Raw genomic sequence first — 110,303 nt, 5'->3', positions numbered from 1 at the left:
CTCTCCGAGCAGGTGGACCGGTCGGAGGGCGGGGACGTCCCGGAGTCCGGGCTGCCGCTGTGGCGGGAGTTGTGGGTGTCGGCCCGGGACAGCCTGCGGGTGCTGGTACGGGTCGCGTTCTACGGGATCGTGCTGTTCGCCCTGGGGTTCGTGCCGGTGATCGGGCAGACGGTGATCCCGGTGCTCGGCTTCTGTGTGTCGGGGTTCTTCCTCGCCGAGGAGCTGGCGGCGGTCGCGCTGCAACGCCGGGGGGTCGAGTTCAAGGAGCGGCTGGCGCTGCTGCGGGGGCGGCGGATGCTGACGCTGGGCTTCGGCGTCCCGCTCACCCTGGCCTTCCTCGTCCCCTTTGTGGCGGTCCTGCTGATGCCGGGCGCGGTGGCGGGGGCGACCCTGCTCGCCCGCGACCTGGTGGACGAGCCGGAGGCCGGGTCCCGCGAGGGCGGGCGGCAGCCTGACGGGGAGCCCGTGCCGGGTGCCCCGTACACGCCTCCGACCCCGGCCCCGAATCCGTACGCCGGTCCGGCGGCTCCGCAGCCGCCGAACCCCTATGCCGTACGGCCCCCGTATCCGCAGGGCGCCCCGCAGCCGCCGCAGAACCCGGAGTGGAACGGAGGGCGGAAGGCATGACCGAACTGATCGCGGTGGCGGTGATCACCATCCTGGCGGTGATCAGTCCGGGCGCCGACTTCGCCATGGTGGTCCGCAACAGCTGCCTGTACGGGCGGACCACCGGGCTCCTCGGGGCCGCCGGGGTCGCGGCCGGGGTGCTGGTGCACGTCACCTACACCATGCTCGGCGTCGGGCTGATCATCGCCGCCAACACCGCGCTGTTCACGGCGATCAAGCTGCTCGGCGCCGCGTACCTGGTCTACATCGGGCTGCGCACCTTCTTCGCCCGCGCCGACCTGACCGTGGACCTGGACGCCTCCGGAGCCGGGCTGACCCGGCTCGGGGCGCTGCGCAGCGGCTTTCTGACCAATGTGCTCAACCCGAAGACCACGCTCTTCGTGGTCTCCACCTTCACCCAGGTGGTCGGGACCGAGACCCCGCTGTGGCAGCAGGGCCTCTACGGGCTGTTCATGTCCCTGGCCCACCTGGGCTGGTTCGCCCTGGTGGCGCTGTTCTTCTCGCACGCACGGCTGCGGACCGCCATGCTGCGCGCCCAGAAGGCGCTGAACCGGGCCATCGGCGGAACGCTGGTGGGGCTGGGCGTCGCCCTGGGCGTCACCTCCGCACCGTAAGGGGCTCCGGGGTCAGCGGCGGGCGGCCGCGACCGTGAGGATCTGGCGCACCTGGGCGGTGATGTCGGCCCGGTTGCGCAGGAACTCCGGGTCGGTCACCGCCGCCGTGTTGCCCGCGCCGAACTGGAGCACCGGGGTGTGCACATGGCCGCCGGGCAGCGAGCGCAGGCCCAGCCGGTCGCGGAGCAGGGTGGCGCGGTAGGCGATCTCGTTGGAGAGGTAGTCACCGCCGCCACCGGCCCGCGCCGCCGAGCCCGGCGTCGGCCCGTCCGGGCGCACCACCGGGGCCGTGGAGCCCGCCGGGACCTCGGTCACCGAGGTGTTGTCGTAGACCGGGAACCGCCCGGTCTGGGCCGCCGTGATCCGGGCGTACGGCAGGGTGGTCGCCGTCCACTGCGGCTGCGAGCCCGGGTCGGCGACCGGGACGGTGCCGGTCTCGGAGACGTTCAGGTTGTCGCCGAAGCCGCCGCGCCAGGCGCCGTTGAACCGCTCCACGTCGAACTTGCCCACCCGGCCCTGGCTGACCGTGGTGAACAGGTCCACCCGGGGCAGCACCGGGCGCAGCGCCCGCTCCACCTCGCCGTCCGCGAAGTCCCGCCAGCGGACCGGGAAGACGGCCGTCTCCACCCGCGCCCAGCCGCCGTCGGCCGTGCGGATCCGGGTGCCGTCCAGCGCCAGTGCCGCCGCGCCGGACGGGTTGGAGATCCGTATGTCCCGGTCGAGGGTGAAAGGGTCGAAGCCGGTCACCAGGATCCGCCGGACCTTCCGGCGGCCGGAGGCGGGGTACGTGAGGGAGTCCTGACCTCGGGAGGCGGTCTCCAGGCGGTCGGTCAGCCGGTCGGTGAGTCGCTGCCGGGCCGCCGGGGGGAGGGGGAACGACGGCTCCCAAGCGCCCAGTTCACGGGTCATCGCCAGTCGCGCCCAGTACAGCGGGCGGTCGTCGTCCCGGGCCAGGTCGCCACCGGCCGGGCCGCGCCCCTGCACCCGGTCCACGGCCCGCCGCCAGAGCGCCGCCCCGTGCCGGGTGACGGCCCGCTCGGCGGCCGCAGCGTTGCGCGCGTCCGCCAGGGCAGCGGCGAACTCCGGTGCCACGGAGTCGAATCCGCTGCGGTGCAGGATCTCCCTCGGCACCGCCTGGTCGAGGCGGGCCTCCTCCACGGTGACCGGTGCGGGGGCCGCCGAGGCGGGCGCGGCCGTGGCGGCCACCAGGGCCGCGAGCATTCCGGCCACCGCCGACGTACGCCAACGGGCCCGTGTCGCCGCCCCCTTCCCCGTACCCCTCTTCCTGGCCGTCGTCCTCGGAGCCGTCCGTGTCCATGAGCGGTCCACCGCAGGCACACCTTCCCCTTCCGTAGCCCCGGCACCGGGCGGCACCGGTCCCGGCACGCTAGCGCGCGCCCGAGGGCCGGAGGAACCCCCGGCCGCGCTGTCGCCCCACCGGAGTTCCGGGCGCACCATGGCAAGGCGGATCACGGAGGCGGCGACGGCGAGGGGAGTACGGCGGTGGCGGACGAGACAGGTGATGACGGGGAGAAGGTGGTGGAGGCGGCGCTGGGGCTGCTCGACCTGGACACCAAAGCCCGGCTGCTCTCGGGGCAGGATATGTGGACGCTGCCGGCCGTACCGGAGATCGGGCTGGCCGCGCTGGTGATGTCGGACGGGCCCATCGGGGTGCGCGGGGTGCGCTGGAGTGCCGACGACCCGTCGATCGCGCTGCCCTCGCCGACCGCGCTCGCCGCCGCCTGGGACCCGGGCCTTGCCCGCCGGGCCGGCCGGCTGCTCGCCCAGGAGGCCCGCCGCAAGGGCGTCCATGTCCTGCTGGCGCCCACCGTCAATCTGCACCGCTCGCCGCTGGGCGGGCGGCACTTCGAGGCGTACAGCGAGGATCCGCTGCTCACCGGGGTGATCGGCACCGGTTATGTGCGCGGGGTGCAGGAGGGCGGGGTCGCCACCACGGTCAAGCACTTCACCGGCAACGACGCCGAGACCGACCGGTTCACCGTGGACAACCGGATCGCCCCGCGCCCGCTGCGGGAGCTGTACCTCGCCCCATTCGAGGCGATCGTCACCGGCGCCCGCCCCTGGGGCGTGATGACCGCGTACAACCAGGTCAACGGGGTCACCATGACCGAACACGGCGAGCTGGTGAACGGGGTGCTGCGGGGCGAGTGGGGGTTCGACGGGGTCAATGTCTCCGACTGGCTGGCCGCCCGGCACACCGTACGGGCGATCACCGGAGGCCTGGACCTGGCGATGCCCGGCCCGCGGACCGTGTACGGCGAGCCGCTGGCCGCCGCCGTACGGGCCGGGGAGGTCCCCGAGGCGGCGGTGGACGAGGCGGTACGCCGGGTGCTGCGGCTCGCCGCCCGGGTGGGCGCCCTGGCTGGGGCCGAGCCCGCCGTCCCCGAGCCGCCCGCCCCGCTCGACGGCGAGGCGCTGGCCCGGGAGATCGCCCACCGCTCCTTCGTCCTGCTGCGCAACGAGCCCGGAAGCACGGGAGGGCGCGGCATCCTGCCGCTGGCGTCCGGAGGGAGCGTCGCGCTGATCGGGGCGGCGGCGCGGGAGCCCCGGGTGCTCGGCGGCGGCTCCGCCCAGGTCTTCCCGGACCACACCGTCTCCCCGCTGGACGGACTGGCCCGGCTGCTGCCGGAAGGGGCGTTGAGCTACGCGGTCGGGGCGGACCCCACCGACGAACTCGCCTCCGCCGGACCGGGCTTCGCCCTGCGCGCGATCTGCCGGGACGCCCACGGCACCGTCCTCGGTGAGCGCTCGCTGCCCTCCGGCCAGGTCCAGTGGATCGGGGGCGACCTGCCCGACGGGGTCGGCCACGACACCCTGGCCGAGGTGGAGGTCACCGGCACCTTCACCCCCCGGGAGAGTGGCGCGCACGCCTTCGGCACCCAGGGGCTGGGCGCCTACACGCTCACCGTGGACGGGACGGTGCTGTTCGACGGGGTGCAGGTGAGAGGGGAGGAGAGCGACCCGTTCGAGGCCCTCTTCGGCACGCCCGAGGAACGCGGCCGGGCGGTGCTCACCGAAGGTGTACCGGTCACCGTCTCGCTGCGCCATCCGCTGGACCGGGAGCAGCAGGCCGCCGCGCCGCTGCCGGCCGTGGTGTTCTCCCTGGTCCATCTGGGCCCGCGCCGCGATCCGGACGAGCTGATCGCCGAGGCGGTCGAGGCGGCCCGGGCGGCGGACACCGCCGTGGTCGTGGTGGCCACCACCGAGCGGGTCGAGTCCGAGGGCTTCGACCGCACCACCCTCGCCCTGCCCGGCCGCCAGGACGACCTGGTACGGGCGGTCGCCGCCGCCAACCGGAACACCGTGGTGGTCGTCAACTCCGGCTCCCCGGTGGAGATGGACTGGCGCGAGGAGGTGGCCTCGGTGCTGCTGAGCTGGTTCCCCGGGCAGGAGGGCGGGGCCGCGCTCGCCGACGTACTGCTCGGTCGTGAGGAGCCCGGCGGGCGGCTGCCCACCACCTGGCCCGCCACCCTCGCGGACGCGCCCGTCACCCGGACCGCCCCCACCGACGGGCGGCTGGACTACACCGAGGGCCTGTTCATCGGCTACCGGGCCTGGGACCGGGCGGGGACGGCACCCGCCTACGCCTTCGGCCACGGACTGACGTACACCGATTGGGCGTACGAGTCCCTGGAGGTCGCGGGCGGGGCCGCTCGGGTCGGGGTGGTGAACACCGGGGAGCGGCGCGGCCGGGAGACCGTCCAGCTCTATCTGTCACCCCTGGGCTCCGCCCGCGAGGCCGTGGAGCGCCCGGTGCGGTGGCTGGCCGGGTTCGCCGTGGTGGAGGCCGGTCCCGGCGAGAGCGCCGAGGTCCGTGTCCCGCTGCCCGAGCGGGCGTTCCAGGCGTGGGACGAGGAGCAGGGGGTATGGATCACCGTCCCGGGGCCGTACCGGCTGCACGTCGGCCGCTCGCTCGCCGACCTGCGGCTGAGCACCGAGCTGGAGCGTTGAGCACGGCGATCCGGACGCTGTCCGCGGCCCCCACCCCGGCGGCCCCGGGGCGGTCCCTGACAACCGCCCCGGGGCTCTGTGCGCCCATCCGTCGATCAGTCGGTGCAGAGGGTGCCGGGGGCGGGCAGGGCGCGGGTGGTGAGGTAGCGGTTGGTGGCCTCACGGGCGCAGGAGGAGAGCAGGAACATGCTGTAGTCGTCGCCCTCGCGGCTGAGCACCACGCTCCCGGGCAGCTGGGCCGCCATGGCGGGGCCGGCGCTGTGCGGAGCGAGGGCCTGGCGGGTGGACTGGAGGATCAGCGCGGGCGGCGCGCCGTGCACCGGGGCGCCCGCCGCGACCGGCTTCGCCGGGACGGGCCAGCCCAGGCAGCCGGTCAGCGCGGTGTACGAGCGCACCGCGCCGCCGAGGTGCGGGGAGACCCGCTCCAGGCGCTTCCGCAACCGGGTGAGCTGGTCGAACGTGGTCACCGGGCGGGCGTGGTCCAGGCAGGCGGGGACACGGACCTGGACGGGGTTCAGGGTGTCGTCCGGGTCGCGCAGGAAGTCGGACGCGTCACCGGCCCGGGCCTTGACCACCGCCTCGGCGAGCAGGGGCCAGGTGATGCCGGAGAGGGTCAGATAGTCCTGGGTGGCCTCACGGATGTCCTCACCGGTGAGCGGCCGTCCGCCGCCGGTGACCGGGATCGGGGCGCGGTCGGCCCGGGCGGTCAGCGCGTCGTACGCGGCCCCGGCGTCCTCGCCGTGCAGGGCGCACTCCGCCGAGCCGGCGCACCAGGCGGTGAAGCGGCGGAACGCCTCCTCGGCGGTGGCCGCCTCCCGGACGATCCGCTCGGTGGGCGAGGTGGTGTCGTCCAGCGCGGTGTCCAGCACCATCGTGCGCAGCCGGCCGGGGTAGAGGCCGGCGTAGGTGCGGCCCAGCAGGGTGCTGTAGTGGATGCCGTACCAGTTCAGCCGGGCCTCGCCCAGCGCGATCCGCACCGCCTCGAAGTCCCGCGCGGTGGAGGTCAGATCGGTGTGCGCGACCAGCGGCCCGGTGCGGCGCAGGCAGTCCGCGGCGAACGCGCGGTTGTGGGCCGCCAGCTCGCGGAACGCGGCCCGGGTGCGGGGGAAGTGGCTGACGCCGGCCGGCTTGAGGGGCTTGTCGCAGCGGATCGGCGTGCTGTGCCCCACCCCGCGCGGGTCCACCGCCACCAGGTCGAACCGCTCGGTCATCGCCCCGGCGAAGGCGGGCAGTTGCGCCCGCATGGCCAGCCGCAGCTGCTCGATGGAGGACCCGCCGGCCCCGTTGTTGAGCAGCAGGGTGCCGGTGCGGTGGCGTAGGTCGTCGGCGGGGCGGCGGACCAGCGCCAGGGTGAGGCTGCCGGCGCCCGGACGGGCGTGGTCGACCGGGACCTTGAGCGTGCCGCAGCTCAGCCCCATCTCCCGTAGCTCCGCGTCGGCACAGGTGGTCCAGTCGATCCGGTCGGCAGCCGGCGCCCGCTTCGGGCGGTCCTGGGCCAGGGCGGTGGGGGTGGCGAGGGTGGCCGCCGCGAGGGCGAGGGCGAGCACCCTGAGGCGGAGGGGACGGGTGGCGGGACGGGGCATGGCGACTCTCCCGGAGCGTCGGTGCGCCGGGACCGGCGCGACTAACGGAGCTTCCTGCGTTGGTGAGAAGCTATAACCGGAACTCGCGAGAGTCAATAATTTAAGTGAGAGGCTATTACGAGGTCGGTTCAGGGAGCCGTGATCCGGCGGTAGGCCATCTCCGCCAGCCTCGCCTGGCCGTCCAGGCTCGGGTGGAACCAGTCGAAGGGGCTGAGCTGGTCGCCGGTGAACTTGTAGTCGAACACCGCCCCGCCGTCGTACCGGCACAGCCGGTCCCGCTCGCAGACCTCGCGCAGCGCCTCGTTGTACGCCACCACCCGCTCGTACACCTCGGTCCGGCGCTGCTCGGCGCTCGCGCTGGTGTCCTCGGCACCGCCCAGCATCGAGGGGCAGAGGCCCAGCTTCCATATCTGCCGGCCCAGCGGGTTCTCCCAGCCGGTGGCCCACAGCCGCCGCAGGTCCGGCACGCTCGCCACATACACCCGGCTCTTGGGCGAGTCGGCCCGCAGTCGCCGCAGCGACTCCGCGAAGGAGGCCCGGTACTCCGCGACCGGGGTCATCGCCGCCACACTGCTCCGGCAGGCGTCGTTGGCCCCGGTCAGCACGGTCACCAGGTCCGGCCGGTGGGCCGCCGCACGGCTCATCTGCCCGGGCAGCTCGGCCATCCGCGAACCGGACCTGGCGAGGTTCCAGCTGTGGGACGGCAGGGCGGAGGGGCCCAGCAGCCGCCGGGCCAGGCTGTTCACCCGGGCGTCGGTGCCGGTGGCCCAGGAGGAGTCGGGGCAGTCGGTCAGCACCCCGCAGGCGTTGAAGCTGCGGGTGATGGAGTCGCCGACGGCGGCCAGGGATGTGGGATCGCGGTCCCAGCCGCGCGTGGGGGTGGGGGAGGGGGAGGGGCGCTCGGCCCGGGGCCGCTCGGCCGGCGCCCGGTCGCAGCCGGCCGTGCCCGCGAGCAGTGCGGCCGCCACCGCCGCCGCGACCCCGGCCGCGGGCCGGAGGGGCAGGGGTGACCGATCGGTGGTACGGGGGCTCCGTCGGCTGCGGGGCATGGGTGTCGCCCTTTCGTCGGCGTCCTGGCGGGTGAAACATCCGCCGATTCCCGTCACGTTCGGTGACGGAGGTGGCATGGTGTCCCGGTGGTGCCGCGGCGGTGTTCCGGGCCCGGGTTCCGCGGTGCGGACCTCCCGCTCGACCGTACGCCATCCCCATGAGCCCCTGCGCACGGTAGCTTTGGCCCGTCGAGGCGGGCCGGTGCCGCAGCCGGTGGCCCCGGACCCGGCAGGCGTCCCGCCGGTCGGCTCCGGTAAATTACATCACGTCACATGCTGTCCCTTTTGTGGAGTTTCACTCCTGATGCTGTTTACTGAGGCCGCTGGGAATGGCGACCCTCGTCCCCCTCTGGAGGTCCCGGTGACGACACGTGGAGTCCTGTACGTACACTCCGCCCCCCGCGCGCTGTGCCCGCACGTGGAATGGGCGGTCGCCGGAGTGCTCGGCGCCAGGGTCCAGCTCGACTGGATCCGGCAACCCGCATCACCGGGCACCTGGAGAGCCGAGTTCTCCTGGCGGGGCGAGGTGGGCACCGCCTCCAAACTCGCCTCCGCGCTGCGCGGCTGGCAGCTGCTCCGCTTCGAGGTGACCGCCGAACCGTGCGCCACCGCCGAGGGTGAGCGCTACAGTGCCACCCCCGAACTGGGCATCTTCCACGCCGTCACCGGCATGCACGGCGACATCCTGGTCCCCGAGGACCGGCTGCGCGCCGCGGTGGCCCGGGCCGCGCAGGGCGAGACCCAACTGGAGGCGGAGGTCGCCCGGCTGCTGGGCAAGCCCTGGGACGACGAGCTGGAGCCGTTCCGGTACGCGGGTGAGGGCGCCCCGGTCCGCTGGCTCCACCAGGTGGTCTGACCGCCCCTCAGAAGCACTCACCCGTACGGCATCGGGCCCGCTCCCCAGGTGGGGGCGGGCTCGTTCGCGTACCCCGGAGTCCTACTCCGCCGCGGCCCGCTCCTCACGGTCCAGCTCGGTGAGCAGCCGGCGCAGCAGGGCGCGGGCGGCGGTGACGTCCTGCTCGGGGAGGGTCTTCAGCAGGACGCGGTGGTGGGCGTCTGCCCGCTCGGTGACCCGCTCCAGCGCCGTGCGGCCGGTGGGCGTCAGGGTCAGCAGCGGGGAGCCCCGGTGCTCGGGGTTGTCGGCGAAGGCGGCATGGCCCCGCTCCACCAGGTCGTTGGCGACCCGCTGCACGTTCTGGCGGGTGACGCCGAGGCGGCGGGCGGCCTGGGGGACGGTGACCGGCTGCTCGGAGGCCACGCTCAGCACCTGCCAGCGGGCCTGGGTCAGGCCTTCGGTCGCGGCCGTCCGCTCGCCGAGCCGCCGCAGCGCGCCCGCCGCCTCGTAGACATCGGCCACCAGCAGGGCGAAGGCGTCGGGGGCGCCGGGAGCGGGGGCGGGCGTCGGGGGCGGGAGGGCATCGGACATGACCGACTCCTTTGACAAGCTGTTGTCTGAGTGGAAATGTATTGTCATGTTAGTCGGGGGGTACGTACCGAGGAGAACAGCGCATGCCCAGGATCGATCTGTACCGGAATGTTCACATGGGCCAGCGGGCCCGCCTCTTCGCCCTCGCCGTGGAGCTGGGCTCGGCGGACGGCGCCGACCAGGCCGTGGCCGAGGAGTTCGCCGACCGGGCCCTGGCCATGACGGCGGAGCTGCGCGAGCACGCCGACCACGAGGACACCCACATACATCCGCTGCTGCGTGAGCGGGCGCCCGCCGCGGCCGACGCCCTGGACGCCGAGCACATCCGGCTGGACGCCGCGCTGGCCGCGCTGGACGAGCGGGCCCGCGCCTTCCCCAAGGCCGGATCCGATACCCAAGCCGGATCGGACGCCCAGGCCGGGCCGGACGCCCGGGCGGAGGCGCAGCACGCGCTGTACCTCGCGGTCAACGAGCTGATCAGCGCCTATCTGGCCCATCTGCACGCCGAGGAGACGGTGGCGATGCCCGCGCTCTGGGCGGCGTACGACGACCGGGAGCTGGGCGCGGTGTTCGTCGGCTTCCAGGCCACCCGCTCGCCCGAGCAGCGCCTCGGCGATCTGCGGGGGATGCTGCCCGCGCTGCCGCCGCGGGTGCGGGCCGCCATCGCCCGGGCCACCGTGGAGGCGCTGCCGCCCGCCGAGGCCGGCTCCGGGCTGTACGCGCTGAGCACCACCCTGGCCCCCGGGCAGCGGGCCCGCCTCTACGACGACCTGGGCGCTCCGGAGGCCTGGGCGGCGCGCTGAGCTTCGTACCGGACACGCACCGTGCGGACACGCGCCGGGGCCCGGGCCTCCCGTGAGGGGAGACCCGGGCCCCGGGGCCGTACCGGTCGATGCGACGGTCACACGGTGCGGAAGGCCAGCACCACGTTGTGGCCGCCGAAGCCGAAGGAGTTGTTGATCGCGGCGATGGTGCCCTCGGGCAGCTTGCGGGGCTCGTCGCGCACCACGTCCGCGTCCACCTCCTCGTCCAGCTCGGTGACGTTGATGGTGGGCGGGGCGGTGCGGTGGTACAGCGCCAGGACGGTCGCCACGGTCTCGACGCCGCCGGCGCCGCCCAGCAGGTGGCCGGTCATGGACTTGGTGGCGGAGACCGCGATGTGGTCCAGCTCGTCGCCGAGCACCGAGCGAAGGGCCTTCACCTCGGCCACGTCGCCCTGCGGGGTGGAGGTGGCGTGCGCGTTGAGGTGCGCGACCTCCGCGGGCTTCAGATCGGTGGTGTCCAGCAGACCGCGCAGCGCGGCGGCGACACCGCGGCCGGTGGGCTCCGGCTGGGCGATGTGGTGGCTGTCCGAGGACAGGCCCTGGCCCAGCACCTCGCAGTAGGCGCGGGCGCCGCGCTTGGCGGCGTGCTCGGCGGACTCCAGGACGACGACACCGGCGCCCTCGCCGAGGACGAAGCCGTCACGGCCCTTGTCGTAGGGGCGGGAGGCGCCCTGCGGGTCGTCGTTGTTCTTGGACATCGCCATCATGTTGGCGAACGCGGCGACCGGCAGCGGGTGGATCGCCGCCTCGGTGCCGCCCGCCACGACCACGTCGGCGCGGCCGGTGCGGATCATCTCCACCGCGTAGCCGATCGCCTCCGCGCCCGACGCGCACGCCGAGACCGGGGTGTGCACGCCCGCCTGGGCGTTCACCTCCAGGCTGACGTTGGCGGAGGGGCTGTTGGGCATCAGCATCGGCACGGTGTGCGGGGAGACCCGGCGTACGCCCTTCTCCTTCAGCACGTCGTACTGGTCGAGCAGGGTGATCACGCCGCCGATGCCGGAGGCGATCACCGTGCCCAGGCGCTCGGGGGCGACCTGCTCGTCCTCGCCGGCCCGGGCGGTGAAGCCCGCGTCGGCCCAGGCCTCACGGGCCGCGATCACCGCGAACTGGGCCGAGCGGTCCAGCTTGCGGGCGAACGGGCGGGGCAGGACGTCACCCGGGTCGACGGCCGCGACGGCCGCGATCCGGACGGGCAGCTCGGCGAAGCGCTCGCCCTCCAGGGCGCGGGCCCCGGAGCGACCCGCCAGCATGCCCTCCCAGGTCGAGGCGGAGTCGCCACCCAGCGGTGTGGTTGCGCCGATACCGGTGACGACCACGGTGCGATTGGTCGAGTTCACAGGATTTCTCTCTCCACGAGTATCGAGGTGTGCGGAAACACGGCGCCACCGCCGGGTGGCGGTCCGATCAGCCCTGGTGCTTGGCGATGTAGTCGGCGGCGTCGCCGACGGTCTTCAGGTTCTTGACGTCCTCGTCGGGGATCTTCACGTCGAAGCGCTCCTCGGCGGCGACGACGACCTCGACCATGGACAGCGAGTCGACGTCCAGGTCGTCGGTGAAGGACTTGTCCAGCTGGACGTCCTCCGTCGGGATGCCGGCGATCTCGTTCACGATCTCCGCGAGACCTTCGACGATCTCTGCCTGCGTGGCGGCCATGTGGCGCTCCTTCGGTGTGGCCTGCCCGGTGTCTGGTGCCGGGAGGGGTATGAGGTGTGTCCGGCCCGCCGGGCGGGCCCGGCGGATCCCTCGGTGCCTCCTCCCGCGGCCCCGTCCGCGGACGGCGGGGGCCGGGGGGAGTCATCCCGCCGAGGGGGCGGGTCGGCCGGTCCGGAGGTCCGCTCCGGGGGCCTGGCGACCGCTGTGACGGACGCCGGGCCTGCCCGGGAGGACCCGAACCGTGCCTAGGGGAGGGTAACGACCGTCGCGGCGTACACGAGACCCGCCCCGAAGCCGATGACGAGCGCGGTGTCGCCGCTCTTCGCCTTGCCGGTCGCCAGAAGCCGCTCCATCGCGAGCGGGATCGAGGCGGCCGAGGTGTTGCCGGTGGTCTCCACGTCCCGGGCGACCGTGACGTGCTCCGGCAGCTTCAGGGTCTTCACCATCGAGTCGATGATCCGCATATTGGCCTGGTGCGGGATGAAGACGTCCAGGTCGGCGGCGGTGATCCCGGCCGCGTCCAGCGCCTGCTGGGCGACCTTCGCCATCTCGAAGACGGCCCAGCGGAACACCGCCTGGCCCTCCTGGGTGATCGCCGGGAACTTGACCTCGCCGCGCCCGTCCAGCGGCAGCTTCGAGGCGTCGCCGAGCCGGAACTCGTCCCACGCCACGGTCTGCCGGATGGTCTCCGACTTGTCGCCCTCCGAGCCCCACACGGTGGGGCCGATGGCCGGCTCATCGGCCGGGCCGACGACGACCGCGCCGGCGCCGTCACCGAACAGGAAGGCCGTCGCCCGGTCCTCCAGGTCGGTCAGGTCGCTCAGCCGCTCCACGCCGATGACCAGCACATACTCGGCCGAGCCCTCGACCACCATGCCCTTGGCGAGGGTCAGCCCGTAGCCGAAGCCCGCGCAGCCCGCCGAGATGTCGAACGCGGCCGGCTTGCCCGCGCCGAGCTTGTCGGCGATCTCGGTGGCGACCGCGGGGGTCTGGCGGAAGTTGGAGACGGTGGAGACGATCACCCCGCCGATCTGCTCCGGGGCGAGCCCGGCGTCCGCGATGGCCTTGCCGGCCGCCTCCACCGACATGGCGGCCACGGTCTCCTCCGGGCCCGCCCAGTGGCGGCTGACGATGCCGGAGCGCGAGCGGATCCACTCGTCGGAGGAGTCGATCCGCTCCAGGATCACCTCGTTGGGCACGACCCGGGTCGGACGGTAGCCGCCGACGCCCATGATCCGCGCGTACGGGGCGCCCTTGCTGGGCTTGATCTTCGCCATGCTCTACGGCTCCTTGTCAGACCGCGGGCCGCGCGTGCTCGGCGATGAGCGCGCGTGCCGCGTCGAGGTCGTCCGGCGTCTTCAGGGCGACCGTCGCGACACCCTTCAGGGCCCGCTTGGCGATACCGGTGAGCGTGCCGCCCGGGCACACCTCCACCAGCGCCGTGGCGCCGAGCTGCTGGAACGTTTCCATACACAGGTCCCAGCGGACCGGGTTGGCCACCTGGCCCACCAGCCGGGCGACGACGTCGGCGCCCTCGGCCACGGTCCGGCCGTCCTTGTTCGACACATACGGTACGGCGGGATCGGCGGCGTGCAGCTCCTCGGCCGCCGTGCCCAGCACCGCCACCGCGGGCTCCATATGGCGGGTGTGGAACGCCCCGGCCACCTTCAGCGGCACCACCCGGCGTACGCCCTGCGGCGGGTTCTCCGCCAGCGCGGCCAGCTGCTCCAGGGTGCCGGCGGCCACGATCTGGCCCGCGCCGTTGACGTTCGCCGCGGTCAGGCCCAGGCCCTCCAGATGCGGGACGGACACCTCCGGGTCGCCGCCGAGCAGCGCCGACATCCCGGTCTCGGTCACGGCGGCCGCGTCGGCCATCGCCAGCCCGCGGGTGCGGACGAACCGCAGCGCGGCCGTCTCGTCGAGCACCCCGGCGAACACCGCCGCGGTGATCTCGCCGACACTGTGGCCGGCGACGGCGCCCGGGGAGGCGTCCCCCAGCGCGGACCCGGCCAGCAGACCCGCCGCCACCAGCAGCGGCTGGGCCACCGAGGTGTCGCGGATCTCGTCCTCGTCGGCCTTCGTGCCGTAGCGGACGAGGTCGAGCCCGATGGCGTCCGACCACGCGGCGACGCGGTCGGCGGCACCGGGGAGGTCGAGCCAGGGAGTCAGGAAGCCGGGCGTCTGAGCGCCTTGGCCGGGAGCGACGAGTACGAGCACTCTCACACTCTCTCTTGTGCGCGGCCCCCACCGCCCGTGGGGACAGGGACGAAGAACCGCTGGGGGAATTGTCGGTGTCCCACAAAGGCGGGCAGCGGGCGGCACCAGACTAGGCCTGGCCGTCCCCCTGGACCAGACGCCCGAGGATGAGCGCGATCCGCAGCGTGAACGCCGAACGGACATCGGACGGCGACCAGCCGGTGACATCGGTCACCCGGCGCAGCCGGTAGCGCACGGTGTTGGGGTGAACAAACAGCATCCGGGCCGCGCCCTCCAGGCTGCTCGCCTGCTCCAGGTAGACGCTCAGCGTCTCCAGCAGCGCCGAACCCGCCTCCTCCAGCGGCCGGTAGATCTCCTCCACCAGCTGCTCGCGGGCCGACGGGTCCCCGGCGATCGCCCGCTCCGGCAGCAGATCGTCCGCCAGCACCGGCCGCGGCGCGTCCTGCCACGCCGAGCAGGCCTTCAGCCCGGCCGCCGCGGCCTGCGCGGACCGGGTCGCCGCCTGGAGGTCCGGCACCACCGGACCGGCCACCACCGGCCCCGCCGCGTACGGGCCGATCAGCGCCTTCGCCACATGCATCGGGTTGTCGTCGCCGCCCGCGATCACCACCAGCCGGTCGCCCAGCACCCCGGTGAGCACCTGGAGCTTGGCGTGCCGGGCGGCCCGGCGGATCGCCTCCACCGTCAGCTCGCTGTCCCCGTCCGGGGCGGTGCCCAGGATCACGCACACATGGTCCGGCGAGTTCCAGCCCAGCGCCGCCGCCCGGGACACCGCGCCCTCGTCGGCCTCCCCGGAGAGCACCGCGTTGACCACCAGCGACTCCAGCCGGGCGTCCCAGGCGCCACGCGCCTCCGCCGCCTGCGCGTACACCTGCGCCGTGGCGAACGCGATCTCCCGCGCGTACACCAGCAGCGCCTCGCGCAGCACCGACTCGTCGCCGGGGGCGGCGACCTCCTCGATGGCGCTCTCCATCACCTCGATGGTGGTGCGCACCATCTCCACGGTCTGCCGCAGGGTGATCGCCCGGGTCAGCTCCCGCGGCGCCGTCCCGAACACGTCGGTGGAGATCGCCTGCGGGGTGTCCGGGTGCCGGAACCACTCGGTGAACGCGGCGATACCGGCCTGCGCGACCAGCCCGATCCACGACCGGTTCTCCGGCGGCATCGCCCGGTACCAGGGCAGCGTCTCGTCCATACGGGCGATGGCGTTCGCCGCGAGCCGCCCGGAGGACCGCTCCAAGCGCTTGAGGGTCGCGGAATGCGGGTGGGCGTCGTTCGCAGCGGGTTCAGGCACGGGGACAAGACTGCCTTATCGCGCCGCCCGGGTGCGGTGGCGGGGGCCGGGGGGCGGGGTGCGGAGGAGGGGGGTGGGGGCTGGTGGCGGGGTTTGGGGGCGAGGTCCGAGGGCGTTCCCCGGCTGGGGGCCGGGGGCCGGTGGCTTCGGGGCCCGGGGCTGGTGGCGGGGCCCGGGGTGTGCGGGGGGCGTTCCCCGGCTGGGGGCCGGCTGGGGGCCGGGGCGGGGGCGTGGTTCTCCCGGGAGGGGGCCGGAGGTCGGGGGGCGGTGCTTTGGGGCGGGCTACGGTACGGGGGTGAGCTCCGAGAACGGCGTCCCCGGCTGGACCGTGCACCGTGGCGGCGACCGCTACCAGGGCGGCGACCCGGCCGCCGGCATCCGCACCCGGCACTCCTTCTCCTTCGGCCCCCACTACGACCCGGACAACCTCCGCTTCGGCGCCCTGCTCGCCGTCAACGAGGAGCGCCTGGCCCCCGGCGCGGGTTTCGCCGAGCATCCGCACAGCCACACCGAGATCGTCACCTGGGTCGCCGAGGGCACCCTCGCCCACCGCGACTCGGCCGGCCACACCACCGAGGTCCGCCCCGGCGACCTCCAGCACCTGAGCGCCGCGTCGGGCGTCCGCCACGAGGAGCGGGAGGGGGCGGGCGACCGGGAGCTGGTCTTCGTACAGATGTGGCTGGCGCCCCGGGAGCCCGGCGGGGACCCCGCCTACACCGTCGTCCGCTCCCTGCCGGCCCCGGTCGCGCGGTACGAACTGCCCGCCGCCGGTGCCGTACTGCACGTCCACCGCCCCGCCGCCCCCGGCACCGAGGTCCCCCTGCCCGCCGCCCCCTTCGTCTACGTCCATGTGGTGCGCGGCACCCTCCGGCTGGGGGCCGGGACCGAGCTGGGTCCCGGTGACGCGGTACGCGCCCGGGGCGGCGCGCCCGCCCTCACCGCGCTGGGCCCGGCCGAGGTGCTGGTCTGGGAGATGGCGGGCTGAGGGCTCCGCGGATACGAGGGCGCGGCGGTCGCGTCAGCCCAGTTCCTCGGCCACCACTGCCGCGGCCTCGGCGATCAGCCGGTCGTCGGGCTCGGCGTCCTTGTCCTGGCGGTAGGACATGATCGTCACCACCAGCGGGGCCCGGCCGGGCGGCCAGATGACGGCGATGTCGTCGCGTGCGCCGTGGTAGGAGCCGGTGCCGGTCTTGTCGCCGACCTTCCAGTCGGCGGGCACCCCGGCGCGGATCGTCCGGTCGCCGGTGGTGTTGGTCAGCAGCCAGCCGGTGAGCAGCTTCCGCTCCTTGGCGCCGAGCACATCCCCGAGGGTGAAGGCGCGCAGATTGACGGCCAGTTGGCGCGGGGTGGTGGTGTCGCGGCGCTCACCGGGCACCCAGGTGCTCAGCTCCGGCTCGATCCGGTCCGTGCTGGTGACCCGGTCGCTGGTCGCCTCGCGCAGCGCGGCGCCGAGCGCGCGGGGGCCGCCGAGGTCCCTCAGCAGCACATTGGCGGCGGCGTTGTCGCTGTAGCGGACGGTCGCGTCGCAGAGTGCGCGCAGGCTCATCCGCCCCTTGCCCAGGGCGTCCAGGTTCTTCTCGGTGATCGGCGAGTTGGCGACGAGGTCGGCGCGGGTGTAGCGCAGCACCCGGTCCATGCCGGCGGCGCCGTTCTTCTTCAGGACCACCCCGGCGAGCAGCGCCTTGAAGGTGGAGTTGTACGAGAGGCGGCTGTCGGCGTTCCAGGCCAGCTCACGCCCGCTTCCGGTGTCCACCGCGTACACCCCGAGGTGCGCGTCGTACGTCCGCTCCAGGGCGCGCAGCGCGCCCCGCCCGTCGGCCGCCGCCGCGGGATACCCAGTCGCGCTCGCGGTGGCGCCGACGGTGGCGGCCGGGGCCGGGTGGCCGGAGCGGTCCGCGGCGGTGCTCTGCCCGCCGCAGCCGGTGAGCGGGAGCAGCAGGAGGGCGGCGAGCCCGGTGAGCGCGGCATGGCGGCGGCCGGCCCGGGTGTGCCGGGACCCCGGTCGGGGCGGTACGGGGGAAGGGGTGGGCTGCATGGGCGCTGGGGCTCCCGTCGTCGTCCCGGGCGCGCGGTCCGCGCCGGGGGGATGGCAGATCGCGACCGGGTACGGGACCCGGGCCGCGGCCGAGGCGGGCCGGCCGCCCCACCGCCACCCTCGCCGCCCGGGGAGCGCGGGCACCAATACCGCCGCGCGGGGTTTCATGCGGGATCCGCATAGAGTGGCCGGGTGGATCTGGTCGGGGCATGTCGTACCTTCGTCGCCGTCAGCGACCACGGCGGCTTCACCGGCGGGGCGGCGGCCGCCGGGGTGTCGCAGCCGGTGGCCAGCCGCCGGGTCGCCGCCCTGGAGCAGCACCTCGGGGAGCCGCTGTTCGAACGCTCGGTACGGCGGGCGGTGCTCACCCCCTTCGGCCGCGAGATGCTGCCGTACGCGCGCCGGCTGGTGGAGGACGCGGACGGGCTGCTGCACGAGGCCGCGGCCGCCCGCCGCAGACCGTGGCGGCTGGCCGTGCCGGAGACCTGCACCACGGGCGGCCTGGCCCGGCTGGTGGCGCGGGCCCGCGACCTCGGGATGAACCTGGACCCCAGGCCCGAGCGCCCAGCCCGCCGCGCCGAACTCCTGCTCGCCCGGCGGGTGCGGGCCGCCCTGCTGGCCGTCCCGGAGCACGAGGCGGTCTGGTCGGTGCCGCTCGGCCTCGCCACCGCCCAGGACCCCGGGGTGCGCCGGATCCATCTGGAGACCCTGCGCCTGGGGCGGACCACCAGGGGCCCGGCCCGGCGGGTGTGGCTCCAGCCGGAGGACGATGTGCCGCACCTCCGCGACCCGCTCACCCGGCTGCGGGACGCCCTCGGGCTGCGGCCGGGTCAACTCGCCGTCGCCGCCGATCTGACCGCGGCCGCCGCCGAGGTCCTGGCCGCCGGCGACCTGCTGCTCTGCTCGGCGGCCGAGGCGAACCGGCTCGGTCTGCACTGGCGGCCGTTGGGCGAGACGACCCCGGTGCGGAGTTATCTGCTGGGCGTGGCGGCCGAGAGCGGACCCGAGCCCCCGCTCTCCCGGCTGGGCACCGAGATCGGCCGCTGTCTGGGAGTCCTGGGAACGGAGGCGGACAGGGAGGCCGTTGTCACGGCGGTGGCCGGAGGGGGAGAGGGACGGGGATGAGCGGTACCGAGGCGCTGCTGCGCTCGCTGCGTGAGCAGTTGCGGGACGGGGGACTGCGCGGCTGCCTCCTCGTACGGGATCTGCGGACCGGGGAGGAGGTGGGCCTCGATCCGGACGTACCGCTGCCGTCCGCCTCGCTGGTCAAGGTGCCGCTGGCGCTCGCCACCGCGGAACGCGTGCGGCGCGGCGAGCTGGACGGGGCGCGGATGGTCGAGGTGGCGCCCGGCCGGATCACCACCCCGGGCCCCACCGGGCTGAGCCGCTTCCGGCACCCGGCCCGGGTCGCCGTGGACGACCTGCTCTATCTGAGCCTCTGCCTGAGCGACAGCACCGCGGCCGACGCGCTCTTCGACCTCACCCCGCCGGAGCGGGTGACGGACCGGCTCAGGGAGTGGGGCCTGACCGGGATCACCGTCCGGCACCGGGTCGGCGAGCTGTCCGACACCCCCGAGGAGCGGTTCGACAGCGGGCAGGCGCATCTGGCGCACGCGCTGGCCATCGGGGCCGGCACCGGAGAGGCGGCCGGCGGCCGGGGCCACCGGCTGCCGCAGCTGGACACCACCCGGGCCAACAGTGGCACCGCCCGCGCCTGGGCGGACCTGCTCCAGGCCCTGTGGCGGCCGTCCGCCATCCCGCCCGAGGTGGCGGGCACGGTACGGGAGCTGATGCGGCACAACCTCAACCGTCAGCGGCTCGCCCCGGACTTCAGCTCCGACGCGACGACCTGGTCCTCCAAGACGGGCACCCTGCTGAACCTGCGCCATGAGGTCGGTGTGGTGGAGCACGGCGACGGCCAGGCCTTCGCCGTGGCCGCCCTCACCGAGTCCTTCGTCCCGGCCAGCGCCCAGCCCGGTGCGGAAGCCCTGATGGCCCACGCCGCCCGCACCCTGCGGGACCATCTGCGCCAGCGCTGAGCCCCGTTCGATCGGCGGCGGCAGTGCTCAGCGGCAGAGGGCGTCCAGGTCCTCGGCGAACGTGGGGAACTCGGCCCTCGCCTCCGCGACGATCTCGCGGGCGGGCCGCCGGGGTGTGGTGGCGTGCCGCCCGGCTATCGCCTCCAGCTCCGGGTTCGGGCGCTCATCGCCCCCGTCCCCGATCCCGTACTCCACGATCTCCATGGGCCCATGGCCGTCGGCCAGCACCCAGAGGAAGTCCGAGAGGCTGCCGGCCACCACCCCGCGCTCGCCCTCCGAGCCCAGGAAGACCACCGGCTGCTCGGTGAGCCCCCGGCCCGGCCGCACACACCACAGGGCGGCCAGCCCGCCCGTACCGTCCTGCCCGAACACCCGGTACGCCCCGGCGTCCGCCTCCGGGTTGCCCGTCCAGCTGCGCAGCCAGTCCGCGGTCTCCTCGGCCGAGTCGAAACCCTCGTACGGCTCGAAGTCCACGGAGGCGAGGGCGGAGTCCGCCTCACCGTCGTACCAGGGGAACTCCACCCGGGCGATCTCCGCCAGGGCGGCCGGGAAGGCCCGGTCGCCGCCCCCGTCGCCTTCGACCCGGTCGGAAGCGTTCGTCTCGATCATGCCTGAAGGCTAGACCGGGCCACTGACAACGCCCGCCCCGCTACGAGAGGGTGGGCGCCGCCTCGCGCAGCTCCGCCAGCACCGCGTCGGTGAACACCGGCCAGGCCTCGACTGCCCAGGGCCCGAAGTCCCGGTCGGTGAGGGCCACACAGGCGGCGCCCGCGTCCGGGTCGATCCACAGGAAGGTGCCGGACTGCCCGAAGTGGCCGAAGGTACGGGGCGAGGAGGCCGAGCCCGTCCAGTGCGGGGACTTGCCGTCCCGGATCTCGAAGCCGAGGCCCCAGTCGTTCGGCCGCTGGTGGCCGTAGCCCGGCAGGATGCCGGTCAGCCCCGGGTACTCCACCGACATCGCGGCCAGCGCCGTGCGCGGGTCGAGCAGCCGGGGGGACTGCACCTCGGCGGCGAAGCGGACCAGGTCGTCCACGGTCGAGACGGCGTCCTTGGCGGCCGAGCCGTCCAGGGTGGTGGAGCCCATGCCCAGCGGCTCCAGCACGGCCTGCCGCAGATACTCGGGGAACGGGATGTCCGTCGCCTTGGCGACATGGTCGGCCAGCACCTCGAACCCGGCGTTGGAGTAGATCCGGCGGGTGCCCGGCTCGGCCTGCCGCCGGTGCTCGTCGAAGGCCAGACCGGAGGTGTGGGCGAGCAGATGGCGGACCGTGGACCCCTCGGGCCCGGCCGGCTCGTCCAGCTCGACCGCCCCCTCCTCGTACGCCACCAGCACCGCGTACGCCGCGAGCGGCTTGGTCACCGAGGCCAGCGGGAACGGCCGGCCGGTCGGGCCCTGCGCGCCCGCCACCGTCCCGTCCGCGCGCACCACGGCGGCCGCCGCGTTCGGCACCGGCCAGTTCAGAATCGTCGCCAGGCTTCGCAGGCTCCCCGGGTTTCCCATGGGTCCGAGCGTATCCCCGGCCCCGATGCGGCCGTGCGGCCGGTCCGCGCTTGCTTGGAGTGCACTCCAAGGTTCTAGCGTGGAGGACATGACGGTGATCCAGAGCACTCCCGTGGCCACTGGCGTGACCACCCCGGTGGACGTCTGCACCGTGGCGCCGCCCGCCCATCCGCGCCCGGACGGACAGGACCGCTACACCATCAGCGAGGTCGCCGCCTGGACCGGGCTGAGTGCGCACACCCTGCGCTGGTACGAGCGGATCGGGCTGATGCCGCACGTGGACCGCTCGCACACCGGGCAGCGCCGGTTCACCAACCGCGACCTGGACTGGCTGGTCTTCGTCGGCAAGCTGCGGCTCACCGGGATGCCGGTGGCCGCCATGGTCCGCTACGCGGAACTGGTCCGCGCCGGGGAGTCCACCTTCGAGGAGCGGCGCGAGCTGCTGGAGACCACCCGGCGGGACGTGCTGGCCCGGATCGCCGAGCTGAACGGCACCCTCGCCGTACTCGACCACAAGATCGGCTTCTACGGCTCCCGGCCGCCCGCGGCGGACTGACGGCTGCCCGGAGGCACGGACCACCCGAGAGGAACACGTACGACATGAGCACCGGCACCGAGAAGATCGCGACCGTACGCCTCGGCACCCACGGCCCCCAGGTGGGCGTCCAGGGCTTCGGCGCGATGGGCATCAGCGAGTTCTACGGGGACACCGACGAGGCCGCGGCCCGGGACACCCTGGACGCCGCGCTGGAGGCGGGCGTCACCCTCATCGACACCGCCGACATCTACGGGCGGGGTGCCAACGAGGAGTTCCTCGCCCCGTTCGTCGCCGCCCACCGGGACGAGATCACCCTCGCCTCCAAGTTCGCCATCCAGCGCGACGACCTCGACCAGCGGGTCGTCCGCAACGACCCCGCCTACATCCGTAGCGCCGTCGAGGCGAGCCTGCGCCGGCTGGGCACCGACCACCTCGACCTCTACTACATGCACCGCCGCGACCCGGCCGTGCCGCTCGCCGAGTCGGTGGGCGCGATGGGTGAACTGGTCCAGCAGGGCAAGGTCCGCTTCCTGGGCCTGAGCGAGGTGACCGGGGCCGAGCTGCGCGAGGCGCACTCCGTGCACCCGATCACCGCCCTGCAGTCCGAGTGGTCGGTGTTCTCCCGGGACGTGGAGCGCAGCGCGGTCGGCGCCGCCGCCGAGCTGGGCGTGGCCTTCGTGCCGTACTCCCCGCTCGGCCGCGGCTTCCTCACCGGGGCGTTCGCCAACGCCGAGACCGACCTCTCGGCCGGTGACTTCCGCCGCCACCAGCCGCGCTTCACCGGCGACAACGCCAAGGCCAACGCGGCCCTGCTGGAGCCGCTGCGCACCATCGCCGCCGCGCACGGGGCCACCCCCGCGCAGATCGCGCTGGCCTGGGTGCAGCAGCGCGCCCGGGTGCACGGGCTGACCGTGGTGCCCATCCCCGGCACCCGCAAGCGCTCCCGGCTGCTGGAGAACGCCGGCGCCACCCGGATCACCCTCACCGAGGCGGAACTGGCCGAGCTGGAGCCGATCGCCGGCCAGGTCGCCGGCGACCGCTACCCGGACATGTCCTCCACCTCGGCCGCCCGCGAGGGCTGACCACCTGCCGATTGTCGGGGCGGTCGTCATTTCAGGCGGTCATCCGAAGACGTACGCCGCGAAGCCCGCCGCCAGCAGCGCCGCCGCCGTGCGGCGGGCCGGACCGCTCCCGGTCCACGGGGCCTCCAGCCGCCGGGCGTACCGGCCGACCAGCACCAGCAGTCCGGCGAAGAACGGCAGCCAGGCCAGCCGGGCCGCGATCCAGACGAGGGTGTCGGGGGCGGTGGTCAGCCCGGGGACCGCGCCGAGCAGTCCGGCGGCCGGTACGGCGGCGGCCAGCATCGCCGTCTGGTGCCAGCACAGGATGGTCATCGCGGAGAGGTTGACCAGCACGACCGGCGCCCAGAGGGCGGGCCGCCGCAGCAGCCGGTTCAGCCGGCCGTGCAGCAGCACCGCCGCCCCGCTCTGCGCGGCCGCCAGGGCCAGCACCAGCAGCGAGGGCGGATGGCTGTTGGTGCGGGCCTCGCCCGGCACCCCCACCATCGACGCCGGGTAGCCGAAGACCAGCAGCAGCGCGGCGAACAGGGCCGCACCCCCGGCCAGCAGCCACCACGCCTCCCGCCGCCCCAGCCGGCCCACCGCCCAGGCGGCGCCGAGCTGGTAGGCGAACAGCCAGCCGGGCAGGATGTTCAGCAGGCTCAGCCAGGACGGCACCGCCTCCGCGTACGGGCCGTAGCGCAGCGCGTCCACCACCGCGACCGTGCCGAGCAGCGGCACCGCCGCCCACACCCCCAGCCGCCGGGCCGCCCGCTCGCAGTACGGGGTGAGTGCCGTGACGACCGTGTAGACGCCGACGAACCAGAGCGGCTGGACGACCAGCGTCGTCGCGGTGCGCAGGGTGTCCTCGGGCACCCCGAACCCGTAGCCCAGTACGGGCAGCAGCACCGCCCAGACGGCGGTCACCCCCAGCACCGGCCGCCCCAGCCGGGCCACCCGGCCCCGCAGCCAGCCGGCGGTGGAGCCGGTGCGCCGCCGGTAGGAGAGGACCGAGGCGTAGCCGCCGACCAGGAAGAAGATCCCCAGCATCTGGAGCACCCAGCTCACTGGGGCGAAGAACCCGAAGGCGGTCAGCGGACTGGCGTTGTGCAGCCCGCCGTCGTCGGCGTCCAGGGTGAAGCCGCCGAGCATCCAGTGCCCCAGCGGCACCGCCAGCAGCGCCAGCGCGCGCAGCCCGTCGATCGCCCGGTCCCGGTGGGCGGGGGTGCGGGCCTCGATGGACCCGGCGGCTGTGCGGAGGGCGTTCATCGCAGGCCCCCCTCGGTGCCGGTGCCGGTGCCGGTGCCGGTGCCGGTGGCCGCGGTGCCGTCGGCGGTGGCCGCGGTGCCGTCGGCGGTCGTGGCTTCCTCCGTGGTTTCGTCCGCGGTCCCGCCGGCGATGGCCGCGAAGGCGCGCAGTGAGGCGGTGCCCGGGGCGAAGTAGCCGGTGTGGCCATGGGCCCCGGAGACCGGCACCGGGCGGGCGCCGAAGCCGGGGGAGGCCGGGTCGGTGCCATGGCCGAGCCCGAACAGCTCGACGTTGGGTACGTTGCCGATCCAGTCGTCCGGATCCTTGGCCGCCCACACCCGGGCCCCGGTGCGCAGCTCGGCCGCGCTGTCCGCGCGCATCCCGGGCGAGCCCAGCACCACCAGGTCCCGGGCGGCCAGCCGGGGCGCGGCCAGCCCGCACACCACGGAGCCGTAGCTGTGGCAGAACACCGCCGGCGCGGGCAGCCCCACCGCCGCCAGCCCCTCGGTGAACCGGACCAGCCGCTCCGCCCCGGCCTCCGCCAGCCGCCCGGTCGCCGCGTCCACGCCGACCCCGACCGGGGTGGTGTAACCGGCCCAGGCGATCACCGCGGTCCGCCCGCCGGTGGCCGCCCGCAGCTCGCGCGCCATCCCGACCGGGGTGCCGTACGGGTCGGAGCGCCGGTCGTAGGTGGCGGCGTCGATGTCCGAGCCGGGCGTGATCACCGCGACGCTGTCGCTCGCCGCCAGGTCCCCGAAGACCTCGGCGACCTGGCCCCGGCCGCGCGGGTCGAAGGCCAGGATGTGCCGCCCGGTGAGCCGCCCGAACCGCCCGTCGCGCCGCACCGCCAGCGCGTTGGCCTGGTAGCGCAGGGCCAGGGGCGCGCCGTCCAGGTTGCCGACCACGGACGGGTGGCGCCGGGCCAGCGCGGTCCGCTCGGAGGCGTCCAGCCGGGCGAAGAAGGCGGCGACCTCGCGCGGGGAGGCGGTGGCCGGGTCGGGCAGCGGCCGGCCGAACGAGGCGTCGGCCCGCCAGGCCGCGGTGCCCGGCGGCGGCCCGGTGACGGCGACCTGGGCGTCCCCGGCCGCCCAGCCGGCGGTGCCCGCGACCACGCCCGCCATCACGGCGGCGCTGACCAGCGCCCGGCGCAGCCCCCGGAACCTCGTTGACCGTGTGTGCGCGGATCGGCGCATGACGGCAGCCCCCCACTTCCTCGTCCGGCTCATCCGACTCGTCGGAGTCGGCCGCCCCGTGCGGTGCGGCGGGAGGAAGATAGGAAGACGGCCGCTGACGGCACGTCACCCCGGGGAGCCAACCGGGGGGTGCTACCGGGGTAGGGGGTGGGGGAGTCGTTCCTGCCGGGCCTCGCCCGGTGTCCCCGGGGTTTCGGCTACGCCTCGCCCGGGGGACTCGGGATTCCGGCTACGCCTCGCCCGGGGGACTCGGGATTCCGGCTACGCCTCGCCCGGTGTCCCCGGGGCTTCGGCTACGCCTCGCCCGGGGTGACCAGCCCCGACTCGTACGCGAAGACCACCGCCTGCGCCCGGTCGCGCAGGTCCAACTTGGCCAGCACCCGGCCGATATGGGTCTTCACCGTCTGCTCGGCCAGCACCAGCCGGCCGGCGATCTCCTGGTTGGACAGGCCCCGGGCGATCAGCTCCAGGACCTCCGTCTCACGGGGTGTCAGCCCGTTCAGCCGCAGCGAGCGGTCCCGGCGCGGGGCCGGGCGGGAGGCGGCGAAGTCGGCGATCAGCCGCCGCGTCACCGAGGGCGCGAGCAGCGCCTCACCGCCCGCGACGATCCGTACCGCCGCGATCAGGTCGGCGGGCGGGGCGTCCTTCAGCAGGAACCCGGACGCGCCCGCGCGCAGCGCCTCGTAGACGTAGTCGTCCACGTCGAAGGTGGTGAGCATCAGCACCTTGGGCCGGTGGACGACCCCGGGCGGCGGCGACAGGATCTCGCGGGCCGCCGCCAGCCCGTCCATCTCCGGCATGCGTACGTCCATCAGCACCACGTCCGGGTGGGTGGAGCGGGCCACCGCCACGCCCGCCCGGCCGTCCGGGGCCTCGCCGACCACGTCGACGTCCGGCTGCGCCGCCAGCAGCGCGGCGAACCCCGCCCGCACCATGGCCTGGTCGTCGACGATGATCACGCGGATGGTCACTCGGGGTCCTCGGGTGTCTCTGGTGTTTCCGGTGTCTCGGCATCCCGCAGCGGCATCCGGGCCGCCACCCGGAAGCCGCCGTCCGGCAGCGGGCCGGCGTCCAGGGTGCCGCCGGTCAACCGTACGCGCTCCCGCATCCCGACCAGCCCGTGCCCCGTACCCGAGCTCTCCAGCGGCGAAGTGGCCCCGTCCACCGCCCCGTTGACGATCAGTACGGTCAGCCAGCGGCCGCTCGCGGACACCGTCACCGACACCCGGGTCGGCGCGCCGGGCGCGTGCCGCACCACATTGGCCAGGGCCTCCTGCACGATCCGGTACGCGGACACGTCCACCGCCTGGGGGACGGCGCCCAGGTCCGCGGGCAGCGACAACTCGGCGGGCACCCCCGCCCGTACCGTCGCCTCCACCAGCTGCTGCACCCGGTCCAGGCCCGGCTGCGGGGCCCGTTCACCCTCGGTGCCCTCGCTGCGGAGCACCGCCAGCAGCCGCCGCATCTCGGTCAGCGACTCCCGGGCCGAGCTGGCGATGGCGGTGAACTCCTCGCGGGCCGCGTCCGGCAGGCCGGTGATCCGGTAGGGCGCGGACTCCGCCTGCACGGTGATCACCGACATATGGTGCGCCACCACGTCGTGCAACTCCCGGGCGATCCGGGCCCGTTCCTCCAGCAGGGTGCGCCGGGCGCGCTCGCCCTCGCTGATGTCCTCCTGCTCGGCCAGCCGCCGCCGGGCCTCGCCCCGCTCCCGTAGCGATCCGATGACCAGCAGCACCACACCGGTCAGGACGAAGAGCAGCACCGTCACCCCGAGGTCGGTGTCCGCCGGCACCAGGGTGAAGGCCAGCCCCGCGGCACCGGTCGCCAGCCAGACGGCGACCAGCGTCCGGGGCGGTTCGCGCAGGCCCACGGCGACCATGAGCACCAGATAGCCGACCACGACCGGTGGGGTCCACGGCCAGACCGGCCCGCCGGGCGCGGACGCCTCCCACGAGGCCACCGCGCCCAGCACATCCGCCAGCGCGACGATCCACCAGGCCTGGAGCGGCCGGGTGACCGCCAGCAGCAGCGGGGCGGCCTGGGCGGTGGCCAGCGCCCCGGCCACCCCGCCGCCCACCCCGTAGTCCTCCATCAGCATCACGATCGTGACGGGCAGCAGCGAGCAGACGGCCGCCAGGGCCAGGGCGTACGGGACCCAGCGGCGCCATGGGCCGGGGGCGTCCCCGAAGAGGGGGCGGCCGGGGTCGGTCGGGGTCGCCAGTGAGCGGCAGAGGGCCGCCACCTGGACGCGCAGCGCATGGTGCAGGGCGCGGGGAGGGGAGGAGCCGGGCGCGGGGGCGGGGCGCTGATGGCCGGTCCGCGGACCGGGGGAGCCGGTGGAAGTGGTCATGGTGCGGCCAGCGTAGGCAGTCGGCCGCCACCCCCGCGTCGCCCCTCGGGCCCGGCCCGGCGGACCGGCTCATACCGAGGTCCCGGGCGCCATGTCGTACCGGGGTATGACCCCCTGGTCGTCTCCGGTCCAGCCGCCCCGGCTACCTGGTTGCCAGCCCGCCTCGGCGGCCCGCCTGCTTCGGCGGCCCGGGCCCGGCGTCTCCGGCTACCTGGTTGCCCTTGAGGGCCGCCCGGCCGCTCGACTTGTCCCGGCTGCCCGGGCCCGGCTTCCCTTGAGGGCCGCCTGGATGGCCGGCTATCGGCCACCCGGCTGCCCGGACCCGGCTTCCGGGGCTACCCGGCCCGCCCGGATCCGGCTTCCCCCACTGCCCGGATGGTCGGAATTCCGGCATCCGGCCGCCCGGCTACAGCTCGTCCAGCAGCTGGGCCTTCTTCGCGGTGAACTCCTCGTCGGTCACCAGGCCGGCCTGGTACAGCTCGCCCAGGTGACGTATCCGCTCGGCCACCGCCGCCGGGTCGCGGCCCGCCGAGGCGGCCGAGGCGGCCACCGGGACCGGGGCGCCGCCCCCTTCCCGTACCGCCGCGAGCACCGCGGCCGCGAACGGGAGCGATTCGTGCACCGGACCGTATCCCAGCCCGAACACCACGGCCGTCGGGTCCTGTTCCGCCGGGCCGCGCCCGCTCGGCTCCTCGCCGCGCCGCAGCAGCCGCAGATGGCCGTTGAACAGGTCGGGCGAACTCCACTCCACCCCGGCCAGCTCGCTGACCGGAAAGAGCTGGTCGCCCGCCTTCCACTTCTCCGAGGAGGCACCGGTCCAGAACCAGCGGAACGCCACCTGGTCGCCGTCGAACACGGCCTTCCCGTCGTACGCCTTGAACTGCAACGGGGGCTTCGGGGCGGTGACCAGGAAGCGCTCCGGCCGCTCGCCGTCCCCGACCAGGCCGGGGCCGGCGGTCCGGGCCTTCTCCACCCGCCCGCGCAACTCGTCGGCGTAGTACTCGGCGAGGGTCTCCTGCTCCTGCGGCAGGACCAGCCGGTACGGGTCGGAGCTCTCCTTCAGCTGCCCCGCGGCCGCCTCCATCAGCGGGTCGGCACCCGGTCTCGGCACCGCGTGCAGCACCACCGTGCCGCGTTTGCCCGGGGAGAGGGTCACGGACGCCAACGCCTCGTAGGGGACGGACCGTTCGCGCAGCGCCTGATACAGCCTGGGCGCGCGGATCCCCCGTTCGAAGCGGATGAGCACGGCGTCGGTTTCGAACTCCCAGGTGGCATGAATTCCGGCCAGCACATCACCCATGTGCCCCATCGTATGCGGCGGGGGCCCGCGCGTCGCCACCGAAGTCCTGCGAGCTTCGGCACTTTCGCGACGCTCTACGCGCGTCAGGTCTCGACTGTGCCGGAAGATCCCTCGTGGAGGGGATCGGAGAGCGGAAGATCGTCGCGGCAGGACCCCTCACCTGGGGCGCAGCGGACCTGTCCGTACGCTCCGACGCCTATCCCGGCGAAGTTGCGCAGACTGTCCGTTCCCGGGACGAAGTACCCGGCGTGCCCTGCCGCGTCGGTCGAGGAGACCAGCCGCGCGCCGAACTCCGGCTCCACCGGGTCCGCCCCGTGGCCGAGGCCGCCGACCTCCAGATATGGCACGTCCGCGATCCAGTCGTCGGCGTCCCGGGCGGCCCACACCCGGGCCCGGGTGCCGAGTCCGGCGACGTTGTCCGCCCGCATCCCGGGGCTGCCCGCCACCGCGATGTCGGTGACCCGGTCGGGCAGCCGGCGTGCGGCGACCCCGCAGACCACGGAGCCGTAACTGTGGCAGAACAGGGCGACCTTGGACTTTCCGGGCAGGCCCTCCGTAAGAGTGGCGAGCCGATCGGCCCCGGTCGCGGCGAGCCGCCCGGTGGCCGCGTCCATCCCGACACCGGCCGGGGAGGCGTAGTCGGCCCAGGCGATGACGGCGGTACGGGTGGTGGGGGAGGTCTCACGCTCCGCCTGGTACAGCGAACGGGCCATGCCGACCGGCGCCGTGTACTTCAGGCTCGTCTTCTGGAAGGTGAGCAGATTGGTGTCCACGCCGGGCACCACCACCGACACCCGCTCGGCCCGGCGGAGGTCGCCGAAGACCTCGGCGACCCGGCCCCGTCCGGTCGGGTCGAAGGCCAGGATCCGGCGGTCCTTGCCGAGCAGCGCCTCGAACCGGTGGGTACGCCGTACCGCATCCCGGTGCCCGTCCTCCGACAGCCGCCGGTCGGCGACCCGGTCCCGCTCGGCGTCCAACGCGCCGCGCAGGGCGATCCGGTTGGCCCGGTAGCGCAGGTCGATCGGGGCGCCGTCGAGGTTGCCGACGACGAACGGGTGCTTGACGGCCAGCCTGCCCCGCTCCTTGCCGTTCAGGGAGCCGAAGAAGGCGGAGATCGCGGCCGGCCGCTCCGAGGGGTCCGGCAGCGGCCGCAGCCCGATCCGGTCGTGCCGCCAGGCGGCCAGCGCGGCCTCCCGGGGCTCCTGCGCCTCTCCGCCGAGGCGGACCGCCGTCCAGCCGGTGGTCATGAGGAGCACGAGGACCACGACCAGCGCGAGCAGTACGCGCCACAGGGCGTGCGGGATCGGAGCGGTGTCGAAGGAAGTCACTGCGGGACACCCTAGGAGACCCGCCCCGGCTACCGCGAAGAGCGTGACCGACCTCACGCGTAAGCGGGGGAATGCGGGGAAGGGCGTGCCGATTCGTGCGCGGAGCGTGTATAGGGGAGCGGGTCCTGGGAGGGCGCCTGGAGGGGAGCGGGTCCAGGATGGGCGCCGCGGGGTCGGGATCTCAGTCGCCGGGTCGGCCGTCGGCTGAGCCCTCGGGTCGACCGGTGGCCGAGTCGCCGGGTTGGCCGCCGGCCGCGCCGCCGGGTCGATCGGTGGCCGACTTCCGCCAGTCCGTCGAGAGGGCCGGTCCGAGCCGGTCGAGATAGGCCTCGGTGATGTTCCGCATCCCCGCCATGGACCGGTCCTCGCCGCGCACCCACAGCTGCCCGGTGATCCGCATGACGCCGCTGAAGGCGGCGACCGCCACCCGCGGGCGCGGGTCGGTGTCCACGTCGAGGCCCTCCCGGTCCGCGATCAGCCGGGCGATCTTCTCGTCCATCTCCATACAGCGGCGCAGATGCGCGGCGAGCAGGGTGGGCGTGGACTCGATCACCTGGAAGGTGCGCAGATAGAGCTCGACGGGCATCACCTCGCTGATCGCCTCGCTGAGGGTGTCCCAGGCGCGCAGTACGGCGTTCCGCAGGGCGTCCAGCGGCGGCTCGTGCGCCGGGCGGTCCCGCAGCGCCTCCTGGAAGTGCGCCTCCACCGTCCGCTGCACCTCGAAGACCACCTCCTCCTTGCTGGCGAAGTGGCGGAAGAAGGTGCGCTGGGAGACGTCGACCACCCGGGCGATGTCGTCGATGGTGGTCTCGTCGTAGCCGCGGGTGGTGAACAGCTCGACCGCGGTGCGCAGGAGCGTTCCGCGGGTCCGCTGCTTCTTGCGTTCCCGCAGCCCCGCCGGGGCAGCCTCCGAGGCGTCCGCGCCCATGTCCCCCGGACCGGCCGAATTCCGTTCCGGCTGCTCCGGCTGCTCGGGCGGAGTGCTCGCCGAAGGGGTCACCGGGCTGGTCACCGGAGTGGTCGCCGGGGTGACCGGTGCCGCGGGGACCGGGCTTGGAGCCGACTGCCCAACCGTCACGAATACATCCTCTTCCATCCGTCCCGCGCATGCGCTCGGGGTGGCGCACGGTCACGTGACAGTTACCGGCGACTCAAAGGCTTTGTCAATTGTCAGTGGCTGACATTAGTCTCTTCAGTATGACTAGTCAGACCACGATCGATAAGCGGCCGCAGGGGCAGGAACCGCCGGTTCCCGGGGTCAAGGGACTGCGCGGACACCCCTGGCTGACGCTGTTCGCCGTGGCCGTCGGCGTGATGATGGTGGCGCTGGACGGCACCATCGTCGCCATAGCCAACCCCGCCATCCAGGCGGACCTGGGCGCCAGCCTCTCCGACGTCCAGTGGATCACCAACGGCTATCTGCTCGCCCTGGCCGTCGCGCTGATCACGGCCGGCAAGCTCGGTGACCGCTTCGGCCACCGGCAGACCTTCCTGATCGGCATCACCGGCTTCGCCGCCGCCTCCGCCGCCATCGGGTTCTCCAGCACCATCGGCCTGGTCGTGGCGTTCCGCGTGCTCCAGGGCCTCTTCGGCGCGCTGCTCATGCCGGCCGCCCTCGGACTGCTGCGCGCCACCTTCCCGGCCGAGAAGCTGAACATGGCGATCGGCATCTGGGGCATGGTCATCGGCGCCTCGACGGCCGGCGGCCCGATCCTCGGCGGTGTGCTGGTCGAGCGGGTCAGCTGGCAGTCGGTCTTCTTCATCAACGTCCCGGTCGGGGTCCTCGCGCTCGTCCTCGGCCTGGTGATCCTCAAGGACCACCGCGCGGCGAATGCCCCGCGCTCCTTCGACATCCCCGGCATCCTGCTGCTCTCCGCGGCGATGGCGGCGCTGGTCTGGGGCCTGATCAAGGCCGGTGAGAGCTGGGGCTGGGGCAGTGCCAACACCTGGCTGTGCCTGCTGGGCTCCGTCGCCCTGTTCGTGCTGTTCGCGGTCTGGGAGACCAAGGTCAAGGAACCGCTCATCCCGCTGGCGATGTTCCGCTCCATCCCGCTGTCGGCGGGTGTGGTGCTGATGCTGCTGATGGCCTTCGCCTTCATGGGCGGGCTGTTCTTCGTGACCTTCTACCTCCAGGGCGTCAAGGGCCTGAGCCCGATCGACAGCGGACTGCACCTGCTGCCGCTGACCGCCATGATGATCGTCTCCTCGCCGCTGGCGGGCGCGTTGATCACCAAGTTCGGGCCCAGGGTGCCGCTGGTGGGCGGCATGGTCTGCACCGCCACCGCGATGTTCGGCATGATCAGCCTGGCCCCCGGCACCGGCACCTTCACCATGTCCCTCTGGTTCGCCCTGCTGGGCCTCGGTCTGGCGCCGGTGATGGTGGGCGCCACCGAGGTCATCGTGGGCAACGCCCCGCTGGAGCTGTCCGGTGTGGCCGGCGGGCTCCAGCAGGCCGCCATGCAGGTCGGCGGCGCGCTCGGCACGGCGGTGCTCGGCTCGGTCATGGCCTCCAAGGTGAGCGCCGACTTCGCCGGCAACTGGAAGGACGCGGGCATCCCGGGCCCGGCGGACCCGCGGCTGGAGCAGGCGGCCGAGTTCGGCATGGTCCCGCAGGAACTGGCCAAGGCCCCGGGGATGACCCCCGAGCTCTCCGCCAAGATCGGTGACGTCATCCACGACACCTTCATGTCGGGTATGGCCATGGCGTTCACGGTCGCCGGAGTGGTCGCCGTGGTCGCCGCCGCGGTCGCGGTGCTCACCAAGCGCGGCGCCAACGCCGACGCCGCGGCGGGCGGTGCCCACATCTGACCCGCCTCCGACCCGCCTGCGGGCTGGGGCGTCCGCCTTCGGGCCGGCCCCGCGACTCCCGGGAATCCGTCCTGATTCCCGGCGAGCGCGGGGCCTTTCCGTCGTTGTGTGCCGGTCTTCTCTTCCGTATGGCAGCCGTCAGGCTGATTACTCTCCGTCACTCTTAAGGATGGACCGGACGGACAGGGCTTCCGCTCCTCCGTCACGGAGTGTCACGATTGCCGTACGTGACCGGCCTAGCCAAGCATCGCGAGGGCCCGCCTCGGCGGTCCCCGCCTCGCCCGTACGCCTCACAGCCTCCCGCTGTACGCGGACGACTCCACCGCTCCTGTGCCACTTCCCGCCGGCCCACGTGTCCTACGCACATCCGCGCCGCGGGCCCGACCCGGCCCGCGCACCGACACACGGGGGTCCACCATGCGTTCCACGACTCTGCTCCTCACCGCCGCGGCCGTCACCCTGACCGCGACCGCCGCCGTGGCGGCCGCCCCAGCCACCACCGCCCAGGGCCCGGCCACGACGGCCGGCACGGCGACCACCTCCACCGTCCGGACGGTGCCCCCGGAGAAGCCCGCCTCCCGCACCGCGGCGGCCGGCGGTCAGCTCCGCCTCGGAGCCTGCGCCCCGGGGCAGTTGTGCCTCTGGCCCAAGGAGGACTTCCGGGGCGCCCGGCAGACCCATGAACTGAGCACGGTCGACGTCGAAAGCTGCGTCCCGGTCCCGGCGGCCACCACCACCGCGTCGCTCGCCAACCGCACCGGACGGCCCGTCACCACCTATCAGTCCGCCGAGTGCGCCGAGACCGGCGAGTTCGAGACCTATCCCGGGGGTGGCACATGGGTTCCCCAATCTCCGTATCAGGTGCGGGCCTTCAAGGTGTGGGAGTCCTGAGGGGCGGGCACCCGGGCGTCATGAACGGTTTCGGGTCCGTCTCCCGTTCGCGCAGGAGCCCCCGCTCACGCGGCCGCACAAGGTCGCGGAGTGGGCCGGATCGCGCGACGCTCGGAATCGTCGGGCTGGTCTGCGCGATCGCCGGGTTCTTCGTGCTGGGGATCATCCTCGGCCCGGTGGCGGTCGTGTGCGGCTGGCTCGGCATGGGTCGGCGCTGGGCGAACGACAACCTCCCGGCGCTGGTCGCCTTCGTCCTCGGGGTGATCGTCACCGTCATGGCCCTGATATCCCTGACCGGTGGCGCCACCCTGGGCGGCGGACTGTAACGGACGGCCCTCTGTGTAGTAGTCCGCGCCGGACAACCGGTGCCGACTTCCGGGCCAGGCAGCTCATGTCCCCACCAGGTGCGGCCCCGGCGCACGCACCACTGGCCCATGAGCGCACCGGGAGGTGAGCCACCCCGAAGCCGAGCGCGCTCAGGAGGCCGGCGCGGACGGAGCCTCGGGACCCCGGGGGCCTTCGAAGCCCGCCGACCGCGCGGCAGGCTGCGGCAGTACGCCCGGGGCGCTCCCCGCCAGCCGGCCCACCTCGGCCCGTAGCTCCCGCACCTCCACCATCAACGCTTCCAGCAACTCCCGCTGCCGGCGCTCCTCCTCGTCGTCCCGCTCGAAGCGGGAGATGAACCAGGCCGCGATGTTGGCGGTCACCACACCGAGCAGGGCGATACCCGACAGCATCAACCCGACCGCGAGCAGCCGTCCGAGCCCGGTGGTCGGTGCATGGTCCCCGTAGCCGACGGTCGTCATGGTGGTGAAGGACCACCACACCGCATCGCCGAGCGTCCTGATGTTTCCCTCGGGTGCGTCCCGCTCCACCTGGAGCACGGCGAGTGAGCCGAACATCAGCAGCCCCACCACGGAACCGGCGACATAGGTGGTGAGGGTGACCTGCGGGGCCCTCCTGGCCCGCTGCCCGATGAGCAGCATGGTCGCCACCAGCCGCAGCAGGCGGAGCGGCTGGACGAGCGGGAGCGCCACCGCCAGCAGGTCCAGGGGGTGTTCCCGCACAAATCGCAGACGGGCCGGCGAGAGCGCCAGCCGCACCAGGTAGTCGACGGCGAAGGCCGCCCACACGACCCACTCGACGAGCCCGCACACCGTGTGGACCCAGCCGTCCGCGCCAGGGGCGACCACGGGAATCGCATAGGCGAGCCCGAAGCCCACGGACAGCACCAGCAACGGCACCTGCGTACCGGCCTCCCAGCGCGACAGGCGCGACTCGTCCTTCATGGCCGCCATGCTAGGAGGCGGCCCGGCCCCGCCCGCGTCGGCCTCGCCCCCACGGCCCGAGCGGCCCGCCCCGACGTCCGGCACGGCTGCGAGGCGGCCCGTGCCCGGGGACGCGTATATGACGAGGCCCCGCTGGATCGCCCCCGCCTGCAGCGGCAACCGCCGTGCTCGCGGTGGGGGTGGGCGGGGGTGGCGGACGGCGCGCAGTGGCGGCGCCCTGTAGGGCTACCGCGGCTGGGGGCCTGGGGGCCGTGGGGCTCGGGGGCGTGGCGCCGACGGTCTTCGGGCCGGAGGCCCAGGTCGCAGCGGCCGGGGGTGACTCCGGGCCACTGGATGGGAGGGGGAGGGGGGTGGGTTCCCCCGCCAGACGGGAAGCGAACCCCGCAACGCCCCGCATTGCCCGCCAGCGACACAATGCTATACGATACGTATCGTCTCGCCAAAGCCAAAGCCAAAGCCAAAGCCAAGTCCAACGCCAGTCGCGATGCGAACCCACGAAAGACCCGCCGAAGAACAGGCCGCACCGTCCACATCCGGTCCTCCCGGACCGTCTCACCACTCTTGGGGAACTCATGCAGCGGGAACTCAGTCAGCGCTTCGTCGACGTGGCGCCCGATGTGCGCCTGTGGGTGGAGAGCCGCGGTCCCGCCGACGCGCCGCCGCTCCTGCTGATCATGGGGGCACAGGCATCCGGCCTCGGCTGGCCCGAGGAGCTGGTCGAGCTGCTGGCCGCGCACCACCGGGTGATCCGCTACGACCACCGTGACACCGGCCGGTCCACCTGGTCCTTCGACCAAAAGCCCTACCCGCTGCCCCAGTTGGCCGAGGATGCCGTGGCGGTGCTCGACGCCCTGGGTGTGGACCGCGCCCATGTGGTGGGGATGTCCCTGGGCGGCATGCTCACCCAGCTCCTCCTCGCCGACCACCCGGACCGGCTGCTCAGCGCCACCCTCATCGGCACCGGCGCGCTCAGCACCCGCCCGTACACCGGTCCGGACGGGGAACTGACCCCGGTGGGCGAACTTCCGGGCGTCGATCCGCGCCTGGTGGCGCTGTGGTCCGAGCCAGCCGAGGAGCGGGATCTGGAGGCGGAGTTGGACCGGCGGGTCGAGCACTGGCGGCTGCTGAACGGCGGCCTCATCCCCTTTGACGCCGAGGCCGCCCGGGAACTGGAGCGGCGGATCGTACGGCACACCGGGCACCACGCCACCAGCACCGCGCACGCCCGGGCGAGCACCGCCGGTATGGAGCGCACCGGGGAGCTGGCGGTCAACCGGGTGCCGACCCTGGTGGTCGCCGCCCCCGCCGAGCCGGTCTATCCGCCGCCGCACGCCGCCCATCTCGCCCAGGTGATCGGTGCCGCCCGCCTGGTCGCCATCCCCGGGATGGGGCACGCCCTGCCGCGCGAGGTCCACGGGCCGCTCGCCGCGGCGATCCTGGAGCACACCACGGCCGCGGTGCGCTGAAAGCACGTAGCAAAGGAAAAAGGGCGGTGCGGGTGGGGTCGAAACCCCGCCCGCACCGCCCGTGCGTCTACGCCCGCTCGGGGCTACCCGCGGCTCAGGCGTCGCCGCCCGCGGCGCCCGGGTCGGCGGCGGTGACGTCGAGCAGCTGATAGCGGTCCACCGCCTGCTTCAGCGCGGACCGGTCCACCTTGCCCTCGCGGGCCAGCTCCGTCAGCACCGCCAGCACGATCGACTGCGCGTCGATGTGGAAGTAGCGGCGGGCGGCGCCCCGGGTGTCGGCGAAGCCGAAGCCGTCGGCGCCCAGCGAGGTGTACGTCCCCGGGACCCAGCGCGAGATCTGGTCCGGGACCGAGCGCATCCAGTCGGAGACCGCGACGAACGGGCCCTCGGCACCGGACAGCTTCTGCGTGACGTAGGGCACCCGCTGCTCCTCCTCCGGGTGGAGCAGGTTGTGGCGGTCGACGTCCACGGCGTCCCGGCGCAGCTCGTTCCAGGAGGTGGCGGACCAGACGTCGGCCTTGACGTTCCACTCCTCGGCGAGGATCTTCTGCGCCTCCAGGGCCCACGGCACGGCGACGCCGGAGGCGAGGATCTGCGCGGGGATCTGGCCGTTCTCGCCCGTGCTGAGCCGGTAGATGCCCCTGACGATGCCGTCGGCGTCCACGTCGGCCGGCTCGGCCGGGTGCTGGATCGGCTCGTTGTAGACGGTGAGGTAGTAGAAGACGTCCTCGCTGTCCTCGCCGTACATCCGGCGCAGGCCGTCCTTGACGATATGCGCGATCTCGAAGCCGTACGCCGGGTCATAGGAGACACAGGCCGGGTTGGTCGAGGCGAGCAGCTGGGAGTGGCCGTCGGCGTGCTGGAGACCCTCACCGGTCAGGGTCGTACGACCGGCGGTCGCACCCAGTACGAAACCGCGCGCCAGCTGGTCGGACATCTGCCAGAACTGGTCGCCGGTCCGCTGGAAACCGAACATCGAGTAGAAGACATAGACCGGGATCAGCGGTTCGCCGTGGGTGGCGTAGGCCGAACCGGCGGCGATCAGCGAGGCGGTGCAGCCGGCCTCGGAGATGCCGTCGTGCAGCATCTGGCCGGTCGGCGACTCCTTGTAGGCGAGCAGCAGCTCGCGGTCGACCGCCTCGTACTGCTGGCCCAGCGGGTTGTAGATCTTGGCGCTCGGGAAGAACGAGTCCATACCGAAGGTGCGGTACTCGTCCGGGGCGATCAGCACGAACCGCTTGCCGATCTCCTTGTCCCGCATCAGGTCCTTCAGCAGCCGGACGAACGCCATCGTGGTGGCGATCGACTGCTGCCCGGAGCCCTTCTTCACCGCCGCGTAGGTCTTCTCCTCCGGGAGCGTCAGCGGCTTCGCCCGCACGACCCGGGTCGGCACATAGCCGCCCAGCGCCTTGCGGCGGTCGTGCATGTACTGGATCTCCTCGGAGTCCGGACCCGGGTGGTAGTACGGCGGGAGGCCGTCCTCCAGCTCCTTGTCGGAGATCGGCAGGTGCAGCCGGTCCCGGAAGCCCTTCAGGTCGGCGACCGTCAGCTTCTTCATCTGGTGGGTGGCGTTGCGGCCCTCGAAGTTCGGGCCCAGCGTCCAGCCCTTCACCGTCTGCGCCAGGATCACCGTCGGCTGGCCCTTGTGGGCGCGGGCCGCCGCGTACGCGGCGAAGATCTTCTTGTGGTCGTGCCCGCCGCGCCCCAGGTGCAGGATCTGGTCGTCGGTCATGTTCTCGACCATGGCGCGCAGCCGCTGGTCGCCGCCGAAGAAGTGGTCGCGGATATACGAACCGGTCTCGGTCGCGTACGTCTGGAACTGGCCGTCCGGCGTGGTGTTCAGCTTGTTGACCAGGAGACCGTCCCGGTCCTGGGCCAGCAGCGGGTCCCAGGAGCGGTCCCAGACCAGCTTGATCACGTTCCAGCCGGCGCCGCGGAACTGCGACTCCAGCTCCTGGATGATCTTGCCGTTGCCGCGCACCGGGCCGTCGAGGCGCTGGAGGTTGCAGTTGACGACGAAGGTCAGGTTGTCCAGGCCCTCACGGGCGGCGATGGACAGCTGGCCGAGCGACTCGGGCTCGTCCATCTCACCGTCGCCGAGGAACGCCCAGACATGCGACTTGGCGGTGTCGGCGATGCCGCGCGCCTCCATATAGCGGTTCATCCGCGCCTGGAAGATCGCGCCCAGCGGGCCGAGGCCCATGGAGACGGTCGGGAACTCCCAGAAGTCCGGCATCAGCCGCGGGTGCGGATAGGACGACAGACCGTTGGGGAACTTCGACTTCTCCTGGCGGAAGGCGTCGAGCTGGGTCTCGTTCAGCCGGTCCAGCAGGAAGGCGCGGGCGTAGATGCCGGGGGAGGCGTGGCCCTGGAAGAAGATCTGGTCGCCGCCGTCGCCCTCGTCCTTGCCGCGGAAGAAGTGGTTGAAGCCCACGTCGTAGAGCGAGGCGGAGGAGGCGAACGTCGCGATATGGCCGCCGACGCCGATCCCGGGACGCTGCGCGCGGGAGACCATCACCGCGGCGTTCCAGCGGGTCGCGTTGAGGACCTTGCGCTCGATCTCCTCGTTGCCGGGGAAGAACGGCTCGTCCTTGGTGGCGATCGTGTTGACGTAGTCCGTGCTGCGCATCTCGGGCACGGCGACGCGCTTCTCGCGGGCCCGCTCGATCAGCCGGAGCATCAGGTAGCGGGCTCGCTCCCGGCCGCGTTCGTCGACGGCGGCGTCGAGGGAGTCGAGCCATTCCTGGGTCTCTTCGGGATCGAAGTCCGGGACCTGGCTGGGAAGGCCGCCAATGATGATCGGGTTGCGATCGGATCCGGAAGCCACGCTGTTCCTTCTGGTCGGGGGAGCCTACGGGGATGCTGGGTGGTCGGTACGTCGCGCCGCCCCCATCGTCTACCCCGCGGACGCGAACGTCATCTTTACCGAGAGGTAACCCAAACGGGTCGCCGCCTCCGGGCCCGGGCCGGGCCGGGCGAGGCCCCGCTCGGGCGCCCGCACTCGGCCGACCGGCCGGGACGGGGCCGCTCGACCGGCCCGGGAGAGGTCGGTTCGACCGGCCCGGGAGAGGTCGGTCAAATCGCAACCATACGCCCAGTGCGGCCAGGCGTTTCGTCCGGCCGTTCCCCTTCTCGTCCGGCCGTTCGCCCCGCACCACCGGGGTGGTGCCCCGCCGCCGGACCCCGTCGCGACGCCGCCGGACCCCGCCGCGACGCCCCGGGGCCGGTCGCGCGGGCCGGATGGGGAGGCACGGAAGGAGTGGAAGCGCCTAAAGTGGGTCAAGAGCCGTTGTGTGTGGCGCGGCCCCGGGCGGGCAGGTGCCCGGCACGCGGGCGGGCAGTTGCCTGGAGTTGCGGCGGGACGGACGGAAAAGTCACCGTTTCGGCGGTCTCGGTCGCCGGGTACTTGCGCGATCCGCCCGGCACGTGTGGACTACGGCCCATGCCGCGCGTACGCGCGCGGCGCCAGCACTTTCCAGAAGACATGATCAGGAGGCAAGCCGTGAGCGCGACCGCGGACCACGCGGAGGAGCGGACCAACCCGGCGTCGAAGCTGGGGTTCGAGCCCGGACAGGTGGTCCAGGAGATCGGCTACGACGACGATGTCGAGCACGACCTCCGTGAGGGCATCGAGGCCGTCATCGGCCAGGAGCTCGTCGACGAGGAGTACGACGACGTCGCGGACGTCGTCCTGCTCTGGTTCCGGGACGAGGACGGAGACCTCACGGACGCACTGGTCGACGCCATCGGGCTGATCGAGGACGGCGGCCAGATCTGGCTGATGACGCCCAAGACCGGTCGCGACGGCTACATCGAGCCCAGCGACATCAACGAGGCCGCCCAGACCGCCGGGCTCTCCCAGACCCGCAGCATCAACGCGGGCGGGGACTGGACCGGCAGCCGTCTGGTCACCCCCAAGTCCGGCAAGCGCTGACCCGCGAGCCGAGCCCCCGTGCCAAGGGCCCCCGCCGACACGTTCGGCGGGGGCCCGGTGCGTAGGGTGGGGACCACCACAGGCCCCGCACCGAAGGGAAGCACGCTGCCATGGCGATCGAGGCGAACCAGGCGGTCCAGGCCGGCACCAAGGCCCCGGACCTCACCCTGAAGGACAACCACGGCCGGACGGTGTCCCTGAGCGACTTCCGCGGCGAGAAGAACGTGGTGCTCCTCTTCTACCCGTTCGCCTTCACCGGTGTGTGCACCGGCGAGCTGTGCGCGCTCCGCGACGAGCTGCCCCGCTTCGTCAACGACGACACCCAGCTGCTCGCCGTCTCCACCGACTCCATCCACACCCTGCGGGTCTTCGCCGAGCAGGAGCGCCTGGAGTACCCGCTGCTCTCCGACTTCTGGCCGCACGGCGAGGCCTCGCGCGCCTACGGCGTCTTCGACGAGGAGAAGGGCTGCGCGGTACGCGGCACCTTCATCATCGACAAGGAGGGCGTGGTGCGCTGGACGGTGGTCAACGACCTGCCGGACGCGCGCGACCTGGACGAGTACGTCCAAGCGCTCGACGCCCTGCGGACCGTCTGAAACCGACACCCCGCGGACCGTCTGAAACCGACACCCCGCGGACCGTCTGAAACCGACACCCCGCGGACCGTCTGAAACCGACACCCTGCGATTCCCCGCCGCAAGTGCCTGCCCGGCTCGGGAACCGCTCACTAGGATCGACTCGTTGATCCGATTGCCATGTACGACGGGGGCGCTGCCCCTGGAAACCAATGGAGGGACTCGTGGGAGTCAGCCTCAGCAAGGGCGGCAACGTCTCGCTGACCAAGGAGGCCCCGGGCCTGACCGCCGTCACCGTCGGTCTCGGCTGGGACGTCCGCACCACCACCGGCACGGACTTCGACCTGGACGCCAGCGCCATTCTGGTGAGCGCCGAGGGCAAGGTCCGCAACGACCAGGACTTCGTCTTCTTCAACAACCTGAAGAGCGCGGACGGCTCGGTCGAGCACACCGGTGACAACCTCACCGGTGAGGGCGAGGGCGACGACGAGCAGGTCAAGGTCAACCTCGCGGGCGTTCCGGCGGATGTCGCCAAGATCGTCTTCCCGGTCTCGATCTACGACGCGGACAGCCGCCAGCAGTCCTTCGGCCAGGTGCGCAACGCGTTCATCCGCGTGGTGAACCAGGCCGGGAACGCCGAGATCGCCCGTTACGACCTCAGCGAGGACGCCTCGACCGAGACCGCCATGGTCTTCGGCGAGCTCTACCGCCACGGCGAGGAGTGGAAGTTCCGCGCCGTCGGCCAGGGGTACGCCTCCGGTCTGTCGGGCATCGCCCGCGACTTCGGCGTCAACGTCTGACCGATCCGGTGAGCCCGGGCATCCGGCCGCACGCCCGGGGACCGCGACTTCCGGCGCCGCACGCCTGCCGTGCGGCGCCGGTCGCGCCTTCCCTCCGGGCCGCCGCCGTGCCCGCCGGGGCGCCCGTCGTACGCCTGCCGCACCCGCTCATCCACCTGCCGCCGCCGACCGCCGACCCCCGTCGGCCACCGCTCCGCACCGCACACCGCACACCGCGCCGCGCGCCTTGAGGAGACGCGGCGCAGACCTCAGGGGAGGATCCGCACATGGGCGTCACGCTCGCCAAGGGAGGCAATGTCTCCCTCTCCAAGGCCGCACCCGACCTCACCCACGTGCTCATCGGTCTGGGCTGGGACGCCCGCTCCACCACCGGGGCGCCCTTCGACCTGGACGCCAGCGCGCTGCTCTGCCAGGGCGGCCGGGTGCTGGGCGACGAGTACTTCGTCTTCTACAACAACCTCACCAGCCCCGAGGGCTCGGTCGAGCACACCGGTGACAACCTCACCGGTGAGGGCGACGGCGACGACGAGTCGCTGATCGTGGACCTGGGCCGGGTGCCCCCGCACTGCGACAAGATCATATTTCCGGTCTCCATCCATGAGGCGGACAACCGGGGGCAGAGCTTCGGCCAGGTCAGCAACGCTTTCATCCGGGTGGTCAACCAGACCGACGGCCAGGAACTGGCCCGCTACGACCTGAGCGAGGACGCCTCCACCGAAACCGCGATGATCTTCGGCGAGCTGTACCGGTACGGCGGCGAATGGAAGTTCCGCGCGGTCGGACAGGGGTACGCATCGGGGCTGAGGGGCATCGCCCTAGACTTCGGAGTCGATGTTTCCTAAGGGGCGTTTCCCACAGGGCCGAGCTCCTGAAGACACGTCTCCGGGTCCCTGCACCACCCGACGGACACGGGGCGAGGGTGCCCGAACCGGTATTTCGAAACGATGGGGTATCCAGTGGTCCTGAAAACCTTCGGCTGGTCGTTCGGCATCACGGCGGTCGGCCTCGCGTTCGCCGCCTGGCAGTGGGGCTGGGAAGCCTTCGGGGTCGTCCTGATCCTGTCGATCCTGGAGATCTCGCTGTCGTTCGACAACGCGGTCGTCAACGCCGGGATCCTGAAGAAGATGAATGCCTTCTGGCAGAAGATCTTCCTCACCATCGGCATCCTCATCGCCGTCTTCGGCATGCGCCTGGTCTTCCCGGTGGTGATCGTCGCCATCAGTGCCAAGGTCGGCCCGATCGAGGCCGTCCAGCTCGCCCAGTCGCAGCCGGAGCAGTACGAGGCCCTGGTCACCGACGCGCACCCGGCCATCGCGGCCTTCGGCGGCATGTTCCTGCTGATGATCTTCCTCGCCTTCATCCTGGAGGAGCGGGAGCACCGGTGGATCGGCTGGCTGGAGCGCCCGCTGGCCAAGCTGGGCAAGGTCGACATGCTCTCGGTGTGCTTCGCCCTGATCGTGCTGCTGGTCTGCGCGATGACCGTCGCCACCCACGCCCACACCAGCACCGGCCACTCGGACAAGTCGGCCACCGTGCTGCTCTCCGGAGTCGCCGGACTTGTCACGTACCTCCTGGTCAACGGCCTCTCCAGCTACTTCGAAGACAAGCTGGAGGAGGACGAGGAGCGGGAGCACGAGATCGAGGAGCAGGCCAAGCGCGAGGGCAAGGACCCCTCGCTGGTCGGCCTGGCCGGCAAGGCGGCCTTCTTCCTCTTCCTCTACCTGGAAGTCCTGGACGCCTCCTTCTCCTTCGACGGGGTCATCGGCGCCTTCGCCATCACCAACCACATCTTCTGGATGGCCCTGGGCCTCGGCATCGGCGCCATGTACGTCCGGTCGCTCACCGTCTACCTGGTCCGCCAGGGCACCCTGGACGACTACGTCTACCTGGAGCACGGCGCCCACTACGCGATCGGCGCGCTCGCGGCCATCCTGCTGATCACCATCCAGTACGAGATCAGCGAGATCATCACCGGCCTGATCGGCGTGGTCCTCATCGCCGCCTCCTTCCTCTCCTCGGTCCGCCGCAACAAGGCGCTCGCCAAGGAAGGGAAGGACGAGGAGACGCACGTCACCGTGTGACCGCTGATGGCCTGATCGCTGCCGGTGGTCAGGAGGTGAGCGCGACCGCCAGGGCCCGGCGGGTGTGACAGGGCCGGGTTCGAGGAACGCTTCCTTGCGGGGCGGCCGGGTGTCCTGCCCGGCCGCCCCGCCGCGCGTCCGCGCGGCATCGGGACGAGTGGGGGGTGGGGGCGCATGGCCTTCTGGGACAACCTGTTGCGCGGTGGCGCGACGACGCAGTTCGACTCGGGCGGCGCCGCGTCGAACGCCATCGACCTGACCAAGCGCCGCCCGTCGGTCTCGCTCAGCAAACAGGGCGCGGCCACCGGCAACCTGCGGGTCAACCTCTCCTGGCGGATGCGCACCTCGGACATCGAGGGCCGCTCCAAGGGCGGCAGCGGACTGCTGCGCCATCCGCTCAGGTTCTTCAAGCCCGACGTGGTGCAGGCCCACACCCAGAGCATGGTCAACGTGGACCTCGACATCGGCTGCCTCTACGAGATGGCCGACGGCAGCCGGGGGGTGGTGCAACCGCTCGGCGGCTACTTCGGCGACCTCAACGCCGCCCCGTATGTGAAGCTCAGCGGCGACGACCGGTTCGGCGCCCCCTCGGGAGAGACGATATTCGTCAACCTGGACCACCGGGAGGCGATCAAGCGGCTGCTGTTCTTCGTCTACATCTACGACCAGACCCCGGCGTTCGACCGCACCCACGCCACCATGACGCTGTACCCGAGCAACGGGCCGCGCATCGAGATCCAGCTCGACGAGCGCGCCCCGCAGGCCCGCTCCTGCGCCGTGTTCATGCTGGAGAACGTCAAGGGCGACCTCCAGGTCCGGCGCGAGGTGCGGTTCGTCTACGGCTTCCAGGCCGAGCTGGACCGGCTCTACGGCTGGGGCATGCAGTGGGGGCGGGGCTTCAAGGCCGGCAAGGCGTGAGGCGGGGCGTAGCCGCCGCGGTGGCCGCCGCGGCCGGTGACTCCAGTGGACCTCAGGGGCGGACGAACTGGGGGCCCATGGGCGGCAGCACGAACTCCGGGTCCAGGGTGTAGGCGGCGGCCGGCTGCGGATAGCCGTACGCCGGAGCCGGCTGCCCCGCCCCCGCCGCCGGACCGCCCGCTCCCGCCGCCGGGGCGGGCTGCGGATAGCCGTACCCGGGCCGCCCCCCGGCCGCGTGGTCGGACCCGGAGGCCGCATGCGGATAGCCGTACGCGGGCGGGGCGGCGGGCGGCGGCGGGAAACCCCCGGCGCCGGCGGCCGTCGTCGCCGATACCCCGGCCACCCCCGGCGCCCCGGCCCCGGCGGCCGTGCGGAGGTCCGCGCCGGACGGAGCCGCCGGGGAGGCCTCGGCCTCCGGCTCGCCCTGCTCCGCCTCGTCCACCGAGATCCCGAAAGCCGTCGCCAGACCGATCAGCCCGGTCGGATAGCCCTGCCCCACCGCGCGGAACTTCCAGCCCTCACCGCGCCGGTACAGCTCGCCGCAGATGATCGCCGTCTCCTCGCCGGTCTCCGCCGTCACCTCGAAGACGGCCAGCGGCGCCGACGCGCCCGTCGCCCCCGCGTCGTACAGCAGGATCCGCAGGTCGCGCACCCGGGCGAAGGTGTCCCCGTCCGAGGAGGCGGCCAGCACCACCTGCTCCACCGAGGTGTCCAGCGCCGCGAGATCCGCCTCGACCGTGTCGGTCAGCCCCTCCGCGATGCGCTTCTTGGACAGCCGCCGCACCAGCCCCGAGGGATGCCGGGGCTGGTTGTAGAAGACGAAGTCCTCGTCGCTGCGCACCCGGCCGCCGGCCCCCAGCAGCAGCGCCGAGGCGTCCACGTCCGGCACCCCGGGGCCCGGCGTCCAGCACAGGACGGCCCGGACGGCGGCAGCGTCCAGCGGGACGTTCGAACCCTTCAGCATGGCGTGCGTCATGACCGCCATCCTGCCTGCCCGACCGTGTGCCGGACAACGCGGGTCGCGCATGATCGGCCCGGATACGGGGACCCGCGCGAAGGCCGCGTCACCTGGACCACCCGTCCCGGTTACCCGCCGTTCACGGCCGGAGGGAACTGCGGACATCCGCCCCTACGTACTATTACCGGCCACATCCACCAGCCTTCGCACCACCCTCAACGACCGGCCTCCATGGCACCAGGCCCTCACGGCAGTACGGGGAGCACATGCGTCACTTCGGGTACATCCCGGCCTCCGCCCGGGCCGGACTCTTCCACCGCGAGCCCTGCGCCTTCACACCGGACTCGCCTCCGCACATCCTCGCCACGGCGCTGGGCGCCACCCTCTACAGCCCCGCCACCCGCCCCCGCCTCGCCGATGACGTGGCCAAAATGGCCCGTCGCGGGGTGGTCTCCATGGTGCTGTGCCTGGAGGACTCCATCGACGACGCCGAGGTCGCCGGGGCGGAGGAGAACCTCGTACGCCACCTCGCCGCGCTGGACGCCGAGGGCGCCGAGGTGCCGCTGCTCTTCATCCGGGTCCGCCGCCCCGAGCAGGTGCCCGACCTGGTGCGCCGGCTCGGCCCGGCCGTCCGGCTGCTGTCCGGATTCGTACTGCCCAAGTTCACCGAGGAGCGCGGCGAACCGTTCCTCGACGCGCTCGCCGCCGCCGACACCGCTGCCGAGAGCGCGGGCGGCCGGAAGCTGTACGCGATGCCGGTGCTGGAGTCGCCGGAACTGCTCCACCTGGAGACCCGCACCGACACCCTCGCCGGCATCGCCCGCACCGTCGACAAGCACCGCGACCGGGTGCTCGCGCTGCGCCTGGGCGTCACCGACTTCTGCTCCGCGTACGGGCTGCGCCGCCCGCCGGATCTGACCGCCTACGACGTGCAGATCGTCGCCGGGGTCATCGGGGACGTGGTCAACGTCCTCGGCCGCTCCGACGGCACCGGGTTCACCATCAGCGGACCGGTCTGGGAGTACTTCCGGCTCCAGGAGCGGATGTTCAAGCCGCAGCTGCGCCGCAGCCCGTTCCTGGAGCAGCGCGCCGAGGACCTGCGCACCGCGCTGATCGAGCACGACATGGACGGACTGCTCCGGGAGATCGAGCTCGACCGGGCCAACGGGCTGACCGGCAAGACCTGCATCCACCCCTCGCATGTCCTGCCGGTGCACGCGCTGTCCGTGGTCAGCCACGAGGAGTACAGCGACGCCCAGGACATCCTGCGCCCCGAGCGGGGCGGCGGCGGGGTGCTGCGCAGCGCGTACACCAACAAGATGAACGAGGTGAAGCCGCACCGCGCCTGGGCCGAACGGACCCTGCTGCGCGCCGAGGTGTTCGGCGTCGCGAGAGAGGACGTGGGGTTCGTGGAGCTGCTGGCGGCGGGACTGGCCCTGTGATGGCCGGAGGGAAGGACGAGGATATGGCCGTGTGGCCGGGCACCTGGGTGTCGCAGCGGCTGGGCGTGGAACTGGCGGGCGACCAGGCCCTGCCCGGGCTGCTGGGCCTGGCCCTGCGGCGGAACCCCAAGCGGGCCCATCTGCTGGTCTCCACCGTGCTGGGCAAGCACGTCCCGCAGAGTCCGGAGGTGGTGTGGCGTTCCGGGTACGGGCTCGGGGTGCGGGTCCGCGAGCTGCTCGGGCCCGAGCAGGCCGCCCGGGCCGTGGTCCTCGGGTACGCGGAGACCGCCACCGGCCTCGGCCACTCGGTCGCCGACGGGCTGGGCACCGCCCCGTATCTGCACTCCACCCGCCGCCCGGTCGAGGGCGTCGCCACCGCCGGGGGCTTCGAGGAGTCCCACTCGCACGCCACCTCGCATCTGCTGCTGCCCGAGGACCCGGCGCTGCTGGCGGGGGACGGCCCGCTGGTGCTGGTGGACGACGAGTTCTCCACCGGGAACACGGTGCTCAACACCGTACGGGCGCTGCACGAGCGCTATCCCCGCGAGCGGTACGTGGTCGTGGCGCTGGTCGACATGCGTGCGCCGGCCGACCGCGACCGGCTGACCGCCTTCGCCACCGAGCTCGGCGCCCGGGTGGACCTGGTGACCCTGGCGGCGGGCACGGTACGGCTGCCGGACGGGGTCCTGGAGAAGGGTATGGCCCTGGTCGCCGCTCATGAGCCCGCCGCCGTGCGGGCGGATGCCGCTGCCGTGCCGGTGCGGAGGGTGGAGCTGGGTTGGCCGGAGGGCGTCCCGGACGGTGGGCGGCACGGCTTCACCCCGGCGCACCGGGCCCGGCTGGACGCGGCGCTGCCCGCGATGGCCGCCCGGCTCGCCGAGGGGCTGTCGCCCGGGGGCGGCGCTCCGGCGCCCCGGCGGGTGCTGGTCCTGGGCTTCGAGGAGCTGATGTACGCGCCGCTGGCGCTGGGCGCCGCCCTGGAGCGGCGCGGCGAGGCCGAGGTGCGGTTCTCCACCACCACCCGCTCGCCGGTGCTCGCCGTGGACGACCCCGGGTACGCGATCCGCAGCCGGCTGGTCTTCCCGGCCTATGACGACCCCGCCGACGGGCCGGGTGAGCGGTACGCCTACAACGTGGTGGGCGGCGGCTTCGACGCGGTCGCCGTGGTCGTCGACTCGGTCGCCGACACCCCCGCCCTGCACGCCCCGGGCGGGCTGCTGGCCCAGCTCGCCGCGCACATCCCCCGGGTGGTCCTCGCCGTCATCCCCTCGTACGTCCCTGTCCCTGTCCCCGCCCCTGTGCACCAGTCCGGCCTTGTGCCGTCCGCCACGGCCCAAGGAGCCCCCATGCCGCCGCAGCAATCCCACCCGCCCAGGGTGTCCCGACTGGCCGAGCCGCTGCGCGGACCCGTCTTCTCCTCCTACCCGCCCGAGGACGTCGGCTGGCTGCTCCAGGATCTCTCGCACATCGAGCTGGAGGCCCCGACGGAGGAGCGCGAGGAGGCGGTGCAGAGCGGCGGGGCGCACTACGCCGAGTCGCTGCCGGTGGAGTACCAGCCCACCGAGGCCTACCAGGCCCTCTACCGCTCCGCGCTCGACGCCTCCGCCGCGCGGATCGCCCGGGCCGTCGGCACGGTGACCGAGACCGTGCTCGCCGAGCGCTCGCCCCGGCCCGTGCTGGTGTCCCTGGCCCGGGCCGGCACTCCGGTCGGGGTGCTGATGCGGCGCTGGGCGCTGCACCGCCACGGACTGGACCTGCCGCACTACGCGGTGTCCATCGTGCGCGGCCGGGGCATCGACGCCAACGCGCTGCGCTATCTGGCCGCCCACCACGACCCGGCCGATGCGGTCTTCGTGGACGGATGGACCGGCAAGGGCGCCATCACCCGCGAACTGGCCGCCGCGCTCGCCGACTTCGGCGGCTTCGACCCGGAGATCGCGGTGCTCGCCGACCCCGGCTCCTGTGTGCGGACCTACGGCACCCGGGAGGACTTCCTCATCCCGTCCGCCTGCCTCAACTCCACCGTCTCCGGGCTGGTCTCGCGGACCGTGCTCCGGGCGGACCTGGTCGGCCCGGACGACTACCACGGCGCCAAGTTCTACCGCGAGCTGGCGGGCGCCGATGTCTCCCGGGACTTCACGGACACCGTGGCGGCCCGTTTCGACGAGGTGGCCGCCCTGGTGGAGGCGGACGTCAAGGAGCTGTCGGCGGCGGACCGCTCGCCCACCTGGGAAGGGTGGGCGGCGGTGGAGCGGATCAGCGAGGAGTACGGCATCCACGATGTGAACCTGGTCAAGCCGGGCGTCGGCGAGACCACCCGGGTGCTGCTGCGCCGGGTGCCCTGGAAGGTGCTGGCCCGGCGTGGCGCGGGCCCCGACCTCGACCACGTCCGGCTGCTCGCCGAACAGCGCGGCGTCCCCGTCGAGGAGGTGGACGGCCTCCCGTACACCTGTGTGGGGCTGATCCACCCCCGCTTCACCCGGGGCGCCACCGGCGCCGACGGCCGCGCGGTGAGCGGCGGGGCGGCTACCCCGGTGACCGGCGGGGCGGAGGTGGCGTCGTGAGGACCCTGATCGCCAGCGACCTCGACCGCACCCTGATCTACTCGCCCAACGCCCTCGGGCTGACCATGCCGGACGCCGAGGCGCCCCGGCTGCTCTGTGTGGAGGTGTACGGGCACCAGCCGCTGTCCTTCGTCACCGAGACCGCGGCCGCGCTGATCGCCGAACTGCCCTCGCACGCCCTCTTCGTACCGACGACCACCCGGACCCGGGAGCAGTACCACCGCATCCACCTCCCCGGGCCGCCGGCGGAGTACGCGATCTGCGCCAACGGCGGGCACCTGCTGGTGGACGGGGTCAGTGACCCGGACTGGCAGCGCCAGGTGGCCGCCCGGCTCGCCGACGAGTGCGCCCCGCTGGCGGAGGTGCGGGCCCATCTGATCGCCACCGCCGACCCGGCCTGGCTGCTCAAGGAACGCGTCGCCGAGGAGCTGTTCGCCTATCTGGTGGTGGAGCGGGGCCTGCTGCCGGACGGCTGGATGAAGGAACTGGCCGCCTGGGCGGCGCCGCGCGGCTGGGCCGTCTCGCTCCAGGGGCGGAAGGTGTACGCGGTGCCGCTGCCGCTCACCAAGAGCGCGGCCGTGCGCGAGGTGGCCCGCCGGATCGGGGCGGACCGGGTGCTGGCCGCCGGGGACTCACTGCTCGACGCCGATCTGCTGCTCGCCGCCGATCACGGCTGGCGGCCCGGTCACGGCGAACTGGCCGAGACCGGATGGAGCGCCGGCCACATCGAGCTGACCGAGGCGGTGGGGGTGCTGGCGGGCGAGGAGATCGCCCGCCGCTTCACGGAGGCGGTCGGCGGGAGCTAGTCGTATGACCTGCTCAGCTGCGCCGTGAGCCGGAGCCCTTCTTGAAGACCCGCACCGCGATGAAGGTCAGCACGGCGAGGACGGCGACCGCCAGCACCACCTTGGAGTACAGCGAGACATAGTGGCTGACCTGCTCCCAGTTGTCGCCCAGCAGATAGCCGGCCAGCACGAAGATGGTGTTCCACAGGGCGCTGCCCAATGTGGTGAGCAGCAGGAAGACCGGGATGGGCATCCGCTCGATCCCGGCCGGGATGGAGATCAGACTGCGGAAGATCGGCACCATGCGCCCGAAGAAGACGGCCTTGGTGCCGTGCCGCTTGAACCACGCCTCGGTCTTCTCGATGTCGGAGACCTTCACCAGCGGCAGCTTCCCGGCGATGGCGACGGTCCGGTCGCGGCCCAGCAGCGCGCCCACCCCGTACAGGGCGAGGGCGCCGATGACCGAACCCGCCGTCGTCCACACCAGGGCGGCTATCAGGTTCATCTTGCCGGTGGCGGAGGCGAACCCGGCCAGCGGCAGGATCACCTCGCTCGGCAGCGGCGGGAAGAGGTTCTCCAGGGCGATGAGGAGTCCGGCGCCCGGCGCGCCCAGCGCCTCCATGAGGCTGTTGATCCAGCGTTCCATGGCCCCACGCTAGAGGTGCGTTGCTGAAGGCTCCCTGAAGGCAACCCGAAGAAGCCGCTCCGCCCGCGTCGCGCGGAAAACGGTGGTCAGCCGCAGCAGCCGCCCCCGCAGCACCCTCCGCCACCGCTCGACGCGGGCGCGGGAGCCGACCCCTTGGCCGTGCCGCCGACCGCCACGGTGGACAGCAGCTTCACGGTGTCCTCGTGCCCGCCCGGGCAGCTGGCCGGGTCGGCCGACTCGGCCATGGGACGGTTCAGTTCGAAGGTGTCACCGCAGGTGCGGCACCGGTACTCGTAACGAGGCATGGCCCCAGCGTAGCCGCGCCCTACGCCGTTCAGCGGCCGGGCGCCGTCTCAGCGGCCGGCGCCTCGGTCCTCGCGGATCAGCTCGACCACCCGGGCCACCGTCGTCCGCACCGCATCGGTCTCCTGGAGGAAGTGCCAGTAGTCCGGGTGGCGGCCCTCCAGACCGCCGATCGCCCGCTCCAGCCGCGCCACCGAGTCGTCCAGCGGGCGGGCGTGACGGGGATCGGGGGTGTTGCGCCCCGCCATGGCCAGCCGCTGGGCGTCCCGGATCGCGAAGCGGGTGCGCTCGACCTCCGCCTGAGGGTCCTTGGCGACCGCGTTCAGCCGCTCCAGCCGGTCCCCGGCCGCCGAGACCGCCTCGTCCGAGCCGTTCAGCAGCGCCCGTACGGTGCCCAGCAGCGCCGTGGCATCGGCCCAGCGCTGCTCCTTCCGAGCCAGGGTGGCCTCGCCCAGCCGCTCCTCGGCCTGCCGGACGTTCGCCGCGGCCTGCTCCGGCACGGACTGGAGGTCCTGCCAGCAGGCGGCGCTGAACCGGCGGCGCAGCTCGCTGAGGACCGGCTCGACCCCGCCCGCGCGGTGGGACAGCGCCTGGGCCCTGGTCCGCAGCGACACCAGCCGCTTGTCTATCTCCGCGGCCCGCTCCGGCAGCCGCTCCGCCTCCGAGCGCACCGCCTCGGCCTCCCGCAGCATCCGGTCGGCCCGCTGGAGCGTCTCGGCGACCCCGTGCTGTCCCGCGCCCTCGTTCAGCCGGGTCAGCTCCGGCCCGAGCGCCGCCAGCCGGGCGGCCAGCTCGTCGGCCCGCAGTCCGGAGGCGCGGGCGGCGTCCAGGCCGTTGCTCGCGGCGAGCAGCGCGGCCTTGGTCCGCTCCCTGGCCGGGGCCAGCCGGGCCAACTGGGTCTCCGCCTTGCCCAGCAGCGGTGCCAGGCCCTGCTCGTACCGGTCCAGCTCCTCCTTGACCCGCGTCAGCTCGTCCTTGGCCCGGTTCAGCTCGCCGGTCGCCCGAGCGGCCACGGAGGGGTCCAGGTCGTCGTGGTCCAGGTCATGGGCGTCGACGGCGGTGATGTAGACCTCGCTCACCTGGTCGATACGGCGGCCCAGCTCGGCGAAGTGGTCCACCGCCTGCCGGGCCGCGGGAGAGGCGTCCACCGCGGTGATCGTCTCGATCGAGATGCGCAGCCCCCGCTGGGCGGTGTCCAGCTCGTAGAAGGCCTGCGCCGCCGCGTCCCGGGCGGCCTGGGCCTCCGCGCGCCGGCTCTCTCCCCGGCCGCCGAACCAGCGCCGCGTCCCGCCGCCGGTGACGGCCGCCGGCAGTGCCGTCCCGGCCACCGCGAGCACCGCGACCACCACGGGAAGCGGCGGCAGCAACAGCGCGAGCATGTCGTTCACAGTCCGCCGCGCGCGTGTCACCGTCACATCCGCTCCCGTACTGCGTCCGCCCTGACCGGTACATTCTCCCACCCGGTAGGGACGAACACACGGGACGGTCAGTTCATCGCCCGGACCCGTATATCGCCGTTGGAAGCGCGCACCCCGACCTTGCGGATGCTCTTGGGGTCGGTGGGCACGTCCACGCTCACCTCGCCGTTGGCGCTCTGGGCGTCCACGTCGTACGTGGTGGCCCCGCCCGGCACCTCGATCACCACACCCCCGTTGTCGTTGACCAGGTCGACCTTCTCCGGTGCCCGGTCGAGCACCAGCCGCAGATCCCCGTTCTCGGCCCGCGCGGTGACCTGCGCGGGTGTCCTGCCCTCCACCCGTATATCGCCGTTGTTGCTGGTCAGGTCCAGGGCGCCGGTGACATCCCGAGCGCTCACCGTGCCGTTGTCCGAGGTCAGCCGCAGGGGCGAGGCGAATCCCTCGGCCGTCAGGTCCCCGTTCTCCCCGCTCGCCGTGACCGCCACCCCGCGCGGCACCCGCACCTCATGCCGCGACTCGCAGTCGCTGATCATGGCGTCGCACTCCACCCGGAGCGACAGCTTGCCGTCCTCCAGCCGCCACACCGGCTCCGGCCCGCTGCCGAACACCCCCCACCCGTCGACCTGCCGTGCCACCTCCACGTCCTTCACATCGGCCGCGACCAGCACGATCTCGGAGTCGTCCGTCTCCACCTCCAGCGTGTCCCCGTCGAAGGCGAACGACTTCCGCTCCACCGGCGCCGACTCCAGCTCCGACGACCCGCACCCGGTGAGCACCATCACCCCCAAGGCGGCGCCTCCGATCACGAGCAGCGAACGCCCGACGATCCGGCGCCTGACCACACGACGAACGACCATGCTGACCCCCCGAGATGGACTTCTCCTGCACTGCCCTCACACTACGTAACCCCCCGGCCTCGCCGCGCTCCGGCCAACCACCCAGTTCAAGGTGGGGTTAACCCCCCTACGCCCCCCCGCCCTCCCCTCTCCTGGCCCAGGCCCGGGCGGCGTTTGCCGGATGGCCCCGGTGTCGATGTAGGCTGTTGCCTCCTCCACGGGTGCGTAGCTCAGGGGTAGAGCGCTGCCCTTACAAGGCAGATGTCGGCGGTTCGAAACCGTCCGCGCCCACCAGCAGGTAGCACGACGAAGGCCCAGGTCACCGGTACTGAACCGGGAGCCTGGGCCTTATTCGTTTCCCGGCCGGGGCGATGGGCTATGGCGCTTTGAGGTGGCGTGATGACGCTGAGTGGTGCCCGGCTTGAAGTGCGCCCCATTTCCTGAGGACAACCGGCCGAGTTCTGAACTACTTTGGAAGTCATGACCGCCATGCCAGCTGAAGCGAACTTCTCGGAGCTCGTCAAGAGCCCCGTGGCCACGGTCGCGCGGCTGCAGGACACCCCACGCAAGGGTCTGCTGCTGCACCGTCGCGGCGACGAGGAAGACCTGTACCTGACGACAGCCGCACGCGCCGAGCAAGTCACGGAGGTCGTGGACTCGACCACGCGACTCTTTGTCGCGCTGATGAAGAGCAGTCCCGAGGCGGTGACGATGCTGACCGCAGTGTTCCCTGAGGCGTTTCCGTGGGTTCGCTTCCTACCGCAGAAGGCGGTCCAGGAGTTCCTCGTCGAGTTCATGGAGACCGCACGCGCCGCCTCCGATCTCGGTACCGTTGGGCCGATCGTGCCGCTGATCGCGGCATGGAAGTCGACCGCCGAGGTGTATGCGGACCAGGAGCTCTACAGCAGGCTGACCAGTCCGGAGGCGGGCGACTTCGGGGAAGTCGAGCCTCCGGAGGTACCTGCAGATTGAGCAACAAGAGGGGGGACCTCGCCGTCCCGCCGCCCAAGCCGGACGAATACAAGATCCGCTTCGGGGCCAGGGATGTGGGGATGAAGTGGGCGCGGGGCGCGGGTGTGGTGGTTGGTGCGGCGGTGGGGGATGCGCTGGGTGGGCCCTTCGAGTTCGGGCCGGCGGGGGCGTTCTCGGCGCGGTTCCCGCAGGTGGGGTGCGGGGGTGAGATGGCCGGGGGTGGTGGCTGGGACCCGGGGGAGGCGACGGACGACACGCAGATGGCGGTGCTGGTCGGGGAGTCGTTGCTGGAGCGGGGTGGGCTGGACCTGGCGGATGTGTTCGGGCGGTTTCGGCGGTGGGCGGTGGCCGAGCCCAAGGACATCGGGTTGCAGACCGAGGATGTGCTGACCAGCGGACTGGAGTGGGACCGGGCCGCGGCGGAGCACTTCCGGGTCAATCGGCGTGCGGCGGGGAACGGCGCGCTGATGCGGGCGTCCACGTCGGCGGTGTGGTTCGCGGGGAGAGGGCGGGAGGCGACGATGGACGCGGCTCGGCGGATCTCCGCGCTGACCCATGGCGACCCGGCCGCCTGGGAAGGCACCGCGATCTTCCATGAACTGGTGCGGGTGGCGTTGGAGGGTGGGGACCCGCTCGCGGCGCTGCCGGAGGTGCTCGGGTCCGTCCAGCCGGAGCACCGGGAGAGGTACGCGGTGGTGCTGGCGGCGGACTGGCATCCGGACCTGGCGACCGAGTTCAACGGGGCCGTGTGGCCGTGCCTGGGCTCGGCGGTGTGGGCGCTGCGGACGACGGACGGGTTTGAGGAGGCGGTGCGGGCGGCGGTCGACCTCGGCGGGGACACCGACACGGTGGCGGCGGTGACCGGGGGCCTGGCCGGGGCCTGTTATGGGCTGGAGGCCGTGCCGGGGCGTTGGACGGAGCCGCTGCACGTACCGCTGCCGGGGTGGGGTGAGCGGGTGCTGGGGGTGGAGCAGCTGGTGGGGCTGGCGCGGCGGCTGGAGGCGGGAGTGGGGGAGGGGGAGGGGGAGTAGGGGCGGCCTTGGCTCTGTCGGGTCTGCCGGGCGGCTGTTGGGCCGGGGCGTTGTCAGTGGTGGGGGTCACACTGGAGGCATGTGCCGAAGCATCAAGACGCTCCGTCCGCCCGCGCTGCCGACGGAGGCGACCGAAGAGGACATCAGGGCGGCCGCCCTGCAGTACGTACGGAAGGTGTCCGGGTTCCGGGCGCCCGCCGCGCACAACCGGGAGGTGTTCGACCGGGCGGTGGAGGAGGTCACGGAGGCGACCCGGCGGTTGCTGGAGGGGATAGAGGTGCGGGGGAGCGGAGCGAGGGTGGGCGCTCGGGACGCCTGAGGGCGGCAGCCGAGATGTGCGCGCCGGGCGTGGGTCAGCTCGGGGAGGTCTCCATGGTGTGGGTCAGCCGGCGGTGGAGGGGGTGGGGGTTGGGGGGCGGCGGATGAGGCTGAGGGCGAGGGTGCCGGCGAGGAAGAGGGCGAGGACGGGGACGGCGATCGCGGTCCAGGTCGCGCCCAGCCACTCCCGGCCGAGGTAGCCGAGGCCCACGCTGTAGGTGGCCCAGGCCGCGCCGGCCAGGGCGGACCAGGGCAGGAAGTGGACGGCCCTGCGGCGGGCGGCGCCGGCGGCGAGGGAGACGACGGAGCGGCCGGCGGGGGCGAAGCGGGCCACCACCACCAGGGCCCCGCCGCCGCGGGCGAGGGCGGTGCCGAGTCGTTCCTGCGCCGCGCGCAGCCGGGGGGAGCGGGCCACCGCGCGGTGCAGCCGGGAGCGGCCGTGCCAGGCGAGGCGGTAGGCGGCCAGGTCGCCGAGGAGGGAGGCCGCCGCCGCGCAGAGGGCGAGCGCGGGCAGGGAGCCGTCGCCGGCGGCGGCCACGGTCGCGGCGGTGACCAGCAGGACGCCGCTGGGCAGGATCGGCAGGAACACGTCGAGGAGTACGGAGAGGGCCACCGCCGCGTAGATCCACGGGCCGGCGGCCACGCTTTCGAGCACCTTCACTCCCCGGGTCCGGTCAGCCCCCGGTTCCCTGCGGGCGGTCCCCGTGCCGCGGCGGCTTGGCCGAAAGCGTACGCGCAACGCCCGCCCGGAGGGTCACCCGGGCGGGCACTGGAGCCATGTGCGATGAGCCGACGGCGGTCGGGGAAGGTCGGCGGTGCGGGCGGCGGAGCGGGCGCCGGGAAGACCGCCGGGAAGATCGCCGGAGGAAGGGCCACCGGGCGCGGGCCGGGGCCGCTGGGCCGGGGCCGGTGGATGGGGGGCCAGGGACCCGGGCCGGTGCGGGGAAGCCCAGAGCCCGGGCCGGTGCGTGAGGGCTCAGGGCTCGGAGCGGTCTGCTGGGGCCTGGGCCGGGCGGTGGGGTCAGGCGGTGGCGGGCTCGCGCTCGGGGTCGCGGTTGCGGCCGAGGGCCTTGGCGAAGAGCGCGTCCAGGGCGAACGCGCCCGGGCCGGTGAAGACCAGCAGCAGCATCGTCCAGCAGAACAGCACGGAGGCCTCGCCGGAGTTCTGCAGGGGGAACAGGCCGTCGGCCTGGTGGGCGGTGAAGTAGGCGTACGCCATCGAGCCGGAGGCGAGGAACGCGGCGCTCCGGGTGCCGAGGCCGATCATGACCAGCAGGCCGGTGACGAACTGGATCACCGCCGCGTACCAGCCGGGCCAGGCGCCGACGGGGACGGTGCCGCCACTGCCCTGGGCGCCGCCGAGCACGCCGAACAGCGAGGAGGCGCCGTGGCAGAGGAAGAGCAGGCCGATGACGATCCGGAACAGGCCCAGGGCGTAGGGGCGCGCCTGATCGAGACGGGCGGGGAGAGCGGACATGGGGACTCCTTCGGTTGGGGACGGACCGACGAGCCCATAGGTTAGGGGGACCTAATCTATGCTTGCAAGTTCAACATTTTGCCTTTCGGGATGATGAACGGAGGGAGGGGCGGGCGAGAAGGATCCGGAATCGGGGAGTGGGGCGGGGGAGGGTGGGGGGTCGGCGGGGGTGGTGGGAGTGGTCAGGAGCTTGGTGGGGGCGGGTGGCTGTGGGGGGAGGGGTGCGTGGGGTGTGTGGAGGGTGCTCAGGGCGGCTCGGGCTACGGCGTCGGCGTCGGACAGGGTCACCGAGCCGACGCCGGGCCGGGCCCCGGCCGCGGTCACCCAGTGCACCCCCTCGGTGGGCACCCCCAGGGCGAACCGCCGGGGGTGCGCCCGGCCCGTCGCGTCCACCAGCCGGTACGGGGGCGGGGTGACGTCCAGGCCGCCGGTGTCATGGTCGTCCACCCGGTGGGTGCGGCAGCCGCCGTCCCGTAGCAGCCCGGCCAGCAGTTCGTCCCCGGTGTGCCGCAGGTCGGGCTCGGGCAGCCGGGCCTCGATCAGGGTGGTGGCCGTGACGGCTGAGCCGGGCACGTCGGGGGAGGTGGCGGTGAAGGCGCCGCCCTCGGCCCGTACCTCCATGCGCGGGCCGATGACGCGGAGCACGCCCGCCTCGATCAGGGCGGCCAGCTCCTCGATGCGCCGGCGCGGGGGGCCGATGGAGAGGAAGGCGTTGAGCGGGGTGTACCAGCGTTCGAGGTGCTCACGGCGGGAGTAGCCGGGCAGCCCGGCGTGGTCCACCACCTGGCGTACCTCGTTGCGGATGTCCCGCAGGACGTCCAGCGCGGCCTTGACCGGCCCGGAGACATTGCCGAGCGCCGCGTCGGCCGCGTCGGCGCGCAGATGGTCCAGCAGCCAGGAGCGGAAGTCGGCGGGGGAGGTGAAGGGGCGGTGGGTGGAGGGGTGTTCGATCCGGTCCCAGGACCAGCGGGCCGCCGCCGGTATGGCGTACTCGTCCAGTACGGCGGTCAGGTCGGCGGAGTCGTAGGGGGCGGCGGTCAGGCGGGTCGCCAGTTCTCCCTGTTCCGTGCGTACCCGGAGGAGGGTGGTGTAGTAGACGGTCTCCACCTCACGGGCGATCAGGGGCCACACCTCCTGGCGGAAGTCCGGTGGGTCGCCCGCCTCGGCGCGCTTGCGGAAACGTTCCACGACGTCGGGGGTGAGCAGCCGGGGAGTGTGCCGGTCCGATGCCCCCTTCTCGTTGTCGCCGCGCGCCTGGTAGGGCACACCGCGGCGGGAGCCCGCGTACAGCAGCGGCTCGCGGCCGGAGGGGCGGTAGGTCAGGCGGCCGGAGGCACCGTCCCGTTCGAAGGTGCCGCCGCGACCGGCCGTCAGCAGGGCCATGTGGTCGAAGAAGTTGAGGCCGAGGCCGCGGAGGAGGACCGGCTCGCGGGGTGCGATCTCGCCGAGGGGGTGAGCGAGGTCGGCGGGGTTGGCGGGGGGTAGGTGGCGCAGGCCGTGGCGTGCGGCGTACGCCCCCAGGGCGGATGGGGTACGGGAGGTGGGGAGGTGGCCCTGGGCCAGGATGACGGCTTGAAGGTTGTTCAGAACGGTGCCGTCCGCGAGGGTGAGGGTCTGCCGGCCGTCGGGCTGGTCGGCCAGGTGGACGGCGCGTGTTCGGTGGGTCCGTACGGTGACTTCGGGTGGTGCGTTCCGTACGGCGCGGGTGAACGCCCATTCCAGGTAGGCCCCGTAGCAGGCGCGGGTGGGGTAGTCGTCGGGGCCGAGCGGGAGGTGGCGGGCGGCCGCCCACTCGTAGAGGCTCGGCCCCCGGCGTATCGGGCCCTCGCACTCCACGCTCTCGTCGGTGAAGACCGTCACCTGGCAGGCCACCGTGTTCATCAGCAGTTCGGCCGGCTGGTCGGTGCGCCACACCCGACCCGCGCCCGGCGGGGACGGGTCCACGAGGTGCACCGTCAGCGGGGTGCCCGCCGCCAGTTCCGGAACGGAGGCGCAGAGCCGTTCGAGCACCGAGGTGCCTCGGGGTCCTGCGCCGACCAGGGCTATGGCATGGGCAACTGCGGTCGAGACCGTCAAGATTCGGACTCCCTGGACAGGGTGGCACGGCACACGGAAGGGACATCATGCCGCTGTACCCCGGCGTACCGAAGCGTTGGCCAGGACGTTGCCGTCCGCTATGCGGGGAAAGGCAGCGAGCCTGTCCCGGACGTTCACCGGACGTTCACAGCCCCTGACCAGGGTCGTGCGGTGGGAGCTTAGGCGCCGCCGCCCCGGGTGAGGCTGCGTTGGTGGGCGGTGCGCAGCTCGGACTTCGCGCCGCCGGGGCGGGTGGCCGCCTGTTCCAGACGCAGCCGTGCCGAGCGGCCGCGCAGCGACAGGGTCATCAACTGGTTGCCGAACCAGGGCCCGCCGGTCCGCTTCCAGTGCACCGGCGGCAGCCCCGCCCGCCCGTGCCGCAGCAGCACCTTGCCCAGGGCCCGCCCCGCCCCGCTCCAGCCGAAGCGGAACGCCATCCGCATCGAGCGCGGCACCCCGTTGTGCACCGGGGAGCAGGTCAGCTGGACCACCTCGGCGTCCGGCGCGGCATCGGCCGGCCAGCGCGGCTCGGCCACGTACGCGTGATGCACGTCGCCGGAGAGTACGCAGATCGTGGCGGGCGCGTCCGGGCCGCTGCCCGCCTCGGCCAGCAGCCGGGCCAGCTTCTCGAACGAGTCCGGGAAGGCGCCCCAGTGCTCCAGGTCGGCCGCGCGCCGGATCTTCTCCGAGAACCCGGCCCAGCGCGGACCCCGCTCGCCCCGGCAGAGCGCCGCGTTCCAGGTCTCGGCGTCATGCACCAGCGGCGGCAGCAGCCACGGCAGCGAGGTGCCGACCAGCAGATGGTCCACCTCCGAGCGGCGGTCCGTCATCTGCTCCCAGACCCAGTGCGCCTCCTCGTCGTCGAGCATGGCCCGCTCGGACTCCTTGAGCACCCGGGCCGCCCGGCTGTCGATCATCACCAGCCGGGTCCGCCCGAAGTCCCGGCGGTAGCTCCAGCGGGTGCGCGAGGGGTCCTCGTCGGCCTCGACGGCGAACGCCCGCAGCGCCTCGGTGCCGTCCTCGGAGCCGCTGACCTTCGCGTACACCGGGTCGGCGGCCAGCTCGTCGGGGGAGAGGTTGCCGATGTGCTGGTGCACCCAGTACGTCATCAGCCCGCTGAGGATGCGCTCGTTCCACCAGTCGGTGCGGCGCATGTCCGCCACCCAGGCGGCGCTGGTGTTCCAGTCGTCGATCACATCGTGGTCGTCGAAGATCATGCAGCTGGGGACGGTGGAGAGCAGCCAGCGCACTCCGGGGTCGCGCCAGGACTCGTCGTAGAGGTGGGTGTACTCCTCGTAGTCCGCGACCTGGTCCCCGGGCGGCTTCTTCAGGTCCCGCCGGGTGGCCAGCCAGTCGCGGGTGGCCTCGGAGACCTCGTCGGCGTACACCTGGTCGCCGAGCAGCAGCAGCACGTCGGGCCGCTCGCCGCCCGGGTCGGCCGCGATCCGCCGGGCCAGCGAGTCCAGGGCGTCCGGGCCGACCGGGTCCTCGCCGCCGGCCGGGGGCGACGCCCAGCGGCAGGAGCCGAAGGTCACCCGTACCTCGTCGGCGGCGGCCGGGTCCGGGGCGGCGATGGTGGAGGCCGGGAAACGGGAGTCGGCGGGCGGCCACACCGTCTCGCCGTCCACCGCCACCTCGTACGCGGTGGTGGTGCCGGGGGTCAGCCCGGTGACCGTCACCAGCGCGTAGTGGTGGCCGGCCACCCGGAAGGTGCGCGCGGTGCCGCCCGCGCCGTCCGCGCACCGCACCTCGACCTCCCCGGGCCCCTGGGTCTCCACCCAGACGGTCGCCCGGTCGCCGCGGTCGAAGTCCACGTACCGCAGCAGCGGCCCGAGCCGCAGTTCCGCCGCCATGCCGGCCTCCTCGTCGCCTGCCCCACCCGGCTCTCGGGTGCGTGCGCCGCCGGTACGCGAGGTGCGTGCCGCGGCGCTGTGCGCGCGCCCTCGTATGGGGCGCGCGGAGCCACCGCGGTACGCGGACACGGGTCGCCGCTTCCGCGGTGGCTCTCCCTGCACCGTACGGGTGCCCGGAATACCGGCGCGGCAGCACACCGGTCCGGATCCGGAGGGGAAAGGGGGCGGACGGGCGGTTCAGCAGCCGCTGAGCTGGGACTGCAGGGCGCTCTTCTCGGCCGAGTCGACGCTGAGGTTCCAGTGGTGCTTCACATGCACCCACATACGGGCGTAGGTGCAGCGGTAGGAGGTGCGCGAGGGCACCCACTCGGCCGGGTCCTTGTCGCCCTTGGCCTGGTTGACGTTGTCGGTGACCGCGATCAGCTGGGGCCGGGTGAGGTCGTTGGCGAAGGCCTGGCGCTGGGAGGTGGTCCAGCCGTTGGCGCCGGAGCGCCAGGCCTCGGCGAGCGGCACCATGTGGTCGATGTCCACGTCGGAGGCGGCGCTCCAGGTGGCACCGTCGTACTCGGAGAACCAGCTGCCGCTGATGGCCGCACAGGAGGAGTCCGTCACCACACCGGAGCCGTCGCGCTTCAGCACGGTCTCGCGGGTGTTGCAGCTGCCGGAGACGGTGCTCCAGTGCGGGAACATGTCGCGGCTGTAGCCGCTGGAGGAGCCTTCCGTCCGGACGGAGAGCTCGGCGAGGTAGGCACGGGCGGTGGCGGCGCTGACCGGGGTGGGCGGGGCGGCCTGGGCGGTGGGCGCGGCGGTCAGCAGGGTGGTGGCGGTGAGCGCGGCGGCCGCGGCGAGACCGGATATGCGACGCGCGTAGACAGCGGACATAGGTGAACTCCCTGGGGGTGGCGGGACCTTGGCGCCCTGGGTGGCTGGCGCCACCGGGAGCGGGGGTACGGCTCGGTCATCCTGGTGGCGCGACGTTGCCGTGAGGGGTGCGCCGGGTAACAGGGTGACGACATGGGCACGTCACATCAAGGGGTGACGGCGGTTCGCTCAGGGCTTGTTGGCGGTTCGGTGGGTGGGTGTGGGGGTGTTTGGGGCGGGGTGGGGTGGTTGGGTACGGGGGGGTGGGTGCTGGGGCCGGTCGCCGGGGCCGGTTGCCGCCCGGCTGGACGGTCCGCCGCCTCGTCGTCACCGGTACCGTCGAGAGGAGTGCGGTACGTCGACTGGGAGGTCCCATGCCTGAGGTGATCCCGTTCGGTCAGCGGCTCCGGCGTCTGCGTGAACGCCGGGGAATGACGCGCCCCTTGCTGGGTGGGCTGGTCGGCCGAAGCGCGGAGTGGGTGAAGGCGGTGGAAACGGGCCGGGTGGGTGTGCCCAGGCTTCCCTTGCTGCTGCGCCTCGCCGATGTGCTGTCCGTGGACGACCTCGCCGAACTCACGGGAGAGGAGCGGCTGTCCGCCGCCTCGTACACCAAGGCCGTGCATGACGGACTGCCCGCCGTGGCCGCCGCGTTGGCGGCCTACCGGTTCGACCACGCCGACGAGGCGCCGGAGACCGTCACGGCGCTGCGGCTCCGGCTGACCGATGCCTGGCAGGCGTGGCACGCCACCGGTCGGCACCGGACAAAGGTTGCCGCCGTCCTGCCCGACCTCCTCGCCGACGTCCAGCACGCGGTGCGGTCCACCGAGGGGAAGCCGCGCCGTCAGGCGCAGGCGATGCTGGCGGAGGTCTACCACCTGGCGCAGCTCTTCCTCAGCTTCCAGCCCGCCGCCGAGCTGGTCATGCTCACCGGCGACCGGGCCATGGGCGCGGCGCAGGACGCCGACAGCCCGCGCGCCATCGCGGGCGCGGCCTGGTACATGAACCATGTGTTCCGCGACGCGGGTGAGCGGCACGAGGCCCGCGTCGAACTGGCCATGCGCGCGGCCGAGTTGCTGGAGCCGGACCGGGACCCGGACGCGCTGGCGCGCTGGGGGCTGCTCCAGCTGGCGGTGGCCCTGTCGTACGCCAAGATCGGACGCGGCGGGGACGCCGAACGCTTCTGGGACCGCGCGGACGACGCCGCGAACCGTCTGGGCGCCGGATACGCGCACCCGTATCTGGTCTTCGGGCGCGGCATGGTGGACGCCTACGCCATCACGATCCGTGCCGACCTGGCGCAGGGCCGGGACGCCGTGGCGGCGGCGGAGGCGATCGACGTGGCCGCCATGCCGTCCGCGACCAGGCGGGCGTTCCATGCGATCGAGAGCGCCCGGGCGTACCGCATGCAGCGGGAACCCCTCGCCGTGGTGCACCTGCTCAAGCGGGCGTACGAGGAGTCGCCGGAGACCGCGCAGTACAACCGCTTCACCCGGGCAGCGGTGGCCGAACTCGCCGCCAACGGCCCTGCCTTGGTGCGCGCCGAGGCCGAGACGCTGCGTCGGCGGGTGGGAGTGCCTGCCGCCGGTTGAGGGGTACGGGGTCTACCTCCGCGCGAGGGGGTCGCCCCGGTACCCGTCGGTCGCCGATGACGGTCCTACCTTCGGTGTGTAGTCGATTCCCTACTCACCGGAGTTGCCATGAGTGTCGTTGCTGGGCTCGTCACACCACCACCGAGGGGCGTCGCGCCCTGTCGAGGTGGGGCCTGATGACCATGACCGTCACCCCCCACCCCACCGGCCACCCCGGGTACAGCGAGACCCTGCCCTGCCACCCCCGCAGCGCGGCCGCCGCGCGGCGGTTGGTGCGGGTGGCGCTGGCCGTCTGGGGGCTGCCGGAGCTCGCCGAGGACGCGGGTCTGGTCGTCACCGAGCTGGTGGCCAATGCCGCCCGGCACGCGCAGGGGCGGCCGGTGCGGGTCGCGGTGGAGCGGCCTGCCGCACACCGAGTGCGGGTCTCGGTCGCGGACGGGTCCAAGGTGCCGCCGGAGCCCCGGCAGCCTCGGGTGGACGACGAGCGGGGGCGCGGACTGGCCTTGGTCAACGCGCTCGCGGCCGACTGGGGGACGGAGCCGCTGGCGACGGGGAAGCGGGTCTGGGCCGAGCTGGAGGGGGCGCGGCGCGGATGAGCGAGGAACGTGAGCGGCCGTGGGTCGGCGACCTGGTGCATGACGCGGACACCGGGCGGCAGGGGATCGTCACCGATGTGCGGCGGGGGGGCTATGTGCTCCGGCCGGAGCAGGGGCCGGGGGCGTGGGCCTGGACTTCGGAGCGGCCGGAGCGGTTGGGCGTGGTGGTGGCCCGGGAGGAGATGGGGGAGCGGTGGTAGCGGGACGGAGGCCCAGGGGGAAGGCCCGTGCGGTCGGTGGCGGCGCGCGTACGCTCTGGGGGAGGACGAGCGGGGCGAGCCGCTGCTCGGGCCCGCACCCGAGAGCCCGGCGCCCCGCCCACCGCCGGCTTCTCGGCGGTGTTCGACAGGGCCTTTGCTCTGCTGTGGGGACTGGTGGCAGCCGCGCATGTCTATATGGAGGTCCGGCTCATCCAGTGGCTCGCCATGAGCGGCCGGCCGAAGGCGCCGCTACTGGCGGAACGGGTGACCTGGGTCGCCGGGATCGGGTTCGTGATGCTTCTGTTCGGCGCGGTGCTGCCGCTGGTGGTGATCCGCTACGTCGCGACGATGCCGTATCTGCTCAGGTCGAACGGGCTGGGGCGGCTGCTTCGGCCCGTCATCATGGTGATGGTCCAGCCCGTGCTGAAAGCGCAGGCGCGTTACCGGGCGGAGCATCCGGGGAGCGGCGTCGCGGGCAGAGAGCGCGGGGCGCCCTAGCCGGTGGTCACGTGCCTGTGAGGGAGCGGGGCGGCGGCCTCGGGCGGTACGCGCCTACGCGTCGAACCTACGCGTCGAAGTGGAGCAGCGGGGTCCCGTCCGGGCCGTCGGTCGTGACGCGTACCCGGGTCAGGTCCGGGACATGGACGTCGGGGGCGTAGGCGGCCGCGCGGGGGCCCACGCCGATCACCCGCATTCCGGCGGCGCGGCCCGCTGCGATGCCCGCCTCGGAGTCCTCGAAGACCAGGCAGTCGGACGGGTCGACGCCCAGCTCGGCGGCGCCCTTGAGGAAGCCCTCGGGGTCGGGCTTGCTGGCGCCCACGTTCTCCGCGGTCACCCGTATCTCCGGCATCGCGAGCCCCGCCGCCGCCATCCGCGCCCCGGCCAGCCGGGCGTCGGCGGAGGTGACCAGGGCGTGCGGGAGCGCGGTCAGCGCGGCCATGAACGCGGGGGCGCCCTCGACCGGGACGACGCCGTCCATGTCGGCCGTCTCCTCGGCGAGCATGACCCGGTTGTCGGCGAGGTTCTGCTCCATCGGGCGGTCGGGGAGGAGCAGCGCCATGGTGGCGTACCCCTGCCGACCGTGCACCACCTTCAGCGCCTCGTCCGGGTCGATGCCGTGCTCTACGGCCCAGCGGCGCCAGCAGCGCTCGACGACGGCGTCGGAGTTGACCAGCGTGCCGTCCATGTCGAGCAGCAGCGCCCGCGCGGCGATCGAGACGGGGGAGGTGGGGGAGGGGGCGGCCGAGGTCATAAAGGGTTCCGTCCGGGCAGGGGGCGGGGGTACGAAGCGGTTCGCCCGCCGGTCAGGGAGTGCGGGCGAACCACTTTGTTCCTGCAATATACAAAACGAGGGGCGGGGTGCGCCACCGGGGGCGCCGGTGGGGCGGTCGGGGAGGGGGCTGGGCGCCCCGCCGAGGTGTCAGAGGGCGCGCATAGGGTGTGGATCATGTCGGACGATTCCCCTCTCGCCGAGAGTCACGGTTCCCCTCTCGCCGAGGGTCACGATTCCTCTATCGTGGAGAGTCGCGATTCCCCTCTCCTGGGGAGTCTGCGTGCCGCTGTCGCCGCCGCTCCCGCCGATCTGCCCCTGCGGCTGCATCTGGCCCAGCTGCTGCTGGACGCGGGCCGCTCGGAGGCCGCCGTCGCCGAGGTGGCCGTGGCCCTCCAGCACGCGCCGGGCGACGCCCAGGCCCGGGAGCTGATGGCCCGGGCGATCGGCGCACCGGCGACGCACACCCCGGACGCGCCGCCGGAACCGTCCCTGCCCGCGCAACCCCCGGCCCCACGCCCCGGGTTCGACTGGAAGGCCGCCGAGCAGCAGGTCGGGGATGTGGTGCCGCCGCGGTTCGTGGAGGCGCCGGCCCCTGCGGACGGGCAGGGCGGTCAGGGCGGGCAGGAGGGCCCGGGGGACGCCGACGCGTGGGAGGTGGAGGCGCCCGGCGGGGTGCGGCTGGCGGATGTGGGCGGCTTGGAGGAGGTGAAGGACCGGCTGGAGGCGGCTTTCCTCGCGCCGCTGCGCAACCCGGAGCTGCGCAAGCTGTACGGCAAGAGCCTGCGCGGCGGGCTGCTGCTGTACGGGCCGCCCGGCTGCGGCAAGACGTTCATCGCGCGGGCCGTCGCCGGAGAGCTGGGCGCCGCGTTCCTGTCGGTGTCGGTCAACGACGTGCTGGATATGTGGCTCGGCAACTCCGAGCGCAATATGCACCAGGTCTTCGAGACCGCCCGCCGCCAGGCGCCCTGCGTGGTCTTCCTGGACGAGCTGGACGCCCTCGGCGCCAAGCGTAGCCGCAGCGCCCACAGCGGCACCCGCAACACGGTGAACCAGCTGCTCACCGAGCTCGACGGCATCGACTCGGGGGCGAACGAGGGTGTGTTCGTGCTGGCCGCCACCAATGTGCCCTGGGATGTCGACAACGCCCTGCGCCGCCCCGGCCGACTGGACCGGACGATCCTGGTGCTGCCGCCCGACGCCCCCGCCCGGGAGGCGATCCTCCGCTACCACCTGCGCGAGCGGCCCATCGAGAACGTCGACCTGGGCAAGCTGGTCAAGGCCACCGACGGCCTGTCCGGGGCGGACCTGGCGCATGTCTGCGAGGCGGCGGCCGAGCGGGCGCTGCTGGACTCGGCGCGCCTCGGCACCGTCCGCATGATCGGTATGAAGGACCTGCTGGCCGCGGCGAAGGAGGTCGCGCCGTCCGCCGAGCCCTGGTTCGCCTCCGCGCGGAACGTGGCGATGTTCGCCAACGAGGGCGGGATGTACGACGACCTCGTCACGTATCTGAAGAAGAGGCGCAAGCTGTGACCACCGCCCCGCACCCCGCCGTGGAGCGGGCCGACCTGCTCATCGACCTGAAGCGGTACGAGGAGGCCCGGGAGCTGCTGGCCCGGCGGCTCGCGGAGGACCCGGAGGACATTCGGGCCTGGGTCAAGCTCGCCCGTAGCCATCTCGGCGCTGAGAAGGACGGCGCCAGGGCTCTGGAGGCGACGGAGCAGGCGCTGGCGTTGGACTCCGGGGATATCGGGGCGCTCACCATGCACGCGCACGCCTTGCGTGCGGCAGGGCGCTTCCCGGAGACAGAGGGCGTCGTGCGCGAGGTGATCCGCCTCGCCCCCGACCACTGGCACGGCTATGCGCTGCTCGCCGACTGGCTGTGGCGCATCGCGTTGGTCCGCTCCGGGCAGGCCAACGGCGGCGAGGCGCGGAGGGAGGACATCCTCCCCGCGCTGCGTGAGTCCGGCGAACTGGTCCGGGAGGCGATCCGGCTGGCGCCGGAGGAGGTGTACGCCTACGAGGTGGCGCAGCTCATCGCCGACATGGCGGGCGACCGGGCCACCGCCGAGCAGATGGACGAGGCCATCCTCCGGCTCGACCCGCAGCATGAGTACGCGCTGGCCCGGTGGACCGGTAAGGCCGCCTCCGCACCCGGCGTCAACGCCACGCGGGCCGCCACCCTGTACGCGGACGGGCTGGCCTCCGCCCCGGACTCGACGCCGATGCGGCAGGGCCTGGACCAGGCCTCGTACCGTCTGCTGCGCGGCATCCGTTGGCTGGCGCTGCTCTGTCTGGGCCTCGCCGCCGCGGGCGTGGACCTGTTCGCGACAGACGGGCAGGCGCAGCGGGAGCTGCCGCTGCCGCTGGGCCAGCGGCTCTGGGACCTGGTCCCCATGGCCGTGGTCTGGGGTCTGGGCGCCCTGCTGAGGTACCGCCGGCTGCGCGCCGGGGTCCGGGTCAATCTGCGCGCGCTGGTGCGGCGCCGCACCTGGCCCCGGGTCGTCCTGGCCCAGGCGGCCTGGGTCATGCTCTGCGCGCTGCTGATCACCCAGATCCCCTGGACGGAGCGCACCGTTCCGCAGGTGCTGTTCTGGGCCGCTCTGCTGACGACGGTGGCGACGATGTGGTTCGACCGGAGGAAGGGCGTCTGAGGGGCGGAAGAGCGGAAGAAGGGTGCCTGGGGGAGGGGGAAGGGCGCCGGGGGCGACGGGTGCCCATTCCGTATCCGGGATGAATCGGGCGGAAAGGGGTACGCGTCGCGTCCGGCGACGGCCGACCCCACCACGGTGACGAAGCAAGGCACGGCGGCGAAAGCACGGAGACAAGGGCGGGTCGGACCGGCGGCGAGAGAGCGTGGCAGCGAGCGGCAGCGGAGGAGCCCATGGCGCAGCAGACGACCACCCGCGCGACCGGGGGCGGGCCGGTGCCCGGGGAGGGGCAGACCCGGCGTACCGTCCTGGTCGCGATCAGCGCCCTGCTGCTCGGCATGCTGCTGGCGGCGCTCGACCAGACGATCGTCTCCACCGCGCTGCCGACCATCGTCAGTGAGCTCGGCGGGATGGACCACCTCTCCTGGGTGGTCACCGCTTACATGCTGGCCGCCACCGCAGCCACCCCGCTGTGGGGGAAGCTCGGCGACCAGTACGGCCGCAAACGGCTGTTCCAGACCGCCATCGTGATCTTCCTGGTCGGCTCGGCGCTCTGCGGGATCGCCCAGAACATGCCGCAGCTGATCGGTTTCCGCGCGTTGCAGGGCCTCGGCGGCGGCGGGCTGATGGTGCTGTCCATGGCCATCGTGGGCGACCTGGTCTCACCCCGGGAACGCGGTCGGTACCAGGGGCTGTTCGGGGCGGTGTTCGGCGCGACCAGTGTGCTCGGGCCGCTGCTCGGCGGGCTGTTCACCGAGCATCTGAGCTGGCGGTGGGTGTTCTACGTCAACCTGCCGATCGGGGTGGTCGCGCTCTTCGTGATCGCCGCGGTGCTGCACATCCCGACCGGCTCCACCCGGCACACCATCGACTACCTCGGCACCTTCCTGATCGCCTCGATCGCCACCTGCCTGGTGCTGGTGGCCTCCCTGGGCGGCACCACCTGGGCCTGGGCCTCCCCGCAGATCATCGGACTGGCGGTGCTCGGCGCCGTGCTGCTGTTCTTCTTCCTACGGGTCGAGCGGCGGGCCGCGGAACCGGTGCTGCCGCTGAAGCTGTTCCGCATCCGCACCTTCGCCCTGGTGTCGGTGATCAGCTTTGTCATCGGCTTCGCCATGTTCGGCGCGATGACCTATCTGCCGACCTTCCTCCAGGTGGTGCAGGGCGTCACCCCCACCATGTCCGGCGTCCATATGCTGCCGATGGTCGCGGGCCTGCTGATCACCTCCACCGCCTCCGGGCAGATCGTCAGCCGCACCGGCCGCTGGAAGGTCTTCCCCATCGCCGGTACCGCGATCACCGCGATCGGCCTGCTGCTGCTCCACCGGCTCACCGAGACCAGCTCCACCGCCGAGATGAGCCTGTTCTTCTTCGTCTTCGGCGCCGGGCTCGGACTGGTCATGCAGGTCCTGGTGCTGGTGGTGCAGAACGCGGTGGCCTACGAGGACCTGGGCGTCGCCACCTCGGGTGCCACCTTCTTCCGCTCCATCGGCGCGTCCTTCGGCGTCGCCATCTTCGGCACCATCTTCACTAACCGGCTCACCGGCAAGCTCACCGACGCCCTCGCCGGGCAGGAGGTCCCGCCCGGCACCGGGGCGGACCGGATCGCCGCCGACCCGCGCGCCATGGCGACCCTCCCGCCGCAGTTGCGCGCCGAGGCACTGCACGCCTACGCCACCTCCATCACCGATGTCTTCCTCTACGCCTCGCCCATCGTGCTGGTCGCCTTCGTGGTCGCCTGGTTCCTGAAGGAGGACCGGCTGCGCGCCTCGGTCACCGCGCCGGACACCAGCCAGACCCTGGCCTCCAACCCGGTCGAGCGGTCCTCCTACGAGGAGTGCGCCCGCGCGCTGTCGGTGCTCGGCAGCCGGGAGGGCCGGAAGAAGGTGTACGAGCACATCACCGAGCGGGCCGGGCTGGACCTGCTGCCCGCCGCCAGCTGGCTGCTGCTGCGGGTACGGCGGCACGGCGCCGTGGAACCGGCCCGGCTCGCCGACACCACCCCGGTGCCGATCCGGGTGATCAGCGAGGCCTCCCGCCAGCTGGAGGAACGCCGCCTGGTACGCCGGGAGGGCCTGCAACTGGTGCTCACCGACGAGGGCGTACGGACCGCCGTCCGGCTGGCCAAGGCCCGCGAGGACTCGCTCGCCGAACTGCTCGGCGACTGGTGGGGCCCGGACCGGCCCACCGACCTGGTCCAGCTGGTCGAGCAGTTGAGCGGTGAGCTGTGCGGCTCCCGGGGCGAGCAGCCGCGTGGGGCGCACCCGGTCCGCGACCACGCCAACCCCCACCCCCGCACCCCCGCCCCGCACTGAGGGCAGGGGGACTCAGGGAGCCGGTACCGGAGCCGGCTCCAGCTCCTTGCCGAACCAGATCTCCGCGTACGGGGCGTCGCCGTAGCGCGGGATCTCCCGGTAGCCGGTGCGCGCGTACAACCGGCAGGCCTCGATGAGGTCGAGCCGGGTGTTGAGCACCAGCCGCCGCATCCCCAGCCCGGCCGCCGCCTCCTCCAGCGCGGCCATCAGCAGGGCCGCGCCGCCGGTGCCCCGGTGCTCGGGGCGGACGAACACCCGGGTCAGTTCGGCCCGTTGGCCGTCCAGTCCCGCCACGCCATCCAGTAGCAGCACACCTCCGCAGGCGGCGGGCGGGCCGTCCGGGCCGCCCACCCGGCCGACCAGGAACTGACCGGTGGGCGGGGCGAGCAGTTCCACGCCGTCCCCGGCCAACCCGGAGTCCACCTCCGCCGCGGTGGCGGGCCGCCCCCAGTACCGTCCGGCCACCTCGGCGTAGTAGTCCCGGCGCAGCGCGGTGGCCGCCGCGCTGTCGTACCGCTCCGGCGCGAACACCCACCCGGTCCCTCGAACACTCTCCATGGGTCCGTGCCTATCCCGGGGTGCCGCCGTTTGCCCAACGGTTTTCCGGCAACCCGCCCGTCGAGCTCACCGAACCACCGCCGGCTTTCCCCTTATTCATCCACCAGTCCGACGAGGCTGGCGGTCCGTCAGGTCCGCCCGCCCTCCCGCATCCAGGGAAAGGCAGTCATGTCAACTGTCCTGATCGTCGTCGCTCTGGTCCTCGTCTTCGCCGCCGTGGTGGCCGCGGTCCTGTACGTGGGACCCGGCAAGTCCGGCGGTCGGCGCGGACGAGGTCTGAAGCGGCGTTTCGGCCCCGAGTACGAGCGTACGGTCGCCTTGCACGACGGCGACACCAAGGCCGCCGAGCGTGAACTGGCCCAGCGCGTCGAGCGCCACGGCCAGCTGCGGGCGCGGCCGCTGCCCCCGGAGGCGCGCGAGCAGTACGTCGCCCTGTGGGCCGGCCTCCAGGAGCGCTTCGTGGACGCCCCGCAGCAGGCGGTCGTCGAGGCCGAGCGGCTGGTCGCCCGGCTCGCCCAGGACCGGGGCTACCCGGACGCCCAGGCGTACGAGGAGCAGCTCGACGCCCTCTCCGTGCACCACGCCCACCAGGTCGAGGGCTACCGCAATGTGCACCGCGCGGCCGGGATGACCCAGGCCGCCGAGGTCCAGGGCGGCGCGCACACCGAGGAGTTGCGCGAGGCCATGCTGGACGCGCGCCGGCTGTTCGAGGTCCTGGTCGCCGAGCAGGGCGAGGACTCCGGCCGCCACGCGCACCACCGCCCGACCCGCCGCACCGAGCGCGGGAACCGTACCCAGGCCGCCTGGCCGAAGGGGAGTGGCGCCTGATGTCCTACGACCCCGCCGGTACCGACCCGGCCCGCACCCCCCGCACCCAGCCCGCCCCCCGGCACCTCGGTGCCCGGGCCGGTGCCGAGCACCCGGAGAGCCCCGAGGGCCGGGCCAAGGGACCCGCCGCCCCGGGCGTCTCCCCGGACCCGCTCCAGCACAGCGGGCAGCCGGGCCAGGTGCCTCCGCCCCCGCCGGGTCCCGGCGCCGGGCACACCCCGCCCCATGCCGGGCAGCACCAGGCCCCGCCCACCCCGCCCGCCGCCCCGGGCGGTGACCCCTCGGTCACCGGTCACTTCCCGCCGATCGGCGCCGACACCGCCCCGCCGCCGCCGAGCGCCGGGCACAGCACCGGTGTCGGTACGGGGACGGGGACGGGAGCCGGTACGGGCGTCGGCACCGGCCAGGCGGGGCACGTCCCGCACGCCCCGGCCGCACCGCCCGCCGACCCCCGGGCCGGCACCCACGGCGACCGGGCCGGTGACCGGATCGGCGATCGGACCGGTGAGCACGGCAAGGACCATGACGAGCTGCTGCCCGCCCATGAGCGGGACGAGCTGACCCGGCGTATGCAGCATGCCCTGTCCGAGTTCGTGGACAGCCCCCAGCGGGCGGTGCGCGAGGCGGCCGGGGTGCTGGAGGCGGCCACCGAGCATCTGACGGCCGCGCTGGACGAGCGGCGCCGCTCCCTGCGTACCGGCTGGGACGGCGACGGCGAAGGGCGCGCCGGCAGGAAGGGCGAGGCGGGTCCGGCGCACGACACCGAGCAGCTCCGAGTCACCCTCCGGGCGTACCGGGAGATGACGGAGCGGCTGCTCCGGCTCTGAGCGACGAGCGAGCGAGTACGAACAAGCGAGTACGAACAAGCGAGTACGAACGAGCGAGTACGAACGAGCGGCCCGGGCGGCCCGGACGGTGAACGATGCCGTCCGGGCCGCCCGCTGCCGCCGTATCCGCCTGCCGGAGCGGTCAGTCGGTGACGCGGGCGATCAGCATGCCGTCCCAGCCCTTGCCGCCGACCGTCTGGACCGCCGTGCCGTCCAGCCGGGGATGGCTCGCCACCAGGTCGAAGGTCTCGCGGGTGCCGCGCACCGACGGGTCATCGCCGGAGCCGTCGGTGACCGCGCCGCCGCGCACCACGTTGTCCACCACGATCAGGCTGCCGGGGCGGGTCAGCTTCAGCGCCCACTCCACATAGCGCGGGTTGTTCACCTTGTCGGCGTCGATGAAGACCAGGTCGAACGGGCCAGCGCCCTCCTCGACCAGCTTCGGCAGCGAGTCGAGCGCCGGCCCGACCCGTACCTCCGCCACCTTCGCCAGCCCGGCGCGGGCCAGGTTGGCCCGGGCCACCTCCGCGTGCGCCTCGGCGTACTCCAGGGTCACCAGCCGGCCGTCCTCGGGCAGCGCGCGGCCCAGCCAGATGGTGCTGTACCCGCCGAGCGTGCCCACCTCCAGGATGGCCCGCGCGCCGATGGAACGGGCCAGCAGCTGGAGCAGCTTGGCGTGCGGCGGGGACACCTCGATCTGCGGCAGACCCGCCGCGTCGCTCTCGGCGAGCGCGGCGCTCAGCACCTCGTCGGCGGGGAGGAGGCGGTCGACCACGTACTCCTCAACGGCTTTCCACTGATCTTGAGTCATGGGGGAAACGTACGCCAGTTCGCCCCCTCGCCGGAGTGCTACGGCGACTTGTCGCCATCGATATGACCATCATGACCATCGGTCTGGAACGCGGGCCGGGCGTCGAACGCGGCCCGGCGGGTCGCCCGGCGCAGCGCCCTCAGCACCGCCGGGCCCACGGTGGCGACCAGCACCACGGTGAGCACCGCCCGCCCCAGGTCCCAGCCGAGCGAGGTCGCCGCGCAGTACGCCAGGAAGCGCACCAGATTCTCGGTGAGCGGGTCGCCGGGCCGGAACGAGATCCCGCTGCCGACGCCCTGGAGCAGCACCCAGCCCTGGAGGTTCATCACCGTCCCGTAGGCGAAGGCCGCCACCGCCCCGTATCCGGCCAGCAGCGCCAGCTCACCGCGCCCGCGCAGCCCCCGCCCCCCTGGCAGCAGCCCCGCGCCCAGGGTGAACCAGCCCATCGACAGCATCTGGAACGGCAGCCAGGGCCCGACCCCGCCGGTCAGCAGCGCCGAGGCGAACATGGTCACCGAGCCGAGGACGAAGCCGAAACCGGGCCCCAGCACCCGGCCGCTCAGCACCATCAGGAAGAACATCGGCTCCAGCCCGGCCGTGCCCGCGCCGAGCGGCCGCAGCGCCGCGCCCACCGCCGCGAGCACACCGAGCATGGCGACCGCCTTGGCGTCCATCCCGCTGTCGGCGATGGTGGCCAGCACCACCGCGACCAGCAGCGGCAGCAGCGCCGCCAGCAGCCAGGGGGCGTCCAGCGAGCGGCTGACCAGGGCGGAGGAGGGGTCGGCCAGCAGCGGCCAGCCGAACGCGGCCACCCCGACCAGGCTGACCAGCAGCAGCGCCGCCACCGAGCGCGGCCCGAGGCGGATCGGACGCCCGCCGGCCTTCGAGGAGGCCGGCCCGGTACGGCTCACAGCGCCGCCTCCACCTGGGCGACCGTCAGCCACGGCCGGGGTGCCAGCACCTTGGCCACCTGCGGGGCGAAGGAGGGGGAGGAGACCACCACCTCGGCGGTCGGCCCGTCGGCGACGACCTCCCCGTCCGCCAGGATCACCACCCGGTGCGCCAGCTCGGCGGCCAGCTCCACATCATGGGTGGCCAGCACGATCCCGTGCCCCTCGGCCGCCAGCCCGCGCAGCACCCCGGCCAGCCGGGCCTTGGCCGCGTAGTCCAGGCCCCGGGTCGGCTCGTCGAGCAGCAGCAGCGGCGGGCGCGCGGTCAGCACCACGGCCAGCGCCAGGGCGAGCCGCTGCCCCTCGGAGAGATCGCGTGGATGGGTGCCGTCGGCCACATCCGGCAGCAGTACGGAGACCAGCTCCCGGCAGCTGCCCGGGGCCGCGCCCGCGTCGGCGTCGGCCGCCCGGCACTCGGCGGCCACGGTGTCGGAGCAGAGCAGATCGCGCGGCTCCTGCGGGACCAGGCCCGCGTGCCGGATCAGCTCCTTGGGCGCGGTGCGGTGCGGCTCCAGGCCGTGTACGCGGACGGTGCCGCCGGCCGGCTCCACCATCCCCACCAGCGCGCCGAGCAGGGTGGACTTGCCCGCCCCGTTGCGGCCCATCAGCGCCACGGTCTCCCCGGGCGCGACCCGCAGGTCCACCTTCCGCAGCGCCTCCACCCGGCCGCGCCGCACGGCCAGCCGCTCCACGGTGAGGAGGGATTCCTCCGGACGGGTCGGTACGGAAACCGGAGTCCGCCGCAGCAGCCGGGCCAGCGGCCCACGGGGCGGGACCCCGCCGCCGGCCACCGGAGCCACCTCCGAAATCGAAACCGGAACCGAAACCGGAACTGGAACGGGGGAGTCCGCCAGGCGCTCCCGCAGCGGGGCGGCGCGGCGGCGGGCGTCGCGGACGGTCAGCGGTACGGGCTCCCAGCCGGCCAGCCGGGCCAGCCCCACCACCGGCGGGTACACCGGGGAGTGCGCCATGACCTCGGCGGGCGGCCCCAGCACCACCGGGGCGCCGGGCGCGGGCAGCAGCGCGACCCGGTCCGCGTACTGCACCACCCGCTCCAGCCGGTGCTCCGCCATCAGCACGGTGGTGCCCAGGTCGTGCACCAGCCGCTGGAGCACCGCGAGTACTTCCTCGGCTGCCGCCGGGTCCAGCGCGGAGGTCGGCTCGTCCAGCACCAGCACCCGGGGGTGCGGGGTGAGCACCGAGCCGATCGCCACCCGCTGGCGCTGACCGCCGGAGAGGGTGGCGATCGGGCGGTCCCGCAGCTCGGCCAGGCCCAGCAGGTCGAGGGTCTCCTCCACCCGGCGCCGCATCACCTGCGGCTCGATGCCCAACGATTCCATCCCGTAGGCGAGTTCGTCCTCCACCGTGTCGGTGACGAAGTGGGCGGACGGGTCCTGGCCCACGGTGCCGACCACATCGGCCAGTTCGCGCGGGCGGTGGGTGCGGGTGTCGCGGCCGTCGACGGTGACCCGGCCCCGCAGGGTGCCGCCGGTGAAGTGCGGCACCAGCCCGCAGACCGCGTTCAGCAGGGTGGACTTGCCCACCCCCGACGGGCCCGCCAGCAGCACCAGTTCGCCTTCCGGGACGGTGAGGTCCACCCCGCGCAGTACGGGTGCCTCGGCGCCGTCGTAGACCACCGAGACGTTCTCGAAGCGGATCAACCCACTGCCTCCTTCTTTACCCGGGCCGGGCCGGCGGGCTGTCCCGGCACCGGGGCGACGAACGCGGGCAGCAGGCCCGGCAGTACGGCGAGCGCCGGCCACAGCGGCAGTCCGGGCGCCTCCAGCGGGACCACCCCCGGGTGCAGCGCCGGCGTGTCCAGGGCGATGACCAGGGCGGCGACCAGCAGTCCGGAGCCGGCCACCAGCCAGGCCCGGACGCCCCAGCGGTCCGGCCGGTAGCGGGTGCGCACCGAGCGGCGGCCGCCCAGGCGCAGCCCGGCCAGCGCCAGCGCCGTACCGGCCGCCGCGCACGGCAGCCCGTAGCCGATCCCGGCCTCCCCGCCCGTACCGTCGGCCGTGAGCAGCCCGTACACCCCGACGACGACGGCGAACAGCCCGCCCAGCGTCAGTACGGCGGTCAGCCGGCGCATGGCCGCCGGGACCGGGGCGGTACGGCCGAAGCCGCGCGCGTCCATCGAGGCGGCGACCGCCACCGACCGCTCCAACGCCCCCTCCAGCACCGGCAGCCCGACCTGGAGCACCGCGCGCACCCCGCCGGTGGACCGGCCGCGCAGCCGGCGCGCGGTGCGCAGCCGCAGCACATCGGCGACCAGGGTCGGGGCGAAGGTCATCGCGACCACCACCGCCACCCCCGCCTCGTACAGCGCGCCCGGCAGTGACTTCAGCAGTCGCGCCGGGTTGGCGAGCGCGTTGGCCGCGCCCACGCAGATCAGCAGCGCCGCCAGCCGCGCCCCGTCGTAGAGCGCGAACACCAGCTGCTCGGCGGTGACCCGGCCGCCGAGCCGGATGCCCCGCGCCCAGTCGGGCAGCGGCACCTCGGGCAGGGTGACCAGCACATGGCTGCCCGGGATGGGCGAGCCCAGCAGCACCGAGAAGACCAGCCGGAGCAGGAGTACGGCCAGGCCCAGCTTGACGAACGCCCCGTACGCCCGGGCCCAGGGCGCGTCCGTGCGGCGGGCCGCCACCACGTATCCGGAGACCGCGACCAGCAGACCGAGCAGCAGCGGGTTGGTGGTACGGGAGGCGGCGACCGCCAGGCCCAGCGCCCAGAGCCACCAGGCGCCGGCGTGCAGGGCGTTGGACCGCCGGGCCTCCGGGGCGCGCAGCCTCATCGGCGCCGGCGCCTGGCCTGCCAGACGGCCGCGGCGGCGATCACGGCGACGGCCGCCGCCCCGGCCGCCAGCCCGACCGACGGCCCGTCCCCACCGGAACCGGAACCGGAATCCGAAGCGGAGGAGGAAACAGAAGGGGAGGGGGTGGTGGCCACCTGCTCGCCGCAGCCGGTCCTCGGGTAGCCGGAGATGGCGCAGAGCAGCGCGCCGTCGCCGTAGCGCAGCGGCTTGGCCACCGCCGCCAGGGCCTCGGCGCTGGTGGCGTCCTCGTCCACCCGGGCGCATGCCCCCCGCTGGGCGGGCGGCCGTTCCCCCGCCGGGGCGTCCGCGGCGGTGCCGAAGTCCAGCACCAAGGCGACCCGCTTGGCGCCCTTCGGCGCCGGGCCGGAGCCGCAGACGGCGGCGAAGTCGGGGGCGCGCCGGGGCTTGGCGGCGTCGGCGGAGTCGGCGCTGACCGCGAACCGGTAGCCGTTGACATCCCCGTCGGCCGGACGGGCGGTCGCCGGGCCCTGGGTGGCATAGGTCCACGCCCCGCCGCCGCTCTCCCAGAACGACCAGTAGCGGTAGCCGGCCGCCTGGGCCGGACCGGCGGTCGCGACCGTCAGCACGACCAGCGCCGCCAGGGACAGCAGCGCGGCGAGCAGCGCGGAGAGGGTGCGGCGGGTCACGGGGTGCGGTTCCGGCCGCGGCCGCTGATCAGGAAGCCGATGCCGATACCGGCGACCAGGAAGCTGCCGACCACCACTCCGGTGTTGATGCCGTCGCCCTCCTCGTCGCCGTTGCCCTCCTCGCGGGTCGAACCCTGGTCGGTGGCGGCGGCCTCGGGGGTGGGCGCGGTGGCGGGCTGGGGGCCGGTGGCGTTCAGCCGGGCGACCAGGTCGGTGCCGCCGAAGGCCCGGGCGTCGGCGCCGGCGGCGTGCGCGGCCAGCACCAGCTGGGCGTAGGCGGCGGGCCCGCCCTGGTCGGCCCAGCCCTCGGCGTTCTTCTCCAGCCACTCCAGCGCCGGCTGGGCCTCCTCGGTGGCGCCGGCCGCCGAGAGGGCGATCACCGCGTCGGCGGTGTTGCCGAAGTCGGGCATGGGCGCGCTCTCCTCGGCGCCCGGCAGCGGCGGCTGCTCCAGGTGGCCGTTCTTGGCGAGGGCCCCGGCCAGATAGGCGGCGCCGTTGCGGGCGGCCCGCTCGATCGCCGGCTTCGCCGGGGTGACGCACTCCGGCTTCTGCTGCGGCTGGACGCCCCGGGTCTGGAGGTCCTTGCCGAGCCCGGCGAGCACCGCGGCGGCGGTGGCGTCGGCGTTCGCCGCCAGCTTGCCCGCCTTGTCCGGCTGGTAGGCGAAGGCGCCCCCGCCCGGCTTGGCGCCCCCGCCCGGCTTGGCGCCCCCGCCCGGCTCGGCGCCCCCGCCCGGCTTGGCGTCGCAGGGCAGCGCGAGGCCGAGCAGCGCGTCGTACGGGGTCTTCCCGGTGCCGGAGACGAGGTCACCCGGACGGTCCCCGGTCGCGGCCAGGGCGCTGATCACGATGGAGGTGGAGTTGGCGTCGCTCGGGGAGCCGGGGTTGTAGCCCCAGCCGCCGTCCTCGTTCTGCGCCTCCTTCAGCCAGGAGGCACCCGCCTTCACCGCCTGGCCGGGCGCGCCCTTCTCCGCCTCGGCGCCCTCGGGGTCCTCCACCCCGGCCAGGGCCTGCACCGCGGCCGCCGTGGCGTTGGTGTCCAGCACGGTGGCGTCGTCGCAGGGCTTGTCCGGGGCGGGCCGGTAGGCCGCGAAGCCACCGCCCGCGCACTGCTGGTCCAGCAGCCAGCGCACCGACTCCCGGGCCGGTTCCACGCCGGACACCTGCTGGGCCATGAAGGCCAGCGACTGGCGCCAGACCCCGTCATAGGTCGGGTCGCCGGTCCCGTACAGCCCCTCGGGCAGCGCCGGGGCGGCGGGCGAGGAGCTGGGGGAGGGCTTGGGAGCCGTAGGGGCCTGGGGGGCCGCGGAGGCGGCGGTCGCGGGGCCGAGAAGGCCGGTGCCGAGCAGTGCCGCGGCGGCGGCGAGCGCGGCGGCGCCGGGGCGGCGGACGCGGACGGTGGTCATGGGGGCCTCTCTGCGCGATGTGCTCGGTACCGGGCCGGGAGCGGGCACCGGCACAACGCGGGGGCCGGGCTCCGGCCCCGCGTCTCCCGACGGTGCCGGCCACCGTCGAGGCTCCCGTGGAGCTTCCGGCGGCCCGAGCCGGTCAGTCCGGTACGAGGTGTTCCGACTCGCCGCGCGCTGGTGCCCCTGCGGGCGGCGCGGCTCACGGTTGCGGGTCAGTGCCGGATTCGCACCGGCTTCCCCCCGTACGGGACGATGACTGCCCGACCACTTTACCGGTGGGTCATCTGCGCCCCGACGCCGGAGGTCCCTGTGGTCGGCCGGTGGTCAGCGGTCGACCAGCAGGCTGGCCGTCTCGATGTCGGCGCGGACCTGGTCCAGCGAGGCGCGGCCGCAGAGCCAGGCGATCAGTACCGAGTACCAGGTGTGCTCCACCACCCGGACCGCGCAGAGCTGGTCGGCGGTGGGGCGGTCCAGGCCGGTGGCGTCCACGATGATCGCGGTGGTACGCCGGGAGACCGCCTCCACCTCGGCGCTGGCGCCCCGGTCGGCGAAGGTCAGCGCGCGCACCATGGCCTCGGCGAGGTGCGGCTCGCGCTGGAGCGCCCGGAAGGCGCGCATCAGGGTCTCGGCGACCCGCTCGGAGGCCCGCTCGCCGGACGGGGGCCGCTTGCGCAGGGTGGTGTGCAGCCGGTCCAGCTGGTCCTGCATCACCGCGACCAGCAGATGGATCTTGGACGGGAAGTAGCGGTAGAGCGTGCCCAGGGCGACATCGGCGGCCTCCGCCACCTCACGCATCTGGACGGCGTCGAACCCGCCCCGCCCGGCCAGCTCGGCGCTGGCCCGCAGGATGGCGCGGCGGCGTGCCTCCTGGCGCTCGGTCAGCGGCGCCGCCGCCCTGGTTTCCTCGGTCATCAGTCCCGCCCGTCGTACCGCTGTCCGTCATGCCGCTGCCACTCCGGGAGGTGTCCGCCGTGGCGGGAATCACCTGTTCCGGCCCGCACAGCGGCGCTACCTGCCGGTAGATTCGATGCTCCTGAACGACCAAGTCTGAAACTTGTTCCAGATTAGCGCCAGCGGTTACGCTCCGGCGAAACGCAGGCAGGAACAGGCGAGAAGGGGGCCCGCGAGTGACCGCCGAGGCCATGGACGCAGGCCCCCGCCGAGACATCGGCACCGATATCGGCACCGGCGTCGGCACCGCCCCCGGGAGTCCCGCCGGTGCCGCCGGCCCGTCCGGTGACCGCCCGCTGCGGATCGCGCTCCTCACCTACAAGGGCAACCCGTTCTGCGGCGGCCAGGGCGTCTACGTACGCCATCTCTCCCGCGAACTGGCCCGGCTCGGCCACAGCGTCGAGGTCATCGGCGCCCAGCCCTACCCGGTACTCGACGGCGGGGTCCCGCTCACCGAGCTGCCCAGCCTGGACCTGTACCGGCAGCCCGACCCCTTCCGCACGCCCAAGCGCGGCGAGTACCGCGACTGGGTGGACGCGCTGGAGGTCGCCACCATGTGGACCGGCGGCTTCCCCGAGCCGCTGACCTTCTCGCTGCGCGCCCGGCGCCATCTGCGCGCCCGGCGCGGTGAGTTCGACGTGGTCCACGACAACCAGACGCTCGGCTACGGCCTGCTCGGCGACCTGGGCGCCCCGCTGGTCACCACCATCCACCACCCGATCACCGTGGACCGGCGGCTGGAGCTGGCCGCGGCGGCCGACCTCAAGCGCCGCGCCTCGGTCCGCCGCTGGTACGCCTTCACCCGGATGCAGAAGCGGGTCGCCCGCCGGCTGCCCTCGGTGCTCACCGTCTCCGGCTCCTCCCGCGACGAGATCGTCGAGGACCTGGGGGTGGCCCCCGAGCGCATCCGGGTCGTGCACATCGGCGCCGACACCGAGCTGTGGTCCCCTGACCCGTCCGTGCCCGAGGTGACCGGCCGGATCGTCACCACCTCCAGCGCCGACGTCCCGCTCAAGGGGCTGGTGCACCTGGTGGAGGCGCTGGCCAAGCTCCGCACCGAGAACCCGGACGCCCATCTGGTGGTGGTCGGCCGCCCCGCCGAGGACGGTCCGGTCGCCCAGGCCATCGAGCGGTACGGGCTGGGCGGGGACGTGGTCCGATTCGTCAAGGGCGTCACCGACGCCGAGCTGGTCGACCTCTACCGCTCGGCCCAGGTGGCCTGCGTGCCCTCCCTCTACGAGGGGTTCTCGCTGCCCGCCGCCGAGGCGATGGCCACCGGTACGCCGCTGGTCGCCACCACCGGCGGGGCGATCCCCGAGGTCTCCGGCCGCGACGGCGACACCTGTCTGGCCGTCCCGCCCGCCGACGCCGGGGCGCTGGCCCAGGCCCTCGGCCGGCTGCTCGCCGAGCCCGCCCTGCGCCTCCGGCTCGGCGCGGCCGGCCGCGCCCGGGTGCTGGAACGGTTCACCTGGGCCCGCGCCGCCCAGGGCACCGCCGAGCTGTACCGCGAGGCCATCGCCACCGGGACGCCGGCCCCCTTCCCCAGCGCGCCCCCCACCCCGGCGCCCGCGACTCCGCATGCGCGCGCGACCCGCGCCGCCGCCACCCCGAACGACCGCGAAGGCAGGCCGACCCCGTGCTGACCGTCGACTTCACCCGCTTCCCGATCGCCCCCGGCGACCGCGTCCTGGACCTGGGCTGCGGTGCCGGCCGGCACGCCTTCGAGGCCTACCGGCGCGGGGCCAGGGTCGTCGCGCTCGACCAGAACGCCGAGGAGATCCGCGAGGTCACCAAGTGGTTCGCCGCGATGGCCGAGGCCGGGGAGGCGCCCGCCGGGGCCAGCGCGGTCGCCATGGAGGGCGACGCGCTCAACCTGCCCTTCCCCGACGAGTCCTTCGACGTCGTGATCATCTCCGAGGTGATGGAGCACATCCCCGACGACAAGGGCGTGCTCGCCGAGATGGTCCGGGTGCTCAGGCCCGGCGGCCGGATCGCGGTCACCGTCCCGCGCTACGGCCCCGAGAAGGTCTGCTGGGCGCTCTCCGACGCTTACCACGAGGTCGAGGGCGGCCATATCCGCATCTACAAGGCCGACGAGCTGCTGGCCCGCATCCGCGAGGCGGGGCTGCGCCCGTACGGCACCCACCACGCGCACGCGCTGCACTCGCCGTACTGGTGGCTGAAGTGCGCCTTCGGCGTGGACAACGACAAGGCGCTGCCGGTACGGGCGTACCACAAGCTGCTGGTCTGGGACATCATGAAGAAGCCGCTGGCCACCCGGCTCGCCGAGCAGGCGCTCAACCCGGTCATCGGCAAGAGCTTCGTGGCGTACGCGACCAAGCCGCACCTGCCCCGCCCGGCTGCCTCCGAGGCCGCCGGTGCGACGGCGGACGCCGAGCGGTGACCAGCCCCGACCGCGTCGCCGGGCACCTGGTGCTGCCCGGGGTGCTCACCGCCGGGCAGGCCGCCGAGACCGTCGCCTCCCTGCTCGCCGTCCAGCGGCCGGACGGCGCCATCCCGTGGTTCCGCGGCCACCACCTGGACCCCTGGGACCACATCGAGGCCGCCATGGCGCTGGACACGGCCGGGGAGCACTCCGCCGCCGCCCGCGCCTACGACTGGCTGGCCCGCCACCAGAACGCCGACGGCTCCTGGTGCGCCGCCTACCACGACGGGGCGTACGACCAGGTCACCGACCACGGCCGGGAGACGAACTTCTGCGCCTATGTGGCGGTCGGCGTCTGGCACCACCACCTCGCCACCGGCGACGACGCCTTCCTGGACCGGATGTGGCCGGTCGTCTACGCGGCCGTGGAGTTCGTGCTGCGCCACCAGCAGCCCGGCGGGCAGATCGGCTGGCGCAGCGAACCCGACGGCACGGTCACCGCCGACGCCCTGCTGACCGGCAGCTCCTCGATCCACCAGGCGCTGCGCTGCGCGCTGGCCATCGCCGAGGCGCGCGAGGAGCCCCAGCCCGACTGGGAGCTGGCCGCCGGCGCGCTCGGCCACGCGGTGCGCCACCACCCCGAGCGCTTCCTCGACAAGGACCGCTACTCGATGGACTGGTACTACCCGGTCCTCGGCGGCGCGGTCACCGGCGAGGCCGCCCGGGCCCGGATCGACGCCCGCTGGGACGAGTTCGTGGTGCCGGGGCTGGGTGTGCGCTGTGTGCTGCCCAACCCCTGGGTCACCGGCGGCGAGAGCTGCGAACTGGCCCTCGCCCTCTGGGCGGTGGGCGAGTCCGACCGGGCCCTCGCCATTCTGAAGTCGCTCGGCCATCTGCGCGCCGAGGGCGGGATGTACTGGACCGGCTACGTCTTCGAGGGCGACGCCGATACCGGGCGCGAGCCGGCCGTGTGGCCGGAGGAGTTGACCACCTGGACGGCCGGCTCGCTGCTGCTCGCGGTGGCCGCCCTCGGGGGGGACGAGGCGACCACCGCGGTCTTTGGGGGCACCCGGCTGCCCCGCGGCCTGGAACCGGACTGCGCCGACTGCGGTTAGCCCGGTCCCGTAAGGCGCGGGCGGGGTCAGCCGCGGCGGATGCGGCCGGCGATCAGATGGCCGATGAAGAGGTAGACCACCGCCGCCAGGCCGTAGCCCATGACGACGCGGGCCCAGGCCTCGTCGAAGGTGAACAGGTCGTAGGACCAGCCCGCGAGGAACCGGGCCGCGTCCGCCACCCACGCCACCAGGTCGTTGGCCCGGTTGGCGTCGAGCAGGTACATGATGATCCAGAGGCCGATGATGGCGGCCATGACATCCGCGATGACGACGATCACGGTCGCCGCCTGGTTGCTGCCGCTGCGATGACGGGTTGACATGCTCGACGGATTGCCGCCGGGCCCCCCGGCAAACCTCTGCCCATGGGTCGAACCCTGGGTGATCATGGGCGGGTTGAGGCCGCAGTGGCAACGGCGAAGCCCCCGCCCTGCGGAGAGGGCGGGGGCTTCGGGGGTCCGGATGCCTGATGGCCGGCGGTGTCAGCCGCGCTGGATGCCGGTGGTGTCCTGGAGGACGCCGCGGCGCCCGTCCTGGGTCTGGGCGATCAGGCCGGAGCCGCGCTGCTCCACCGCCAGGTACCAGGTGCCGGGGGCGAGTTCGGCGAGCGGGGTCGGCGAGCCGTCCTCCGGGTAGAGCGGACGGGCCACCGGGACCGCGAACCAGAACGGGGAGAAGTCCCCGCCGGGCGCGGGCGCCGGGGTGGCGCCGCCCTGCGGGGCCTGGCCCGCGTCGGCCGGGGCGCCCGGCTGACCGGCCTGCGAGGCACCCTGCGGCTGCGGGGTGCCCGGGTAGCCGTAGCCGCCCTGCGGGGGCTGGCCGCCCTGGGTGCCGTACGGCTGGCCCTGGGCGCCGGGGTAGCCGTAGCCGCCCTGCGGCTGGCCGCCGTACGGGCCCGGGACCTGCGGACGCGGGGCGCCCATCAGCGGGGCCTTCAGCGCCGGGACCAGCGGGGCGGCGATGGCACCGGCGGCCAGCGCGATGGTGGCCAGCAGGCCGAGGATCATGCCGGCGCCCGCGTCGGACGGCCAGTCGATGATGCTCCAGAACGCCGTCCACAGCGCGAAGACGCAGAACGCCACACCGAACTGGCCCACGTCCAGCCCGGCCACCTTGCGACCCGGCATGGCGCGGCCGACCACGACCAGCACCGCGCCGATGACACCGGCCAGGAACATGCTCATCAGCAGGCCGAGGCTGTCCCAGGCGTTGGTGCCGTAGTCGGAGCAGTCGATGCCGCTCGGGCAGTCGATACTGGCGAGATCGAGGAACGAGGCGATGAACAGCACCACCGCTGCTCCGATCACCACGCCGTCGCCTCTAGTGAGGGATCGGATGTTCACGTGAAAGAGTCCTTCGTCGGTTGTCTCATCGGGGTGGCGCGAAGCACGGGGGTGGTAGCCGGACCCCATCGTACGGAGGAATCTATCGTCCGGTCCCGTCAGCGCAGCAGGTAGGTGCGGATGCCGTCGGCCATGCCCCGGGCCGCTTTCTGACGCCATGCCGGGTCTGTCAGCAATGCGGCGTCCTGCGGATCGCGCATATTGCCGCACTCCACGAAGACCTTGGGGACCGTGGAGAGGTTGAGCCCGCCGAGGTCCGCGCGCACATCCAGGCCGGTGCCGCCGCCCACGTAGTTGGAGGGCGCGGTTCCGGTGGCGGCGCGGAAGCCGGCCGCGACCCGCTCGCCGAGCGTCCGCGAGGGGGCGACGATCGCCGAGGTGTCCGCGCTGCCCTGGGCGACCTTCGCCGGGAGGATCACGTGGTAGCCGCGGTTGCCCCGGCCCGAGCCGTCCGCGTGGACGGAGATCGCGGCGTCGGCGCGGGCCGCGTTGCCGATCCTGGCCCGCTCGTCCACACAGGGGCCGAAGGGCCGGTCGGCGTCATGGGTGAGGACCACCTTCGCCCCCTGGGCGGTGAGCAGGTCGCGCAGCCGGTGGGCCACGTCCAGGGTGAACGCGGCCTCGGTGTAACCGGCTTCGGTGGCGGTGCCGGTGGTGTCGCACTCCTTGCGGTGCGTCCCGGCGTCCACCTGGCGGTTGATCTCCGCGGTGTGCCGGAAGTTCCCCGGGTTGTGTCCCGGGTCCACCAGCACGGTCCGCCCGGCGAGCGGCTTCCCTGCGGGTGATTCGCCGGTGGTCGGCTCTCCGGCAGTCGGCTCTCCGGTCGGGGAGGCGGTGGGACCGCGGCCGTCGGCGGGGGCGTCCGGGTCCGGGCCGCGCGCCACCCCCCACACCAGTGCGCCGACGGCGGCCGACACCGTCAGCAGGGCGGCGAGGACGATGAGCGGTCGGCGGCGGGCGGACGCGGGGCGGAGGCTGTCGTCGTCGTGCACCCGCGCATGCTACGGGCCGAGGTCCGGGCGGGCCGGCAGGCGGGGGAGGAGCCACCAGGCCGGCGGCCGGTCAGGCACCGGGGCCGGTCCGGCGGAGCACCCGGAGGGAGTCGGTCGCCGACACCTCGGTGAACGCCCCGGAGGCCAGCGCCCGCTGGTGGATCCGGTACGGGGCCTGGCCGCCGTCCGCCGGGTCGGGGAAGACGTCGTGGATGACCAGCAGCCCGCCCTCGGCGACCTTGGGCGCCCAGCCCTCGTAGTCCCCGGTGGCGTGCTCGTCGGTGTGGCCGCCGTCCACGAAGACCAGCCCCACCTCGCCCGCCCACACCCGGGCCACCTGCGGGGAGCGCCCGACCACCGCGATGACGTGCTCCTCAAGACCGGCCGCGTGCAGGGTGCGGCGGAAGGTCGGCAGGGTGTCCATCAGCCCCACCTCCGGGTCCACCACCTCGGGGTCGTGGTACTCCCACCCCGGCTGCTGCTCCTCGCTGCCCCGGTGGTGGTCCACGGTCACCGCGACCGTCCCGGCCGCCCGGGCCGCGTCGGCGAGCAGGATGGTGGAGCGCCCGCAGTAGCTGCCGACCTCCAGCAGCGGCAGCCCGAGCGCCGCCGCCTCGGCCGCCGCCGCGTACAGCGCCAGCCCCTCACGTACCGGCATGAAGCCCTTGGCGGCCTCGAAGGCGGCCAGCGTCTGCGGCCCGGGTACGGCGGCCATGGGGTTCCTCCAGCACATGGTCAGGGGTCTGCGGTGCGGGGCCCATGCTGCCGTACCCGCCGGTAGTCGCGGTGACCGGGCCGCCCGGCACCGGCCGGGGCCCGCCTAGGAGCCCGCCTAGGACCAAGGTCCCGGGCCGGTGCGACGACAGGCGGGTGTAGGGAGCACCGGCCGGCTGCGACCATGGAACGCATGCCCGAGCCCCGTCCCCACACCGCCGTGTCCCCCGTCCCCGAGCCCTCCGCCACCCCGGCCGACCGCCCGCAGCGGACCTGGGCGGTGCTCGCCGCCGCCTGCGCCGGGCAGTTCCTGGTCGTCCTCGATGTCTCCGTGGTCAATGTGGCGCTGCCGTCGATGCGTTCCGACCTCGGGCTCTCCGCGCTGGGGCTCCAGTGGGTGCTCAACGCGTACACCATCGCCTTCGCCGGGTTCATGCTGCTGGGCGGGCGGGCCGCGGACCTGTTCGGGCGCAAGCGGATGTTCCTGGTGGGCCTGGGGCTGTTCACCGCCGCCTCGGTGGCCGGCGGACTGGCCGCCGAGGGCTGGCAGCTGCTCGCCGCCCGGGCGGTCCAGGGCCTCGGCGCCGCGGTGCTCGCGCCCGCCACGCTCACCATCGTCACCTCGTCGGTGCCGCCCGGACCGGCCAGGACCCGGGCGATAGGCACCTGGTCCGCGGTCGGCGCCGGTGGTGGCGCGGCCGGCGGGCTGGTCGGCGGGGTGCTCACCGATCTGCTCTCCTGGCGCTGGGTGCTGCTGATCAACGTGCCGATCGGCGCGGTGGTCATCGTGGCCGCGGTGCTGTGGATACGCGAGGGGCGCGGCACGGAGGGCCGCCGCCGGCTGGACCTGCCGGGCGCCGTGCTGGCCACCGCCGGGCTCGCCGCCGTCGCCTACGGGATCGTGCAGACCGAGCAGGCCGGCTGGGGCGACGCCGCCACCCTGCTCCCGCTGCTCGGCGGGCTGGCGCTGCTCGCCCTCTTCGTCGCGGTGGAGGCCCGCACCCGGGAGCCGCTGATGCCGCTGAAGGTGTTCCGCTCCCGCCCGGTCTCGGCGGCCAACGCGGCCATGCTGGTCAACGGTTCCGCCTCGTTCGCCATGTGGTTCTTCCTGACGGTGTACGCGCAGGGGGTGCTCGGCTACACCCCGCTGGAGGCCGGAGTGGCGCTGGTGCCCAGCTCGCTGAGCGTGGTCCTCGGCTCCAAGCTGGCGCCCCGGCTGATGGCGGTGGTCGGGGCCCGGGACCTCGCGGTGCTGGGCGCCCTGGTGGCCGCCGCCGGGTTCGGCTGGCAGTCCCTGATGGAGGCCGACGGCTCGTATGTGACCACGATCCTCGGCCCCGGCATCCTGATGATGCTGGGCGTCGGCCTGTCGATCACCCCGCTCGCCTCGCTGGCCACCTCGGGCGCCGCGCCCGGTGACGCGGGCCTGGTCTCCGGCCTGGTCAACACTTCGCGGACGATGGGCGGCGCGCTGGGCCTCGCGGTGCTCTCCACGGTCGCCGCCGCGCGCACCGGGGCGTCGGCCGCCCCGGAGGCGGTCGCCGCCGGCTATGCGCTGGCCTTCCGCACCGGCGCCGGGGTGCTGCTGGCCGGGGCGCTGCTGACGCTGCTGTGGATGCCGCGCCGGGCAGAACAGCACTGAACCGACGCGGGGGAGGGGAGAGGGCCGGGCCCGGGGATCGCCCGGGCTCCGGCCCTCTCGCTGTCTCCTGTTCGTGCCCCGTGGGTCAGGCGGCCTCCGCCTGAGGGTCCCTGCGGTGGCGGCCGTGCGGGCGGTCCGCGGAGTCCTCCGTGCGCGCGGAGCCGCCTCGGTGCTTTCCGGAGCCGCCGGCGTCCCCCTGCGGTCCCGCCTGGGTCGTGTCGGTCATGGCTTCAGACATGTGGGAACTTCACCCCGTCGTGATCGTCCGATGATGTGCGGCCCGCGAGTCTAGGGCCTCCCGTTGACAGGTGCGCGACCGGTCAGCGGCGCCTGCTGGAGCGGGACCGGTCTGCACACCCCGACAGTCGCCGTGACGGCCGCCCTCGGTTCCGCCCCGGACGGTTCCGGTTGTGCGGATGTGGTGGACGACGGGACGGGGGGCGTGGCGGGGGCGGCCTCCTGCTCCGGGGGCGCCGAACGGGCCAGCCGGGCCAGTCCGCAGGGCACCGCCCCGGTCGCGTACGGCAGCAGCAGCACCCCCTCCCGGGTCCACAGCCCCGCCCCGGCCTGCCACCCGGGCGGCGCGGCCACCTGGTGCAGCCGCCGCTCGGCCGGGCGCCAGACGCCCACCCAGCTGCCCGCCGCCCCGTCGATCCGCAGCGCCACCGCGCACCCCTCGGGGGTGAGCGTCTGCCCCGGCTGCACCGCGAACGGGGTCACCGCCGCGTCCGGCAGCCGCAGGCACTCCGGGAACCGCACCGGCAGCGTGGAGCCCAGCACCCCCCAGCCCAGCCGGGGCGCGCCCGGCGAGGGGGCGTCCGAGCGGACCAGCAGCAGCCCGCTGTCCGCGTCCGCCAGCAGCACCCGGTCGTCGCTGTCCTCGGTGATCTGGAGCAGCGGCGTCACCTCGCCGCCCCGCTCCAGGTCCACCGCCACCGACTTCACCGGCCCGCCCCGCGCGGGCCGCCGGTCCAGGGCCAGCAGCCGCCCCGTACCGTCCAGCCACACCCCGCCCGCGCAGCGCCCGGGCACCTCGGCCACCAGCTCCGGGCCGCCGCCCGCCCCGCCGCACACCCGCCACACCCCGGTGGAGTGCTCGCCCGCGCTCAGCGCGTACGCCCGGAGCCCGTCCGGCGAAGGGGGCAGCAGCCGTACCGCCCCGCCCGCGCCCGGGCCGTCCGCCACCGCGCCGAGCGGCACCTCCCCGGTGCGCGGCCCGCTCGGGTACAGCAGCGAGAACAGCCGCCGCCCCTCGCTCCGGCGCCCGATCAGCACCCGGCCGTCCGCCAGCGCCAGCAGCTGCGCGTCCGGGTCCTCCGGCTGGTCGGCCGGCAGCGGTACGGCGTAGGGCTCGGGACCGTCCAGGGTCCACCGCTCCGGGTAGCGGGACTCGCCCGCCCCGGCCAGCCGCACCGCGTAACCACCGCCCGCGGCCAGCGTGAACCCGGCCCCGGCCCCGGCCTTGGCGCCCGCCATCCCGCCGCTCGCCATCCCCTGGCCCGGTGGACCGGCCGACCCCGCCTCCGTGCGCGGCGTCCCGCCCTCGTCCGGCGTCCCGGCCCCGCCCGGCGTCCGGTCCGGTCCGGGACCCCCCGCGGCGGTCCGTGCGGCCGTGTGTGCGGCGGTGCCAACGGCAGTGCGTACGGCGGTCTGCGTGGCGGTCTCGATGGCACAGGCTGTCATCGGTTCGTCACCTCCGGCGACTGAAGCTAGTTTTCGCACGTCCAGCCGGACAACGGGACCTCGCTCGCTTCACCTGTAAGGGTGGCCCTCGGCCCGTTCACCGGGTGTCGCGGCGGCGGCTGTGCTGGCGGGGTCCTCCCGCACCCCTCCACCGCCCCCGGGATCCCGCTCCCCGCCCCCACCGGCCATGACCGTCCCGTTACGCCGGACAGGTAGCCTTGCCCCGTGCCCCGTCTGTCTGAAGTCATCGCCGAGCTGGACGCCCTCTGGCCCCCCGAGCGGGCCGAGCAGTGGGACGCCGTCGGCACCGTCTGCGGCGACCCGGACGCCCCGGTGCGCCGGGTGCTGTTCGCCGTCGACCCGGTCCGGGAGACCGTCGAGGAGGCGATCGCGTTCGGCGCCGACCTGCTGGTCACCCACCACCCGCTCTACCTCCGCGGCACCACCACGGTCGCCGCCGGGCACTTCAAGGGCCGGGTGGTGCACACCCTGATCAAGCACGACATCGCCCTGCACGTCGCCCACACCAACGCCGACACCGCCGAGCCCGGCGTCTCCGACGCCCTGGCGGCCGCCCTCGGGCTGCGCACCACCGGGCCGCTGGTCCCCGAGAACGGCCTCGGCCGGATCTGCGAGCTGGACGAGCCCGAGACGCTGCGCGCCTTCGCCGAGCGGGCCGCCCGCGCCCTGCCCGCCACCGCCCAGGGCATCCGCACCGCCGGAGACCCGGACGCCCCGGTGCGCCGGGTCGCGGTCAGCGGCGGCTCCGGCGACAGCCTCTTCGACGCGGTACGGGCCGCCGGTGTGGACGCCTTCCTCACCGCCGACCTGCGCCACCACCCGGTCTCCGAGGCCGTCCAGCACTCCCCGCTCGGACTGGTCGACGCCGCCCACTGGGCCACCGAGCAGCCCTGGTGCGCGCTGGCCGCGAGCCAGCTCGCCGGGATCTCCGACCGCCGCGGCTGGGACCTGGCGGTCCACGCCTCCACGACGGTCACCGACCCCTGGTCACACCACTCCGACTCCCTTCGCCCTTCTTCCGATCATTCTTCTGCTGATCACTCTTCCTCTGATCACTCTTTCTCTGGAGCCCCCAACTGAACGCCGCGCCCGCCGACCAGATCCGCCTTCTCGACGTCCAGGCCCTCGACCTGCGCCTCGCGCAGCTCGCCCACAAGCGCGACGGGCTGCCGGAGCACGCCGAGATCGCCTCGCTGACCAAGGAACTCGCCCAGCTGCGCGACCTGCTGGTGGCCGCGCAGACCGAGGAGGGCGACTGCGCCCGCGAGCAGACCAAGGCCGAGCAGGACGTCGACCAGGTCCGCCAGCGCGCCGTCCGCGACCAGCAGCGCCTGGACTCCGGCGCCGTCACCTCCCCCAAGGACCTGGAGAACCTCCAGCGCGAGCTGGTCTCCCTCGCCAAGCGCCAGGGCGACCTGGAGGACGTGGTGCTGGAGGTCATGGAGCGCCGCGAGTCCGCCCAGGAGCGGGTCGCCGAGCTGACCGAGCGCACCGGCGCCGTGCAGGCCAAGCACGACGACGCCACCTCCCGCCGGGACGCCGCCCAGGGCGGTCTGGACGACGAGGCCGCCTCCGTCACCAAGGAGCGCGAGGTGATCGCCGGGTCGGTGCCCGCCGACCTGATGAAGCTCTACGAGAAGATCCGCGGCCAGCAGGGCGGGGTCGGCGCGGCCAAGCTGTTCCAGCGCCGCTGCGAGGGCTGCCGGCTGGAGCTGAACATCACCGAGCTGAACGAGGTCCGCGCCGCGGCCCCCGGGACGGTCGTCCGCTGCGAGAACTGCCGCCGCATCCTGGTGCGCACCTCGGAGTCCGGCCTCTGATGGCTGCCCCGCCCAGTGAACTGGTGGTGGAGGCGGACGGCGGCTCCCGGGGCAACCCGGGCCCGGCCGGATACGGGGCGGTCGTCCTGGACCCGGTCTCGGGCGAGCCGCTGGCCGAGGCCGCCGAGTACATCGGCACCGCCACCAACAACGTCGCCGAGTACCGGGGCCTGATCGCCGGGCTGAAGGCGGCCCGCGAGCTGGCGCCGGAGGCGTCGGTGCGGGTGCGGATGGACTCCAAGCTGGTCGTGGAGCAGATGTCCGGCCGCTGGAAGATCAAGCACCCGGACATGAAGCCGCTGGCCGCCGAGGCGGCCCGGATCTTCCCCGCCGCGCAGGTCCGCTACGAGTGGATCCCGCGCGAGCGGAACAAGCACGCCGACCGGCTCGCCAACGAGGCGATGGACGCCGGGAAGCTCGGCCGCCCGTGGCAGCCCGGCGACTCCTCCGTGATCCGCGCCGCGTCCACCACCGACGCGTCCGCCGCCCGGGTGGTCGGCGACCAGGGGGCGGGCGCCGCCAAGGCCCGCGCCGCCCTGGCCGGCCCCGGGCCCCGTGAGGCCACCGAGGCGACCACCCGGGCCGCCGTCCCGGCCGTCGGCTGGGCCACCGCCGATCTGGGCGCCCCGGCCACCCTGGTGCTGCTGCGGCACGGGGAGACCGCGCTCACCCCGCAGAAGCGGTTCTCCGGCAGCGGCGGCAGCGATCCCGAGCTGTCCGAGGCCGGGCGGCGCCAGGCCGAGGCGGCCGCCGCGATGCTGGCCGCCCGGGGCACCGTCCAGGAGATCGTCACCTCGCCGCTGCTGCGCTGCCGGCAGACCGCCGCCGCCATCGCCGAACGGCTCGGACTGGACGTCCAGGTCGAACAGGGGCTGCGGGAGGCGGACTTCGGCGCCTGGGAGGGGCTGAGCTTCGCCGAGGTGAAGGAGCGCTACCCGGACGACCTGGACGCCTGGCTGTCCTCCCCGAAGGCGGCGCCCACCGGCGGCGAGTCCTTCGCGGCGGTCACCCGCCGGGTCGCCGCCGCCCGGGACCGGCTGGTCGAGCGGCACGCGGGTCGTACGGTGCTGGCGGTCACCCATGTCACCCCGATCAAGACCCTGGTCCGGCTGGCGCTGGGCGCCCCGCCGGAGTCGCTGTTCCGGATGGAGCTGTCGGCGGCCTCGCTCTCCGCGGTCGCCTACTACCGCGACGGCAACGCCTCGGTGCGGCTGCTCAACGACACCTCGCACCTGCGCTGAGCCACCCCTCAGGGCCCCCGCGCCGGCACGGCGCGGGGGCCCTTCGAGGTTCCGAGGGATCAGCAGGCGCGGAAGACGTATCCGTCGCCGCCGCGCGCCGCCACGTCCATGTCCCGCCTGACGACCGAGAGCCGGCCGCCCCACTCGTCGCAGGCCCCGGCGTAGCCGTCCTCCTCGTACTCGATCACGAAGACGCGGTTGCTGTACGCCGAGGCGAAGGCGCCGCACTCGCCGTACTGGCCGCACTCCTCCGCCACCGCGAAGTCGAAGCCGATCCTCGCGCGCTCGGGCAGCAGCTCGGTGGTGTTCTTCTGGCCGATGGCCAGGCCCGCGGCGTGCGCCCGCCGGGCGAGCAGGGTGGCGAAGGCCGCGTTGTGCTCCTTGGTCAGCCGGCCGCCGGAACGCTCGTAGGAGTCCAGGTTGTCCGGCTCGACGGCCTGGAAGCCGCTCTTGGCACAGCCGTCGATCCAGCCGCCGACCACCGTGGCGAGCCGGGCGCGCTTGGCGGCGGTCGAGGTGTCGAGCAGCGCCTCGCCCCAGTCCTCGTCGTTCACCGGGTTGCCGCCCCGGTCCTTGAGCACCAGGTCGGGGTGGTTCTTCCGCCACCAGCCGAGCGCGTCCGGCTGGGCCTGGAAGGCGTTGACGTAGCAGACGTTGTAGAGGCCCGGGGCCGGCTTCGCCGAGCGGTCCCGGGAGACCGCCTTGACGCCCTTGGGCGGGGTGTACGCCCCGCCGATCTGGTAGTCGAAGCCGGTGTTGGCGGTGGGCAGGACGACCTTCGCCGCCGGTGCGGCCTTCTTGGCGGTCGTCTTGGCCGGCTGGCTGGCGCCGGCCGGGAAGAGCAGCAGCCCGGCGGCCAGCGCGCCGACCGCTCCGGCGGCGGCTGCGACCTGGGTGGAGCGGCGGCGGTGGAAGGGGGTGGCGGAGTGCTTCGGCACACGATCTCCAGTGCGGGGGGAGGTACGCCCGTACGAGGGGGGTACGGGTGTACGCATCCTGCGCCGCCGATCGTGAGGGTTCCATGAGGCGGGGTGGGCCGCCAGCCGGCAAGGAGGCGGCCGATCGTGCTGATCTCGGCCGTTTATGGCCCAACGTGATTGCCTGTCAATGGAGTTCATCCTTCCGTGGCTCTCTGTCAAGGTTTGCTGAGTTGACTCCCCGCGTCACCGCGGAAGCGGTGTGCCACCAGGGGAGGAATGGCATGACAGAGAAGTGGAGACGGAGCACTGTGCTGCGCGCCGTGCTGGCCGCCGGACTACTCGCAGGGATCCTGGGAGCGGCGCCGGCCGCGGCGGACGCCGAGCCGGGCGTGCCGACCGCTGTCTCGGACGGACCGGTGACCGCGGGGATCAGCAGCGCCGAGGCCAAGACGCTGTCCGACCGCCTCGGCACAACGCGCACGGCAGGCGTCTGGTTCAACCGCGAGCAGCACCGCCTCGTGATCGGCGTCACCGACCAGGCGGCGGCGCAGGAGGTACGCGCGGCGGGCGGGCTGGCGGAGGTGGTCACGTACGACCTGGCCTACCTCGATTCCATCAAGGCGAAGCTGGACACCGGCATCAAGGCGTCCGGGGTGGGTTGGGGCGTCGATACGCCTGCCAACCAGGTGAGCGTCCGGGCCGACGAGACGGTGGACTCCGCTGAGTACACGCAGCTTCAGGAACTCATCGCCCCGTACGGCGAGGCTGCCCGCCTTGAGCGGGTCGCCGGAACGATGACGGCGCACGCCTCGGTCAACGGAGGGGACTACATTCAGGCCCGTTCGGCGGGCCACAGCTGTTCGCTCGGCTTCAACGTGCGGAAGAAGGGCGACCCGGACGACAAGTACTTCCTGACGGCGGGACACTGCACCAAGCCCACCAACGCCGATGGCCGTCGCGACTGGCTCAACTCGTCCAACGTGTACATCGGCTACACCACCGGCGCCTACTACCCGGGCAACGACTTCGGTGTGGTGCGCCACTACAACGCGGACGTCACCAAGTACGGAAACGTGCATGCCGGCGGCGGGGTACAGGACATCACCCATTCGCGCGACGCCCACCCGTACGAGGACGTCTGCAGCACCGGTTACCGCAGCGGCTATGCCTGCGGCATGGTCCGCCAGACCAACCAGTCCGTGCGCTATACCGACGGCTCGACCCTTCACGGGATGAGCATCGCCCAGATCTGCCGCAACGACGGCGACAGCGGCGGTCCGGTCTTCTGGGGAGAGGCCGCCGTGGGAATCCACTCGGGGTCGGGCGGCCAGTGCATGGCCTACTTCCAGCCGGTCAACGAGGCACTCGCCTGGTATGGGATGGAGGTCTACTGACCAGCGGACCAGGTGGCTTGGGGGCCCGCGACCCCCAAGCCTCACCCGGTGTTCACCTGGTGCCTTCCCGGACCGTCCGTAGTGCCTTGCCCATGCGCCCTAGCCTTCCCCGGTGCCCATGCCCACCACCTCCGTCATCGTGCCGTGCTACAACGTCGCCACCTACCTGCCCGACACCGTGGCCAGCCTTGCCAACAACGCTGATGCCGACGCCGAATACCTCTTCGTGGACGACTGCTCCACGGACGCCACCGCAGAGGTGCTCGCCGCGCTCACCCGGAGCCTGCGCCGCAGTACAGTCATCCGCCACGAGGTGAACCGAGGGCTCGCCTCGGCGCGCAACACCGGAATCGATCACGCCCAGGGCCGCTACCTCACCTTCCTGGACGGAGACGACTGGCTCGGCCCCGGCCATCTCGCCCGGCTCACCGACACGATCGAACGACTCGGTGTGGACTTCGTCCGCACCGACCACGTGCAGGTGAACCTCGTACAGCGGACGGTAGAGCGCGCACCGGAAGGGCGGCGAGGCATCCCGCTGGATCCCCGGTCGTCGATCCTGCCGGTGGATCAGTCGACCATGGTCGACTACCCCTATGCCTGGGCCGGCATCTACGACAGGTCACTGCTGGACCGCGGCATGCTGAGGTTCACCGACGGGCTGCGCACCGCCGAGGACCGACCGTGGATCTGGCAGCTCCACCGCAACGCCGGCTCCTACGCCGTCGCCTCCCTGGCCGGAGTGTTCTACCGGCGGGGCGTCGCCACCTCGCTGACGCAGATCGGCGACGTCCGGCAGCTCGACTTCGTCAGAGCGTTCGCCCAGGTGCTGGCTGAGGTGGCGGAGGATCCGCAGGCCGACATCCTGATGCCCAAGGCGGTCCGCGGCTACTGCGTGGTCATCGCGCACCATCTGCGCAATCTGCACCGCTTCGAGCGGCCCGTCGCCCGCGAACTGCGATCTCTGACCAGCCGTGCGCTGCGAGCAATCCCCGAGACTCAGATGCGGCGCGCGCTCACCGGTATCGACGACGAGCGGCGCGCCGTACTCAGAAAGGCCGTCGCATGACCACCCAGATCTTCTGCGCCGCCACCCAGTACGCGGCGGCCACCGTCGCGGGCGCCCTGCGTGCCGGCATGTTCGGCCCTCGCGCCGATCATCGCCGCATCCTGCTGGTCAGCGACACATCCGCCATCCCCGAGCTGGGCGTCCCACTGGACCGGATGTCGGGCTTCGAGGCGCTCCGTCCCGACTTCGACGAGGTCCGCTCCTGGAACGAGACGATCTGGCCCCACCATCCGGCCGGCTGGTCGCCGAGGCCGCAGGACATCCCGCTGTGGGAGAAGGCGCTCCGGCTCGCCTGGGACCTGGACGACCAGCGGGTGGAGATCATCTGTGAGTCGATCCAGGCCAATCCGTCGCGGGTGATCGCCGCCATCTTCGCGGACAGTCCCCTCCACGTGTACGCGGACGGTCTGATGAGTTACGGCCCCACCCGCAACCGCATTCCGCTGCCGATGAGCAGCCGCATCCTCCGTCTGGTCCACCTCGACCTGATTCCCGGGCTCAAGCCGCTGCTCCTGTCCGAGTACGGCATCGAGTCCGTGCCCGTCCCCTCCGAGCATTTCCGTTCCGTGCTCGGCGAAGTCGGCGCGGCAGCCGCCATCGGTCGCGAGCGTCCGACCGCCCTGCTCCTCGGCCAGTACCTGTCGGCACTCGACCTGATAAGTCGAGCCGAGGAGGATGCTCTGCACATGAGCATGCTTCGCGGAGCGGTGGCACTCGGTCACCGTGAAGTGACCTTCAAGCCACACCCCAGCGCGACCGGGGACTCCACTCTGCCCTTGGAGGACCTGGCCGCCGAGCTGGACATCACCCTGAACGTTCTGCGGGACCCGGTCCTCGCGGAGACGCTGTACGAGCGAGCGCGGCCGGAGCTGGTGGTGGGATGCTTCTCCACCGCGATGATCACGGCGGCGGCCTTCTACGGCATCCCGGCCGCACGTGTGGGCACGGACATGCTCCTGCAACGGATCACACCCTACGAGAACAGCAACCGCATCCCGCTGACCCTCGTCGACGCCCTCGTCCCCGAACTGTCGGACACCCTTCGAGCCGGGCACCCTGTCGACCTGGCGACGGACGTGGACGCGCTCGTGCGGACAGTCGGTTACTGCATGCAGCCCACAGCCCATCCGGAGCTGCGCGGGACGGCTCACGCCTACCTCGCCGACGTCACGGATGACGAACGGCCACGCTACTTCAAGCGGCGCCGGCTGACGAGCCTCGGCTTGCCCGGTGCCACCCCGCCCCTCCGCGCAGCGGCGCTACGGCGCCACCCCGTCGTACGGAAGGTCGCACGGCGGCTTCGCTGAAAGCCCGCCGGCGCGGATCACCCCTTGTCATCTTGGATGGTGGGAGGCACGAGCATGAACCCGATCGCTGTGGCACGCCGCTTGCTGGGTCCCGTCGCTCTGGCCGGGCTGCTGGCCGTCGGCTGCGCGGGGTGCGGCGAGACCCGTGCCTGCACGTCGATGGGCGGCCGGTCAGGAGTGTCCGCGGACTGGAACGCGGATGCCTTCGCCGACGCGGCGGGGGTGGAGCCGAAGCGGCTGAGCGCCCGGCTGTGCGTAGGCGAGGTCTGCGCGAGCCGGCCGGCCCGGACGACGGCGGCGTCCGACGCCCCGCCGTCCGATGTCGACGTCAGGCTGGCCGATGACATCGGCGAGAAGCGGGTGCAGGTGCGTCTCACCGTCAGGGTGGGAAGCGGCGGCGACATCCTCTTCGACGAGCGGACCAACGCCACTCTGCGCCCCTTCCGGCCCAACGGCGAGGGCTGCTCACCGACGCTCTACCGGGCATCCGTCACCGCTGACCCCGAGCAGGGCCTCTCGGCAGCCCCGTGATCAGGCCGCGGTGCGGGGCGCGCGTGCCGGGACGCCGGCCGGTCCGTCAGCCGCCCCGCGCGTGCCGGGGCTCGGCGGCACCGGGCCCGAGGCGGAGTACGAAGACGGAGCCGCCGCCGGGGCGGGCGCGGACGGTGACGGTGCCGCCGTGGGCGGTGGCGATCTCCTGGACCAGCGAGAGCCCGATACCGGTGCCGCCGCCGTCCGAGCGGTACCGCTCCAGCAGCTCGGGCAGGTCCCCCGCGGCGAGGCCCGGGCCGCGGTCGGCGACCGTCACCGTGGCGCCGTGCACGGACACCGCCACCTCGGGGCCCCCGCCCGGGGTGGCGCCGTGGCGCAGCGCGTTGTCCAGCAGGTTGCGCACCGCGATCCGTACCAGCGCCGGATCGGCGGCCACCACCGAGTCGGCCAGCCGGATACTCACCGGCTGGGCGGCGGGCGGCAGTTCGGCGCAGATCTGCTCCACCAGCTGGTCCAGCCGGAGCGGTTCCGGGCGGAACGACTCCGCGGCGGCCTGGAGCCGGCCCCGGGTGAGCACGTTGTCGACCACGTCGGCCAGCCGGTCGGTGGCCCGCCGCATCCGGGGCAGATGCTGCTGGAGGCGGCGCGGATCGGCGTCCGCGGTCTCCACCGAGCTGCGCATGATCGCCACCGGGGTGCGCAGCTCGTGCGCCGCGTCGGCGAGCAGCCGCTCCTGCGCCTCCAGCGCCTGCCAGGCGGGGCGCAGACTGCGGCCGGACAGCAGATGGCCGGTCACCGCGGCGACACAGGTGAGCAGGGCTGAGCCGGTGAGCACCGCGGCGGTGAGCCGGCGGTGCTGGGCCATCCCCTGGTCCGGGTCGCCGACCACCACCACGGCGCCGACGGTCCGATGGGTCTCGTCGTGGTAGTACGGCTGGGCCAGCAGATAGGCGGCTGTGCCGTCGCGGGCGGGCGCCTCCCCCCGTACCGTCGCGTCCTCGGTCATCGCCGTCCGCGCCAGCCGGGTCAGCTCCGCCGAGGCGACAGGCACGGCGGGGCCGCGTGAGGTGAAGATCCGTTCCAGTGTGCCCCCGGCGGCGGTGTGCAGCACCACCACCCGGGGGCGGCCCCGGGTGGCGGCGTCGTCCTGGAGGCCGTCCAGTCGCAGCCGGCCGTCCTCGTCGTAGTAGATGAGCGAGGCGCTGACGGCGGCCCTGCGGTCCATCTCGTCGTACTCGGCCTCCCGCCAGGAGCGGGCGTCGGTGACGATCACCATCCAGCAGAGCACGCTGACCCCGGCCAGGGTGACCAGGGTGTAGGCGAGCGTCAGCCGGAACTGGAGGCGGCGCAGCCGGCGCCGGGCCGAGTTCCGGGCCGGACGGGCCGTTCTCATATCGGGGCCTGGCCGGTGTCGAGGAGGGTGCCGAGCAGGAAGCCGTGGCCGCGCACGGTGTGGATCAGCGGCGGGCCGCCCAGTTTGCGGCGCAGCCCGGCCATCACCGCGTCCACCACGTTCGACGCGGGGTCGGCCATCTCGTCCCAGCAGTGCTCGATCAGGGCGCTGCGGGTGACCACCGTCTCCTGGTGGACCAGCAGCCGGTGCAATACCGCGTACTCCTTCGGCGTCAGCGTCAGCAGCACGCCGCCGCGCCGCACCTCGCGCCGGGCGCCGTCCAGTTCGAGGTCGGCGCAGCGCAGCTGGACCGGGAGCCGTCCCGGGGCGCGCCGGGCGAGGCTGCCGACCCGGGCCACCAGCTCCACCATGGCGAAGGGTTTCGGCAGATAGTCGTCCGCGCCGAGCCGGAAGCCCTCCACCCGGTCGGGCAGCGAGTGCAGCGCGGTCAGGCAGAGCACCGGGACGGTCCAGCCGGTGCGGCGGCGCCCCGCCAGCGCGTACAGCCCGTCCCCGGACGGCAGCAGCCGGTCCAGCACCACGCAGTCGTAGTCGGTGACATCCAGCAGCAGATCGGCGTCCGGCCAGTCGGCGACGGCGTCCACCGCGTATCCGGCGTCCCGGAGCCCGGCTTCGACGGTGTCCCGGAGGTCGGGCTCGTCCTCGACGAGGAGTACGCGCATCTGGTCATCGCCCTTGCGGTGTCAGCGCCGGCCGCGGACGGCGGCCGACCGGGTGGAGCGGGGCCCCGGGCCCGTGGCGCCGCCCGGAACCGGGACGTCATCCTAAACAGGCCGTGGCCGATACCTCCGCCCGGCGGGTGCGCCCGGGCGGGACGGCGGCCGGAACGCGCATCCGGAGTGAGCGGATGAGCCGGTTCAGCGAGCCCGGCCCTCGGCGGCGACCGAACGCGCATCCGGAGTGAGCAGGTGGCCGGCTCAGCGGGCCCGGCCCTCGGCGGCGGTCTTCAGATCGAGCAGCCAGGCCTCCAGTCCCTCCCGCAGGACCCTGGTCGCGGTCGGCACGTCCCCCTCGACCACCGCGCCGGTGTGGGTCTCCTCGGTGCTCACCCGGACCCCGCCCCTGACCTTGGTGAAGGTCCACACATGCACCCCGTCGATACGCAGCCCCGGGGCCGCCTCGGCGACCGCGGGCCCGGTCCACCGGACGCAGGACTTCTGCTTCAGCTGCCGCACGGTGGAGGTGATGTCCAGGTCCAGCGCGGGGGTGGTGGGCGTGGGCGGCACCGGGATCGTCCAGCGGAACGCCGAACCGGCGCGGAGCGGGCCGTGGTCGAGGCGTTCGGCGGAGGCGACGGGCTTCTGCCAGGAGGGCCAGCGCTCCACATCGGTCTGGAGCCGCCAGATGGTGCTCAGCGGCGCGTGGATCACGGTCTCGGTGCGGTGGCGCACCCGGGCGTCCGGGTCGACGCCCTTGCCCCGGCAGGTGAGCGAGGCTCCGGGGTGGTGGCTCGGGGAACCGGCGGTGACGGGTGCGGTGGCGGCCCCGGCCGGGAGGACGGCGGTGCCGAGGAGGCCGGCGGCCACCAGCGGGACGGTGAGCAGGGCGGCGGTGCGGGCGGTACGGGTACGGGACATGGGTTTTCTCCGTCTCGGTGGGGTTCCGTCGAGCAAGGATTTGCGAGGGGCTCCCGCTTTCGTTATAAGGTATAGCGTCACGTGAATCGCAAGGTCAAGAGCTTTCGTGATAGCCTCTAACTAAATCTTCAGTCAGTAGTGAGTGTGTGAGAGGGGTGGCCATCCATGGCGAAGCCGGACACCGAGGCGAAGCCGGACCCGGGCACCGGAGCCAAGACCCCCCGGGAGCGCTACCGGGCCCAGGTCCGCGGGGAGATCAAGGACCGCGCCTGGGAGCAGATCGCCACCGCGGGGGCGTCCGCCCTCTCCCTGAACGCGATCGCCAAGCAGCTGGGCATGAGCGGGCCCGCGCTCTACCGCTACTTCGCCGGCCGCGACGAGCTGATCACCGAGCTCGTCCGGGACGCCTACCGCAGCCTCGCCGACGCCCTCGGCGCGGCCGCCGCCGACGGTGCCGACCTGGCCCGGCTGGCGCACGCCCTGCGCGACTGGGCCCTCGCCGACCCGCACCGCTACTTCCTGGTCTACGGCACCCCCGTCCCCGGCTACCACGCCCCGGCGGACACCACCGCCATCGCCGACGAGGTCATGTCCCTGCTCCTTGACGCCTGTACGTCGCTGGTCCCGGCCGGCGCCTCCACCCCCCTCGGCGCCCACCTCCAGGAGCACCGGACCTGGGCCGACGGCCACCCCGCCCCGCCCGCCGCCCTCCAGCTGGCCATGAACCTCTGGACCCGGCTGCACGGCGCCCTGTCCCTGGAGCTGGCCGGCCACTTCACCGGCATGGGCTTCGATCCCGCCCGCTACTTCGCCGCCGAGCTGGACGGCCTGCTGGCGTCCGGACGCTGACCCGCCGTCGTAGGCTGCGGCGGTGCGTACGGTCGAGCTCCTGCTGAACGAGGCGGCGGACCTGGCGGTCCGGGAGGCGTGGCGGCGGCTCGCGGACGCGGGGCTGCCCAGTCAGGCGCGCCACCGCAGCCCCACCAACAGCCCCCATCTCACCCTGGCCGCCTGCCCGGAGCTGACCACCCCGATCCGCTGGGAGCTGGCCGAGGTGGCGGCCGCCCTGCCCCTGCCGGTGCGGTTCACCGGTCTGGTCCGCTTCGAACGGCCCACCTCGGTGCTGGCCTGGGCGCTGGACCCCGACCCCGAACTGACCGCGCTGCACCGCCGGGTGTGGGAGGCGGTGGCCTCGGACAGTCCGCCCGACGCCCTCAACCCCTTCCATGAGCCGGGCCGCTGGCGCCCGCACATCACCCTGGGCCGCACCCGCCGGGCGGGCGCCTTCGCCGGGCGGCGGGTGCCCGAGCTGCTGCCCGCGCCGCCGCTCTCCGCCCGGCTCACCACCCTGCGCAGCTACGACACCGAGACCGGCGCCCTGGAGATCCTGGCCTCCCACCCCTGACGGCGACCGATCCTCGCCGCCCCCCCATCAGCACCGCTCAGCGCACGCTGAAGCCCCCCGTCGTCCCGGTGATCGGAGTGATCCGCCCGGTCAGGCTCTTCGCATCGCCGTGGTAGCGGAGGCGGTAGCGGCCGGGCGGGGTGCCGGCCGGGATCTCCCAGGTCACGGTGGTCCGAGAGGCGGCCAGCCCGTCCCGCCGCCAGTGGAACCGGGTCGCCCAGTCCCCGTCGTCGGCGACCGTCCGCCAGCCGCCGCCCTCCTCGCGCTGCACCTCCAGGAAGGTCCCGCCCCGGTGCAGGTCGTTGCCCGGGTGGGCGCCGGCGAACACCGCCTCCACCACCTCCCCGGCCCGATAGGTCTCGCGCGGCGGGCTCAGCACATCGCCGAAGCGGTGGAACAACTGCGGCGCGTCCACCACCACCCCCGGCTGCAACGAGATCTGCCGGCCACTCAGATCGGGCGGTACGGGACCCAGCGGCAGCCGCCGCCCCTCCCGCATCGCGGTCGCCAGCGCCGCCACCGTCTGCTGGAGCGCGGACAGCTGCCAGCGGCCGAAGAGCGTGCTGCCGCCCTCGTACTGCTGGGCGTCATACTCCTCCGGTGTGGTCACATAGTGGACGTAGGCATTGGCGTACCCGGCGACCAGTACGTCGTCCAGCTCCGAGCCGGTGATCGCGGCGACCGTGCGACGCAGCCGCAGCCCGGCCGCGATGGTGACCTCACCCGGGACGCCGACCAGATACAGCCGCCCGATCCGCACCAGCTGCACCGGCACCTGCTCCTGCACCCACGGGTAGACCCCGTTCAGCAGCCCGATCGGCACGAAGACCGCCTTCGGCGCCTGGGCCTGCCGCAGCTCCGGCGAGGCGTTGTACACCAGGGCCTCCGACACCAGGTCGAAGAACGGGTTCTCGCCCTCCTGGAAGCCGGGGAAGGCCGGCCCGTCCTCCATGCTCCCGGCCGCCATCGACGCGCCGATACAGGGCGTGGAGGTGGTGTGGCTGCGGCCGTCCCCGGTGAACTCCGCCCCCACCACCGTCTTCGACAGGTCCAGATACACCAGCCGCGCGTCCACCCCGCCCTCCAGCCGGGTGCCCGCCCGCCCCAACTGCCCCGCCGCCGCCTCGTACTGGCGCAGCCCGCTCTCCCGCGTCCGGGCGAAGTCGGCGGGGGTGGTGGGCGGCTTGAGATCCAGGTTGGGGGACATGTCCCCGGCGTTGGTCTGGGCGAAGGCGGAGACGAACGCGGGCGGGCGGCCGTCCAGATAGTCGACCCCCTCCACCTCCCGCTCCCAGTGGTAGGCCGCATAGCCCTTGTTGTCCGCGCTGATCAGCCGGTTGTCCCCGGACATGCTGGTGCAGTGCACGGCGAACCAGTTGACCGCGCCCACCGCCCGCCCGCCGCGCTCGATCCGCAGCACCGTGGAGAGCGGATCGACGGCGTCCGGGAAGTGGGCCCGCACATCGGCCGGATTGCGATCGAACGCCGTACGCGACCGATTGACACTGACCCCCTTCAACTGCTCACTGCTCAGGATCAGTTCGGAGGGCGCCAGATCCTCATGGGCGCGCTGGGCCGCCTCCACCAGACCGGCGGCCACCGCCTCGAAGGTCGCGGCGTGAAAGCCGCTGGTGGTGGTGTTGTACAGCACATGGTGCGAGTAACCGCCCGGCCCCGCATGCGTATGAGTGGCCGTGATCAGCACGTTCTGCTCGGTGTAGAGCCCGCCGTACAGCTCCGCCAGCCGCCGCAGCACCGCCTGGTGCACACTGCTGAAGATCATGGGCGAGTCGGCGACGATCAGCAGCACCCGCTCACCGCCCGCCCGGTCCACCACCGCGAACGCCCGCGCCCGCAGGCGGGTGTGCAGCCCGGCGGCCTGCTGGTCGAACCGCCCGTAGCCCATCATCCCGACCTCGGCGACCTCTCCGGTCGCGTCCGCGATCCCGCGCCCGACCAGATACCCCCCGCCCTCCCGAGCGGCGGCCTCCGCCGTCCCGCTCACCGCCCCGGCGGCCCCCAGCCCGAGGGCCGCGCCGGTCTGAAGGACGGTACGCCTGCTCGGTGCCGGCGGCGGTGGGGTCATGGACGTCTCCTGGCGGGTGGGGGAGCGGGGAGGGCCAGCCATACGTCGTTCGCCCGTACGGGCCTCTCGGCCGCGTTCGTCCTTCGGCCGTCCGGGTGGCCGTATTCGTACTCGCTGGTACGCCGGCCCGCAAGACCCCCTACCGCCCCAACTCCCCGCCCCCGCAGGTTGCTCAGGGCCGCAACGCCGCCGCCTCCCGGGCCAGCGACTCCACCCGCACCCAGTCCTTGGCGGCGAGCGCGTCCGGCGGCAGCATCCACGTACCGCCCACACAGCCCACGTTCGCCAGCCCCAGATACCCCGGCGCGGAGTCCAGGCCGATGCCCCCGGTCGGGCAGAAGCGGGCCTGCGGCAGCGGACCGCCGATCGACCTCAGATACGGCACCCCGCCTGCCGCCTCAGCCGGGAAGAACTTCATCTCACCGACCCCGCGCTCCAGCAGCGCCAGCACCTCCGAGACCGTGGAGACGCCCGGCAGGAACGGCAGCCCCGAGGCCCGCATCGCCTCAAGCAGCCCGTCCGTCCACCCCGGTGACACCAGGAACCGCGCCCCGGCGGCCACCGCCGCCACCACATGCTCCGGGGTGATCACCGTCCCGGCGCCCACGACCGCCTCCGGCACCTCCGCCGCGATCGCCCGCACCGCGTCCAGCGCACGGGCCGTCCGCAGGGTCACCTCGATCGCCGGCAGCCCGCCCGCCACCAGGGCCCGCGCCAGCGGCACGGCGTCCGCGGCGTCCTCGATCACGACCACGGGGATCACCGGCGAAAGATCCAGCACGGACGGAGCGGCGGACTGAGTAGCAGAATCCATACCCCCATCCTGCCCACCCCTTCACACCCTCCGCAACGCCCGTTGCGCACCGCGCAACACCGGCCTAATGCACCTCATCCACCAGCACATCCAGCGACCAGGCCCGCCCGCTCTTCCCCGGGGCCTCCGCCTCCACCGCGTACCCCATCCCCCGCAGCACCTCCACCAGCTCCGCCGGAGTCCCCGGCTCCACCCCCGCCACCAGCAGACTCCGCACGATCCGCCCCTTGGTCGCCTTGTTGAAGTGGCTGACCACCTTGCGGGTCGGCGCGTGCAGCACCCGTACCGTCGCCGTCCGCTCGGCCACCTCGCCCTTGGGCTTCCAGGCCGCCGCGTACGCCGCCGAACGCAGGTCCAGCACCAGCCCTTCCCCCGCCACCTCGGGCAGCACCTCGGCCATCGGCGCCCGCCAGTGGGCGCCCAGCGCCCCCAGCCCCGGCAGCCTCACCCCCATCGAGCAGCGGTACGAGGGGATCCGGTCCGCCACCCCCACGGCGCCCCACAGCCCGGAGAACACCAGCAGCGCCGCCCGAGCCCGCTCCCGGGCCGCAGCGTCCAGCGTGCTCAGCCCTAGCGCGTCGTACAGCACCCCGGTGTACACCTCACCGGCCGGCCGCGCCCCCGCCGTCCGCAGCCCCGCGTTCTTCGCCACCTCGCCCCGCAGCCCCTCGCTCAGCCCCAGCACCTCCCGGGCCTTCTCCTCGTCCGCCGAGCACAGCTCCACCAGCTCCTCCAGCACGGCCGCCCGCGCCCCGGCCAGCCCCGGCAGCGACAGCGCCCCCGGATCCAGCGGCGCGCCGTCGCCGGACGGGGCCTTCCCCTCGGAGGGTGGCAAGAGCACGAGCACGGCGGTTCTCCTTCACGCGATACGGGACGGGGGTGCGGCCCCGCGCCAGCGTACGCACCCCCGCCTCCCGCCCCCGACCTCGCCCGTCCTCCCGCCCGGGTACCATGACCAGCACGGCAGACGAGCCGGGCGGGCGGCCGCGTGGGGATCTCATCGATCCCCCCGAGGAACGTCCGGGCTCCACAGGGCAGGGTGGTGGCTAACGGCCACCCGGGGTGACCCGCGGGACAGTGCCACAGAAAACAAACCGCCGGGACCGTATCCGTACGGCCCCGGTAAGGGTGAAACGGTGGTGTAAGAGACCACCAGTGCCCAGGGTGACCTGGGCAGCTAGGTAAACCCCACCCGGAGCAAGGTCAAGAGGAGCGCCGTGACAGGCGCTCTGCGCGGACGATCGAGGGCTGCCCGCCCGAGTCCGCGGGTAGACCGCACGAGGCCGGCGGCAACGCCGGCCCTAGATGGATGGCCGTCACCCCGACGACCGCGAGGTCCCGGGGTACAGAACCCGGCGTACAGCCCAGCTCGTCTGCCACTCAGAGCCTCCGACCGGCGAAACCGCAGGTCAGGGGCTCTTTTTCCTGGAGGATCGAGGGAAGCCTCGCCGCTGCGAAGGTAGCCACGCCGGGCGGCTGGGTCGTCAGGACGCCGGAGGCTTGCGATGTCTGCCGGTCCCCGGGCCGAGTTTCGGTGCCGCTTCGGGGGCGGAGGCCGCCTCGGTGTGGGGAAACAGGATGCGCCGTGCTTCCGCGAGGTTCGCCGCGAAGCCGTGCGGCTCCCACAGATGGCCGTTCCACCGCTGGATCGCCCGGGGCGCGTCGGGGTTCAGATGCGATGCCCTCGGGCCGTCGCCGGTGACGAGGGGTACCGCGCGAAGCTGGCCGATCCTCGCGTCCCGGCGCTCGGCCCACTGGGAAAGCGGTTCGTCGTCCATGTCCGGAGCGTAGTGGTTCAGGTGAAAGCGGTGTGGTAACTCTCCCGGCGTACAGAACCCGACTCGGCTGCCGCCCCTCCGCCTCCCGCACGATCATCGATCGGCGGTGCCGGGTGGGACGACCCATTCGGTGGGCTGGCCGGTGAGCGAGGCGATCATGTCGAAGCCGCCGTCGTAGTGGAGGACCGTCAACCGGTTCAGCTCCGCGGTGGCGGCGATGAGGACATCGGGCAGCGAGAGCGCCCGGTGGAAGCCCGCGTTGAGCGCGAGGCGCTGGACTTCCAGAGCGCGGGTGAATGTGTCGTCGTCCGCGCGCAGGTAGTCGAAGGCGTGGAGCCATGTACTGATGCGCATCGCCTCCGCGCTGTCCCGCGCGGAGTGGACCATCTCGTACTCGGTCGGTTGGCACACCGCGAGCAGGTAGCGCTCATGGAGTGGTTTGAGGACTGCCTTCACGCCCGGCTTCGTCCAGCGCGCCAGGGCGGATTTGTCGATCAGATAGCGGTCCTGCATCAGGCGGCGCGGTTCCCTTCGCGGCCGTTGCCGCGCTTGAGGGAGCCGTCGGCGTTGCGCGGCCCGGTGGTCTCGACGATCTCGCTGAAGTCGACTTCACCGGCGTCCATGGCGTCGAAGAACTCCTGCCGCAGATGACGCTTGACGGCGTCCTCCATCGCGAGGCGCACGGCCTTCGCCTTCGTCTTGGTGCCGAAGATGCGCATGGCTTCGGCAACCATGTCCTCATCGAGGTCGATGACGGTCCTCGCCATGTGGACAGCTCCCCTCGCAAAGCTCCTGGGGCGGTAAACGATACCGTGGTTTCTTGATCGTAGATATCGTTTGCGGGGTGCTTCGGCGCTGGTCCGGGTGCTCGGCGAGCCCCGGCCGTTGCTGGGGCGCCGCTCGCCCCGTACAGGGAGCGGGTCGACCCGTCGGTCTAGGGTGGGGCGTCGCTCCGGTGGGGGGTCCGGCTCCGGGGGGCGCGGATGTGGGAGCCGCACGCGCGCCGGCTGGCGGTTGCCGGGTCTGATGGTGTGCCCGCGTTCCGGGTCACCGCCTGCGATCTGCCGGGGCATGGTGCGCTGGCCGGGCAGCGGTTCACCCTGGAGGAGGCGGTGGAGCGGGTGGGGGCCGCGCTGGCCGAGGCGGAGCGGGCCGCCGGCCCCGTCAGGCGGCGCTCTCGTAGGGATCGCGGATCGTGTGGCGTGCGGCAGCTGTGGCCAGGACATTCTGCGGGTAGCGGGAGCCCGCCACGTAGTAACGGCCCTTGGTGTTGCCGACAGGGGTCAGCAAGTGCCCGCGCATCAGGTGCTGCATATCGCGCTGGGCCTGCTGTTCACTGATCCCCTCCGCCTTCTCGTAGCGTGAGCGGCGCACCCGGCCGGTCATGGCGACCTCGTGCAGAGCGGTGATCTGGCGCTCGGTGACGCCGAGGGTCTGGCGTTGCTCGTCAAGCTGGATCCAGCATCGGTTGGAACGGTTCACACGGTGCTGCACGCTCTGGCTCTGCTCGTGATAGGCGCGCAGATTGAACCGCATCCACGGAGAGGTGTCCCGCTGCGGGCTGTAGACCGGGCCGCCGACCTCGCGCAGCACCTTGTAGTAGTCCCAGGTGTGACCGGGCATGCCCAGCCAAGCCTCGATGGAGGAGAACTCGGGGGCGAGGACGCCTTCCCGGGCGATCAGGAGGGTCTGCAAGGAGCGGGACATCCGGCCGTTGCCGTCGGCCCACGGATGGATCTTGACGAGGTTGAAGTGTGCCATCGCAGCGCGGACGAGTGGGTCCGAGTCAAGGTCGCCGGTGTTGAGCCAGTCGATCAACTCGTCCATCAGGGCGGCCACATCGTCTTCGTGAGGGCCCTCGTACTCCGTGGCGTGCGGATCGCCGACGGCCGTGATGAAGACCGGGCCCCGCCGCCCTTGCCCGGCAAGCTTGCGCGGATGGTGGTGGCCCTGCAGCATCCAGTGCAGTGCGTTGAGCAGGCCCTTGCTGTAGGCGAAGTCGGGGGCGTCGTGAAGTGACTGGATGTAGCTCATGGCCTGCTGATAGGCGACGGTCTCCGCACGGTTCGCCTCGGAGACGTCCACCTTCTCCTGTGCGTCGTCCATGAGATCGGCCACGTCTCGGGCGTCGACGTCATAGCCCTCGATGGTGTTGGACGCGGCGATGGCTGAGGCGGTCAGATGGCGGCGCAGATCGAGAGTCCACCGGGTGGGGACCTGTTGCACCGCGTGGCGCAGGGCGCGGCGCATATCGGCGACCTCGTCCAGGACGCGGTGGTCGGCGGTGGAGAATCGGGGAGTCGCATACAGCATGACGCAATGATACCCGCAGGGTGTCATTGTATCGATGGGGGCGAGGGCGTGACCAGGACGGCCGCCGGGCGCCGTGGAGGCGCGAAGCAGGTCCGCGGGCCCCGGCCGTTGTTGGGGCGCCGCTCGCCCCGTACAGGGAGCGGGTCGACCCGTCGGTCTAGGGTGGGGCGTCGCTCCGGTGGGGGGTCCGGCTCCGGGGGGCGCGGATG

The 110,303-nt window shown here is 73.5% G+C and carries 104 protein-coding genes, 1 tRNA gene, 1 other RNA gene and 1 riboswitch (1 of these 107 running past the window's edge); of the genes, 50 read left to right on the top strand and 56 right to left on the bottom strand.

Going from position 1 to position 110,303, the window contains the following annotated elements; all coding sequences use genetic code 11:
* Together ABZ945_RS08180 and ABZ945_RS08175 are read left to right on the top strand one after the other, a co-directional pair.
* Window positions 1-627: the 3' portion of an EI24 domain-containing protein gene (locus tag ABZ945_RS08180; protein WP_361265789.1), read on the top strand. Its footprint begins 318 nt before the window's first position; 627 of the gene's 945 nt are visible here — the last part of the coding sequence; the start codon falls outside the window, past its left edge; it ends in the stop codon at window positions 625-627.
* Window positions 624-1,241: a LysE family transporter gene (locus ABZ945_RS08175; protein ID WP_361265786.1), complete on the top strand. Its 618-nt coding sequence runs from the start codon at window positions 624-626 to the stop codon at window positions 1,239-1,241. Before ABZ945_RS08180 ends, ABZ945_RS08175 begins: the two co-directional genes overlap by 4 nt.
* Window positions 1,242-1,253: 12 nt before the next feature.
* On the opposite strand, the gene ABZ945_RS08170 is transcribed toward ABZ945_RS08175, so the two are convergent.
* Window positions 1,254-2,462 carry a pyroglutamyl peptidase gene (locus ABZ945_RS08170; RefSeq protein ID WP_361265783.1) on the bottom strand — a complete coding sequence of 403 codons (1,209 nt, stop codon included), beginning with the start codon at window positions 2,460-2,462 and terminating at the stop codon, window positions 1,254-1,256.
* Window positions 2,463-2,744: 282 nt separating this feature from the next.
* Between ABZ945_RS08170 and ABZ945_RS08165 the strand changes: the two genes are divergently transcribed.
* Entirely contained in the window at window positions 2,745-5,213 is a 2,469-nt protein-coding gene (locus tag ABZ945_RS08165) for a glycoside hydrolase family 3 C-terminal domain-containing protein (RefSeq protein WP_361265780.1), read from the top strand.
* 95 nt (window positions 5,214-5,308) lie between these two features.
* On the opposite strand, the gene ABZ945_RS08160 is transcribed toward ABZ945_RS08165, so the two are convergent.
* Window positions 5,309-6,796, bottom strand: a complete 1,488-nt coding sequence (locus tag ABZ945_RS08160; protein ID WP_361265777.1) for an alpha/beta fold hydrolase — start codon at window positions 6,794-6,796, stop codon at window positions 5,309-5,311.
* Window positions 6,797-6,924: 128 nt separating this feature from the next.
* Entirely contained in the window at window positions 6,925-7,845 is a 921-nt protein-coding gene (locus ABZ945_RS08155) for an SGNH/GDSL hydrolase family protein (protein ID WP_361265774.1), read from the bottom strand.
* Window positions 7,846-8,206: 361 nt separating this feature from the next.
* Here ABZ945_RS08155 and ABZ945_RS08150 point away from each other — a divergent pair, with 361 nt between their 5' ends.
* Window positions 8,207-8,701 carry a DUF3145 domain-containing protein gene (locus ABZ945_RS08150; protein ID WP_361265771.1) on the top strand — a complete coding sequence of 165 codons (495 nt, stop codon included), beginning with the start codon at window positions 8,207-8,209 and terminating at the stop codon, window positions 8,699-8,701.
* Window positions 8,702-8,782: 81 nt separating this feature from the next.
* On the opposite strand, the gene ABZ945_RS08145 is transcribed toward ABZ945_RS08150, so the two are convergent.
* Window positions 8,783-9,271: a MarR family winged helix-turn-helix transcriptional regulator gene (locus ABZ945_RS08145; RefSeq protein ID WP_361265768.1), complete on the bottom strand. Its 489-nt coding sequence runs from the start codon at window positions 9,269-9,271 to the stop codon at window positions 8,783-8,785.
* A gap of 83 nt (window positions 9,272-9,354) precedes the next feature.
* On the opposite strand from ABZ945_RS08145, the gene ABZ945_RS08140 reads away from it, so the two are divergent.
* Window positions 9,355-10,074, top strand: coding sequence for a hemerythrin domain-containing protein (locus ABZ945_RS08140; protein ID WP_361265765.1), 720 nt, complete (start codon window positions 9,355-9,357; stop codon window positions 10,072-10,074).
* Window positions 10,075-10,172: 98 nt separating this feature from the next.
* Here the strand turns inward: ABZ945_RS08140 and fabF are convergent, their stop codons facing one another.
* The 5 genes from fabF to ABZ945_RS08115 form a co-directional block, all read right to left on the bottom strand.
* On the bottom strand, window positions 10,173-11,435 hold the full coding sequence (fabF, locus tag ABZ945_RS08135) for a beta-ketoacyl-ACP synthase II (protein ID WP_361265762.1): 1,263 nt from the start codon (window positions 11,433-11,435) through the stop codon (window positions 10,173-10,175).
* A 67-nt stretch (window positions 11,436-11,502) separates the two neighbouring features.
* Window positions 11,503-11,751 (bottom strand): acyl carrier protein, encoded by a 249-nt coding sequence (locus ABZ945_RS08130; RefSeq protein ID WP_105866898.1) that lies wholly within the window; start codon window positions 11,749-11,751, stop codon window positions 11,503-11,505.
* 245 nt (window positions 11,752-11,996) lie between these two features.
* On the bottom strand, window positions 11,997-13,028 hold the full coding sequence (locus tag ABZ945_RS08125) for a ketoacyl-ACP synthase III (RefSeq protein WP_361265758.1): 1,032 nt from the start codon (window positions 13,026-13,028) through the stop codon (window positions 11,997-11,999).
* Between the two features lie 16 nt (window positions 13,029-13,044).
* The gene (locus ABZ945_RS08120) at window positions 13,045-13,968 is read right to left on the bottom strand and encodes an ACP S-malonyltransferase (RefSeq protein ID WP_361265755.1); all 924 of its coding nucleotides are present in this window, start codon (window positions 13,966-13,968) and stop codon (window positions 13,045-13,047) included.
* Window positions 13,969-14,077: 109 nt separating this feature from the next.
* Window positions 14,078-15,262: a helix-turn-helix domain-containing protein gene (locus ABZ945_RS08115; protein WP_248632228.1), complete on the bottom strand. Its 1,185-nt coding sequence runs from the start codon at window positions 15,260-15,262 to the stop codon at window positions 14,078-14,080.
* A gap of 295 nt (window positions 15,263-15,557) precedes the next feature.
* Between ABZ945_RS08115 and ABZ945_RS08110 the strand changes: the two genes are divergently transcribed.
* The gene (locus ABZ945_RS08110; protein WP_361265751.1) at window positions 15,558-16,247 is read left to right on the top strand and encodes a pirin family protein; all 690 of its coding nucleotides are present in this window, start codon (window positions 15,558-15,560) and stop codon (window positions 16,245-16,247) included.
* A gap of 33 nt (window positions 16,248-16,280) precedes the next feature.
* On the opposite strand, the gene bla is transcribed toward ABZ945_RS08110, so the two are convergent.
* Window positions 16,281-17,297, bottom strand: coding sequence for a class A beta-lactamase (gene bla / locus ABZ945_RS08105; protein ID WP_361265747.1), 1,017 nt, complete (start codon window positions 17,295-17,297; stop codon window positions 16,281-16,283).
* Window positions 17,298-17,489: 192 nt separating this feature from the next.
* Between bla and ABZ945_RS08100 the strand changes: the two genes are divergently transcribed.
* Entirely contained in the window at window positions 17,490-18,422 is a 933-nt protein-coding gene (locus ABZ945_RS08100) for a LysR family transcriptional regulator (RefSeq protein ID WP_361265744.1), read from the top strand.
* Window positions 18,419-19,336, top strand: coding sequence for a serine hydrolase (locus tag ABZ945_RS08095; RefSeq protein WP_361265741.1), 918 nt, complete (start codon window positions 18,419-18,421; stop codon window positions 19,334-19,336). The genes ABZ945_RS08100 and ABZ945_RS08095 overlap by 4 nt, the downstream gene beginning before the upstream one ends.
* Before the next feature lie 27 nt (window positions 19,337-19,363).
* On the opposite strand, the gene ABZ945_RS08090 is transcribed toward ABZ945_RS08095, so the two are convergent.
* Both ABZ945_RS08090 and ABZ945_RS08085 read right to left on the bottom strand, forming a co-directional pair.
* On the bottom strand, window positions 19,364-19,945 hold the full coding sequence (locus ABZ945_RS08090) for an SMI1/KNR4 family protein (protein WP_361265738.1): 582 nt from the start codon (window positions 19,943-19,945) through the stop codon (window positions 19,364-19,366).
* Window positions 19,946-19,985: 40 nt separating this feature from the next.
* Window positions 19,986-20,837 carry a serine hydrolase domain-containing protein gene (locus ABZ945_RS08085; protein WP_361265735.1) on the bottom strand — a complete coding sequence of 284 codons (852 nt, stop codon included), beginning with the start codon at window positions 20,835-20,837 and terminating at the stop codon, window positions 19,986-19,988.
* Window positions 20,838-20,925: 88 nt separating this feature from the next.
* On the opposite strand from ABZ945_RS08085, the gene ABZ945_RS08080 reads away from it, so the two are divergent.
* Both ABZ945_RS08080 and ABZ945_RS08075 read left to right on the top strand, forming a co-directional pair.
* Entirely contained in the window at window positions 20,926-21,393 is a 468-nt protein-coding gene (locus ABZ945_RS08080; protein ID WP_248632235.1) for a MerR family transcriptional regulator, read from the top strand.
* Window positions 21,394-21,437: 44 nt separating this feature from the next.
* Window positions 21,438-22,457 carry an aldo/keto reductase gene (locus ABZ945_RS08075; RefSeq protein ID WP_361265731.1) on the top strand — a complete coding sequence of 340 codons (1,020 nt, stop codon included), beginning with the start codon at window positions 21,438-21,440 and terminating at the stop codon, window positions 22,455-22,457.
* A 39-nt stretch (window positions 22,458-22,496) separates the two neighbouring features.
* Here the strand turns inward: ABZ945_RS08075 and ABZ945_RS08070 are convergent, their stop codons facing one another.
* The 7 genes from ABZ945_RS08070 to ABZ945_RS08040 form a co-directional block, all read right to left on the bottom strand.
* Complete coding sequence (locus ABZ945_RS08070) at window positions 22,497-23,702, bottom strand: acyltransferase (protein ID WP_361265728.1); 1,206 nt, start codon at window positions 23,700-23,702, stop codon at window positions 22,497-22,499.
* Window positions 23,699-24,874, bottom strand: coding sequence for an alpha/beta hydrolase (locus tag ABZ945_RS08065; protein WP_361265725.1), 1,176 nt, complete (start codon window positions 24,872-24,874; stop codon window positions 23,699-23,701). The genes ABZ945_RS08070 and ABZ945_RS08065 overlap by 4 nt, the downstream gene beginning before the upstream one ends.
* A 293-nt stretch (window positions 24,875-25,167) precedes the next feature.
* Window positions 25,168-25,845, bottom strand: coding sequence for a response regulator transcription factor (locus ABZ945_RS08060; RefSeq protein WP_361265722.1), 678 nt, complete (start codon window positions 25,843-25,845; stop codon window positions 25,168-25,170).
* Window positions 25,842-27,227, bottom strand: a complete 1,386-nt coding sequence (locus tag ABZ945_RS08055; RefSeq protein WP_361265719.1) for a sensor histidine kinase — start codon at window positions 27,225-27,227, stop codon at window positions 25,842-25,844. Before ABZ945_RS08055 ends, ABZ945_RS08060 begins: the two co-directional genes overlap by 4 nt.
* A 406-nt stretch (window positions 27,228-27,633) precedes the next feature.
* Window positions 27,634-28,527, bottom strand: a complete 894-nt coding sequence (locus ABZ945_RS08050) for a DUF4429 domain-containing protein (RefSeq protein WP_361265716.1) — start codon at window positions 28,525-28,527, stop codon at window positions 27,634-27,636.
* Window positions 28,528-28,610: 83 nt separating this feature from the next.
* Window positions 28,611-29,855, bottom strand: a complete 1,245-nt coding sequence (locus tag ABZ945_RS08045; RefSeq protein ID WP_361265713.1) for an alpha/beta hydrolase — start codon at window positions 29,853-29,855, stop codon at window positions 28,611-28,613.
* A gap of 181 nt (window positions 29,856-30,036) precedes the next feature.
* Window positions 30,037-30,783, bottom strand: coding sequence for a TetR/AcrR family transcriptional regulator (locus ABZ945_RS08040; protein WP_361266007.1), 747 nt, complete (start codon window positions 30,781-30,783; stop codon window positions 30,037-30,039).
* 269 nt (window positions 30,784-31,052) lie between these two features.
* Between ABZ945_RS08040 and ABZ945_RS08035 the strand changes: the two genes are divergently transcribed.
* The 3 genes from ABZ945_RS08035 to ABZ945_RS08025 all read left to right on the top strand — a co-directional run bounded on the left by ABZ945_RS08035 (window position 31,053) and on the right by ABZ945_RS08025 (window position 33,880).
* Entirely contained in the window at window positions 31,053-32,663 is a 1,611-nt protein-coding gene (locus ABZ945_RS08035; protein ID WP_361265710.1) for an MFS transporter, read from the top strand.
* Between the two features lie 417 nt (window positions 32,664-33,080).
* Complete coding sequence (locus tag ABZ945_RS08030; RefSeq protein WP_361265707.1) at window positions 33,081-33,554, top strand: peptidase inhibitor family I36 protein; 474 nt, start codon at window positions 33,081-33,083, stop codon at window positions 33,552-33,554.
* A 20-nt stretch (window positions 33,555-33,574) separates the two neighbouring features.
* Window positions 33,575-33,880: a small hydrophobic protein gene (locus ABZ945_RS08025; RefSeq protein WP_361265704.1), complete on the top strand. Its 306-nt coding sequence runs from the start codon at window positions 33,575-33,577 to the stop codon at window positions 33,878-33,880.
* A gap of 150 nt (window positions 33,881-34,030) precedes the next feature.
* Here the strand turns inward: ABZ945_RS08025 and ABZ945_RS08020 are convergent, their stop codons facing one another.
* The gene (locus tag ABZ945_RS08020; RefSeq protein WP_361265702.1) at window positions 34,031-34,843 is read right to left on the bottom strand and encodes an ion channel; all 813 of its coding nucleotides are present in this window, start codon (window positions 34,841-34,843) and stop codon (window positions 34,031-34,033) included.
* Between the two features lie 572 nt (window positions 34,844-35,415).
* On the opposite strand from ABZ945_RS08020, the gene ABZ945_RS08015 reads away from it, so the two are divergent.
* A complete protein-coding gene (locus ABZ945_RS08015) occupies window positions 35,416-36,309 on the top strand; it encodes an alpha/beta hydrolase (protein ID WP_361265699.1) in 894 nt (297 codons plus the stop codon).
* Between the two features lie 94 nt (window positions 36,310-36,403).
* On the opposite strand, the gene aceE is transcribed toward ABZ945_RS08015, so the two are convergent.
* Window positions 36,404-39,136, bottom strand: a complete 2,733-nt coding sequence (aceE, locus tag ABZ945_RS08010; RefSeq protein WP_361265696.1) for a pyruvate dehydrogenase (acetyl-transferring), homodimeric type — start codon at window positions 39,134-39,136, stop codon at window positions 36,404-36,406.
* Window positions 39,137-39,811: 675 nt separating this feature from the next.
* On the opposite strand from aceE, the gene ABZ945_RS08005 reads away from it, so the two are divergent.
* The 6 genes from ABZ945_RS08005 to ABZ945_RS07980 all read left to right on the top strand — a co-directional run bounded on the left by ABZ945_RS08005 (window position 39,812) and on the right by ABZ945_RS07980 (window position 44,617).
* Entirely contained in the window at window positions 39,812-40,243 is a 432-nt protein-coding gene (locus tag ABZ945_RS08005; RefSeq protein WP_248637502.1) for a DUF3052 domain-containing protein, read from the top strand.
* A 110-nt stretch (window positions 40,244-40,353) separates the two neighbouring features.
* Entirely contained in the window at window positions 40,354-40,839 is a 486-nt protein-coding gene (locus ABZ945_RS08000) for a peroxiredoxin (RefSeq protein WP_361265693.1), read from the top strand.
* A gap of 203 nt (window positions 40,840-41,042) precedes the next feature.
* Window positions 41,043-41,618, top strand: a complete 576-nt coding sequence (locus ABZ945_RS07995; RefSeq protein ID WP_248637504.1) for a TerD family protein — start codon at window positions 41,043-41,045, stop codon at window positions 41,616-41,618.
* A 266-nt stretch (window positions 41,619-41,884) separates the two neighbouring features.
* Window positions 41,885-42,460, top strand: a complete 576-nt coding sequence (locus tag ABZ945_RS07990; protein WP_361265689.1) for a TerD family protein — start codon at window positions 41,885-41,887, stop codon at window positions 42,458-42,460.
* 114 nt (window positions 42,461-42,574) lie between these two features.
* A complete protein-coding gene (locus tag ABZ945_RS07985; protein ID WP_361265686.1) occupies window positions 42,575-43,699 on the top strand; it encodes a DUF475 domain-containing protein in 1,125 nt (374 codons plus the stop codon).
* 174 nt (window positions 43,700-43,873) lie between these two features.
* Window positions 43,874-44,617 carry a Tellurium resistance gene (locus ABZ945_RS07980; protein ID WP_361265683.1) on the top strand — a complete coding sequence of 248 codons (744 nt, stop codon included), beginning with the start codon at window positions 43,874-43,876 and terminating at the stop codon, window positions 44,615-44,617.
* A 52-nt stretch (window positions 44,618-44,669) separates the two neighbouring features.
* Here the strand turns inward: ABZ945_RS07980 and ABZ945_RS07975 are convergent, their stop codons facing one another.
* Window positions 44,670-45,602 (bottom strand): TerD family protein, encoded by a 933-nt coding sequence (locus tag ABZ945_RS07975; RefSeq protein WP_361265680.1) that lies wholly within the window; start codon window positions 45,600-45,602, stop codon window positions 44,670-44,672.
* Between the two features lie 239 nt (window positions 45,603-45,841).
* On the opposite strand from ABZ945_RS07975, the gene ABZ945_RS07970 reads away from it, so the two are divergent.
* The 3 genes from ABZ945_RS07970 to ABZ945_RS07960 are packed head-to-tail and all read left to right on the top strand — an operon-like array spanning window position 45,842 to window position 50,387.
* Window positions 45,842-47,017 carry an HpcH/HpaI aldolase/citrate lyase family protein gene (locus ABZ945_RS07970; RefSeq protein ID WP_361265677.1) on the top strand — a complete coding sequence of 392 codons (1,176 nt, stop codon included), beginning with the start codon at window positions 45,842-45,844 and terminating at the stop codon, window positions 47,015-47,017.
* Window positions 47,018-47,040: 23 nt separating this feature from the next.
* A complete protein-coding gene (locus ABZ945_RS07965; RefSeq protein WP_361265675.1) occupies window positions 47,041-49,581 on the top strand; it encodes a phosphoribosyltransferase in 2,541 nt (846 codons plus the stop codon).
* A gap of 8 nt (window positions 49,582-49,589) precedes the next feature.
* Complete coding sequence (locus ABZ945_RS07960; protein WP_361266005.1) at window positions 49,590-50,387, top strand: HAD family hydrolase; 798 nt, start codon at window positions 49,590-49,592, stop codon at window positions 50,385-50,387.
* Between the two features lie 13 nt (window positions 50,388-50,400).
* Here ABZ945_RS07960 and ABZ945_RS07955 read toward each other — a convergent pair whose 3' ends face one another.
* The 4 genes from ABZ945_RS07955 to ABZ945_RS07940 form a co-directional block, all read right to left on the bottom strand.
* Entirely contained in the window at window positions 50,401-51,012 is a 612-nt protein-coding gene (locus ABZ945_RS07955) for a DedA family protein (protein WP_361265673.1), read from the bottom strand.
* An 86-nt stretch (window positions 51,013-51,098) separates the two neighbouring features.
* Window positions 51,099-51,317, bottom strand: a complete 219-nt coding sequence (locus tag ABZ945_RS07950) for a zinc ribbon domain-containing protein (protein ID WP_361265670.1) — start codon at window positions 51,315-51,317, stop codon at window positions 51,099-51,101.
* Window positions 51,318-51,365: 48 nt separating this feature from the next.
* A complete protein-coding gene (locus ABZ945_RS07945) occupies window positions 51,366-52,694 on the bottom strand; it encodes a hypothetical protein (protein WP_361265667.1) in 1,329 nt (442 codons plus the stop codon).
* A 107-nt stretch (window positions 52,695-52,801) separates the two neighbouring features.
* A complete protein-coding gene (locus ABZ945_RS07940; RefSeq protein WP_361265664.1) occupies window positions 52,802-53,590 on the bottom strand; it encodes a DUF4097 family beta strand repeat-containing protein in 789 nt (262 codons plus the stop codon).
* A 198-nt stretch (window positions 53,591-53,788) separates the two neighbouring features.
* Between ABZ945_RS07940 and ABZ945_RS07935 the strand changes: the two genes are divergently transcribed.
* From ABZ945_RS07935 to ABZ945_RS07920, 4 genes are all read left to right on the top strand, one after another.
* Window positions 53,789-53,863, top strand: a tRNA-Val gene (locus tag ABZ945_RS07935).
* 186 nt (window positions 53,864-54,049) lie between these two features.
* Entirely contained in the window at window positions 54,050-54,541 is a 492-nt protein-coding gene (locus ABZ945_RS07930; RefSeq protein WP_361265661.1) for a hypothetical protein, read from the top strand.
* An 80-nt stretch (window positions 54,542-54,621) separates the two neighbouring features.
* The gene (locus ABZ945_RS07925; RefSeq protein ID WP_361266003.1) at window positions 54,622-55,572 is read left to right on the top strand and encodes an ADP-ribosylglycohydrolase family protein; all 951 of its coding nucleotides are present in this window, start codon (window positions 54,622-54,624) and stop codon (window positions 55,570-55,572) included.
* A 79-nt stretch (window positions 55,573-55,651) separates the two neighbouring features.
* Window positions 55,652-55,891 carry a DUF2277 domain-containing protein gene (locus ABZ945_RS07920; RefSeq protein WP_361265658.1) on the top strand — a complete coding sequence of 80 codons (240 nt, stop codon included), beginning with the start codon at window positions 55,652-55,654 and terminating at the stop codon, window positions 55,889-55,891.
* Window positions 55,892-55,954: 63 nt separating this feature from the next.
* On the opposite strand, the gene ABZ945_RS07915 is transcribed toward ABZ945_RS07920, so the two are convergent.
* From ABZ945_RS07915 to ABZ945_RS07895, 5 genes are all read right to left on the bottom strand, one after another.
* A complete protein-coding gene (locus tag ABZ945_RS07915) occupies window positions 55,955-56,545 on the bottom strand; it encodes a VTT domain-containing protein (protein WP_361265655.1) in 591 nt (196 codons plus the stop codon).
* A 366-nt stretch (window positions 56,546-56,911) separates the two neighbouring features.
* Window positions 56,912-57,367, bottom strand: a complete 456-nt coding sequence (locus ABZ945_RS07910; RefSeq protein ID WP_361265652.1) for a DoxX family protein — start codon at window positions 57,365-57,367, stop codon at window positions 56,912-56,914.
* Window positions 57,368-57,418: 51 nt separating this feature from the next.
* Window positions 57,419-59,443 (bottom strand): FAD/NAD(P)-binding protein, encoded by a 2,025-nt coding sequence (locus ABZ945_RS07905; RefSeq protein WP_361265649.1) that lies wholly within the window; start codon window positions 59,441-59,443, stop codon window positions 57,419-57,421.
* Between the two features lie 179 nt (window positions 59,444-59,622).
* On the bottom strand, window positions 59,623-61,296 hold the full coding sequence (locus tag ABZ945_RS07900) for an alkaline phosphatase D family protein (RefSeq protein ID WP_361265646.1): 1,674 nt from the start codon (window positions 61,294-61,296) through the stop codon (window positions 59,623-59,625).
* 237 nt (window positions 61,297-61,533) lie between these two features.
* On the bottom strand, window positions 61,534-62,178 hold the full coding sequence (locus tag ABZ945_RS07895; protein WP_361265643.1) for an HNH endonuclease family protein: 645 nt from the start codon (window positions 62,176-62,178) through the stop codon (window positions 61,534-61,536).
* Window positions 62,179-62,531: 353 nt separating this feature from the next.
* Here ABZ945_RS07895 and ABZ945_RS07890 point away from each other — a divergent pair, with 353 nt between their 5' ends.
* The 4 genes from ABZ945_RS07890 to ABZ945_RS07875 all read left to right on the top strand — a co-directional run bounded on the left by ABZ945_RS07890 (window position 62,532) and on the right by ABZ945_RS07875 (window position 65,040).
* On the top strand, window positions 62,532-63,746 hold the full coding sequence (locus ABZ945_RS07890; RefSeq protein WP_361265640.1) for a helix-turn-helix domain-containing protein: 1,215 nt from the start codon (window positions 62,532-62,534) through the stop codon (window positions 63,744-63,746).
* Window positions 63,747-63,922: 176 nt separating this feature from the next.
* A complete protein-coding gene (locus ABZ945_RS07885; protein WP_361265637.1) occupies window positions 63,923-64,342 on the top strand; it encodes an ATP-binding protein in 420 nt (139 codons plus the stop codon).
* A complete protein-coding gene (locus ABZ945_RS07880; RefSeq protein ID WP_361265634.1) occupies window positions 64,339-64,542 on the top strand; it encodes a hypothetical protein in 204 nt (67 codons plus the stop codon). The genes ABZ945_RS07885 and ABZ945_RS07880 overlap by 4 nt, the downstream gene beginning before the upstream one ends.
* A 138-nt stretch (window positions 64,543-64,680) precedes the next feature.
* Complete coding sequence (locus tag ABZ945_RS07875; RefSeq protein ID WP_361265631.1) at window positions 64,681-65,040, top strand: hypothetical protein; 360 nt, start codon at window positions 64,681-64,683, stop codon at window positions 65,038-65,040.
* Window positions 65,041-65,107: 67 nt separating this feature from the next.
* Here the strand turns inward: ABZ945_RS07875 and ABZ945_RS07870 are convergent, their stop codons facing one another.
* Window positions 65,108-65,794, bottom strand: a complete 687-nt coding sequence (locus ABZ945_RS07870; RefSeq protein WP_361265628.1) for an HAD-IA family hydrolase — start codon at window positions 65,792-65,794, stop codon at window positions 65,108-65,110.
* Window positions 65,795-66,058: 264 nt separating this feature from the next.
* Here ABZ945_RS07870 and ABZ945_RS07865 point away from each other — a divergent pair, with 264 nt between their 5' ends.
* From ABZ945_RS07865 to ABZ945_RS07855, 3 genes are all read left to right on the top strand, one after another.
* Window positions 66,059-67,345 (top strand): ATP-binding protein, encoded by a 1,287-nt coding sequence (locus ABZ945_RS07865; protein ID WP_361265625.1) that lies wholly within the window; start codon window positions 66,059-66,061, stop codon window positions 67,343-67,345.
* Window positions 67,342-68,466: a tetratricopeptide repeat protein gene (locus ABZ945_RS07860; protein WP_361265622.1), complete on the top strand. Its 1,125-nt coding sequence runs from the start codon at window positions 67,342-67,344 to the stop codon at window positions 68,464-68,466. Before ABZ945_RS07865 ends, ABZ945_RS07860 begins: the two co-directional genes overlap by 4 nt.
* Window positions 68,467-68,696: 230 nt before the next feature.
* Window positions 68,697-70,778 carry an MFS transporter gene (locus tag ABZ945_RS07855; RefSeq protein ID WP_361265619.1) on the top strand — a complete coding sequence of 694 codons (2,082 nt, stop codon included), beginning with the start codon at window positions 68,697-68,699 and terminating at the stop codon, window positions 70,776-70,778.
* 12 nt (window positions 70,779-70,790) lie between these two features.
* Here the strand turns inward: ABZ945_RS07855 and ABZ945_RS07850 are convergent, their stop codons facing one another.
* Window positions 70,791-71,336, bottom strand: coding sequence for a GNAT family N-acetyltransferase (locus ABZ945_RS07850; RefSeq protein WP_361265616.1), 546 nt, complete (start codon window positions 71,334-71,336; stop codon window positions 70,791-70,793).
* A gap of 168 nt (window positions 71,337-71,504) precedes the next feature.
* Here ABZ945_RS07850 and ABZ945_RS07845 point away from each other — a divergent pair, with 168 nt between their 5' ends.
* Together ABZ945_RS07845 and ABZ945_RS07840 are read left to right on the top strand one after the other, a co-directional pair.
* Window positions 71,505-72,164 (top strand): hypothetical protein, encoded by a 660-nt coding sequence (locus ABZ945_RS07845; protein ID WP_361265613.1) that lies wholly within the window; start codon window positions 71,505-71,507, stop codon window positions 72,162-72,164.
* A complete protein-coding gene (locus ABZ945_RS07840; RefSeq protein ID WP_361265610.1) occupies window positions 72,164-72,991 on the top strand; it encodes a hypothetical protein in 828 nt (275 codons plus the stop codon). Before ABZ945_RS07845 ends, ABZ945_RS07840 begins: the two co-directional genes overlap by 1 nt.
* A gap of 142 nt (window positions 72,992-73,133) precedes the next feature.
* Here the strand turns inward: ABZ945_RS07840 and ABZ945_RS07835 are convergent, their stop codons facing one another.
* The 7 genes from ABZ945_RS07835 to ABZ945_RS07805 form a co-directional block, all read right to left on the bottom strand.
* Window positions 73,134-73,802 (bottom strand): O-methyltransferase, encoded by a 669-nt coding sequence (locus ABZ945_RS07835; protein ID WP_361265607.1) that lies wholly within the window; start codon window positions 73,800-73,802, stop codon window positions 73,134-73,136.
* A gap of 38 nt (window positions 73,803-73,840) precedes the next feature.
* Complete coding sequence (locus tag ABZ945_RS07830) at window positions 73,841-74,713, bottom strand: ECF transporter S component (RefSeq protein WP_361265603.1); 873 nt, start codon at window positions 74,711-74,713, stop codon at window positions 73,841-73,843.
* Entirely contained in the window at window positions 74,710-76,413 is a 1,704-nt protein-coding gene (locus ABZ945_RS07825; RefSeq protein WP_361265600.1) for an ATP-binding cassette domain-containing protein, read from the bottom strand. The genes ABZ945_RS07830 and ABZ945_RS07825 overlap by 4 nt, the downstream gene beginning before the upstream one ends.
* Complete coding sequence (locus ABZ945_RS07820) at window positions 76,410-77,546, bottom strand: energy-coupling factor transporter transmembrane component T (RefSeq protein WP_361265597.1); 1,137 nt, start codon at window positions 77,544-77,546, stop codon at window positions 76,410-76,412. Before ABZ945_RS07820 ends, ABZ945_RS07825 begins: the two co-directional genes overlap by 4 nt.
* Entirely contained in the window at window positions 77,543-78,214 is a 672-nt protein-coding gene (locus tag ABZ945_RS07815; protein ID WP_361265594.1) for an SCO2322 family protein, read from the bottom strand. The genes ABZ945_RS07820 and ABZ945_RS07815 overlap by 4 nt, the downstream gene beginning before the upstream one ends.
* Window positions 78,211-79,617 (bottom strand): prenyltransferase/squalene oxidase repeat-containing protein, encoded by a 1,407-nt coding sequence (locus ABZ945_RS07810; protein ID WP_361265591.1) that lies wholly within the window; start codon window positions 79,615-79,617, stop codon window positions 78,211-78,213. Before ABZ945_RS07810 ends, ABZ945_RS07815 begins: the two co-directional genes overlap by 4 nt.
* A 155-nt stretch (window positions 79,618-79,772) precedes the next feature.
* Window positions 79,773-79,860, bottom strand: a riboswitch (cobalamin riboswitch).
* A gap of 84 nt (window positions 79,861-79,944) precedes the next feature.
* Window positions 79,945-80,532 carry a TetR family transcriptional regulator gene (locus tag ABZ945_RS07805; protein WP_361265588.1) on the bottom strand — a complete coding sequence of 196 codons (588 nt, stop codon included), beginning with the start codon at window positions 80,530-80,532 and terminating at the stop codon, window positions 79,945-79,947.
* Between the two features lie 215 nt (window positions 80,533-80,747).
* On the opposite strand from ABZ945_RS07805, the gene ABZ945_RS07800 reads away from it, so the two are divergent.
* Genes ABZ945_RS07800 through ABZ945_RS07790 form a run of 3 tightly spaced genes read left to right on the top strand, consistent with a single transcriptional unit; the run spans window position 80,748 to window position 84,072 of the window.
* A complete protein-coding gene (locus ABZ945_RS07800; RefSeq protein WP_361265585.1) occupies window positions 80,748-82,214 on the top strand; it encodes a glycosyltransferase family 4 protein in 1,467 nt (488 codons plus the stop codon).
* Window positions 82,208-82,975 carry a class I SAM-dependent methyltransferase gene (locus tag ABZ945_RS07795; RefSeq protein ID WP_361265582.1) on the top strand — a complete coding sequence of 256 codons (768 nt, stop codon included), beginning with the start codon at window positions 82,208-82,210 and terminating at the stop codon, window positions 82,973-82,975. Before ABZ945_RS07800 ends, ABZ945_RS07795 begins: the two co-directional genes overlap by 7 nt.
* Window positions 82,972-84,072, top strand: a complete 1,101-nt coding sequence (locus ABZ945_RS07790) for a prenyltransferase/squalene oxidase repeat-containing protein (RefSeq protein WP_361265579.1) — start codon at window positions 82,972-82,974, stop codon at window positions 84,070-84,072. Before ABZ945_RS07795 ends, ABZ945_RS07790 begins: the two co-directional genes overlap by 4 nt.
* A gap of 26 nt (window positions 84,073-84,098) precedes the next feature.
* Here ABZ945_RS07790 and ABZ945_RS07785 read toward each other — a convergent pair whose 3' ends face one another.
* From ABZ945_RS07785 to ABZ945_RS07770, 4 genes are all read right to left on the bottom strand, one after another.
* On the bottom strand, window positions 84,099-84,392 hold the full coding sequence (locus tag ABZ945_RS07785) for a hypothetical protein (protein ID WP_248637139.1): 294 nt from the start codon (window positions 84,390-84,392) through the stop codon (window positions 84,099-84,101).
* 159 nt (window positions 84,393-84,551) lie between these two features.
* A complete protein-coding gene (locus ABZ945_RS07780; RefSeq protein ID WP_361265576.1) occupies window positions 84,552-85,412 on the bottom strand; it encodes a hypothetical protein in 861 nt (286 codons plus the stop codon).
* Between the two features lie 98 nt (window positions 85,413-85,510).
* Window positions 85,511-86,404, bottom strand: coding sequence for an N-acetylmuramoyl-L-alanine amidase (locus ABZ945_RS07775; protein WP_361265572.1), 894 nt, complete (start codon window positions 86,402-86,404; stop codon window positions 85,511-85,513).
* A 70-nt stretch (window positions 86,405-86,474) separates the two neighbouring features.
* On the bottom strand, window positions 86,475-87,119 hold the full coding sequence (locus tag ABZ945_RS07770; protein ID WP_361265568.1) for a class I SAM-dependent methyltransferase: 645 nt from the start codon (window positions 87,117-87,119) through the stop codon (window positions 86,475-86,477).
* Window positions 87,120-87,311: 192 nt separating this feature from the next.
* Here ABZ945_RS07770 and ABZ945_RS07765 point away from each other — a divergent pair, with 192 nt between their 5' ends.
* Window positions 87,312-88,760 (top strand): MFS transporter, encoded by a 1,449-nt coding sequence (locus ABZ945_RS07765; protein ID WP_361265565.1) that lies wholly within the window; start codon window positions 87,312-87,314, stop codon window positions 88,758-88,760.
* A 288-nt stretch (window positions 88,761-89,048) separates the two neighbouring features.
* Here ABZ945_RS07765 and ABZ945_RS07760 read toward each other — a convergent pair whose 3' ends face one another.
* Entirely contained in the window at window positions 89,049-90,236 is a 1,188-nt protein-coding gene (locus ABZ945_RS07760) for a hypothetical protein (RefSeq protein WP_361265562.1), read from the bottom strand.
* A gap of 432 nt (window positions 90,237-90,668) precedes the next feature.
* Here ABZ945_RS07760 and ABZ945_RS07755 point away from each other — a divergent pair, with 432 nt between their 5' ends.
* Genes ABZ945_RS07755 through ABZ945_RS07745 form a run of 3 tightly spaced genes read left to right on the top strand, consistent with a single transcriptional unit; the run spans window position 90,669 to window position 93,525 of the window.
* On the top strand, window positions 90,669-91,544 hold the full coding sequence (locus ABZ945_RS07755; protein ID WP_361265558.1) for a Nif3-like dinuclear metal center hexameric protein: 876 nt from the start codon (window positions 90,669-90,671) through the stop codon (window positions 91,542-91,544).
* Window positions 91,541-92,284 (top strand): C4-type zinc ribbon domain-containing protein, encoded by a 744-nt coding sequence (locus tag ABZ945_RS07750; protein WP_361266001.1) that lies wholly within the window; start codon window positions 91,541-91,543, stop codon window positions 92,282-92,284. Before ABZ945_RS07755 ends, ABZ945_RS07750 begins: the two co-directional genes overlap by 4 nt.
* Window positions 92,284-93,525 (top strand): bifunctional RNase H/acid phosphatase, encoded by a 1,242-nt coding sequence (locus tag ABZ945_RS07745; protein ID WP_361265556.1) that lies wholly within the window; start codon window positions 92,284-92,286, stop codon window positions 93,523-93,525. The genes ABZ945_RS07750 and ABZ945_RS07745 overlap by 1 nt, the downstream gene beginning before the upstream one ends.
* A gap of 59 nt (window positions 93,526-93,584) precedes the next feature.
* Here ABZ945_RS07745 and ABZ945_RS07740 read toward each other — a convergent pair whose 3' ends face one another.
* Window positions 93,585-94,463: an endo alpha-1,4 polygalactosaminidase gene (locus tag ABZ945_RS07740; RefSeq protein ID WP_361265553.1), complete on the bottom strand. Its 879-nt coding sequence runs from the start codon at window positions 94,461-94,463 to the stop codon at window positions 93,585-93,587.
* 263 nt (window positions 94,464-94,726) lie between these two features.
* Here ABZ945_RS07740 and ABZ945_RS07735 point away from each other — a divergent pair, with 263 nt between their 5' ends.
* The 4 genes from ABZ945_RS07735 (at window position 94,727) to ABZ945_RS07720 (ending at window position 98,746) form a co-directional block, all read left to right on the top strand.
* Complete coding sequence (locus ABZ945_RS07735; protein ID WP_361265550.1) at window positions 94,727-95,839, top strand: S1 family peptidase; 1,113 nt, start codon at window positions 94,727-94,729, stop codon at window positions 95,837-95,839.
* A gap of 118 nt (window positions 95,840-95,957) precedes the next feature.
* Window positions 95,958-96,908, top strand: a complete 951-nt coding sequence (locus ABZ945_RS07730) for a glycosyltransferase family 2 protein (protein ID WP_361265998.1) — start codon at window positions 95,958-95,960, stop codon at window positions 96,906-96,908.
* Window positions 96,905-98,215: a polysialyltransferase family glycosyltransferase gene (locus ABZ945_RS07725; RefSeq protein ID WP_361265547.1), complete on the top strand. Its 1,311-nt coding sequence runs from the start codon at window positions 96,905-96,907 to the stop codon at window positions 98,213-98,215. The genes ABZ945_RS07730 and ABZ945_RS07725 overlap by 4 nt, the downstream gene beginning before the upstream one ends.
* A gap of 54 nt (window positions 98,216-98,269) precedes the next feature.
* Complete coding sequence (locus ABZ945_RS07720; protein ID WP_361265545.1) at window positions 98,270-98,746, top strand: hypothetical protein; 477 nt, start codon at window positions 98,270-98,272, stop codon at window positions 98,744-98,746.
* A 46-nt stretch (window positions 98,747-98,792) separates the two neighbouring features.
* Here the strand turns inward: ABZ945_RS07720 and ABZ945_RS07715 are convergent, their stop codons facing one another.
* The 3 genes from ABZ945_RS07715 to ABZ945_RS07705 form a co-directional block, all read right to left on the bottom strand.
* A complete protein-coding gene (locus tag ABZ945_RS07715; protein WP_361265541.1) occupies window positions 98,793-100,100 on the bottom strand; it encodes a HAMP domain-containing sensor histidine kinase in 1,308 nt (435 codons plus the stop codon).
* Window positions 100,097-100,783, bottom strand: coding sequence for a response regulator transcription factor (locus tag ABZ945_RS07710; protein ID WP_361265537.1), 687 nt, complete (start codon window positions 100,781-100,783; stop codon window positions 100,097-100,099). Before ABZ945_RS07710 ends, ABZ945_RS07715 begins: the two co-directional genes overlap by 4 nt.
* 255 nt (window positions 100,784-101,038) lie before the next feature.
* Complete coding sequence (locus ABZ945_RS07705; protein ID WP_361265534.1) at window positions 101,039-101,698, bottom strand: SRPBCC family protein; 660 nt, start codon at window positions 101,696-101,698, stop codon at window positions 101,039-101,041.
* Between the two features lie 165 nt (window positions 101,699-101,863).
* Here ABZ945_RS07705 and ABZ945_RS07700 point away from each other — a divergent pair, with 165 nt between their 5' ends.
* Both ABZ945_RS07700 and ABZ945_RS07695 read left to right on the top strand, forming a co-directional pair.
* Window positions 101,864-102,547, top strand: a complete 684-nt coding sequence (locus tag ABZ945_RS07700; RefSeq protein ID WP_361265531.1) for a TetR/AcrR family transcriptional regulator — start codon at window positions 101,864-101,866, stop codon at window positions 102,545-102,547.
* A gap of 22 nt (window positions 102,548-102,569) precedes the next feature.
* Window positions 102,570-103,103, top strand: a complete 534-nt coding sequence (locus ABZ945_RS07695) for a 2'-5' RNA ligase family protein (protein ID WP_361265528.1) — start codon at window positions 102,570-102,572, stop codon at window positions 103,101-103,103.
* A 37-nt stretch (window positions 103,104-103,140) separates the two neighbouring features.
* Here the strand turns inward: ABZ945_RS07695 and ABZ945_RS07690 are convergent, their stop codons facing one another.
* From ABZ945_RS07690 to yaaA, 3 genes are all read right to left on the bottom strand, one after another.
* Complete coding sequence (locus tag ABZ945_RS07690; protein WP_361265525.1) at window positions 103,141-105,189, bottom strand: neutral/alkaline ceramidase; 2,049 nt, start codon at window positions 105,187-105,189, stop codon at window positions 103,141-103,143.
* Window positions 105,190-105,361: 172 nt separating this feature from the next.
* A complete protein-coding gene (eda, locus tag ABZ945_RS07685; RefSeq protein ID WP_361265522.1) occupies window positions 105,362-106,003 on the bottom strand; it encodes a bifunctional 4-hydroxy-2-oxoglutarate aldolase/2-dehydro-3-deoxy-phosphogluconate aldolase in 642 nt (213 codons plus the stop codon).
* 64 nt (window positions 106,004-106,067) lie between these two features.
* A complete protein-coding gene (yaaA, locus tag ABZ945_RS07680) occupies window positions 106,068-106,850 on the bottom strand; it encodes a peroxide stress protein YaaA (protein WP_361265519.1) in 783 nt (260 codons plus the stop codon).
* 121 nt (window positions 106,851-106,971) lie between these two features.
* Between yaaA and rnpB the strand changes: the two genes are divergently transcribed.
* Window positions 106,972-107,379: RNase P RNA component class A (gene rnpB / locus ABZ945_RS07675), an RNA gene on the top strand.
* 108 nt (window positions 107,380-107,487) lie between these two features.
* Here rnpB and ABZ945_RS07670 read toward each other — a convergent pair.
* From ABZ945_RS07670 to ABZ945_RS07655, 4 genes are all read right to left on the bottom strand, one after another.
* Window positions 107,488-107,781, bottom strand: a complete 294-nt coding sequence (locus ABZ945_RS07670; RefSeq protein ID WP_361265516.1) for a DUF6087 family protein — start codon at window positions 107,779-107,781, stop codon at window positions 107,488-107,490.
* Window positions 107,782-107,874: 93 nt separating this feature from the next.
* Window positions 107,875-108,294, bottom strand: coding sequence for a PIN domain nuclease (locus ABZ945_RS07665; RefSeq protein WP_361265512.1), 420 nt, complete (start codon window positions 108,292-108,294; stop codon window positions 107,875-107,877).
* Complete coding sequence (locus ABZ945_RS07660; protein ID WP_361265509.1) at window positions 108,294-108,548, bottom strand: type II toxin-antitoxin system VapB family antitoxin; 255 nt, start codon at window positions 108,546-108,548, stop codon at window positions 108,294-108,296. Before ABZ945_RS07660 ends, ABZ945_RS07665 begins: the two co-directional genes overlap by 1 nt.
* A gap of 397 nt (window positions 108,549-108,945) precedes the next feature.
* On the bottom strand, window positions 108,946-110,094 hold the full coding sequence (locus tag ABZ945_RS07655; protein WP_361265505.1) for a Fic family protein: 1,149 nt from the start codon (window positions 110,092-110,094) through the stop codon (window positions 108,946-108,948).
* Window positions 110,095-110,303: the final 209 nt, after the last annotated feature.

It is taken from the genome of Streptomyces sp. NPDC046887 (assembly GCF_040644755.1).
Lineage (GTDB): Bacteria > Actinomycetota > Actinomycetes > Streptomycetales > Streptomycetaceae > Streptomyces > Streptomyces lichenis.
Note: the sequence above shows the minus strand (reverse complement) of the source record. Positions and strands in the feature narration are given on the sequence as shown.

What these genes read in the sequence shown, in the direction of transcription:
- ABZ945_RS08080 (WP_248632235.1), top strand. Translation starts at nt 20,926, where the DNA reads ATGACGGTGATCCAGAGCACTCCCGTGGCCACTGGCGTGACCACCCCG.
- ABZ945_RS07765 (WP_361265565.1), top strand. Translation starts at nt 87,312, where the DNA reads ATGCCCGAGCCCCGTCCCCACACCGCCGTGTCCCCCGTCCCCGAGCCC.
- ABZ945_RS07990 (WP_361265689.1), top strand. Translation starts at nt 41,885, where the DNA reads ATGGGCGTCACGCTCGCCAAGGGAGGCAATGTCTCCCTCTCCAAGGCC.
- ABZ945_RS08050 (WP_361265716.1), bottom strand. Translation starts at nt 28,527, where the DNA reads ATGGGTGATGTGCTGGCCGGAATTCATGCCACCTGGGAGTTCGAAACC.
- ABZ945_RS07955 (WP_361265673.1), bottom strand. Translation starts at nt 51,012, where the DNA reads ATGGAACGCTGGATCAACAGCCTCATGGAGGCGCTGGGCGCGCCGGGC.
- ABZ945_RS07670 (WP_361265516.1), bottom strand. Translation starts at nt 107,781, where the DNA reads ATGGACGACGAACCGCTTTCCCAGTGGGCCGAGCGCCGGGACGCGAGG.
- ABZ945_RS07835 (WP_361265607.1), bottom strand. Translation starts at nt 73,802, where the DNA reads ATGACTCAAGATCAGTGGAAAGCCGTTGAGGAGTACGTGGTCGACCGC.
- ABZ945_RS08085 (WP_361265735.1), bottom strand. Translation starts at nt 20,837, where the DNA reads ATGGGAAACCCGGGGAGCCTGCGAAGCCTGGCGACGATTCTGAACTGG.
- ABZ945_RS08095 (WP_361265741.1), top strand. Translation starts at nt 18,419, where the DNA reads ATGAGCGGTACCGAGGCGCTGCTGCGCTCGCTGCGTGAGCAGTTGCGG.
- ABZ945_RS08145 (WP_361265768.1), bottom strand. Translation starts at nt 9,271, where the DNA reads ATGTCCGATGCCCTCCCGCCCCCGACGCCCGCCCCCGCTCCCGGCGCC.
- ABZ945_RS07975 (WP_361265680.1), bottom strand. Translation starts at nt 45,602, where the DNA reads ATGGCGGTCATGACGCACGCCATGCTGAAGGGTTCGAACGTCCCGCTG.
- ABZ945_RS07660 (WP_361265509.1), bottom strand. Translation starts at nt 108,548, where the DNA reads ATGGCGAGGACCGTCATCGACCTCGATGAGGACATGGTTGCCGAAGCC.
- ABZ945_RS08175 (WP_361265786.1), top strand. Translation starts at nt 624, where the DNA reads ATGACCGAACTGATCGCGGTGGCGGTGATCACCATCCTGGCGGTGATC.
- ABZ945_RS07810 (WP_361265591.1), bottom strand. Translation starts at nt 79,617, where the DNA reads ATGACCACCGTCCGCGTCCGCCGCCCCGGCGCCGCCGCGCTCGCCGCC.
- ABZ945_RS08090 (WP_361265738.1), bottom strand. Translation starts at nt 19,945, where the DNA reads ATGATCGAGACGAACGCTTCCGACCGGGTCGAAGGCGACGGGGGCGGC.
- ABZ945_RS07840 (WP_361265610.1), top strand. Translation starts at nt 72,164, where the DNA reads ATGTCCTACGACCCCGCCGGTACCGACCCGGCCCGCACCCCCCGCACC.
- ABZ945_RS08170 (WP_361265783.1), bottom strand. Translation starts at nt 2,462, where the DNA reads ATGCTCGCGGCCCTGGTGGCCGCCACGGCCGCGCCCGCCTCGGCGGCC.
- ABZ945_RS07655 (WP_361265505.1), bottom strand. Translation starts at nt 110,094, where the DNA reads ATGCTGTATGCGACTCCCCGATTCTCCACCGCCGACCACCGCGTCCTG.
- ABZ945_RS07720 (WP_361265545.1), top strand. Translation starts at nt 98,270, where the DNA reads ATGAACCCGATCGCTGTGGCACGCCGCTTGCTGGGTCCCGTCGCTCTG.
- ABZ945_RS07700 (WP_361265531.1), top strand. Translation starts at nt 101,864, where the DNA reads ATGGCGAAGCCGGACACCGAGGCGAAGCCGGACCCGGGCACCGGAGCC.
- ABZ945_RS07730 (WP_361265998.1), top strand. Translation starts at nt 95,958, where the DNA reads ATGCCCACCACCTCCGTCATCGTGCCGTGCTACAACGTCGCCACCTAC.
- ABZ945_RS07930 (WP_361265661.1), top strand. Translation starts at nt 54,050, where the DNA reads ATGACCGCCATGCCAGCTGAAGCGAACTTCTCGGAGCTCGTCAAGAGC.
- ABZ945_RS08065 (WP_361265725.1), bottom strand. Translation starts at nt 24,874, where the DNA reads ATGCGCCGATCCGCGCACACACGGTCAACGAGGTTCCGGGGGCTGCGC.
- ABZ945_RS08160 (WP_361265777.1), bottom strand. Translation starts at nt 6,796, where the DNA reads ATGCCCCGTCCCGCCACCCGTCCCCTCCGCCTCAGGGTGCTCGCCCTC.
- ABZ945_RS08030 (WP_361265707.1), top strand. Translation starts at nt 33,081, where the DNA reads ATGCGTTCCACGACTCTGCTCCTCACCGCCGCGGCCGTCACCCTGACC.
- ABZ945_RS07705 (WP_361265534.1), bottom strand. Translation starts at nt 101,698, where the DNA reads ATGTCCCGTACCCGTACCGCCCGCACCGCCGCCCTGCTCACCGTCCCG.
- ABZ945_RS07900 (WP_361265646.1), bottom strand. Translation starts at nt 61,296, where the DNA reads ATGGCGGCGGAACTGCGGCTCGGGCCGCTGCTGCGGTACGTGGACTTC.
- ABZ945_RS07890 (WP_361265640.1), top strand. Translation starts at nt 62,532, where the DNA reads ATGCCTGAGGTGATCCCGTTCGGTCAGCGGCTCCGGCGTCTGCGTGAA.
- ABZ945_RS07710 (WP_361265537.1), bottom strand. Translation starts at nt 100,783, where the DNA reads ATGCGCGTACTCCTCGTCGAGGACGAGCCCGACCTCCGGGACACCGTC.
- ABZ945_RS07770 (WP_361265568.1), bottom strand. Translation starts at nt 87,119, where the DNA reads ATGGCCGCCGTACCCGGGCCGCAGACGCTGGCCGCCTTCGAGGCCGCC.
- ABZ945_RS08125 (WP_361265758.1), bottom strand. Translation starts at nt 13,028, where the DNA reads ATGGCGAAGATCAAGCCCAGCAAGGGCGCCCCGTACGCGCGGATCATG.
- ABZ945_RS07980 (WP_361265683.1), top strand. Translation starts at nt 43,874, where the DNA reads ATGGCCTTCTGGGACAACCTGTTGCGCGGTGGCGCGACGACGCAGTTC.
- ABZ945_RS08140 (WP_361265765.1), top strand. Translation starts at nt 9,355, where the DNA reads ATGCCCAGGATCGATCTGTACCGGAATGTTCACATGGGCCAGCGGGCC.
- ABZ945_RS08025 (WP_361265704.1), top strand. Translation starts at nt 33,575, where the DNA reads ATGAACGGTTTCGGGTCCGTCTCCCGTTCGCGCAGGAGCCCCCGCTCA.
- ABZ945_RS08070 (WP_361265728.1), bottom strand. Translation starts at nt 23,702, where the DNA reads ATGAACGCCCTCCGCACAGCCGCCGGGTCCATCGAGGCCCGCACCCCC.
- ABZ945_RS08155 (WP_361265774.1), bottom strand. Translation starts at nt 7,845, where the DNA reads ATGCCCCGCAGCCGACGGAGCCCCCGTACCACCGATCGGTCACCCCTG.
- ABZ945_RS07725 (WP_361265547.1), top strand. Translation starts at nt 96,905, where the DNA reads ATGACCACCCAGATCTTCTGCGCCGCCACCCAGTACGCGGCGGCCACC.
- ABZ945_RS07820 (WP_361265597.1), bottom strand. Translation starts at nt 77,546, where the DNA reads ATGAGGCTGCGCGCCCCGGAGGCCCGGCGGTCCAACGCCCTGCACGCC.
- ABZ945_RS08040 (WP_361266007.1), bottom strand. Translation starts at nt 30,783, where the DNA reads ATGGGCGCGGACGCCTCGGAGGCTGCCCCGGCGGGGCTGCGGGAACGC.
- ABZ945_RS07845 (WP_361265613.1), top strand. Translation starts at nt 71,505, where the DNA reads ATGTCAACTGTCCTGATCGTCGTCGCTCTGGTCCTCGTCTTCGCCGCC.
- ABZ945_RS07880 (WP_361265634.1), top strand. Translation starts at nt 64,339, where the DNA reads ATGAGCGAGGAACGTGAGCGGCCGTGGGTCGGCGACCTGGTGCATGAC.
- ABZ945_RS07965 (WP_361265675.1), top strand. Translation starts at nt 47,041, where the DNA reads ATGGCCGTGTGGCCGGGCACCTGGGTGTCGCAGCGGCTGGGCGTGGAA.
- ABZ945_RS07805 (WP_361265588.1), bottom strand. Translation starts at nt 80,532, where the DNA reads ATGACCGAGGAAACCAGGGCGGCGGCGCCGCTGACCGAGCGCCAGGAG.
- ABZ945_RS08020 (WP_361265702.1), bottom strand. Translation starts at nt 34,843, where the DNA reads ATGAAGGACGAGTCGCGCCTGTCGCGCTGGGAGGCCGGTACGCAGGTG.
- ABZ945_RS08015 (WP_361265699.1), top strand. Translation starts at nt 35,416, where the DNA reads ATGCAGCGGGAACTCAGTCAGCGCTTCGTCGACGTGGCGCCCGATGTG.
- ABZ945_RS08130 (WP_105866898.1), bottom strand. Translation starts at nt 11,751, where the DNA reads ATGGCCGCCACGCAGGCAGAGATCGTCGAAGGTCTCGCGGAGATCGTG.
- eda (WP_361265522.1), bottom strand. Translation starts at nt 106,003, where the DNA reads ATGGATTCTGCTACTCAGTCCGCCGCTCCGTCCGTGCTGGATCTTTCG.
- ABZ945_RS07735 (WP_361265550.1), top strand. Translation starts at nt 94,727, where the DNA reads ATGACAGAGAAGTGGAGACGGAGCACTGTGCTGCGCGCCGTGCTGGCC.
- ABZ945_RS08055 (WP_361265719.1), bottom strand. Translation starts at nt 27,227, where the DNA reads ATGACCACTTCCACCGGCTCCCCCGGTCCGCGGACCGGCCATCAGCGC.
- ABZ945_RS07910 (WP_361265652.1), bottom strand. Translation starts at nt 57,367, where the DNA reads ATGTCCGCTCTCCCCGCCCGTCTCGATCAGGCGCGCCCCTACGCCCTG.
- ABZ945_RS08000 (WP_361265693.1), top strand. Translation starts at nt 40,354, where the DNA reads ATGGCGATCGAGGCGAACCAGGCGGTCCAGGCCGGCACCAAGGCCCCG.
- ABZ945_RS07945 (WP_361265667.1), bottom strand. Translation starts at nt 52,694, where the DNA reads ATGCTCGCGCTGTTGCTGCCGCCGCTTCCCGTGGTGGTCGCGGTGCTC.
- ABZ945_RS07925 (WP_361266003.1), top strand. Translation starts at nt 54,622, where the DNA reads ATGAAGTGGGCGCGGGGCGCGGGTGTGGTGGTTGGTGCGGCGGTGGGG.
- ABZ945_RS07870 (WP_361265628.1), bottom strand. Translation starts at nt 65,794, where the DNA reads ATGACCTCGGCCGCCCCCTCCCCCACCTCCCCCGTCTCGATCGCCGCG.
- ABZ945_RS07855 (WP_361265619.1), top strand. Translation starts at nt 68,697, where the DNA reads ATGGCGCAGCAGACGACCACCCGCGCGACCGGGGGCGGGCCGGTGCCC.
- bla (WP_361265747.1), bottom strand. Translation starts at nt 17,297, where the DNA reads ATGCAGCCCACCCCTTCCCCCGTACCGCCCCGACCGGGGTCCCGGCAC.
- ABZ945_RS07760 (WP_361265562.1), bottom strand. Translation starts at nt 90,236, where the DNA reads ATGGCGGGCGCCAAGGCCGGGGCCGGGGCCGGGTTCACGCTGGCCGCG.
- ABZ945_RS07950 (WP_361265670.1), bottom strand. Translation starts at nt 51,317, where the DNA reads ATGCCTCGTTACGAGTACCGGTGCCGCACCTGCGGTGACACCTTCGAA.
- ABZ945_RS07970 (WP_361265677.1), top strand. Translation starts at nt 45,842, where the DNA reads ATGCGTCACTTCGGGTACATCCCGGCCTCCGCCCGGGCCGGACTCTTC.
- ABZ945_RS08035 (WP_361265710.1), top strand. Translation starts at nt 31,053, where the DNA reads ATGACTAGTCAGACCACGATCGATAAGCGGCCGCAGGGGCAGGAACCG.
- ABZ945_RS07920 (WP_361265658.1), top strand. Translation starts at nt 55,652, where the DNA reads ATGTGCCGAAGCATCAAGACGCTCCGTCCGCCCGCGCTGCCGACGGAG.
- ABZ945_RS07665 (WP_361265512.1), bottom strand. Translation starts at nt 108,294, where the DNA reads ATGCAGGACCGCTATCTGATCGACAAATCCGCCCTGGCGCGCTGGACG.
- ABZ945_RS07885 (WP_361265637.1), top strand. Translation starts at nt 63,923, where the DNA reads ATGACCATGACCGTCACCCCCCACCCCACCGGCCACCCCGGGTACAGC.
- ABZ945_RS07850 (WP_361265616.1), bottom strand. Translation starts at nt 71,336, where the DNA reads ATGGAGAGTGTTCGAGGGACCGGGTGGGTGTTCGCGCCGGAGCGGTAC.
- ABZ945_RS07895 (WP_361265643.1), bottom strand. Translation starts at nt 62,178, where the DNA reads ATGTCCGCTGTCTACGCGCGTCGCATATCCGGTCTCGCCGCGGCCGCC.
- ABZ945_RS07940 (WP_361265664.1), bottom strand. Translation starts at nt 53,590, where the DNA reads ATGGTCGTTCGTCGTGTGGTCAGGCGCCGGATCGTCGGGCGTTCGCTG.
- ABZ945_RS07745 (WP_361265556.1), top strand. Translation starts at nt 92,284, where the DNA reads ATGGCTGCCCCGCCCAGTGAACTGGTGGTGGAGGCGGACGGCGGCTCC.
- ABZ945_RS07690 (WP_361265525.1), bottom strand. Translation starts at nt 105,189, where the DNA reads ATGACCCCACCGCCGCCGGCACCGAGCAGGCGTACCGTCCTTCAGACC.
- ABZ945_RS07715 (WP_361265541.1), bottom strand. Translation starts at nt 100,100, where the DNA reads ATGAGAACGGCCCGTCCGGCCCGGAACTCGGCCCGGCGCCGGCTGCGC.
- ABZ945_RS08075 (WP_361265731.1), top strand. Translation starts at nt 21,438, where the DNA reads ATGAGCACCGGCACCGAGAAGATCGCGACCGTACGCCTCGGCACCCAC.
- ABZ945_RS07785 (WP_248637139.1), bottom strand. Translation starts at nt 84,392, where the DNA reads ATGTCAACCCGTCATCGCAGCGGCAGCAACCAGGCGGCGACCGTGATC.